Genomic DNA, 113,008 nt, shown 5'->3' on the forward strand with positions numbered 1-113,008 from the left:
CAGCATCGAAGCCATAGACAGTCTGCAGCACCGACGGCGTCATCAGGATCACCACCACGATGCCGGCGGACAGCACCCAGGTCAGCAGCATGGACAGCACGATGGCCGGACGGTGCTCACGCACCACCACGCCCAGCGGCACTTCCTCGGCCAGTTGCTTGCGCAGCTGCAGTTCGGCGAACACCGGCGTTTCGTGCAGCCAGCGGCGCAGGTAGACCGAGAACAGGCCGAAGATGCCGCCCAGCAGGAACGGGATGCGCCAGGCGTAGCCCTGCACTTCCTCGGCGCTGTAGACACTGTTGATCAATGTCGCCACCAGCGAACCGATGAGGATGCCCGCGGTCAGACCCGACGTGAGCGTGCCACAGGCATAGCCCACATGGCGATGCGGGACGTGCTCGGCCACGAAGACCCAGGCGCCCGGCACTTCACCACCAATGGCCGCGCCCTGGATGACGCGCAGCAGCAGGAGCGCCAGCGGCGCCCAGATACCGATCTGCGCGTAGGTGGGCAGTAGGCCCATGATCAGCGTCGGTACGGCCATCAGGAAGATGCTCAGGGTGAACATCTTCTTGCGGCCCAGCAGGTCGCCGAAGTGGGCCATCACCACCCCCCCCAGCGGTCGGGCCAGGTAGCCGGCGGCGAACAGGCCGAAAGTCTGCAGCTGGCGCAGCCAGTCGGGCATGTCGGCGGGGAAGAACAGCTTGCCGACCACGGTGGCGAAGAACACGAAGATGATGAAGTCGTAGAACTCGAGGGCGCCGCCCAGGGCGGACAGCGAAAGAGTCTTGTAGTCGCTGCGGGTCAACGGACGTGACGCGGGCGCGGCAGGAGCGTTCACAGAAGGCATGGTGCTTGTTATCTCTGCAGGCAAGGAGGCTGCGGCCGGCAGCCGCAGGTGCCGCACCATAGCAAATTGCGCGGAGGCGACACAGCGGCCGCGCCCGCGGGAATTTCACCCCATCCTGCGGTCGTCGCGCCGGTCCTCCCTCTATATAATGCGGGCAGGCCGATCAAAAGCTGTCCCAAGGCCTTGCGCCGGCAGGTGTCTTGGGAGAGTTTTTCCATAACCTCACCATGAGTATGCCGGGGGCAAGAGGCCCTTACCTATGATCGAGCTCGAACAAGAAGATCCCATCCCGCAAGGCGACCTTGCCTTGCAGATCACCGCCCTGCCGCGTGAGACCAACGGCTTTGGCGACATCTTCGGTGGCTGGCTGGTGGCGCAGATGGATCTCGCCGGAACCGCCATGTCCAGCCGCATTGCCGGAGGCCGAGTGGCCACGGTAGCCATCGACCGTATGGCCTTCCTGGTCCCGGTCGCCGTCGGCGCTCAGCTCTCCTTCTATACCCAGACCCTGGAAGTGGGCCGCAGCTCGATCCGTATGCTGGTCGAGGTCTGGAGCGATGACCCGCTGTCCAGCGAATGGCGCAAGGTCACCGAGGCGGTCTTCGTCTTCGTCGCCATCGACGGTAGCGGCCGTACCCGACCAGTTCCTCCGCGTCGTGGCTGAAAACTGAAAACGCCGGCTCTCTCGCCGGCGTTTTCGTCTCTGCCTTACGTCTGGTCTTTCAGCATCAGCGCTGCGGTTTTCCGCGCACCGGCGCGCCGTTGGCCTTGTAGTAGTCAGCAGTGCTGCGAGTCAGAGCTGGGCGACCGCGCACCTTATCGGCGAGTTTCTCGGCCATCATGATGGTGGTGGCGTTGAGGTTGCCGGTGATGATCAGCGGCATGATCGACGCATCGATCACCCGCAGCCCTTCCATACCGTGCACGCGGCCTTCGCCATCGACCACCGCCATGTCGTCTTCGCCCATCTTGCAGGAGCAGGACGGGTGGAAAGCCGTTTCCGCATGCTCGCGAATGAAAGCATCCAGATCGGCGTCGCTCTGCTGATCCAGGCCCGGACTGATCTCGCGCCCGCGATAAGGGTCCAGGGCCGGCTGGTTCATGATCTCGCGGGTGAGGCGGATGCCGTCGCGGAACTCCTGCCAGTCCTGCTCGCAGGACATGTAGTTGAACAGGATGCTCGGGTGCTTGCGCGGATCGCGGGAGGTCAGGTTGATCCGCCCGCGACTGGGAGAGCGCATGGAACCGACATGAGCCTGGAAGCCGTGCTCGCTCACTGCATTGCTGCCGTTGTAGTTAATCGCCACCGGCAGGAAGTGGTACTGGATGTTCGGCCACTCGAATTCCGGACGACTGCGGATGAAGCCGCCGGCCTCGAACTGGTTGCTCGCGCCCAGGCCGGTGCCGAGGAACATCCATTCCGCGCCGATCTGCGGCTGGTTCCACCACTGCAGTGCCGGATACAACGATACCGGTTGCTTGCAGGCGTACTGCAGGTACATCTCCAGGTGGTCCTGGAGGTTCTGGCCGACACCGGGCAGATCGTGAACGACCTCGATACCCAGGTCCCGCAGCAGGGCGGACGGACCAACGCCGGAGCGCTGCAACAGCTGCGGAGAAGCGATGGCGCCGGAGCACACCAGCACTTCGCGGCGTGCACGCACTTCGGTCAGCGCATTGTCATCGCCATGCAGATAGGTCGCGCCGATGGCGCGCTTACCGTTGAACAGGATGCGGTCGGTCAACGCGTGGGTAACGATGGTCAGGTTCGGTCGTTCGCGGGCCTGGTCCAGATAGCCACGGGCGGTACTGGCGCGGCGACCTTGCGGAGTGACGGTGCGGTCCATCGGACCGAAGCCTTCCTGCTGGTAACCGTTGAGGTCCTCGGTACGCGGATAGCCCGCCTGCACGCCGGCCTCGACCATGGCGTGGAACAGCGGGTTGTTACCGGCCTTGGGCGTAGTGACGCTCACCGGGCCGCTGCCGCCGTGGTAGTCGTTGGGGCCGATGTCACGGGTCTCGGCCTTGCGGAAATACGGCAGGCAATCGAGGTAGGTCCAGTCTTCCAGTCCCTTTTCCTGCGCCCAGCCGTCGAAGTCCATGGCGTTGCCGCGGATGTAGCACATGCCATTGATCAACGAGGAACCGCCCAGGCCCTTGCCGCGCCCGCACTCCATGCGGCGGTTGTTCATGTAGGGCTCCGGGTCGGTCAGGTACGCCCAGTTGTAGCGGCGACCCTGCAGCGGGTAGGCCAGCGCGGCGGGCATCTGGGTGCGGAAATCGGCACGGTAGTCCGGGCCGCCGGCTTCGAGCAACAGGACACTGACGTCGACGTCCTCGGTCAGGCGCGTAGCCAGTACGTTACCGGCGGAACCGGCGCCGATGATGATGTAGTCGTATTCCTGGGACATGCAGGCCTTCCTCTTTTTCAGGCACGACACCGCCCGCGACGCGCGCGCGCCGGTGTCTGCGTGTTGGGAATGGCCGGTGGTCAGGGAGTCATGCCTGCGACCGGCCTTTCATGGCTCGATCGCGGCGATCAGAACACCGAGGTGTAGTCGCCCAGCTCAACCTGTACGGATTTGATGCGAGTGTAGTGAGCCAGGGTGGTCAGGCCGTTCTCACGACCGACACCCGATTGCTTGTATCCGCCAACCGGCATCTCGGCCGGCGACTCGCCCCAGGTGTTGATCCAGCAGATGCCTGCTTCGAGGCGGTGGATCGCCCTGTGCGCACGGGCCAGGTCCTGGGTCACGACGCCGGCGGCGAGGCCGTACTCAGTGTCGTTGGCGCGGCGGATGGCCTCGTCTTCGCTGTCGTAGACGAGGATGCTCATGACCGGCCCGAAGATTTCCTCGCGGACGATGGTCATGTCGTCACGGCAGTCGGTGAACACGGTCGGGGCGACATACGCGCCCTGGCCGAACTCGCCATGGGTGACGCGCTCGCCACCGCACAGCAGGCGGGCCTTCTGTTCTTTGCCGGACTCGATATAGGAGAGCACGCTCTCCATGTGCGGGAAGCTCACCAGCGGGCCGAAGTTGGTGTTCTCGTCCTGCGGGTTGCCCAGGCGGATGCGCTTGACGCGCTCCAGCACCTTGGCCTCGAAGCGTGCCTGCAGGTTGCGCGGAATGAACACGCGGGTGCCGTTGGTGCAAACCTGGCCGGAGCTGAAGAAGTTGGCCATGACGGCGATATCGGCGGCGCGGTCGAGGTTCGCGTCTTCGAAGATGATCAGCGGCGACTTGCCGCCCAGCTCCATGGTGACTTCCTTGAGCGAAGAGCTGGAAGCGCTGGCCATGACCTTCTTGCCGGTGGAGGTGCCGCCAGTGAAGGAAATCTTCTCGATCACCGGGTGCTCGGTCAGCCACTGGCCGACTTCGCGACCGCTGCCGGTGAGCACGTTGAACACGCCGTCGGGCAGGCCGGCCTCGGTGTAGATTTCGGCGAGCTTCAGCGCGGTCAGCGGAGTGACCTCACTGGGCTTGAAGATCATCGCGTTGCCGGCGGCCAGGGCCGGGGCGGATTTCCACAGGGCGATCTGGATCGGGTAATTCCAGGCGCCGATGCCGGCCACCACGCCCAGCGGCTCGCGGCGGGTGTAGACGAAGCTGGTCTCGCGCAGCGGGATCTGCTCGCCCTCGATGGCGGGCACCAGCCCGGCGTAGTACTCGAGCACGTCGGCACCGGTGACGATGTCGACGTAGCGGGTCTCGGCCAGCGGCTTGCCGGTGTCGAGGGTCTCCAGTTCCGCCAGCTCGTCATTGCGCTCGCGGAGGATATCGACGGCGCGGCGCAGGATGCGCGAGCGCTGCATGGCAGTCATCGCCGCCCAGACTTTCTGCCCTTCCACCGCCGCCTGCACGGCGCGCTCGACGTCGTCCTTCGACGCACGCTGTACCTGGGCAAGGACTTCACCGTTGGCCGGATTGATGGTCTCGAAGGTGGCGCCGCTGGTGGCTTCCACGTAGCGACCGCCAATGTAGAGCTTCTGTACTTCGAATCGAGCCATGGTGCGGTGGTCCTCTCTTGTCGGTGTCAGCGCAAGGCTGCGCCCGCTATCCGGGGCGCTTGGCCAGTTGTTGGTCGAGGTAGTCGTAGGCAATCGCCAACGCCTGCTCGGTATCGAAGGCGTCGCCCGAAAGCGCGCCCCGCAGCCAGAGGCCATCGATCAGTGCGGCCAGCCCGCGAGCGGCGCTGCGGGCCTGGGCCAGCGGCAGTTCGCGACGGAACTGGCTGCACAGGTTCGAATACAGCCGGTGGTCGTTGATCCGCTGCAATCGGCGCAGCGCCGGCTGGTGCATGCTGGTCGCCCAGAACGCCAGCCAGGTTTTCATGGCCGGACCGTTGACCTGGGAGCTGTCGAAGTTGCCGGCGATGATGGCCCGCAGGTGCGAGCGCGGTTCGTCGTTGCGCAAGGTAGCGCGGCGCTCGGCGACGGCCTTGCTCAATGCCGACATCAAATGTCGCATCGTCGCTTCCAGCAGTCCGTTCTTGTCCTGGAAGTAGTGGCTGATGATGCCGTTGGAGACCCCCGCGAGGCGGGCGATCAGGGCGATGCTGGCGTCGCTCATGCCCACCTGGTCCACCGCCTCAAGGGTCGCGTGGATCAGTTGGGAGCGGCGAATCGGCTGCATACCGACCTTGGGCATTTCGAATCTCCTCTTCGCCGGGCGTACCTGTGCCGTCCGGCGATACTGTGGGCCAGTCTATTCGTTTTTTATTGAACGCTCAATCAACTAAGAATATGCTGCGTTGCATCAACACCTTCGAAGCGCCCACATGGCGGGCGCCCATACCGTTCATCGCTACGCCTCATTCCAACCCGCAAGGATCGCAGAATCCGCGCCGAATGTGTCGCAGCCGCTCTCCCCGGTGACGTCGCCTGACGGCACCTGCCCGTTGCGACGGGCCCTTCACAGCCCGGCCCGTGCCGGGCTTTCTTTTGCCCCACGTCAGGGCCCGCGCCGCGCGCCAGCGACTATGGTTTCTGCCATACCCCTCGCGAGGATCGCCGCCATGTCGCAACACCCGCTCTGGCAAGCCCTGGGCCGCCACTGGAAATGGATCGCCCTGCGTGGCGTCGCCGCCCTGCTGTTCGGCATCCTGGCCATGGTCTGGCCGGGAATCGTGCTCACCGTGATGGTGCTGTTCTTCGGCGCCTATGCCTTCATCGACGGCCTGTTCACCCTGATCGCCGCCGCGCAGATGCGCGAATCCGGCCGGCCCTTGTGGCCACTGGTGCTGGTGGGATTGCTGGGGATCGCAGCCGGGCTGGTCGCCTTCCTCTGGCCACAGCTAACCGCCCTGGGCCTGCTCATGCTCATCGCCGGCTGGGCATTGGTGATGGGCGTGCTGCAGATCATCGCGGCGATTCGCCTGCGCAAGGCACTGCAGAATGAGTGGTGGCTGGGGCTTTCCGGCGCGGTGTCGGTGCTGTTCGGCGTGCTGATGATCGGCAACCCCGGGGCCGGGGCGATTGCCGTGGCCTGGGTGATCGGCGCCTACTCGGTGTTCTTCGGCGTCCTGCTGATCCTGCTCGCGCTGCGCCTGCGCAAGACCTCGACCTTCAATGCCTGAAGAGCGGGATTGGTGTCTGTTGCGCCTGGACGACAACGGCAACAGCTTCGTCATGCGCCGTCAGCTGACCCGCGCCGAGGCCGAAGCCCTGGCGCGGGACTACCAGGCCCACGGCCACAAGCAGACCTACTGGGCGGAGCGCGGGACGCCCCGCCCGGCCTGACTCAGCAGCCGGTCAGGCGCTCTTCCACGCGTTCGGCAGGGAAGAAGATCGGCCGCAGGCGTACGCCCACCGCGTTGCCGAAGAACGCTGCGACCAGCCACAGCCAGCCGTGCAGGCTGCCGGAGGCGATGCCGCTGAAGTACGCGCCAATGTTGCAGCCGTAGGCCAGACGCGCGCCGTAGCCCAGCAGCAAGCCGCCGATCACCGCCGCAATCAGCGAGCGCGCGGGAATCTTCAGGCTCGGTGCGAAACGCCCGGCGAGGCCGGCGGCCAGCAGCGCACCGATCATGATGCCGAAGTCCATCACGCTGGTGACGTCCTGCCAGACCGGCGCGGCCAGCGCCTTGGCGTTGGCGTCGACCTGCCAGAAGGCCCATTGGTCAACGGCGATGCCAAGACTCTCGAACGCCTTCGCGCCCCACAGGGCGAAAGCCGAGGTGACGCCCCACGGACGCCCGGCCAGCGCCAGGGTGGCGAAGTTCAGCAGCGCCAGTGCGACTGCACCCCACACCAGCGGCCAGGGGCCACGGAAGAGTCGACCGATGCCCTTCTCGCCGTTGCTGGCGATGAGCTCAAGCACGCCATGGCGACGGCGTTCCAGCACCACGCTGACGGCGGCGATGGCGGCAAACAGCGCCAGGCTCACCGCCAGCGCCGGGAACAGGCCGAGCGACTGCACGATGGAGGTCGGTGGCAGTGACGGCAGGGCGAACCACCAACCGATATGGTGGGTGGCAATCACCGAACCGATGATGAAGAACAGCAGCGTCACCAGCATCCGCGCGTTGCCACCACCCACGGTGAACAGCGTGCCCGAGGCGCAACCGCCGCCCAACTGCATGCCGATGCCGAAAATGAAGGCGCCGACGATGACCGACGTACCGGCCGGCGACACCAGCCCCTTAACCGGCTCTCCGAACAGCGTGCCGGCCGCCAGAGCGGGGAAGAACAGCAGTACCGCGATAGCCAGCATCACCATCTGCGCACGCAGGCCCGCACCACGGCGCTCACGGATGAACACACGCCAGGCGGAAGTGAAGCCGAAAGCCGCGTGGTAGAGCGTCAGTCCCAACGCACCGCCGACCAGGAACAGCAGGGCCTGGCGGCCGCTCACCACCTGGGCGAGGAACAGCGCACCCGCCAGCAGCAGGAGGAAGGCGACCCAGAGCGCGCTGGACTTGCGCTCGGGGACGGTGGACAGGGCTAGGCTCATGGCGGCTCCGGGGGTTTTCGAGAGGGGCGATATTCTAGGGAGCGTAGCGCCTCCCGCCAACTTCGTAAGGCAGCTAAGGAAATAGCCGGGAGTTACAAGGGCCGCCTTATTTCCAGGCCTTGCGCAGGGTCTTGAGCGCCTCGGCGATCCGCGCCTCCGGCACCGCCGCGAAGCCCAGCACCAGTCCGGCCCGCTGATCCGCCGGCTCGGCGGACTCCGGCAACCAGTAGTCGCTCAGCGCATTCACCTCCACGCCCACGGCAGCGGCGCACTGCACCAACTCCCGCTCGCGCTCGCGGCTATCGACCCGTACGCACAGGTGCAATCCCGCTTCCACCACCGGCATCGGCGCGCAGCCGCTCACCTCCGGCCAGCCACGCAGCAGCGCGTCGCGTCGACTGCGCGCAGCCCGACGCATGCGCCGGACGTGGCGCTGGAAGTGCCCTTCGGCGATGAAGTCCGCCATCACCCGCTGGGTACCGACTTCGGAATGACGCACATCCAGCGCGCGGCGGCGAGCGAAGGGCTGCGCCAGCGCCGGCGGGACAACCAGATAACCCAGGCGCAACGCCGGGAAGGCGATCTTGCAGAAGGTGCCGACGTAGAGCACCCGGTCATGGCGATCCAGGGCCGCCAGCGGCATCAGCGGCGTCCCGCTGTAGCGGTACTCGCCGTCGTAGTCGTCCTCGACTATCCAGCCACCGCTGCGCTCGGCCCACTCAAGCAACTCCAGGCGTCGCGCCAGGGAGAGCGTCACCCCCGTCGGATACTGGTGCGACGGCGTGACATAGACCAGCCGGCAGTCGGGCAGGCTATCCAGCTGGTCCGTTCGCAGGCCGTCGGCATCAACCGCCACGCCGTGCAGCCGCGCCCCTGCGGTGGCAAAAGCGTGGCCAGCGGCACGGTAGCCGGGGTTCTCGATGGCCGCGCCGTCACCCTGGGCAAGCAGCACCTGGGCGCACAGCGTGATGCCCTGCTGGGCGCCACTGGTGATGATGATCTGCCCGGCGTCGCAGTGCAGGCCACGGGTCGTGCGCAGATAGGCGGCGACCAGCTCGCGCAGGCGCTGCTCACCAGCCGGGTCACCATAGCCCAGGCAATCCAGCGGCGGATCGCGCCAGAAGCGCGCCTGCAGCCGCGCCCAGGTATCGAAGGGAAAGAGATCGAAAGCCGGCACGCCGACCCGGAATGCTCGCGGCGCCCCCGTTGGAGGCAGCGGCAGGTGGTGCCGTGCGAGGCGCTCCAGGGCGGGTACATCAAGGCTGCGCGCTTCGCTACGCGCTATGTCCACCGAAGGCTGCACGCGTTCGGCGACATAGGTTCCATCACCCGTGCGCCCCTCGATATACCCCTCGGCGTAAAGCTGTTCGTAGGCGCGCACCACGGTATTGCGGGAAACACCAAGCGAAGAGGCCAGATCACGACTGGCCGGCAACCGCGAGCGGGCCGCGAGACGACCATCAAGGATTCGCTCGCGCAATGCCTGGAACAGCTGCACACCCAGCGGACGGGCTGGGTCGAGGCGGATTCCAGAAGGGTTGAAAGGCAACGGGATACTCATGGAACAGCTTCCAGTGCAGCGGTAATGGTTCCTCTGATTTGATCATGAATGGCTCTTTAGCAGAACCAATTCAGCGCCTAGGCTGGGAGCATTCCAACGCACACAAGGTCGCCACCATGTCTTCCGCTGTCGAGATCCGCCCGATCACCGCCGATGATCACGCCGCCTGGCTGCCGCTCTGGCTGGGTTATCAGCGCTTCTACAAGACCACCATCGACGACGCCACCAGCGCGGTCACCTGGCAGCGCTTCCTCGACGCCACCGAGCCGATGCACGCTGCGCTTGCCTGGCGCGACGGCGTTGCCATCGGCCTGGTGCACTTCATCTACCACCGTTCCTGCTGGACCCAGGGCGACTACGTCTACCTGCAGGACCTGTACGTCGCCGAAGGCCAGCGCGGCGGCGGTATCGGCGCGCAGCTGATCGAGCACGTCTACGCCGACGCCCGCGCAAATGGCGCCTCGCGGGTGCACTGGCTGACCCACGAGAGCAACACCGACGCCATGTTCCTCTACGACCGGATCGCCGACCGCTCCGGGTTCGTCCAGTACCGCAAGATCCTCTGAGCCGGAGCGCCCATGAACGACCAACCCCTGCTGAACTGGCGTCCCGCCGCCAGCCCCGAACGCCGCACCCTGACCGGCCGCACCATCAACCTGGCGCCGCTGGACGTTGCCCTCCACGGTGATGACCTGTGGCAAGCGCTGCAAGGCCCGGACTCCGACCCCGTGCTCTGGGACTACCTGCCCTACGGTCCCTTCCCCGAGCGCGCGCCTTTCGATGCCTGGCTGGCGGGCAATGCGGCGAGCAACGACCCGCTGTTCTTCGCCGTGATCGACCGCACGAGCGGCCGCGCAGTTGGTCTGCTCAGCTACCTGCGGATATTCCCCAAGGACGGCAGCATCGAGATCGGCCACATCGCCTACGGGCGCGTGATGCAGCGCTCGCCGGCCTCCACCGAGGCGGTCTACCTGCTGGCCCGCTGGGCCTTCGAGATGCGCTACCGCCGCCTCGAATGGAAGTGCAATGCGCTCAACGCCCGCTCCATGCGCGCCGCCGCGCGCCTGGGCTTCGTCTTCGAGGGCACCTTCCGCCAAGCCACGGTTGTGAAGGACCGCAACCGCGATACCGCCTGGTTCTCCATCATCGACAGCGAATGGCCACGCTGCCAGCAGGCCTTCGAGCGCTGGCTGGACGCGGCCAACTTCGATGCCAGTGGCCGGCAGAGAGAGCGGCTCGAGGCCCTGCGCCAGAGCTGATCTTTTCATTCTCCGGGAACTGCCCGGTGCGCGAAGGATCGGTGATACTGAACCTTTCGCATCGCAGTCCCGGAGACCACCATGAGCAGCGACATCCAGACTCCCCGCGTCGAGCAGGTACAGATCGACCAGTTGCCCTGCTGGCGCATCCATACCGCCCATGGTGAAGCCCTGATCGCCCAGCAGGGGGCGCAACTGCTCAGCTACCAGCCCCACGAACAGCCGCCGCTGGTGTGGCTGAGCGAGACCGCCGAGTACCACCACGGCCAGTCCGTACGTGGCGGGGTGCCGGTTTGCTGGCCGTGGTTCGGCAACCTGGAGCGCAACCCGGTCGAAGTCCGTACCGCCTACCGGAGCGACAAGGCACCCGCACACGGTCTGGTGCGCGCTGTAGATTGGCAGTTGGACGATATCGCTGACGAACTGGGCCAACTCTCCGTGCATTTCAGCTTCGATGCACGCAACGGCCTGCCCGGCTGGGCGCACTCGGCGCGACTGGAAGTGGTGATGCGCTTCGGGGAGCGCCTGACGCTGGAGATGACCACCCACAACCTGGGCGATACGCCGTTGCCGGTCAGCCAGGCGCTGCACACCTACTTTGCCGTGGGCGACGTGCGCCAGGTCAGCATCGATGGGCTGCAGGGCTGCCGCTACGTGGAAACCCTGGAGAACTGGGAGCTGCGCGAGCAGCACGGGGTGGTGCGCATCGCCGGGGAAACCGACCGCATCTACCTGGACCTGGAGAAACCGCTGGTGATCCGCGATCCGGTCTGGGAGCGCGGCATCCACCTCCAGGCCAGTGGCTCGCGCTCGGCGGTCGTGTGGAACCCCTGGATCGACAAAGCCGCGCGCCTGTCGCAATTCGCGGACGACGCCTGGCAGGACATGCTCTGCATCGAGACCGCGCGCGTCTGGGACGACGTGATGAGCGTGGCGCCGGGGCGCAGTGAAACGATGAAGGTGGAAATCTGGAGCGAACCGCTGGAAGCGTGATCCTCCCGTAGGGCGCATGACGCGCCAGCGTTATCCGCCGTAGACGGTGCGGCGAATCGGCGTACAACCGCGAACGGTTGTACGCCCTACGTAAAGCCTTACAGGTCGCTCTCTTCCACCGGACGCACCTTGGCGTCGTCGATGGCGTAGGCCGCGTCGGCCAGGTCATTGCTGACCTTCTCCACCTTCAGCGTGCCGCTGACCCAGATCGGGTTGTAGATATCGTCGATCTGGATCCCCTTGGGGTAGCGCACCAGCACGATCTGGTTCGGCGGCGGCGGCGGCACGTGGATGCAGGCGCCCGGGTAAGGCACCAGGAAGAACTCGGTCACGCGGCCCTTGGCGTCATTCTCCAGCGGCACCGGGTAGCCGCCCAGACGCAGCGCCTTGCCATTGAGGGCGGCCACTGTCTTGGTGGAATACATCACCTGCGGCAGCTTCTTGTCGGACTGTTTCAGCCCGCCCTTGTTGGTGAAGGTGCCGTTGGCCTCGGGGCCGTTGTGGGTGATTTCCGGCATGTCTTCCAGCGCCTTGCGGTCGCTGGGCGGCATCAGGGACAGCCAGTCGGTTTCGGGAAGTTCGGCGGCGGACGCCAGGGAGGTCAGCACTATCAGACAACAGGCGAGCAATGGTCGGCGCATCGTGGACTCGAAAGGCCCGGTCGGGCACAGGCGGGATATTCCTCCAGCACCCTCCCCCTGGCGGGAGAGGGCCGGAAATCACCGTCAATTCTTCTTGATCAGCCCGTAAATGACCAGCAGCACGACGGCACCGATCACCGCGCCGATGAAGCCTGCCGCCTGGCCGGCTGCGTAAATGCCCAGGGCCTGGCCGCCGTAGGTGGCCAACAGCGAGCCGCCGATACCGATCAGGATGGTCATGATCCAGCCCATGCTGTCATCGCCGGGCTTGAGGAAGCGTGCGATGAGTCCAACGATCAGGCCAATGACGATGGTTCCGATTAATCCCATGACAAACCCTCCTTGTGGGTTGAGCGCTGTGGATGCGCGCTTGTCATGGGACAGTGTAGGAAACGCCAGCGTTCCGTGTTTTGCCACGGTCCAGAGCGGCTACCCGTGTTTCGCGAGCCTTACATCACTGCGCGAACTCACCATGAAAAAAGCCGCGCCAGTGATTGACGCGGCTTTCTCTAGTCACCTTGCCCGAAGGGCCGTCAGACTTTGGCGATCAACGCCTCGACCTCGGCGATGCGCGCCTTCAGGGTCGGCAGGTCGGCGCTGCGCAGGGTGGCGTGGCCAACCTTGCGCCCGGCCTTGAACGCCTTGCCGTAGTGGTGCAGGTGGCAGTCGGCAACGGTCAGCACGTCGGCCACCGGCGGCACCTCACCGATGAAGTTGAGCATGGCGCTCTCGCCCACTTTCGCGGTCGAGCCCAGCGGCAGGCCGGCGATGGCCCGCACGTGGTTCTCGAACTGGCTGCACTCGGAACCTTCGATGGTCCAGTGGCCGGAGTTGTGCACGCGCGGCGCGATTTCGTTGGCCTTCAGGCCGCCGTCGACCTCGAAGAACTCGAAAGCCATGACGCCCACGTACTGCAGCTTGTCCAGCACCCGGCCGACGTAGTCTTCGGCCAGCGCCTGCAGCGGGTGGTCGGTGCTCGCCACGGACAGGCGCAGGATGCCGTTCTCGTGGGTGTTGTGCACCAGTGGGTAGAAGCGGGTCTCGCCATCGCGGGCGCGTACCGCCACCAGCGAGACTTCGCCGGTGAAGGGCACGAAGCCTTCGAGGATACACGGCACGCTGCCCAGCTCGGCAAAGGCGCCGCTGACGTCCTCGGCCTTGCGCAGGACCTTCTGGCCCTTGCCGTCGTAGCCCAGGGTGCGGGTCTTCATCACCGCCGGCAGGCCGATGCTGGCCACCGCGGCGTCAAGGTCGGCCTGGGACTGCACGTCGGCGAAGGCCGGGGTCGGAATCCCCAGGTCCTTGAACATCGACTTCTCGAACCAGCGGTCACGGGCGATGCGCAGCGACTCGGCGTTCGGATAGACCGGCACGAACTGCGAGAGGAAGGCCACGGTCTCGGCCGGCACGCTCTCGAACTCGAAGGTCACCACATCGACTTCATCGGCCAGCTGGCGCAGGTGGTCCTGGTCGCTGTAGTCGGCACGGATGTGCTCGCCCAGGGACTGCGCGCAGGCGTCCGGCGCCGGGTCGAGGAAGGCGAAGTTCATGCCCAGCGGGGTGCCCGCCAGGGACAGCATGCGGCCCAGCTGGCCGCCACCGATGACACCGATCTTCATGGTCGTACTCAGGCCTCGCGCGGATCGGGATTGTCCAGCACCGTCTCGGTCTGGGTAGCGCGGAACTGCTTCAGCGCCTCGTGGTATTTCGGGTACTTGGCGCCCAGGATGCTGGCGGACAGCAGGGCTGCGTTGGTGGCGCCGGCCTTGCCGATGGCCAGGGTGGCGACCGGGACGCCCGCCGGCATCTGCACGATGGACAGCAGCGAATCGACGCCCGAGAGCATGGAGGACTGCACCGGCACACCGAGCACCGGCAGGTGGGTCTTGGCGGCGCACATGCCCGGCAGATGGGCGGCACCGCCGGCGCCGGCGATGATCACTTCGATGCCGCGGCCATCGGCCTCTTCGGCGTACTGGAACAGCAGGTCCGGAGTACGGTGGGCGGAAACCACCTTCACTTCGTACGGAATGCCGAGCTTGTCCAGCATGTCTGCGGTGTGGCTCAGGGTGCTCCAGTCGGATTTGGAACCCATGATCACGCCAACCAGTGCGCTCATCGTCGTGCCTCTCTCAAGTGCGCTCTTGGGCGCGTCAGAAACCAACAAGCCACGCTCGTCGGAGGCGTGGCTTGTACGTGGCCAAACCGGCGGGCAGTGCCGGCTTGAAGGCGGCGCAGTATACCGCAAAGGATGTGGCGCAGTGCACTGGGCATGACCGTTGGTCCCGATTTCGTCATTCCGACACCGGCAAGGCCTGCGACGATCTCGGAAGATACTTCGCAAGACCATTCGCAGGAGACAGGGAAAAAGCTTGCCGCAGCTCAAGATGGCCTAGGCTCAGAGGCTCAGACTCGTCTGACACGAACCTGCCCGGACGGGGCAGGTCCCTCACCCTTCAAGGAGCGAGCGCAATGTCCACGACCCTGCCCACGACCATGAAAGCCGCTGTCGTCCACGCCTTTGGCGAGCCACTGCGGATCGAGGAAGTCAAAGTCCCACTGCCCGGCCCCGGGCAGATCCTGGTGAAGATCGAGGCCTCCGGCGTCTGCCATACCGACCTGCACGCCGCCGAAGGTGACTGGCCGGTGAAGCCCAGCCTGCCGTTCATTCCCGGCCATGAAGGCGTCGGCTTCGTCGCTGCCGTGGGTGCCGGCGTGACCCGCGTGAAGGAAGGCGATCGCGTCGGCGTACCCTGGCTGTACACCGCCTGCGGCTGCTGCGAGCACTGCCTGACCGGCTGGGAGACTCTCTGCGAGAGCCAGCAGAACACCGGCTACTCGGTGAACGGCGGCTATGCCGAATACGTGCTGGCGGACCCGAACTATGTCGGCATCCTGCCGAAGAATGTCGGCTTCACCGAGATTGCGCCGATTCTTTGCGCAGGCGTCACGGTCTACAAGGCACTGAAGGAAACCGAGGCACGCCCTGGCCAGTGGGTGGCGATCTCCGGCATCGGTGGCCTGGGCCACGTCGCCGTGCAGTACGCCAAGGCCATGGGCCTGCACGTGGTGGCCGTGGATGTCGACGACGCGAAGCTGGAACTGGCGCGCAAGCTCGGCGCCAGCCTGACCGTCAATGCGAAGAAGGAAGACCCGGTCGAAGTGGTGCAACGCGATATCGGCGGCGCCCACGGCGTGGTCGTCACCGCCGTGTCCAACAGTGCCTTCGGCCAGGGCATCGGCATGGCCCGCCGCGGTGGCACCGTGTCGCTGGTCGGCCTGCCGCCGGGCGACTTCCCCACGCCGATCTTCGACGTGGTGCTCAAGGGCCTGCACATCACCGGCTCCATCGTCGGCACCCGCGCGGACCTGCAGGAAGCCCTGGACTTCGCCGGCGAAGGCTTGGTGAAGGCCACTGTCGCCGCCGGCAAGCTGGATGACATCAACGCCATCCTTGATCGGATGCGTGCCGGGCAGATCGAAGGGCGGATCGTCGTCGAGATGTAAGCGCACCAGGCTCTGCGCAGGATGGCGTGGAGCGCAGCGATACCCATCAATGGCGGCGTTGGCTGCATGGGTATCGCTGCGCTCCACCCATCCTACAAAAGCGTCCGGCCTCAGCCTCAGAACTCTACCGTCGTCGAAATCTCGAACTGCCGCGGCTCGCCGACGGCGACGTAGAGGTTGTTCGCCGCCGACGGGTAGTAGGTGCGATCGAACAGGTTCTTCACGTTGAACTGGAAGCCGACGTTGTGGCCACCGAGCTTCGTGTCGTAGCTGGCGAAGGCATCGGTGACGGTATAGGACGGCAGCTCGAAGGAGTTGGCCGGGTCGCCCGCGCGCTTGCCGACGTAGCGCGGGCCGCCGCCCAGGCGCAGGTTGTCGCCGCCGAAGATCGAACCAGCGTCATACACCGCTGCCAGCGAGGCCGTTTCCTTGGCCACGTTCTGCAGGCGGTTGCCTTCCAGCTCCGGGTCTTCGGTCACTTCCGCGTCCAGCCAGGCGTAGCTGCCGATCAGGCTCCAGTTCTCGGTCAATTGCCCGGTCACGTCCAGCTCCGCGCCATAGGAGCGCACCTTGCCGGCGGTACTGACGCGGCTGTCGCCGTTGGCGTCGAGCTGGGTGACCATCACGTTGCGCTTGCGGATATCGAAGAACGCCAGGTTCGCGGTCACGCGACCGGGGATGTCGAGCTTGCCGCCGATCTCCCAGGAGGTCGCCTCTTCCGGCTGGATCGCCGAGTCGATCACCTCGCCGGTAGACAGCGGCGCGATGGTGGAGTTGGGCTTGAACGACTGGGTGTAGCTGCCGTAAAGCGACATCTCGTCGTTGATCTTGTAGATCACCCCGGCGCGCGGCACCCACTTCTGCCCGCTGATGTCGGTATTGGCCTTGAACGGCCGGCCGCGCCCGGCGTACTGGTCGTACATCTGGTAGCGCCCGCCGGCGACGAGGATCCAGTGGTCATCCAGGTGCCAGGAATCCTGCAGGAACAGCGAATCGCTGCGCAGCTTGTCGGTCTGGTCGCTGTCACCTGAGCTGACCGCCGTGGCCGGGGAAATCTGCCCGTAGACCGGATCGAGGTAGTTGAAGGTGGTGTTCTTCGTGTCGCGGATCAGGTCGGCGCGGTAGATCTTGCGCTTCTCACTGTCGATGCCGAAGGTCAGCTCGTGGCGAAAACCGCCCAGTTGCAGGTCGCCGTTCAGGCCGGCAGTGGCGAAGCTGTCGCTGCTCACCGCGCCACGGGTCGCGTCGGTACGGCGGGTCAAGGTGCCGTTGCTGTTGACCTTGGTGACGCGGGCCTGATTGTCGTCGTAGGTCTCGCGGGTCCAGCCGTAGGCGAAGTGCGCCTTCCAGGCATCGTCGATGCGGTGCTCGACGTCCAGCCGGGTCAGGTCGGAGCGGCCCTCGGTGATGTTGAACGGCTCGTCCAGGCGGCGCGTGCGCGGAATATCCAGCGGCTTGTTGGTACGCGGGTCGATGGCAGTGCCACGGTCGAACGGCGTCTTGAACTCGCGATGTTCGTAGCTGAGGTTGACCGTGGTGTCCTCGCCGAACCACGCCAGTGAGGGTGCAACCAGCGTTTCGCGCTGCTGACCGAAGTTGCGCCAGTAGTTCTCGTCCTGGTGATCGACGATCAGCCGGTAGGCCAGGTTCGTCTCGCCCAGCGGGCCGGTGGTGTCGATCTGCGCACCGCTGCCCTGCTTGCCATGGGCATAGGTCGAGCCACGCAGGGTGACGGCGTTGTACTGCTGCAACTGTGGCTTCTTGCTCACCACGTTGACCACACCACCCGGGTCCTGGATGCCGTAGAGCAGCGAAGCCGGGCCCTTGAGCACTTCGACATGATCGGCAGTGGCGGTGAGGTTGCGGCCCAGCACAGAGGGCAGCCCATCGCGCATGATCGAGCCGTCGCGGTTGTCACCGAAGCCGCGCTTCATCACCGCGTCCTGGGTGCCGCCGAGGGTGTTGGCCTGGGTCACGCCACTGATGTTGCCCAGCGCGTCGTCGAGGTTGCGCGGCTTCTGGTCGCGCAGCGCCTGGGCCGGCACGGTGACGATGCTCTGCGGGGTTTCCAGCACCGGCGTGTCGGTGCGGCCGATGGAGGCCACTGGCGCCGGCTGGTAGCTGGTGGAGGCGGCCTGCCCGGTGACAGTGGTGTCGGTGAGACTGAGGGTGTCGGCCGGCAGACGCTCCAGGGTCAGGGTGCGGCCGTCGAGGGCGCGGAAGCGGTAGCCGGTACCAGCGAGCAGACGGTTCAGCGCGTCGTTGGCGCTGAGCTGGCCGGAAACCGCCGGGGCCTTGAGGTCGTAGGGTGCGTCATCGGTGTAGACCACGCTGAGGCCGGTCACCCGGCTGAACTCGCTGAGCGCCTGGGGCAGCGGCTGGGCCGCGATGGAAAAGCCGAACCGCGCCTGCAGTGTCGGGCTGGGCGCCGCCTCTGCGGCCAGCGCAACCGAATCCTGGGCGGCGGCCAGGGCAGCACCGAGCACGAAGGCGGCGAGCGGTTTCAGGGACAGTTCGGGGACAGCGCGGCGCAGCGGGGTCATCGGGGGCTCACTTGCTCGAAAGGTCGATTACACATGCGAATAAATCGCATTCATGACCACTACACGGAGCAGCCGCCTCGGTACCTCATCCCTTTTCGAAAATATTTTTCGCGCTCAGCGAATCAGCACGAAGCGCCCAAGCAGCGGCTGCTGGCGGAAGCCCACCACCGCCTGCAGCGAATCCAGCGCGGCCTGCGGGTCCGCGCTGCGGAAACTGCCGCTGACCCGGCGCTGCGCCAGCTCTTGATCGAGCAGCACGATGCGCCCCGGGTAGTAAGTGCCCAGGCGCTCCAGTACCTCGCCCAGCGGCGCGCGGTAGAAGGTGAGCCAACCCTGGCGCCAGGCCAGTGCAGCCTGGGCATCGGCGGGCTGGGCCTCGCCCAGTCTGGTGCCGTCGATGCCGACGCGCTCGCCCGCGCCGAGCACCACTTCCGGCGCGCCCGCCGCGTGGCTGCCACGCACCGAGACGCGGCCTTCGGCGACGGTGACACGGGTCTGCTCACCCAGGCGACGGACTTCGAATTCGGTACCCAAGACCCGCGCCTCGCCTTCACCGGCACGCACCACGAAGGGCCTGGGCAGATGCTTCACGGCAAAGGAAGCGGCGCCGCGCAACAACTCGACGCGGCGTTGTTCGCCGTCCAGGGAGACGGCGATGGCGCTGTCGGCGTCCAGGGTCAGGCGCGAGCCGTCAGCCAGGGCGATTTCCTTCACCTCGCCCGGTGCGCTGACATAATCGGCGGAGAAGTCCGTCAGCCAGTTAGCCGGCTTCCACCAGCCACCCGCCCAGAGCATCAGCAGCAGGCAGGCGGCGCTGGCCAGCGGGTAGGTCCAGCGTCGGTGGTTACTTTGCGGGCGACGAGACGCGGGGCGGTCCATCGCGGCCAGATAGGCGCTCAATGCATCGCCCTCTTCCGCCGCCAATCGCTGCGCCGGCGTGGCACTCGCCTGCCAGAGCGCATCGACTTCGGCATAGGCACGGGCATGTAGCGGGTCAGCCGACAGCCACGCCTGGAAGGCGCCCATCCACGCGCCCCCGCCGGCGTCGTTCAGACGCAGCAGCCACTGGCGCGCCTGGCGCTGGGCGTCCTCGGGCGAGGTGGCAATATCGGGCTTCATCGGTCGGCGGCTCCACGGCGAGTAGCCGGCGCGGCAAGTTCGAGACTCGCCTTGCAGGCATCGAGGGCGCGCATCATATGTTTTTCCACCGCGCTCTGTGAAAGCCCCATGGCCGTGGCGATCTCGCCGTAGGTGCGGCCGTGCACGCGGCTGAGCAGGAAGATATGGCGGGTGCGTTCGGGCAACTGGCGCAGGGCACTTTCTACGAGGTCGAGTTCGGCTCCGGCCTGCACCGCCTGTTCGGGCGATGGCTGCGCATCGTCGTCATCCGGCAGCAGCGCGCTCAGGGTGCGGCCGCGTGAGTCCTCACCGCGCAGGTGATCAATGGCGAGGTTGCGCGCACTGCGCAGCAGGTAGCTGCCGAGCTCTTCCACCGGCGCCTGCGGACGCTTCCAGAAGCGCAGGAAGAGGTCCTGCACCAGGTCCGCCGCGGTGGCGCGGCAGCCGACGCGGCGCTGCACCAGGGCTTCCATGCGCGGGCGCTGGGAGAGGAACACCTGCAGGAAATCCTCGCGCGGCAGCGATTCGGCGGACGCCGGGGCGTCCGCCGCGCAGGGCTCGGCCGGGCGGTCGGAATGGGACATCGGGGGTGCGTGCTCGCCAGCGGTCCGCACCGAAGCCGGCGCGAGGGGAAGACCCTGGAAAGTCGCAAATGATAATGCTTATCAAATAAACGGAACAGCCCCGATCGTCCGCCTCGCCCTCAGGGCGTCTCGTCCAGCCCCAGGCCGCCTTCCAGCTTACGCCACAGCAGGCGAATCTGCGCCTTGCGCACCAGGGCGCAGCGGTACAGGCGGATTTCCTGCGGGACGATCCAGTGCGGGCCGCCGCACAGCGCCAGCTCGCCGCGCGCCAGCTCGGACTCCATGCTCAGGCGCGGCACCCAGGCCACGCCCATGCCTTGCAGGGCCATGCTCTTCAGGCTGTCGGCCATGGCCGTCTCATAGACGGTGGTGTAGCGCAAGTTGCGCTGGCGCAGCAGCAAGTTGACCCCGCGACCGAGAAAAGCGCCGGCGCTGTAGGCCAGCAGCGGCACACTCTGCCCACTGTCGAGGTCGTAGAGCGGCACACCGGCGGAGTTCACCGCGCACACCGGCAGCATTTCGGTGCGCCCCAGGTGCAGCGAAGGGAAGACTTCCGGGTCCATCTGCAGGGCGGCGTCCGGGTCATAGAAGGCCATCATCAGGTCGCAGCCGCCTTCGCGCAGCAGGTGCACCGCTTCGCCGACGTTGGTCGCCACCAGGCGGCTGGCGATGTTCAGGCCCTCGGAGCGCAAGCGCGAGATCCACGCCGGGAAGAAGCCCAGCGCCAGGGAGTGCGCGGCGGCGAACTGCAGCACCTCGCCCTGCCCACCTTCCAGGTGGTGCAGATGGCGTACTACCTGGCCCAACTGCTCGACCACCGCGCGGGCGGTGACCAGGAACAGCTGGCCGGCCTCGGTCAGCTCGATGGGCGTGCGCTGGCGGTTCACCAGCGTCAGTCCGAGGGCATCCTCCAGGCTACGAATGCGCCGGCTGAACGCTGGCTGGGTAACGAAGCGCTTTTCAGCGGCCTGGGAAAAACTGCGGGTGGTGGCCAGGGTGCTGAAGTCTTCCAGCCATTTGGTCTCGAGGTTCACGTCAACTCCAACGCGGTCACGCGCTGATCGATTGGTCAGGAGCCGGGCGCGCGTAGCACAGTCATACGCTCGCCGTCATCAATTCGTCACAGGGTACATTATGCCGTTCGTGCATGAGGCAGCCTTTAACAGCATTGGCCGACGAAAGGCGAAAACCCTAGTCTACCGGGCATCGCGGCACTGGCCGTGTTTCCCTGAGACAATCCCCGTCATGTCCCCTGTTGCATCGTTCCGCATCGAGAAAGACCTCCTCGGCACCCTCGAAGTACCTTCTGACGCCTACTTCGGCATCCAGACCCTGCGCGCTGTGAACAACTTCCGCCTTTCGGGCGTGCCGCTGTCGCACTACCCGAAGCTGGTCGTAGGCCTGGCGATGGTCAAGCAGGCGGCAGCTGATGCCAACCACAAGCTTGGCCACCTGTCGAACGAGAAGCACGCTGCCATCAGCGAGGCCTGCGCCCGCCTGATCCGTGGCGACTTCCACGACCAGTTCGTGGTGGACATGATCCAGGGTGGCGCCGGCACTTCCACCAACATGAACGCGAACGAAGTGATCGCGAACATCGCGCTGGAAGCCATGGGCCATGCCAAGGGTGAGTACAAGTACCTGCACCCGAACAACGATGTGAACATGGCGCAGTCGACCAACGACGCGTACCCGACCGCCATCCGCCTGGGCCTGCTGCTCGGCCATGACACCCTGCTGGCCAGCCTCGACAGCCTGATCCAGGCCTTCGCCGCCAAGGGCGTCGAGTTCGCCGGCGTACTGAAGATGGGCCGTACCCAGCTGCAGGACGCGGTGCCGATGACCCTCGGTCAGGAATTCCACGCCTTCGCCACCACCCTGGGCGAAGACCTCGACCGCCTGCGTCGCCTGGCGCCAGAGCTGCTGACCGAAGTGAACCTCGGCGGCACCGCCATCGGCACCGGCATCAACGCCGACCCCGGCTACCAGAAGCTGGCCGTCGAGCGCCTGGCGCAAATCAGCGGCCACCCGGTCGTCCCGGCCGCCGACCTGATCGAAGCCACCTCCGACATGGGCGCCTTCGTGCTGTTCTCCGGCATGCTCAAGCGCACCGCGGTCAAGCTGTCGAAGATCTGCAACGACCTGCGCCTGTTGTCCAGCGGCCCGCGCACCGGCATCAACGAGATCAACCTGCCGCCGCGCCAGCCGGGCAGCTCGATCATGCCGGGCAAGGTCAACCCGGTGATCCCGGAGGCCGTGAACATGTGCGCCTTCGAAATCATGGGCAACGACCTGGCGCTGACCATCGCGGCCGAAGGCGGCCAGCTGCAGCTGAACGTGATGGAGCCGCTGATCGCCTACAAGATCTTCGACTCGATCCGCCTGCTCCAGCGCGCCATGGACATGCTGCGCGAGCATTGCATCACCGGCATCACCGCCAACGTCGAGCGCTGCCACCAGCTGGTGGAGCACAGCATCGGCCTGGTCACCGCGCTGAACCCGTACATCGGCTACGAGAACTCCACCCGCATCGCCAAGATCGCGCTGGAGACCGGCCGCGGCGTACTGGAACTGGTTCGCGAGGAGAAGCTGCTGGACGAAGCCACCCTGGCCGACATCCTGCTGCCGGAAAACATGATCGCCCCGCGCCTGATTCCGCTGCGCGCCTGATCATCCGCCCGGCGCGAGCCGGGCACGTCTCACCGGTTGAGGGGGAGTATTCCTCCCTCACCTTTCAGGGATTGGTTACCCCCGATCCCTTCTTTTATGCCCGGCGCGGCGGACTTGTCCGAAGCGCCACGTCTCACCGGTTGAGGGGCCTTCCGGCCCACTCTCCTTTAGAAGGGACACCGCTTACCCCGGTGTCCCCTTTTTTTTTGCCTGTGATTTACCAACGGCTGCCGGGACCGCAGAGCCCATAGCCGCCTGCAATAATCCGCCGGCGCCACGCCGGGCACGACGGCGGATAACGCTGCGCGTTATTCGCCCTACAAGTCTCTTTCTAGAATTCCTGTCGTGGCGGGATGATCTCTGTAGGAACGAGGGGGACACCTTCGTTATTGCTCACGAACACACTTTCATACCCGGCAATGCCGGTGCAGAAGAGGTTCGCGAGCGAGCTCGCTCCTACAAAGAGAAGATCCGGTGCGGAGATCAATCCTGCCGTTGCAGGTGATCGAGAATCCGCCGGTTGAGGGCGGCGATACGCTCCACGGCGTCCGCCTCGTCGCACTCCTCGTCCTGCGCGCCGAGCTGGCGGGCACAGAGGTTGAGCGCGGAAAGCACCATCAGCTCATTGCTGGTGACGTAGGGGAATTTCTTCTTGCTGGCGGTGATCTCCGCCTGCAACAGCGCGGCCGCGTCCTGCAGCCGGCGCTCTTCACCGGCCGGCGCCCGGACGCTGTAGTCGCGCCCGAGGATTCGCAGGACGCGGACGCCGTCGCCACTCATGCGTGGGTGCGGCTGTCGCTGACGCGGCGGATCAGCGCCTGCAGGCGGGTGGCCGTGGCGTTGTGCTTCTCTTCCTGTTCCATCAGGGACAGCTGCAGGCTGTCGTTTTCCTCACGGGCCTTGAGCAGTTCTTCACGCACAGTGGCGTTGTCCTGCACCAGCACTTCGTTCTGCTGCAGCAGTTCGGCGACCAGTTGTTCAAGCTGTTCGAGGGTGGAATCGAGCATGGGAGCCTCCGCAAAGCCTTTCAAAGGGTGCGGAGGATAAAGAAAGGGGCGCGGCGGGGCCAGCAGAAACGGGAATCTTCTGACAAGCAGTATGCTGTCAATTCAATAGCTTACGAGATAATTCTCGTGTTATTTCAATAATTTCCGACCACCCGTGTAATTTCGACCGGAAATTCGCCATCAAGGTTCGCTGCCGCGCCGATGGTGAAGAATCCTGTAGGAGCGAGCTTGCTCGCGAACAACCTCCTCTGCGATGCATGGTTCGCGAGCAAGCTCGCTCCTACCAAAGCCATGAGGTCAGACGCGGATCACACCTTCCTCTCGCAGCAGCTTGAAAATCGCCTCGGCACCCGCTTCGGGCGTGACGTCCTTGAGCACCTGCCCGGTGCCGCCGGAAGCCTTGGCGGTGGCCGCCTTCATACGCTCGGCACCGGTCTTCGCCTTGATCACCTTCAGGCGCTTGGGACGTGGGCGAGCCGGTTGCAGATTGCCTTCGGCCAGCAGCGGGTCGTCCACCACTTCCACTTCGTGAGCCTCGAGATATCCCCGGCGCGCCGGGCCGAAAGCGCTCTGGCGTGCCACCGGAGCGGCGTTGTCGACGCTGGCGACGAAGGGCAGGCGCACCTTCAGCCGGCGGCGCTGGCCACGGGGCAAGGCCTGCAGCACCTGGGCGCTGCCGCCCTCCACCTTCTCCACTTCCGCCAGGCCAACCACCAGCGGCCAGCCCAGACGCTCGGCCAGCAGGAATGGCAGCATGCCGGAGCCTTCGCCGGTTTCCGCCTGGGTGCCGGTGAGAACCAGTTGCGCATCGCTGTCGCCCAGATAGGCCGCCAGCGCCGGCAAGGCGTCAGCGCCAGCGGGCTGTTCCAGCACCGCCAGCTCGTCCAGGCCCATGCCGAGGTAGCCGCGCAGCGCTTCTTCTCCTGCGTCGCCGGCATGCACCACGCGCAGGCGCTTGCCGGCGAGGCTCATGCCCAGCTCTACCGCGCGGGCATCCTGTTCAGCGCGGCGCGCACGGCCGGACGCCGGGTGGGCGCCGATGGAAACCAGGGCGACGATGTTCATGTCATTCATCAGACACCTCCGGAACGGTGTAGGAGCGAGCTTGCTCGCGAAGCTTTTGGCTGGGCAGGTTCGCGAGCAAGCTCGCTCCTACGAAGAGCAGTCCAGGTTCAGGCCGCATCGCGCGCTGCTCCATTGCGATGCGCTTCGGCCAGGGCCATCAGTGCCTTGAGGATCGCCGTGGAATCGCCGATCACCGAGAGATCGGCGCGTTTGATCATGTCGCAGCCCGGGTCCAGGTTGATCGCCACCACCTTGTCGCAGGAGCCGATGCCCTGCAGGTGCTGGATCGCCCCGGAAATGCCGACCGCCAGATAGACCCGCGCGGTGACCCAGGTACCGGTAGCACCGACCTGGCGGGCGCGCGGCATGTGGCCGTCGTCCACCGCCACGCGAGACGCGCCTTCGGTGGCACCGAGGGTGACGGCGGCGCGGTGGAACAGGTCCCAGTCCTTCACGCCATTACCACCGGAGAGGATGAATTCCGCTTCGGCCATGGGAATCTGCGCCGGGTCCACGGCCACCGGGCCAAGGTCTTCGATGCGCGGGATGTTGCGCGCGACGCTGGAATCCAGTTCGACCGCACGGGCTTCATGGCGGGTTTCACTCACCGGCTCGGCGCACTCGGCGGCGGCCAGGATCAGGCGTGGCAGCTCGCGGTGCAGGTCCTGCTGGCCAGCGCCCGCACGGCCGACGCAGCGCTCACCTTCGGCCTGCCAGACGCGGGTCGCCGGGCGTTCGCCCAGGCTCGCGGCCAACCGGCGGCCCAGCTCGCCGCCGCCGCTGCGGCTGTCGGGCAGCAGCCAGTGGCGCGGAGCGAACTGGCTGTTCGCCGAACGCAGCGCCAGCACCCGTTGTTCCGGGGCGTAGCCGTCGTACTCATTGCCTTCGACCTGCAGCAGACGGTCGATGCCAGCTGTGTCGAAGGCGCTTTCCTTGTGCTCGCCGAACACCACGGCCAGCACCGCGCCGTCACTACCGGCAAGCTTGCGAGCCAAGCCCAGCAGATCGCGGTCGTGGCTGGAAAGGCGGCCGCCGACCATGTCCGGCACCACGGCGATGAAGAACGCCGGTTGCTCGAGGGTTACCAGCGGCAGCTGCACCACTTCCGGCGCGCTGCTGCGCTTGCCACCGGTGCCCTGCTGGCCACCGGAGCGGTCGATTCGTTTGACGCCATTGGGGCCGATGAAGCCGACCGCATGGGGATTCTTGCGGACCACACCGTTGGGGCCCATCCAGCGGGTTTCGCCGCCCTGGGCCGACTGCATCGCCGCGTGCAGCGGGTGCAGGCGGTTGCGGGCGATCCATTCGGCGCGCGGGTCGCGGCGGATGATGTCGCTCATGACTGGGTCTCCAGGGCGAACAAATTCTGTGCAGGAGCGAACGTGTTGGTATTGACGCTCGGGCTACCCTCCCCCCCCGCCCTCTCCCTGAAGGGAGAGGGCGCTATCCGTGCTGCCCTACGGGTAATAGCGCTTGCGGACAATTCGGTGCAGTGTGATACCCAGCTGAAGCTGCGATCCGCCGCCGCACGAACGGTCCCCTCTACCTTCGGAGCGGGGCGCGCAGCCAGGGTTAGGGAGAGGGCCTGCGGACTCACAGCCAGCACTGGATTTAATGCGAAGGACGACGCTCTCATCACTGCACCTCCACCGCTGCTTCACGGCGCGCCAGCGAGGGCTTTTTTGCCGACACCTCGGTGGCCTCGATGAGGACCTCGGCAACCAGTTCGGCGATGTCCTTGATTTCCGGGCGCGGTGCGACCACGCCTTCAAGCATCGCGGTGCACTGCGGGCAGCCCACGGCCACCAGCTCGGCGCCGGTTTCCTTGATGTCGGCCATGCGCATGTCGGGAATCCGCTGCTTGCCGGGGATATCGGTGATCGGCGCGCCGCCGCCACCGCCGCAGCAACGCGAGCGGAAGCCGGAGCGGGCCATCTCCTTGACCTCGATGCCGATGGCCTTGAGCACAGCACGTGGAGCTTCGTATTCGCCGTTGTAGCGGCCGAGGTAGCAGGGGTCGTGGTAGGTCACGCTGCCGGCCTTGCTCTGGCCGAGGTTCAGCGATCCCTTCTGCACCAGTTCATCGATGAAGGTGGTGTGGTGCAGCACCTGGTAGTCGCCGCCCAATGCGCCGTACTCGTTCTTGAGCACGTGGAAGCTGTGCGGGTCGCAGCTGACGATGCGCTTGAAGCGGTACTGGGCCAGGGTGGCGATATTGCGTTTGGCCAGGGTCTGGAAGGTGGCTTCGTCACCCAGGCGGCGAGCCACGTCGCCGCTGTCGCGCTCTTCCAGGCCGAGCACGGCAAAGTCGACGTTGGCGGCCTTGAGTATCTTCACGAAGGAACGCAGGGTGCGCTGGTTGCGCATGTCGAAGGCGCCGTCGCCGACCCAGAACAGCACATCGGTCTGCTGCTTGTCGGCCAGCAGTGGCAGGTTCAGGTCCGCCGCCCAGTTCAGCCGCCCGCCGGGCGCGAAGCCGCCGGGGTTGTCGGTGGCGATGAGGTTTTCCAACACCTCGGCGCCCTTGTTCGGGGTCGCGCCCTTTTCCAGGGTGAGGTGGCGGCGCATGTCGACGATGGCGTCGACGTGCTCGATCATCATCGGGCATTCCTCGACGCAGGCGCGGCAGGTGGTGCAGGACCAGAGGGTCTCGGCATCCACCAGCGCCTTGCCGTCCAGCGCGACGATCGGCTGGTGCGGGCCGCCGCTGTGTTCGCCCAGGGGCCTACCGCGGCCGTCAAGGGATGGGTAAGGCGAGCCGGCGAAATTGGCGTCGCTGCCACCGGCCAGGCCGATGACCATGTCCTGGATGAGTTTCTTCGGGTTCAGCGGCTGGCCGGCGGCGAAGGCCGGGCACATGGCCTCGCACTTGCCGCACTGCACGCAGGCGTCGAAGCCGAGCAACTGGTTCCAGGTGAAGTCGGTAGGTTTCTCGACGCCCAGCGGCGCCATGGGGTCCTGCAAGTCCAGCGGCTTCAGACCGGTGGAGCGGCCGCCACCGAAGCGTTCGGCGCGACGGTGCCAGGCCAGGTGCAGGGCGCCGGCGAAGGCGTGCTTCATCGGCCCGCCCCAGGTCATGCCGAAGAACAGCTCGGACACGCCCCAGGCCACGCCGACGGCGAGGATGGCCGCGAGGAACCAACCGCCGAAGCCTTCCGGCAGGATGCCTGCCACCGGCAGGGTGGCGATGAAGAAGCTCGCCGAGAACATCAGCAGGCTTTTCGGCAGACGCATCCACGGGCCCTTTGACAGCCGCGACGGCGGATCGAGGCGGCGCTTGGCGACGAACAGAGCGCCGCAGAACATCAGCGCAGTGGCGGCCAGCAGGGCGAAGCCGAGGATGCGGCTGTGCAGGCCGAAACCATGCACCAGGATCGCCAGCAGCGCGGCGGCGACGAAGCCGCCAGCGGTGGCCACGTGGGTTTTCGACATGTACTTGTCGCGCTCGACCACGTGGTGCAGGTCCACCAGGTAGCGGCGCGGCATCTTCAGCAGGCCGCCAACCCAGTCGACCTCGGCGGGCCGGCCACGGCGCCACATCGCAAAGCGCTTCACGGCGCCCAGCACGGCGAGGCCGAGGGCGCTGAAGAGCAGGATGGGGAGGATGATGTTGAGCATTGTCATGGGTCTCCTCGCAGGGACCGGAGTCGGTGCGGGACGGCCGTAGGATGGGTGGAGCGCAGCGATACCCATGCTGCCTCGACAATCGATGGGTATCGCAGGCTCCACCCATCCTACGGGGGCGTTAGAAGTCCTTGCACAGCCTCAAGGCGTCATAGATCGCCGCGTGGGTGTTGCGCTGGGCCACGCAGTCGCCGATGCGGAACAGCAGGTAGCCATCGCCTGGCTCGCTCAGGCACGGCTGCGGCTTGATGGCGAACAGCGCCTCGACGTCGATCTGGCCCTTGTTGCGCGAGCCCTGCTTGAGCGCGTAGTACAGGCTCTCGTCCGGACGCACGCCGTTCTCCACGACGATCTGGTCGACCACCCGCTCCTCTTTGGCGCCGGTGTATTCGTTCTCCAGCACCGCTACCAGCTTGTCGCCCTCGCGGTAGACCTTTTCCAGCATCAGGTCGCCGGTCATGATCACTTCCTTGGGGTACATGCTGCGGTAGTAGGTCGGGAAGGTGGTGCCGCCGATGGCCACGCCGGGCTTGATGTCGTCGGTGACGATCTCGACCTGGGCACCCTTGTCGGCGAGGAAGTCCGCCACCGACATGCCGCTGAATTCGCAGATGGTGTCGTAGACCAGCACGTTCTTGCCCGGCGCCACTTTGCCGTCGAGCACGTCCCAGCTGCTGACCACCAGCCCGTCGGCAGCGCCCCAGTGCTCGTTCTGCTCAAGGAACGGGTGGCCGCCGTTGGCCAGCACCACCACATCAGGGCGCAGGTCCAGGATGGTGTCGGCGTCCGCGCCGGTGCCCAGTCGCAGGTCGACGTTCAGCCGCGCCAGCTCCAGCTGGTACCAGCGGGTGATGCCGGCGATCTGGTCGCGCTGCGGGGCCTTGGAGGCGGTGGTGATCTGCCCGCCGAGTTGCTCCTTCTTCTCGAACAGGGTGACGTCGTGGCCACGCTCGGCGGCGACGCGAGCCGCTTCCATGCCCGCCGGGCCACCACCGACGACCACGACCTTGCGCTTCACGCCGGTGGTCTTCTCGATGATGTGCGGCACACCCATGTACTCACGGGACGTGGCGGCGCTCTGGATGCACAGCACGTCCAGGCCCTGGTACTGGCGGTCGATGCAGTAGTTGGCGCCGACACACTGCTTGATCTGGTCGATCTGGCCCATCTTGATCTTGGCGATCAGGTGCGGGTCGGCGATGTGCGCGCGGGTCATGCCGACCATGTCCACGTAGCCGCCTTCGAGGATGCGCGTGGCCTGGTTCGGGTCCTTGATGTTCTGCGCGTGCAGCACCGGCACGTTGACCACTTCCTTGATGCCCGCCGCCAGGTGCAGGAACGGCTCCGGCGGGTAGGTCATGTTCGGGATGACGTTGGCCAGGGTGTTGTGGGTGTCGCAGCCCGAACCGACCACACCGATGAAGTCGATCATGCCGGTATCGCTGTAGTACTTGGCGATCTGCTTCATGTCGTCGTGGGTGAGGCCGTCCGGGTGGAACTCGTCACCGCAGATGCGCATGCCGACGCAGAAGTCGTCGCCGACTTCCTTGCGCACGGCCTTGAGCACTTCCAGGCCGAACTTCATGCGGCCTTCGAAGGTGCCGCCCCACTCGTCGGTACGCTTGTTGACGCGCGGGCTCCAGAACTGGTCGATCATGTGCTGGTGCACGGCGGACAGCTCGACGCCGTCCAGGCCGCCCTCCTTCGCCCGGCGCGCCGCCTGCGCGTAGTTGCCGATCACGCGCCAGATCTCTTCCGGCTCGATGGTCTTGCAGGTGGCGCGGTGCACGGGCTCGCGGATGCCCGAGGGCGACATCAGGGTCGGCCAGTTGAAGCCGTCCCAGCGCGAGCGGCGACCCATGTGGGTAATCTGGATCATGATCTTGGCGCCATGCTTGTGCATGGCGTCGGCGAGGTTCTGGAAGTGCGGGATGATGCGGTCGGTGGAGAGGTTCACCGAGCTCCACCACTCCTGCGGGCTGTCGATGGCGACCACGGAGGAACCGCCGCAGATGGCCAGGCCGATGCCGCCCTTGGCCTTCTCCTCGTAGTACTTCACGTAGCGCTCGGTGGTCATGCCGCCATCGGTGGCATACACCTCGGCGTGAGCGGTGGAGAGCACGCGGTTACGGATGGTCAGCTTGCCGATCTGGATCGGCTGGAACATTGCCTCGAAAGCCATTGCGGCATCCTCACGGGATCAGAGGTTTCTTGTTGTCTGGCGGCCTTGGGGCCGCTTGTTCGCGAGCAAGCTCGCTCCTACAAGGAGCGCAAGATCAGAGGGGTTTGACGACGAACAGGCCGTCGTCGTGGCCGTCCTCGGCGCCGCTGTAGACCTGCTCGGCCACGGTGCGGATGTCGCTGCCGCGCGCCTGGAGGATCTGGTCCATGGCGCCGGCGAACCAGCCGGTGAACATGTAGTCGACCTTGCGGTTGACCTTGCCGTAGACGTACACGAAGGCCGAGTGCTTCAGGCGCACCTGGGCAGTGCCCTTGTCGAGGTCGATCTGCTCGATCTGGAACAGGCCCCAGCCGCGCTGGGACAGGCGCTTCATGTAGTGCTCGAAGACTTCCACGCCGACCAGGCCGTGGCACTCGGCTTCCTTCTCGCACCAGTGCCAGGCGGATTTGTAGCCGGCCTTGTAGAGGATTTCGGCGTAGCGCTCGGCGCCCAGCTCTTCCTCGATGCCCATGTGGTTGTTGACGAAGAAGTGCCGCGGTACGTAGAGCATCGGCAGGGCGTCGGAGGTCCAGACACCGGTTTCGCTGTCGACTTCGATGGGCAGTTCGGGGGCGTGTTTGGCCATGTGTGCAACTCCGATTCTTGGCGGGGCCCGCTCGCGCTGGGAGAGGGCCGGGATGTAAGGGATCGCGGGTGAGCGCCGGCGGCCCTCACCCCTGACCTCCCCCGCTGTCGGGAGAGGAGAAAGTTCGCGTTACTCGCCCCAGACTTCGCCGAGGATGCGCACCCAGTTCTCGCCCATGACCTTGCGCACCACGCGCTCGGGCATGCCGCGCTTGAGCAGGGTCTCGGTGAGGTTGGGGAATTCGCCCACGGTGCGGATGCCCAGCGGGTTGACGATCTTCCCGAAGTTGGTGAGGCGGCGGGCGTAACCCTTGTCGTGGGTCAGCCACTCGAAGAAGTCCTGGCCGTGGCCCTGGGTGAAGTCGGTGCCGATGCCGATGGCGTCCTCGCCGACGATGTTCATCACGTACTCGATGGCTTCGGCGTAGTCGTCGATGGTCGAGTCGATGCCCTTGGCGAGGAAGGGCGCGAACATGGTCACGCCGACGAAGCCGCCGTGGTCGGCGATGAACTTCAGCTCGGCGTCGGACTTGTTGCGCGGGTGTTCTTTCAGCCCCGACGGCAGGCAGTGGGAATAGGTGACGGGCTTCTTCGACTCGAGGATGACTTCCTCGCTCGTCTTGGAGCCGACGTGGGACAGGTCGCACATGATGCCGACGCGGTTCATCTCCGCGACGATCTCGCGGCCGAAGCCGGAGAGGCCTCCATCGCGCTCGTAGCAGCCAGTGCCGACCAGGTTCTGGGTGTTGTAGCACATCTGCACGATGCCCACGCCCAGCTGCTTGAAGACCTCGACGTAGCCCAGCTGGTCCTCGAACGCGTGGGCGTTCTGGAAGCCGAAGAGGATGCCGGTCTTGCCCTGTTCCTTGGCCTTGCGGATGTCGGCAGTAGTGCGCACCTGCAGCACCAGGTCGCTGTTGTCGCGGATCAGCTTGCTGCTGGAGACGATGTTGTTCACCGTCGCCTGGAAACCTTCCCACACCGACACGGTGCAGTTGGCGGCGGTCAGACCGCCCTTGCGCATGTCTTCGAACAGCTCGCGGTTCCACTTGGCGATGATCAGGCCATCGATGACGATGCTGTCGGCGTGAAGTTCGGCTGGGCTCATCTTGGCGTCTCTCTATTCAGGCAAGGCTGGTGCGGCGGGACTTGTGCCGACGCTTTGCAGGCAGGATATCCCTGCCCCCGGAGGCGACCCGGTTCGAAAGCGACCAGGGTCATACCGAAAGCGTCAACCTCGCGACATGGGCGACAGCGTTTGCGTCGCGCAGGGGAATGCGTCCCCGCACGAAGGCCCGGAAGCCGCGAATTACCGAGTGAGGTGAGATTCAGAGCCGAGACGTAGGATGGCGTGGAGCGCAGCGATACCCATCAATTCACGACCGCGCCGATGGGTATCGCTTCGCTCCACCCATCCTACAAAGAGCACAGCGACAGGGATCAGCGCTTGCGCCAGCAGGCGAAGAGGTTCCACGCCACCAGGCCGGTGACGAAGGCGGAGCTGCTGTAGAAGAGCATGGCGTCCAAGTGGATTCCTCTTCAACGACAGCGCCCCCGCAAAGGGGGCGCTGGGTGGCGGGGTCTTACTTCTCGGCGACCAGGCGGGCGTGGGCGGATTCTTCGCCCAGGTTGTTGAGCATCCGCTCGCTGTACCAGTCGAGGAAGTTGATCACGCCGAACTCGTAGGTCTTGGAGTACGGCCCCGGCTGGTAGGCGGTGGAGTTGATGCCGCGCTGGTTCTCTTCGGCCAGGCGACGGTCCTGGTCGTTGGTGGCATCCCAGACTTCGCGCAGGCGCGCCACGTCGTAGTCGACGCCTTCCACCGCATCCTTGTGCACCAGCCACTTGGTGGTGACCATGGTCTGCTGCGCGCTGATCGGCCACACGGTGAAGACGATCAAGTGGTCGCCCATACAGTGGTTCCACGAGTGCGGCAGGTGCAGGATGCGCATCGAGCCCAGATCCGGGTTCTGGATGCGGCCCATGAGCTTCTTGCTGCCCTGCTTGCCGTCCATGGTCATGGACACGGTGCCCTGCAGCAGCGGCATGCGCACGATGCGGTTGCGCAGGCCGAAGCTGGCGTGGGCGTAGGGAATCTTCTCGGCATCCCAGGCGGTGGTGCAGGCGGCGACCTGGTCCTTGAACGCCTGGCTGGCGCGCGGGTCGGTGACGTCGTCCCACTCCAGCAGGGTGTTCAGCAGCTCCGGGTGCGAACCGTTGCAGTGGTAGCACTCGCGGTTGTTCTCCAGCACCAGCTTCCAGTTGGCCTTTTCCATCAGCGTGGTCTGTACCGCGACCTTGGTGTTCTCCATGTCGTACGGCTCCATGTAGTGCTCGAGCGTACGCAGGAAGTCATCGATGGCCGGCGGGTTCTCCGACAGCGAGATGAAGATGTAGCCGCCGGCGGTCTTCACGTTCACCGGTTTCAGGCTGTAGTCCTTCATGTCGAAGTCGGCGCCCATCTCGGTGCCGGCGAACAGCAGGCGGCCATCCAGCTCGTAGGTCCACTGGTGGTAGGGGCAGACCAGCTTGGCGACCTTGCCCTTGTCGCTCACGCACAGGCGCGAGCCGCGGTGGCGGCAGACGTTGTGGAAGGCGTGGATCTTGCCCTCGGCGCCCCGCAGGACGATCACCGGGTTGTCACCGATCTGCAGGGTGAGGAAGTTGCCCTTGGCGGGAATCTCGCAGGTCATGCCGGCGATCAGCCACTCCTTGTGGAAGATCTCCTGCATGTCCAGCTGGAACAGGCGCTCGTCGTTGTAGAAGGGCTGCGGCAGCGAGAAGCTGTGGTCGCGGGTGCGCAACATCTCGGCGGTGGCCTTGCGGGCCGGTTCCAGCGGGTCGCCCAGACTCAGGGTAGCGGTGACGTCCATTGCTAGGTCCTCATGCCGCAGCCCGGTCGGGCTGCCGGCGGAAATAAGTGGCTGATACGGTTTGCCACGCAGGGCATTTGCGGCAGGTGTCAGGCGCGCCGAGTGCGCCGTTTCCCGCCGTCTCGCTCAACCTGGGGGTTGCTCGGCATGGAGCTGAGTGTGGGGCCGCGACCGGTGAATACCCTTATCCATGGGCGACACGGCCAGATCATTTCCCGACGCGCAACGGCACGTCCCAGGCGGCAGGTCGCGATAAGCATGCAAATGTCGCTGGCAGGTAAATGCAGCGGGCATCCTCGTGCACACAATCCGCCCCATCAGGCATGCCGAAAGGCCCCGTGCTTTCTACGTCCGCGCGACGCAGGCAAGCGGGCCCCGGCGCTGCCCCATCAGGCCCAGCACGGCCCGCGTGCGCGGAGAGACAGCATGTCGACGAACAACTTCCTCAATCCGGTGAACACCCAGACCTGGGCCAACGGGCGCCACCTGGTGCGCTGCGTGAAGGCCATCCAGGAAACCTGGGATGTGCGCACCTTCTGCTTCATGGCCGACGCGCCGATCATGTTCTTCTTCAAGCCGGGGCAGTTCGTCACCCTGGAGCTGGAGATCGACGGCCAGCCGATCATGCGTTCCTACACCATTTCCAGCTCGCCTTCGGTGCCCTACAGCTTCTCCATCACCATCAAGCGCGTGCCCGGCGGCAAGGTCTCGAACTGGCTGCACGACAACCTCAAGGAAGGCGATCAGGTCCCGGTGCACGGGCCAGTGGGCAACTTCAACGCCATCGACTTCCCCGCGGAAAAGGTGCTGTTCCTCTCCGGCGGCGTCGGCATCACCCCGGTGATGTCCATGTCGCGCTGGTTCTTCGACACCAATGCCAACGTCGACATGGTCTTCGTGCACAGCGCGCGTACGCCCAAGGACATCATCTACCACCGCGAGCTGGAGCACATGAACTCGCGGATCAACAACTTCAAGCTGTACCTGGTCTGCGAGAAGTACGAGATGGGCGAGTCCTGGGCCGGCTACCGGGGCTTCCTGAACAAGGCGATGCTGCAGCTGATGGCGCCCGATTACCTCGAACGCGAGGTCTTCTGCTGCGGCCCGACGCCGTACATGCACGCGGTCAAGCGACTGCTCGAAGCCGAGGGCTACGACATGTCGCGCTACCACGAGGAGGCCTTCGGCCCGACCCCGCCGGAAGTGCGCGCCGACGTGAAGGAGCTGGCCGCCGAAGCGGCCGAGGCGCCGGCCGTGCCCCTGGCCGATCAGAACCTCGTTGAGTTCTGCGAAACCGGCAAGAGCATCCGCGTGGCACCCGGCGAGACCGTCCACGCCGCCGCCGCGCAGCTCGGCCTGCACATTCCCAAGGCCTGCGGCATGGGTATCTGCGGCACCTGCAAGGTGATGAAACGCTCCGGCGAGGTGGAGATGGAGCACAACGGCGGGATCACCGACGAAGACGTCGCCGAGGGCTACATCCTGTCCTGCTGCAGCGTGCCCAAGGGCGACGTGGTGATCGAGTACTGATCACAGCCTGCCCCCACCTGTCCCACACGTTACCCACTGAGTTATCCACAGGCTGAAGGTGTCCCGAGGCAAGCTCGGAGACACCTCTGGCCGAACCGCCTGGCCGCCTCGATCCCGTCTGCAACCCGCATGCCACGTGGCTTTCGCCTTGTGCGCGAGCACGCCGGACAGGCGCGCGCGGAGGCCCAGCCACGGGCCTTTGCGGGCACTGGCTGCGACGAATATCCACATTCGCTCAGTCTTCTTCCGGGGCTGCCTTGTAGCCACTGGAGAGACGTTGCTGCACGTCCTGTGGAACAGCGCTGTAGTGGCTGGAAGAAAGGCTATAGAGGCCCTGGCCGGCAGTGATGGATTTCAGCCGGTTGGCGTAACCATCCAGCTCCGCCAGCGGCACCTGCCCACGCACCAGCGTGACGCTGGCCGACAGCGACTCGGTGCCCAGCACCTGGCCACGGCGGCCGGTCAGGTCGGCGGTGATGTCGCCCAGGTGGGTATCCGGTGTCGTCACCTCGATCTGCATCACCGGTTCCAGCACGATGCCGCCGGCATTGCGCAGCGCATCCAGCATCGCCTTGCGCCCGGCGGCCTGGAAGGCAATGTCCTTGGAGTCCACCGAGTGACTCTTGCCGTCGAAGACCGTGACCTTCACGTCCTCCACCGGGAAGCCTGCCAGCGGCCCGGCCGCCAGCGCCGAGCGCACGCCCTTCTCCACCGAGGGGATGAAATTGCCGGGAATCACCCCTCCCTTGATCGCGTCGACGAAGGCGAAGCCCTCACCACGCGGCAACGGCTCGATGCGCAGGAACACCTCGCCGAACTGCCCCGCCCCGCCGGTCTGCTTCTTGTGCCGGCTGTGCCCTTCCGCCGTGCGGGTGGCGGTTTCGCGGTAGGGCACGGCGGGCGCGCGGGTCTGCACTTCCAGTTTGTACTGCCCGGCCATGCGCTCCAGCAGGTAGCGCAGGTGCATCTCGCCCATGCCGCGCAACACGGTCTGCTGGGTGGAGGCGTTGTAGTCCAGGCGCACACAGGGGTCTTCGGCCTGCAGGCGCTGGAGGATTTCCGCCAGGCGCTGCTCATCGCCACGGCGGCTCGCCTCGATGGCCAGGCCCTGCATCGGCTCGGGGAAGTCCAGCGGTTTGAGATGGATGTGGTCCTCGTCGTGGGAGTCGTGCAGCACCACGCCATAGTCCAGTTCGTCGACCTTGCTCAGTGCGCCGAAGTCACCGGGGATCAGCCACGGCGCCTCTTCGTGCTTCTTTCCCTGCAGGCGCAGCAGGTGGCCGACCTTGAACGGCTTGCGCCCGTCACCGGCAAACAGCTGCATCTCCCGACGGATCGTGCCCTGGTGCACGCGGAACACCGCGAGGCGGCCGACGAAGGGGTCGATCACCACCTTGAAGACGTGGGCGAGGACGTGGGCCTTGGGATCGGGCTGGCAGGCCACCGGGTGTTCACCCCCCTTGTCGTCGCTGCGCAGGAACAGCGGCGGGTTGCCCTCGGTGGGATTAGGCGCGAGACGCGCGAGGATGTTCGCCAGCTCCGGCACGCCGGCACCGGTGCGGGCGGAAACAAAGCACAGCGGAATCAGGTGCCCCTCGCGCAGGGCTCGCTCGAAGGGTTCGTGCAGCGCCTCGGGCGCCACCTCGCCCTCCTCCAGGTAGTGCGCCATCAGCGCTTCGTCGACCTCTACCACCTGGTCCACCAGCGCCTGGTGCGCTTCGGCCACCGAAGAGAAATCCGCCTCACCGTCGGGATTGAAGAAACAATCCACAACCCGGGCGCCACCCTCGGCCGGCAGGTTGATGGGCAATACCTCCTTGCCGAACGACTCGCGCAAACCCGCCAGAAGGCCCGGCAGGTCGATGCGCTCGGCGTCGATCTTGTTCACCACCAGCATCCGGCACAGTCCGCGCTCGCCAGCCCAGTCCATCATGCGGCGGGTGCTCAGCTCGATGCCGTTCTGCGCATTCACCACCACCAGCACGGTTTCCACGGCCGCCAGGGCCGGTAGCGCGTGGCCGATAAAATCCGGATAACCGGGCGTGTCGATCAAGCGAATGTGCGCGCCTTCGTGCTCGAAGTGCACCAGGGCGGCCGCCAGGGAATGGTGGTATTCGCGTTCCATGGGGTCGGAGTCGCACAGGGTGTCGCCACGCTCCAGCGAGCCCATGCTGGGGATGGCGCCGCTGTGTTGCAGCAGCGCTTCGGCAAGCAGGGTCTTGCCGCTGTCGCCGTGGCCGACCAGGGCCACGGTGCGGATCTGTTCCACCGAGTAACTGGACATGCTGAATCTCCCGCCCCCAGGGTGATTGAAGTATAGGCAGCAGCCCCTGTGCCTCTGGACAAATATTGATCAGCCACGCGCGAGCCAGTGGTACTGCGGCATGCAGCGATCCATCCACAACCCACCCACAAGTTCCTGGCAGAACGCTGCACAGCCGATGTGGAAAACCCAGCACAAAATCCGCTGAAAGCCAGTCATGGCGCGACTTTCGCCATTTGATCAAAAAACGTACTGCAACGACTGGGGCGCGCCCCACGTGGCCTCCAGCGATCTGGGTACAGGTTGTCCACACCTTCTGCGGGATTCGCCCCACAGGCATTGTGGAAAGTTTCGTGCAGCCCGCGCGGCTGGGGAAAAGTAGCAGTGGATCAGTCGCTTGCCTGCTGCGCTGATCACTCTTTGAACAACCCCCTGGAAGCCTCGTAGGACATGAGGTTGGCGATGTTTTCCACAGGAGGCGCACAGGAGGGTCAACATAAACCGGGGATAGTGGTGGAAGGATCGTCCACAGAAAAATCGCTGCAATCGATACACAGGCTCGCAAGTGATTGAAAAGGTGGGCTTGATCATAAAATAGCCAGCTTTCGGAAAGCCGCGCGCCATCAGCTTCGCAGGCGCCTCCCAACAGGTTTTCCACAGGTTGGGCAAGCTTGCCTCCACAACGGCTGTGGAGATCTTCACAACCCCTTCCATCACCCCTGAGAGCCAGGAATAGCGGGACTTTCATGAGAATGCGCGATGAAATGGCGCGGTTCACGATAGTGCCCCGCCGCGAACATTTTCCACCAGGTTGTCCACAGCTTTATCACAAGGTTGCCCGCAGATTTTCGCCAAACGCTGAAACACAGCCGGCGGGGCCTTCGGTGGGGTGCGGGGCTATGCTGGATTTCCCCAGCAGAGGAGCCCGTCCCATGATCCTGACCACCACCCCCACCATCGAGGGCAAGACCATCCAGGAATACCGCGGCATCGTGGTCGGCGAGGCGATCCTCGGCGCGAACGTGTTCCGCGACCTGTTCGCCGGCCTGCGCGACATCATCGGCGGGCGTTCCGGTGCGTACGAGAAGGAGCTGGGCAGGGCGCGGGAGATCGACTTCGAGGAGTTGCAGGAGCGCGCCGAGGAGCTGGGCGCCAACGCCGTGGTCGGCATCGACCTGGATTACGAGGTGGTAGGGCAGAACGGCAGCATGCTGATGGTCAGCGTGAGTGGGACGGCGGTGCGCATCTAGCGGTGCTGAGCCTGTAGGAGCGAGCTTGCTCGCGAACCGAATTCCGCCTGCCCCCAAGGTGTGAAGCGAAGGGACGGATGTTCGCGAGCAAGCTCGCTCCTACACCAGGGCCACTGTGATCAAGTTTTGATCAGCAATCTGCAAGCCACGCCACCCGTGGCCTGCAGGCTTTAATCCACAGGTTGGGGACAGGTTGCGCGAGCAACCGTCCCCAGCCCCTGGGGACAACTTATGCGCCCATCACCCTACGAATGTCGGCCGCCAGTTCCTCGACGCGGGCGATTTCGGTGTCCCACGAGCACATGAAGCGCGCGCCGCCGGCACCGATGAAGGTGTAGAAGCGCCAGCCCAACTGACGCAGGGCCTCCAGGGCAGGTTCGGACATCTGCAGGAACACGCCGTTGGCTTCCACCGGAAACATCAGTTGCACACCCGGCACGTCGGCGACGCGCTCGGCCAGCAGTTGTGCACAGCGGTTGGCGTGGCTGGCGTAATGCATCCAGGCGTCATCCTGCAGCACGCCGACCCAGGGCGCGGCGAGGAAGCGCATCTTCGAGGCGAGTTGGCCGGCCTGCTTGCAGCGGTAGTCGAAGCCTTCGGCCAGTTCACGGTTGAAGAACAGGATAGCCTCGCCCACCGCCATGCCGTTCTTGGTGCCACCGAAGCAGAGTACTTCGACGCCGGCCTTCCAGGTCAGCTCGGCCGGGGTAGCGCCGAGGAAGGCGCAGGCGTTGGAGAAGCGCGCGCCATCCATGTGCAGGTGCAGGCCCAGCTCACGGCAGGTGGCGCTGAGCGCCTGCAGCTCGTCCGGGCGGTAGACGGTACCAACCTCGGTGGCCTGGGTGATGGTGACCACGCGTGCCTTCGGGTAGTGGATGTCCTGGCGCTTGAGGGCGATCTCGCGGATCGCCTCGGGGGTCAGCTTGCCCTGGGCATCGGTGCGCGCCAGCAGCAGCTTGGAGCCGTTGGAGAAGAACTCCGGCGCGCCACACTCGTCGGTCTCGACGTGGGCGGTCTCGGCGCAGATCACGCTGTGATAGCTCTGGCACAGCGCCGCCAGCGCGAGGGAGTTGGCCGCGGTGCCGTTGAAGGCGAAGAAGACTTCGCAGTCGGTCTCGAACAGCTCGCGGAAGTAGTCGGAGGCGCGGGCGGTCCACTGGTCGTCGCCATAGGCGCGTTCGTGGCCGCGGTTGGCCTCGGCCATGGCCGCCCAGGCTTCGGGGCAGATACCGGAATAATTGTCGCTGGCGAACTGTTGGGTGTTGTCGGTCATGGTGCGGCCTCGGAAAACGTTGTGCGTCAGGCAGCAGCGTAGCAACGGATAGTCGCCCGCCGCCGGAGGGCGCAGGCCTCCCGCTGAGGGGAGGCCGCGGGATGGATCAGGGCAGCTTGGTCAGCGCCATCTGCTCGGAGATCGGCACGAACAGTTCGCGCAGGGACTGGGCGGTACCGCCGTTGGGCTTGTCCGGCGAGGTCATGTTGAGCACGTAGCGGCCCTTGATCAGGCCAGTCAGGCTCGACTCGCCAGCCTTGTCATCCGGCCCCGGTACGCTGATGGCCAGCGGGTCGCCCATGCGGGTGCTGTCGATCACCGGCAGGTACTGCTCGCCGCCGAACTGCGCGGCGGTGCCGTTCTGCAGCGCGGCCTGGCGCGCCTGGTTGAGCAGCGAGACGTTCTTGGCGGTGGTGTCGCGCAGCTTGGCCTGGGCAGCCAGGTACTGTTTGGCAGCCTCGCCCTGCTGGTCGGCGCCCGGCGCCGGCAGGCCGGTGTCGGTCAGGGTCACGACCAGGTGCTGGCTGCCATCGGCCTTGCCGTAGACGATGGTGGCGTCGTCGTAGCCGCACTCGCGGGACAGGTAGGGATAGCCGTAGATGGCCTTGGTCGGCGGCAGCGCCTTCTCCAGAACATGGCCGGTGCAGCTGTCGCCGGCCGGGGTGGCAGCGCCGGTGCTGGCGGCTTCGGGAGCAGCGGCCTTGGCGGGCTGGCTGTCGTCACCGCAGCCCTGCAGCGTCGCGGTGAGCAGCAGGGCGGAAAGCAGAGTCAGGGAACGGTTCATGGCGTCCTCGCATTTCGTGAGACGCGCAGTTTATTCCGTTGGCCCAATGGTTCCTATCGGCAGCTTCATTGCGCGGGTTCGCAGCGCCAGCGACCAGCCTTCTCGTCGTAGCCCGCCTTGATGACAGCCAGCCCGTCGCCGCGTGCCTCCAGGCAGAAGGTCTTCATGAAGGTCGCCCGCTGGCCGTCGCCGGCGCTGTCGTGCCCGCCGACGGTGACGCTGTACAGGCCAGGCTCCAGCAGCCGCGCCGGGGTTTTCTCGCGGAAGCCGGCAATAGCCCGGCCATAGGCGAAGCAGGTGTCGCTGCGCAGCGACACGCCCTGGGTCGGTTCGATACTGGCCGACGACCAGAACGGCTCGTAGGGTTCGCGGGAGACTTCGATGTACTGCACCGCCACTTGCCGTTCGTCCACCTGCAGCGTGCGGTTGAAGAACAGGCCGGGCGACTTGAACGCGGCCCCGCCAAAGCACAGGGTCCGGTCCTGCATCCAGACGTTGGCGTCGCCGTCGAACAGGCGCGACATGCCCCAGGCCGACAGCGAGGGCGTCAGCAGGGCAAGACACAGCGAACTCACGAGAAAGCCGCGCTTCATTCACTTGGCTCCGCAGGCCGCGCCGTCCTGGCGCGGGCATGTCGCATTCTGACCAGCCGCCGCGAGCAATTCCACGCACCCGGTCGCTTTTACGTCGTTCGCAGCATGTCGCAAACGCACCTACCCACGACGTGCGCAGGCATCTGGTCCGGCAGGGCCAGTCATACCATCGCTGCCAAGGGGGCCAATTGCGTCCCGCACCAGCCATGGCGCTCCAGCGCGCCGCAGGGAGACCAGCGATGTTCAGCAAGCAAGACCAGATCCAGGGTTATGACGACGAACTGCTCGCGGCGATGGATGCCGAGGAAGCGCGCCAGGAGGACCACCTCGAGCTGATCGCTTCGGAGAACTACACCAGCAAGCGCGTCATGCAGGCCCAGGGCAGCGGGCTGACCAACAAGTACGCCGAAGGCTATCCGGGCAAGCGTTACTACGGCGGCTGCGAGCATGTGGACAAGGTCGAGCAGCTGGCCATCGATCGCGCCAAGCAGCTGTTCGGCGCCGACTACGCCAACGTCCAGCCGCACTCCGGCTCCTCGGCCAACTCCGCCGTGTACCTGGCGCTGATCAACGCCGGCGACACCATCCTGGGCATGAGCCTGGCCCATGGCGGCCACCTGACCCACGGCGCCAAGGTCTCCTCCTCCGGCAAGCTGTACAACGCCGTGCAGTACGGCTTGAACACCGACACCGGACTGATCGACTACGACGAGGTCGAGCGCCTGGCCGTGGAACACCAGCCGAAGATGATCGTCGCCGGCTTCTCCGCCTACTCCAAGACGCTGGACTTCCCGCGCTTCCGCGCCATCGCCGACAAGGTCGGGGCGCTGCTGTTCGTCGACATGGCCCACGTCGCCGGCCTGGTCGCCGCTGGCCTGTACCCGAACCCGCTGCCCTACGCCGACGTGGTCACCACCACCACCCACAAGACCCTGCGCGGCCCCCGCGGCGGCCTGATCCTGGCCAGATCCAACGAAGAGATCGAGAAGAAGCTCAACTCGGCCGTCTTCCCCGGCGCCCAGGGTGGCCCGCTGATGCACGTGATCGCTGCCAAGGCGGTGTGCTTCAAGGAAGCGCTGGAGCCCGGCTTCAAGGACTACCAGGCCCAGGTGATCAAGAACGCCCAGGCCATGGCCCAGGTGTTCATCGAGCGTGGCTACGACGTGGTTTCCGGCGGCACCGACAACCACCTGATGCTGATCAGCCTGGTGAAGCAGGGCCTGACCGGCAAGGAAGCGGACGCCGCCCTCGGCCGCGTCGGCATCACCGTGAACAAGAACGCCGTGCCGAATGACCCGCAAAGCCCGTTCGTCACCTCCGGCATCCGCATCGGCACCCCGGCGGTCACCACCCGTGGGCTGAAGGAAGAACAGTGCCGCGAGCTGGCCGGCTGGATCAGCGACGTACTGGACCACCTGGGCGACGCCGACGTGGAGGCGAAAGTCGCCACCCAGGTCGCCGGCCTGTGCGCGGATTTCCCGGTCTACCGTTGAGATTCCCGGCAGCCCCTTGTAGGAGCGAGCTTGCTCGCGAACCAGCCCCGTCGCGAGGCCATTCGCGAGCAAGCTCGCTCCTACGAAGGGCGACACGGCGACTAGAGATTTCAGGAGCACCCCATGCAACGCTACTCCGGCTTCGGCCTGTTCAAGCACTCCCTGAGCCACCACGAGAACTGGCAGCGCATGTGGCGCACGCCCACGCCCAAGCCGGTGTATGACGTGGTCATCGTCGGCGGCGGCGGGCACGGCCTGGCCACTGCCTACTACCTGGCCAAGGAGCACGGCATCACCAACGTCGCGGTGATCGAGAAGGGCTGGCTGGGCGGCGGCAACACCGCGCGCAACACCACCATCGTGCGTTCCAACTACCTGTGGGACGAGTCGGCGCTGCTCTACGAACACGCCATGAAACTGTGGGAAGGCCTGTCCCAGGACCTGAACTACAACGTCATGTTCTCCCAGCGCGGCGTCTACAACCTCTGCCACACCCTGCAGGACATGCGCGACGGCGAGCGCCGCGTGAGCGCCAACCGCCTCAACGGTGTGGACGGCGAACTGCTCAACGCCCAGCAGGTGGCCGAAGAGATTCCCTACCTGAACTGCACCAAGAGCGCCCGCTACCCGGTGATGGGTTCCACCGTGCAACGCCGTGGCGGCGTGGCCCGTCACGACGCCGTGGCCTGGGGCTTCGCCCGTGCCGCCGACGCCCTGGGCGTGGACCTGATCCAGCAGACCGAAGTCATCGGCTTCCGCAAGCAGGACGGCGCCGTGATCGGCGTCGAGACCAACCGCGGCTTCATCGGCGCCAAGCGCGTCGGCGTGGTCACCGCCGGCAACTCCGGGCACATGGCGATGCTCGCCGGCTTCCGCCTGCCGATCGAATCGCACCCGCTGCAGGCGCTGGTCTCCGAGCCGCTGAAACCCATCATCGACAGCGTGATCATGTCCAACGCCGTGCACGGCTACATCAGCCAGTCGGACAAGGGCGACCTGGTCATCGGCGCCGGCATCGACGGCTACAACGGCTATGGCCAACGCGGCTCCTACCCGGTGATCGAACACACCCTGCAGGCGATCGTCGAGATGTTCCCGGTGCTCTCGCGCGTGCGCATGAACCGCCAGTGGGGCGGCATCGTCGACACCACCCCGGACGCCTGCCCGATCATCGGCAAGGCCCCGGTGAAGAACCTGTTCTTCAACTGTGGCTGGGGCACCGGCGGCTTCAAGGCCACGCCCGGCTCGGGCAACGTCTTCGCCGCCACCCTCGCCAAGGGCGAGCCGCATCCGCTGGCCGCGCCCTTCTCCATCGAACGCTTCCACACCGGCGCGCTGATCGACGAGCACGGCGCTGCGGCCGTAGCTCACTAAAGAGGGCATTAACCATGTTGAACATCTTCTGCCCTCATTGCGGCGAGCTGCGTTCCGAAGAGGAATTCCACGCCAAGGGCCAGGCGCACATTCCGCGTCCGCTCGACCCGGCCGCCTGCACCGACGCCGAGTGGGGCGAGTACATGTTCTTCCGCGACAACCCGCGCGGCATCCACCACGAGCTGTGGGTGCACGCCGCCGGCTGCCGCCAGTACTTCAACGTCACCCGCCACACGGTGACCTACGAAATCCTCGAAACCTACAAGATCGGCGAAAAACCCAGCATCACCGCCGCCGAGAAGAAATCCGCCGTCCAGCCCGCCGTGGAGAAGGCCTAATGAGCCAGATCAATCGCCTGTCCCGTGGCGGTCGCATCGACCGCAACAAGCCGCTGACCTTCAGCTTCAACGGCCAGAGCTACCAGGGCTTCGCCGGTGACAGCCTGGCCGCCGCGCTGCTGGCCAACGGCGTCGACATCCTCGGCCGCAGCTTCAAGTACTCGCGCCCGCGCGGCATCGTCGCCGCCGGCGCCGAAGAGCCCAACGCCATCCTGCAGATCGGCTCGCGCGAATCCACCCAGGTGCCCAACGTGCGCGCCACCCAGCAGGCGCTGTACAGCGGCCTGGTGGCCACCGCCACCAACGGCTGGCCGAACGTGCAGAACGACCTCATGGGGATCTTCGGCAAGGTCGGCGGCAAGCTGATGCCGCCCGGCTTCTACTACAAGACCTTCATGTACCCGCAGTCCATGTGGCTGACCTACGAGAAGTACATCCGCAAGGCTGCCGGCCTGGGCCGCGCGCCCACCGAAGTGGACCCGGACAGCTACGACTGGATGAACCACCACGCTGACGTGCTGATCGTCGGCGCCGGCCCCGCCGGCCTCGCCGCTGCCCTGGCCGCCTCGCGCAGCGGTGCGCGGGTGATCCTCGCCGATGAACAGGAAGAGTTCGGCGGCAGCCTGCTCGACACCCGCGAAACCCTCGATGGCAAGCCGGCCGAGGAGTGGGTGGCCCAGGCCATCACCGAGCTGGAAGGCAACCCGGACGTGATCCTGCTGCCGCGCGCCACGGTCAACGGCTACCACGACCACAACTTCCTCACCATTCACGAGCGCCGCACCGACCATATCGGCGAGACCGCTCCCCTGGGCCAGGTGCGCATGCGTGTACACCGCGTGCGTGCCAACCGCGTGGTACTGGCTGCCGGCGCCCACGAGCGCCCGCTGGTCTACGCGAACAACGACGTGCCGGGCAACATGCTTGCCGGCGCCGTCTCCACCTATGTACGCCGCTACGGCGTGGCACCGGGCAAGAAACTGGTGCTGTCCACCAACAACGACTACGCCTACCGCGTCGCCCTGGACTGGCAGGAAGCCGGTCTGCAGGTGGTCGCCATCGCCGACGCCCGCCCCAATCCGCGCGGCGAATGGGTCGAGGAAGCGCGCAAGCGCGGCATGCGGGTCATCACCGGCAGCGCAGTGATCGAGGCACGCGGCAGCAAACGCGTAAGCGGAGCGAAGGTCGCCTCCATCGACACCTTCCGCCACAAGGTCAACGCGCCCGGTGAGTGGCTGGACTGCGACCTCATCGCCAGTTCCGGCGGCTACAGCCCGGTGGTGCACCTGGCTTCGCACCTGGGCGGCAAGCCGGAATGGCGCGAGGACATCCTCGCCTTCGTGCCCGGCCTGGCCTTCCAGAAGCGTATCTGTGCCGGCGCGGTGAACGGCGTGTTCCGTCTCGCCGATGCCCTGGCCGACGGCTACCAGGCCGGCAGTCAGGCCGCAGTCGACGGCGGCTTCAAGGCCGTCGAAGGCGAGCTGCCGGTGGTTGCCGAGCGTGCCGAGGACGCCACCCTCGCGCTGTTCCAGGTGCCCCACGAAAAATCCACGGCGCGCGCACCCAAGCAGTTCGTCGACACTCAGAACGACGTCACCGCCGCCGCCATCGAACTGGCCTGCCGCGAGGGCTTCGAGTCCATCGAGCACGTCAAGCGCTACACCGCGCTGGGCTTCGGCACCGACCAGGGCAAGCTGGGCAACATCAACGGCCTGGCGATCGCCGCCCGCGCCCAGGGCAAGAGCATCGCCGACACCGGCACCACCATGTTCCGCCCCAACTACACCCCGGTGACCTTCGGCGCGGTCGCCGGCCGCCACTGCGGCCATCTGTTCGAGCCGGTACGCTTCACCGCCCTGCACGCCTGGCACGTGAAGAACGGCGCCGAGTTCGAGGACGTCGGCCAGTGGAAGCGCCCCTGGTACTTCCCCAAGCGCGGCGAAGACATGCACGCCGCCGTGGCCCGCGAATGCCGCGCCGTGCGTGAGTCGGTCGGCCTGCTCGACGCCTCGACCCTGGGCAAGATCGACATCCAGGGCCCGGACGCCCGCGAGTTCCTCAACCGCGTCTACACCAACGCCTGGACCAAGCTGGACGTGGGCAAGGCTCGCTATGGCCTGATGTGCAAGGAAGACGGCATGGTCTTCGACGATGGCGTCACCGCGTGCCTGGCCGACAACCACTTCGTCATGACCACCACCACCGGCGGCGCGGCGCGCGTGCTGGAGTGGCTGGAGCTGTACCACCAGACCGAATGGCCGGAGCTGAAGGTGTACTTCAGCTCGGTCACCGACCACTGGGCCACCCTGACCCTGTCCGGCCCCAACAGCCGCAAGCTGCTGGCCGAGGTCACCGACATCGACCTGGACAAGGACGCCTTCCCCTTCATGACCTGGAAGGAAGGCAAGGTCGCCGGCGTCCCGGCGCGGGTGTTCCGCATCTCCTTCACCGGCGAGCTGTCCTACGAGGTGAACATCCAGGCCAACTACGCCATGGGTGTGCTGGAAGCCATCGTCGCCGCTGGCGCGAAGTACAACCTGACGCCGTATGGCACCGAGACCATGCACGTCCTGCGCGCCGAGAAGGGCTTCATCATCGTCGGCCAGGACACCGACGCCTCGGTCACCCCGGACGACCTGAACATGGGTTGGGCAGTCGGTCGTACCAAGCCCTTCTCCTGGATCGGCTGGCGCGGCATGAACCGCGCCGACTGCCAGCGCGAGGACCGCAAGCAGCTGGTCGGCCTCAAACCCACCAACCCGATGGACCTGCTGCCCGAAGGCGCGCAACTGCTGTTCACCCCGCAGCACACCGTTCCGGCGACCATGGTCGGCCACGTCACCTCCAGCTACATGAGCAGCAGCCTGGGCTACAGCTTCGCCCTGGCGGTGGTGAAGGGCGGCATCAAGCGCCTGGGCGAGAAGGTCTATGCCCCGTTGGCCGATGGCCGGGTGATCGAGGCGGAAATCTGCAGCTCGGTGTTCTACGACCCGAAAGGCGAACGGCAGAACGTGGATTGATCCCTCGCGCCCGCTCCCCACAGGGGGCGGGCTGACCGATTTCCAGGCGCAGCGCGCCCCAAGGTGAACAGAACATGAGCAAAGCCAACCTCTACCAGCAACGCCCCGCCGACGGCATCCAGGCCGAATCGCCCCTGCACCACGCCGAGCTGGACAAGCTCGCCGCGCGCAAGGTGGCCAACGCCGGCGTGACCCTGCGCGAGAAGACATTCCTCGGCCACCTGACCCTGCGTGGCGACGCCCACGACCCGGCCTTCGCCGGCGGCGTGCACAAGGCCCTGGGCCTGGAGCTGCCGGTGGCCCTGGGCCTGGTGGCCAAGGGCGACACCTCGCTGCAGTGGCTCGGCCCGGACGAGTGGCTGCTGATCGTCCCCGGCGGCGAGGAGTTCGCCGTCGAACAGCGTCTGCGCGAAGCCCTCGGCGAGGACCTGCATTACTCGGTGATCAACGTCAGCGGCGGCCAGACCCTGCTGGAGCTCGAAGGCGCCAAGGTGCGCGAAGTGCTGATGAAGTCCACCGGCTACGACGTGCACCCGAGCAACTTCCCGGTGGGCAAGGCGGTGGGTACCAACTTCGCCAAGTCCCAGCTGGTGATCCGCCATACCGGCGAGCACACCTGGGAGCTGGTGGTGCGCCGCAGCTTCTCCGACTACATCTGGCTGTGGCTGCAGGACGCCTGCGCCGAGTACGGCCTGCAGGTAGCGGCGTAACAGGCGTCGATTCCCCTCGCTGCTTCGGCGAGGGGAAATCCTTCGGAGTCAGACCATGAGCCGCACCCCCGATACCTGGATCCTCACTGCCGACAGCCCGAGCCTGCTGGGCACGGTGGACGTGGTCACGCGCTACCTGTTCGAACAGCGCTGCTACGTCACCGAGCACCACTCCTTCGATGACCGCCTGGCGCAGCGCTTCTTCATTCGCATCGAATTCCGCGCCGGCGACGGCTTCGACGAGGCCGCCTTCCGCGCCGGCCTCGCCGATCGCGTCTCGCCCTTCCAGATGAACGTCGAACTGACCCCGCCGGGCTACCGCAGCAAGGTGGTGATCATGGTCTCCAAGGCCGACCACTGCCTGAACGACCTGCTCTACCGCCAGCGCATCGGCCAGCTGCCGATGGACGTGGTGGCGGTGGTCTCCAACCACCCGGACCTGGAGCCGCTGGCGCGCTGGCACGGCATTCCCTACCACCACTTTGCGCTGGACCCGAACGACAAGGGCGCGCAGGAGGCGAAGGTCTGGCAGGTGATCGAGGAAACCGGCGCCGAACTGGTGATCCTCGCCCGCTACATGCAGGTGCTCTCGCCCGAGCTGTGCCGCCGCCTGGACGGCTGGGCGATCAACATCCACCACTCGCTGCTGCCCGGTTTCAAGGGCGCCAAGCCCTACCACCAGGCCTACCAGAAGGGCGTGAAGCTGGTCGGCGCCACCGCCCACTACATCAACAACGACCTCGACGAGGGCCCGATCATCGCCCAGGGCGTCGAGCCCGTGGACCACTCCCACTACCCCGAGGACCTGATCGCCAAGGGCCGCGACGTGGAGTGCCTGACCCTGGCCAAGGCCGTGGGTTACCACATCGAGAAACGCGTGTTCCTGAACGCCAATAGGACAGTGGTGCTGTAAGCACAGCCCGTACCTGTAGGGCGCATAACGCCACAGGCGTTATCCGCCATGACGCCTGCAACGGCGGATGGATGGGGCTCATCCGCCCTACGTGTCACCTCGGAGTGTGCGCGCGCTGTATAGAGCGCCCTCTCCCTAGCACCGAGCAACACCGACAGCCCAGCCGGCTGCCAGCAGTACCGACCGGCCCTGTCGCGCAACACACGACATCCCAGTGCAAAACCGCGAGCCGCAGGGCCCGCCTTTGTACCCACAAACACAATGAGGAATGCGTATGTCTGGCAATCGTGGTGTGGTTTATCTCGGCCCGGGCAAGGTCGAAGTACAGAACATCCCCTATCCGAAGATGCAGGACCCGCAGGGCAAGCAGATCGACCATGGGGTGATCCTGCGCGTCGTTTCTACCAACATCTGCGGCTCCGACCAGCACATGGTCCGTGGCCGTACCACCGCGCCGGAAGGCCTGGTGCTGGGCCACGAGATCACCGGTGAAGTCGTCGAGATCGGTCGCGGCGTGGAAACCATGAAGATCGGCGACCTGGTCTCGGTGCCGTTCAACGTCGCCTGCGGCCACTGCCGCACCTGCAAGGAGCAGCACACCGGAGTCTGCCTGACGGTCAACCCCGCCCGCGCCGGCGGCGCTTACGGCTACGTCGACATGGGTGGCTGGGTCGGGGGCCAGGCGGAATACGTGCTGGTGCCCTACGCCGACTTCAACCTGCTGAAACTCCCCAACCGCGACGCGGCCATGGAGAAAATCCGCGACCTGACCTGCCTCTCCGACATCCTCCCCACCGGCTATCACGGCGCGGTGACCGCTGGCGTCGGTCCGGGCAGCACCGTCTACATCGCCGGTGCCGGTCCGGTCGGCCTCGCTGCCGCCGCCTCGGCCCGCCTGCTGGGCGCCGCCGTGGTGATCGTCGGTGACGTCAACCCGACCCGCCTGGCCCACGCCAAGGCGCAGGGTTTCGAGATCGCCGACCTGTCCAAGGACACCCCGCTGCACGAGCAGATCGCCGATCTGCTGGGCGAGCCGGAAGTGGACTGCGCGGTCGACGCGGTGGGCTTCGAGGCCCGCGGCCATGGCCATTCGGGGTCGCAGCACGAGGCTCCGGCCACCGTGCTGAACTCGCTGATGGGTGTGGTGCGGGTAGCCGGCAAGATCGGCATTCCGGGCCTCTACGTCACCGAGGATCCGGGCGCGGTGGACGCAGCGGCCAAGCAGGGTTCGCTGAGCATCCGCTTCGGCCTGGGCTGGGCCAAGTCGCACAGCTTCCACACCGGCCAGACCCCGGTGATGAAATACAACCGCCAGCTGATGCAGGCGATCATGTGGGACCGCATCAAGATCGCCGATGTCGTCGGAGTGGAAGTCATCACCCTCGACCAGGCGCCCAAGGGCTACGGCGAGTTCGATGCCGGGGTGCCGAAGAAATTCGTCATCGACCCGCACAACCTTTTCCGCGCCGCCTGACGGCGCAACCGACCCCGGCCGCGACTCCACTTCCGCGGCCGTCTCTCCAGGGGAGCCGCAAGGCTCCCTTTTTTTGTCCGCTCGGCCGGGGCGTGTAGGAGCGAGCTTGCTCGCGAACCCGCCCAGCACCGGCACAACCGGGAAATCCGTTCGCGAGCAAGCTCGCTCCTACAGAAGATCCGTCACGGCTTGGCGCAGGAAAGATACGTAGGATGGGTGGAGCGCAGCGATACCCATGCTGGCGGTGCCGAGAATTGATGGGTATCGCTGCGCTCCACACCATCCTGCAAATCCGATCAGGGCTTGGGCGCGGGGCAGTTGAAGTCGCCTTCCTGGCAGTCGGACAGCGTCTGCAGTTCCTTGATGCGGTTGTCCGTCATGGCCTTCAGGCAATTGCTGTAGGCCATCGGATAGCCCGAGCCACCCTCGACGCTGGACGTCTCGAACTTGCAGCTGAGGTCACGGTAGGTCAGCCAGGCCTTCTGCGCAGCGGTCAGGGCCTTCTTCTGCCCGGCATCCAGGCGCTGGCGATACTGCCCGTAGAGATCGTTGAGACGCTTGTCGCTGGCCTTGTAGGCGGCGCCGGTACAGGCATTGATCTCGCCCTGGGTCTTGGCGTCGGCACAGTCCTCGGCGGCTTGGGCGAAGGAAGACATGGCCAGCAGGCCAAGGGGAAGGAGCAGCAACTTCATGGGGACGCTATCCGTTGTCTTGGATGGAGTCCCCACTCTAGCCGCTCTCGCAGGGTAACGGCGGATAACGCCTGGGGCGTTATTCGCCCTACGCGAAACCGAACCCCTATCGCAGGGCGAATAACCGCTAGCGGTTATCCGCCGCCACGTCGCGGCGCTCAGCCGAGCAGCTTCGCCGCCATCCGCTCCAGTGCCTGGCGCTGGAAGGCGCGGAAGTCGGCATCCGGCTGCTGGCCTTCGAGCATCGGCAGGAAGGGATCGACCACCTCGGTACGCACACCGGCCATCTCCTCGATCACCGCGTGACCGCAGAACGGCACGTAGGCTTCCGCGTAGCCGCCTTCGTGCACCACCACCAGCTTGCCGTCGCACAGGCGCTCGGCGGCATCGCGCACGGCGGCAGCCATGAAGCGGAAGGTCTCGCTGTGGGCGAGCATGCGCGCCAGGGGGTCCACGCCGTTGGCGTCGAAGCCGCTGGCCACCACGATCAGCTCCGGCTGGAAACGCTCCAGCGCCGGCACGATGATCGTCTCCATGGCCACGCGGTAGGCATCGTCACCGCTGCCTGGATAGAGCGGCACGTTGAGGTTGCAGCCCTTGCCCGCGCCTTCGCCAATGTCGTCCACCGCGCCACTGCCGGTGGGGTAGCAGTCGGCCTGGTGAATCGACAGGGTCAGCACGTCGTCGCGGCCGTAGAAGATCGTCTCGGTGCCGTTGCCGTGGTGCACGTCCCAGTCGAGCACCGCCACGCGCTTGATCCCATGGCGCGCCTTGGCCGTCTCCACCGCCACGGCGATGTTCGCCAGGTAGCAGAAGCCCATGCCGCGATCCGGCAGGCAGTGGTGGCCCGGCGGGCGGGACAGCGCGTAGGCGTTGTCCAACTCGCCGCGCAGCACCGCGTCGACCGCGGCGATGGTCAGCCCGGCGGACTGCCGGGCGATGTCGTAGGTGCCATGGCTGACCATGGTTTCCTCGCCCATGTCGCCGTGGCCGGCTTCGCTGTAGGCCTTGAAGCGCTCCAGGTAGCTGGCCGGGTGCACCCGCAGCAGGTCTTCCTCGCTGGCCAGCGGCGCGCTGGACAGGTGCAGCTGGCTGCTGAGGCCGGAGACGTCCATCAGGCTTTTCAGCCGGCGTTTGCTCTCCGGCGACTCGGCGTGGCCGGCGCCCACCGGCGGCTGCAACCAGCCACCGACGGGAAGGATCAGCGCGTGCAGACCGGTCGCGTGCCAGAAGCAGCGCTCGTCGAAGAAGAACCCGGTCCGACGGCTCATGCGCGGGCCGCCTTCAGGGCGCGCTGGCGCTTGCGGCTGAACAGCCAGTAGACCGGCGAGACCACGCCCAGGCCGACGACCCAGGAGATGTCTGCGCCGTTCATGGCCTGCGCGGCAGCACCGGTGTAGAGCGCGGTGGACATGAACGGCACCTGCACCAGGATGCCGAGGATGTAGCAGTTCACCGCGGTCCAGTTGAAGGTGCCGTAGATGCCGCCGTCACGCCGGAAGAACGACAGCACGTCGTATTCGCCGTGGGCCACCAGGTAGTAGTCGACCAGGTTGATCGCGCTCCAGGGCACCAGCACGTAGAGCAGCAGCAGGATGAAGTTGGTGTAGTTGGCCATGAAGTTGTCCTGGCCGAGCAGGGCGATGGCCAGCGAGCCACTGAATAGCGCCAGGGCGATCACCGCGCGCCAGCCGGCCTGGGCCGACCAGGACGGCAGCAGGGTCTGGCCGACGGTGATGGCCGAGAGCGTGCCGCAGTACAGGTTCATCGAGTTGGTGGCGGCGATGCCGATGGAAAACACCGCAACCATGATGGCGCTGAAGCCGCCGGTCATCTCGATCAGGCCGGCGATGACGTCGCCCTCGCCCACCGACAGGCCGACCAGCACACCCAGCAGCATCGGCAGGATCGAACCCAGGCAGCAGCCCCAGTAGCTCGACCAGAACGCGGTGCGCGCACCGGTGCCCTGCGGCATGTAGCGCGAGTAGTCGGAAACGTAGGGGGCGTAGGCCAGCTGCCACAGCGCGGCGATGGACAGCGCGCCGAGGAAGCCGGGGATGTTGTTCTCGTTGCGCTGCAGCAGGTCCGCCGGCAGGCCGTGGACGAACACCAGCCAGACGAAGCTGATCAGCAGCACCGCGCCGGACAGCCAGGACATCACGCGGGTGTAGCCGTGGATCAGGCGGTAGCCGAACACCGTGGCGATCACACTGATCGCACCCACCAGCAGGATGCCGGTGTTGGTGCCGATCACCTCGAAGCGCGCGTGCAGCGCCTGGCCGCCGAGCACCAGGTTGGAGGCGAAGAAGCCCAGGTACATGATCACCACCAGGGCGACCACCAGCAAGGATCCGAAGGAGCCGAACTGGCCGCGGGTCTGCACCATCTGCGGTACGCCCAGCTGCGGACCCTGGGCCGAGTGCAGGGCCATGAACACGCCACCTACCAGGTTGCCGAGCACCAGCGCCAGCACGGCGGCGAAGAACGGCAGCTTGAACACGGTGACCGCCAGGGCGCCGGTGACCACGGTCAGCAGCATGATGTTGCTGCCGAACCAGATGGTGAAGAGGTCGCGGGCGCGGCCGTGTCGTTCGTGTGCGGCGATGGGCTGGATGGTGCTCAGCTCCAGCGTCGTCGCCTGGTTTTGCGTTGTTGTCATTGTGATTCTCACGCGTCGTTGGCAAGGCAGGCCCGGCGCAGACACCGGGCTTGGATCAGGAAAGGATCAGCGGGCGGCCCAGGCGTTGAAGCGCTGTTCCAGCTCTTCGCCGTGGTCGACCCAGAAGGCCGCGTCCACCGAGCGGGCGCCTTCGAGGTTGGCTGGCGCGGTGGGCAGCGCGTCGCGCACGTCCGCCGGCAGCAGGTCCAGCGTGCCCTTGTGCACCGGGCCGTAGGGGATGTTCTCGGAGAAGGTCTTCTGGGTTTGCGGCTGGCTGGCGAAGGCGATGAACTTCTCGGCCAGCGCCTTGTTCGGCGTGCCCTTCACCACGGCCCAGTATTCCGGGTCGTACAGGCTGCCCGGCCAGACGATGCCCAGCTTCACGCCTTCCTTCTGCGCGGCGGCGATGCGGCCGTTGTAGGCGGCGCTCATCACCACATCACCGGCGGCCAGCCACTGCGGCGGTTGCGCGCCGGCTTCCCACCACTGGATGTTGCCCTTGAGCTGGTCGAGCTTGGCGAAGGCACGGTCGACGCCCTCTTTGGTGCCGAGCACCTTGTAGAGGTCTTCCTGCTTCACGCCATCGGCCAGCAGGGCGATTTCCAGGGTGTACTTGGCGCCCTTGCGCAGGCCGCGCTTGCCCGGATATTCAGCGGTGTTCCAGAAGTCGGCCCAGGATTGCGGAGCCTTGGCGACCTTGGTGCCGTTGTAGGCCATGACCATGGACCAGACGTAGGTGGCCACGCCGCACTCACTGAGGGTGCCGGGGACGAAGTTCTTCTCGTCGCCGATGGCTGCCGGGTCGATGCGCTCGAACAGGCCTTCCTCGCAGCCGCGCAGCAGTTCGGGGCTTTCCACCTCGACCACGTCCCAGCTGACCTTGCCGACGTCGACCATGGCTTTCACCTTGGCCATCTCGCCGTTGTACTCGCCGGCGACGATCTTGCCGGCGCCGCTGGCCTCGAAGGGCTTGAAGTAAGCCTGCTCCTGGGCCGCCTTGGTGGCGCCGCCGAAGGAAATGACGGTGATGCTTTGGGACTGGGCGTTAACGCTACCGACAGCGGCGGCGAGGGCACAGGTGATGGAGATGCGCGTAAGCAAGGACACTTTCATGGAACGACTCCCACAGCCGGATTGGCGTTGTTGTGTTGCTGGGCAGTACCCCCGGCCAGAAGCCGGGCAAAAAAGGTTCCATCGCGCGGGCGTCTTTGCGCTCGCGGCGTTGTTGTGGAGCTTGAGCGGTGTAGGAGCGGGCCATGCCCGCGACCGCTCATGGGTCGCGGGCATGGCCCGCTCCTACAGGGAAAGCGGCTTACAGCACACCGATTTCCTGGGCCGTGCGGTCGACCGCGCGGCGGGTCTTGTCGACCAGTTCGTCGATCTCGGCACGCCCGGCGACCAGCGCCGGGGCCATGATCATGCGGCCGAGGGTGGAACGGATGATCACGCCCTCCTCGAAGCCGATGGTGCGGCAGCGCCAGGCGATGTCGTTCTCGTTGTCGAAGCGCTTGCGGGTGGCCTTGTCCTGGACGAACTGCAGCGCGGCGACGAAGCCGGTGCCCTGGATGTCGCCCACCAGCGGGTGGTTGCCGAAGACTTCGCGCAGGCACTGTTGCAGGTACGGGCCGGTGTCGTTCTTCACCGCGTTCACCCAGCCCTCGTCGCGCAGCGCGCGCAGGTTGGCAACGGCGACGGCGGCGGCCACCGGGTGGCCGGAGTAGGTCAGGCCGTGGGCGAACACGCCGCCCTCTTCCACCAGCGCCTGGGCAATGCGCTTGCTCAGCACCAGGCCGCCCATGGGGATGTAGCCAGAGGTCAGGCCCTTGGCGATGGACAGGGTGTCGGGCTGGAAGCCGAAGTGCTGGTGGGCGAACCACTCGCCGGTACGGCCGAAGCCGCCGATCACTTCGTCGGCGCACAGCAGCACATCGTACTGACGGCAGATGCGCTGGATTTCCGGCCAGTAGCTTTCCGGCGGGAAGATCATGCCGCCAGCGCCCTGGAACGGCTCGGCAATGAAGCCGGCGACGTTGTCGGCGCCCAGTTCGAGGATCTTCTCTTCCAGCTGCAGCGCGCAGCGACGGCCGAACTCGGCCGGTGTCAGGTCACCGCCGGCAGCGAAGAAGTAGGGTTCGTCGATGTGCGCGATGTCCGGGATCAGGCCGCCCATCTCGTGCATGAACTTCATGCCGCCCAGCGCGGTGGCCGCCAGGGTGGAGCCGTGGTAGCCGTTCCAGCGGCCGATCATGATCTTCTTCTGCGGCTTGCCTTCGATCTGCCAGAAGCGGCGCACGGTACGGATCAGCACCTCGTTGGCCTCGGAGCCGGAGTTGGTGTAGATCGCGTGGCTGTAGTGGTCAGGCAGCAGGCTGAAGAGGGTCTCGGAGAGTTCGATCACCGCCGGGTGGGTGGTGTGGAAGAACATGTTGTAGTACGGCAGCTCGTCGAGCTGGGCGGTGGCGGCGGCAGTCAGGTCCTTGCGGCCGTAGCCCAGGTTGGTGCACCACAGGCCGGACATGCCGTCGATGTACTTGTTGCCGTCGTTGTCCCAGAGGTGCAGGCCTTCGCCGCGCACCATCACGCGCGGGCCTTCGGCGTTCAGCGCCTTCTGGTCGAGGAAGGCGTGGATGTGGTGGGCCGCATCCGCTTTCTGGTATTCACGGGTGTCGCGCGGGGCGCGGGTGTTGTCGGTCATCGACTTTCTCCTCTATCCCTCGGCGGTGCTCCGGCAGCCGGCCTGAGGGGTCTTCAGGGGATCGAGGGCGACGGACTTACCTGGGCAGTCTCACCGGCCGTCTCGAACGGTTCGGTTAGCAATCGGGGTGTTGCTCAGGCGCCGGATTCGACCCCGGCGGCCTGTCTTGTCTTCAATCGCGCAGCTGGAACCAGGTGGTCTTCAGCTGGGTGTACTTGTCGAACGAGTGCAGCGAGAGGTCGCGGCCGAAGCCGGACTGCTTGCCGCCGCCGAAGGGAATCGCCGGGTCCAGCGCGTCCACGGTGTTCACCGACACGGTACCGGCATTGAGCTTGCGGGCCACGCGGTGAGCGCGGTGCAGGTCGTCGCTCCACAGGGAAGCGGCGAGGCCGTAGATGCTGTCGTTGGCCAGGCGCACGGCTTCTTCTTCGCTGTCGAAGGGGATGACTGCAAGCACCGGGCCGAACACTTCGTCGCGGGCCAGGGACTGTTCCGGGCGCACGCCGGTGAAGATGGTCGGTTCGATGAAGTTGTCCGAGCCATTGAAGCTCAGCTGGCGACCACCGCAGGCAAGCTGTGCGCCGTCGCCCTGGGCGCGGTCGATGCAGGCCATGATGCCGGCGGTCTGCTTGTTGTCGACGATGGAACCTGCGCGGCTGGCCGGGTCCAGTGGGTCGCCCGGCGCCCAGTCGCGGGCCTTGGCGATGAGCCGCTCGACGAACTCGTCGTGGATCGAACGCTCCACCAGCAGGCGCGAGTTGGCCGAGCAGACTTCGCCCTGGTTGAAGAAGATGCCGAAGGCGGCTTTTTCAGCGGCCAGGTCGAGGTCGCGGCAGTCGGCAAAGACCAGGTTCGGGCTCTTGCCGCCGCACTCCAGCCAGACCTGCTTGAGGTTGGACTGCGCGGAATACTGCATGAAGTACTTGCCGACCTGGGTCGAGCCGGTGAACACCAGGGCGTCCACGTCCGGGTGCAGGCCCAGCGCCTTGCCGGCGGCTTCGCCCAGGCCCGGCACGACGTTCAGCACGCCTTCGGGGATGCCCGCTTCCAGCGCCAGCTCGGCCAGGCGCAGGGCGGAGAACGGCGACTGCTCGGCGGGCTTGAGCACCACGGAGTTACCGGCGGCCAGTGCGGGCGCCAGCTTCCAGGCGGCCATGTCGAGGGGGAAGTTCCACGGCACCACGGCGCCGATCACGCCCAGCGGCGTGCGGGTGATGGTGGCCAGGGCGTTCTGCGCGGTCGGGGCGACCTGGTCGTAGAGCTTGTCGAGGCTTTCGGCGTACCAGGAGAAGACGCCAGCGGCGCCGGGCACGTCGATGTTCCAGGCGTCCATCACCGGCTTGCCCATGTTCAGGGTGTCGAGCAGGGCCAGCTCGTCGCGGTGGGTCATCATCAGCTCAGCGAGCTTCTGCAGCACGGCCTTGCGCTCACGCGGCGCCATGCGCGCCCAGGGGCCGGTCTCGAAAGCCTGGCGAGCGACACGCACGGCGGCATCGATCTCGGCCGCGCCACAGGCGGCGACATTGGCCAGCAGGCGATTGGTCGCCGGGTCGATGGACGCGAAAGTCGCGCCATCCTGCGCGGCCACGCGGCGGCCGCCGATCAGCGCGCTGTCGATGAAGGTCTGCCGGGCAGCACGCTGCCGCCAATCGTTGAGCTCGTACACCAGGGCACTCCTGCTTCGCTCGCCCTCGAGGGACGTTGTTGTTCGAATGTGGATTGGATGGTCGCCCAAGGCCTTGCCAAGGAAAATTATTAAATTTGTCTTCGGCCTATATGAAAAAGCTGGGCAGCCTCGCACCAGAGCGGAGCATGACGCGCCATCGCGGTGCAGGCCTGCGCACCGCTGCAGGGCCCGTATTCAGCGGGTCAACGCACCGTACAGCTCGGGGCGACGGCAAGCCAGGTAGGGGAAAGTCTCGGCCTGGCGGGCACGCTGCTCGGGGTCCAGGTCAACGATCAGCAGACTCTCCGCGGGCCCGGCGGCAGCCAGGCGCTCGCCGTCGGGCGCGACGATGCAGGAGCCACCGAGGAAGGCCAGCCCGTCTTCCACGCCGCAGTGGTTGCAGTAGGCGACGAACAACTGGTTCTCCACCGCCCGCGCCGGGACGATCACGCCCGGCACCGCGCCGTATTCCGGGGTCAGCGCGGTGGGAATCAGGATCAGCCCGGCGCCATTGAGGGCGTGAGTGCGTACCGCTTCGGGGTACTCCACGTCGAAGCAGATCAGCAGGCCAATGCGCCATCCGGCGTAGTCGAACGGGGCTTCCAGCACGTCGCCGGCACTGAACACTTCCCGCTCCATGGCACCGAACAGGTGCGCCTTGCGGTAGTGACCGAGCGCTGCGCCGGTCGGGCCGATCACCTGCACCGCGTTGTAAGGCTTGCCGCCCTGGGGATGGCGTTCGGCGTAGCCGTAGGCGATGGCCAGCCCGAAGCGCTGCGCCAGTTCGCCAATGCGCGCGGCCGACGGCCCGTCCGCCGCCTCGGCCAGCTCGTTCATTTGTTGCGGCACGTTGTAGCCGCCCAGCCACAGCTCCGGGCACAGCAGCAGCTGCGCACCGGCGGCGGCCGCGGCGCCGGCCTGGCGCTCCAGTTGGTCGAGATTGCCGGCAACATCGCCGGGGAGGCCGCAGGTCTGCCAAAGGGCCATGCGCATGAGCTTTACTCCAGGCTGCGTGTACGGGATTTGCAGGGTGTCTTCACGGGCTGCGCTGGAGTATGCCCGCGCCCGGAGGGTCGCAGCAGGCGGCCGAGGCCATGAAAAATGTGGTCCCCGGCGAGGAAAATCTTCGCCATGGGCCGCCCCCGCCGGCCGGCCCAACGCGGTATCTTGTATAAAAAAGCATCAACGAGGCGTGCAGTGGCTTCCTATACCTTGCGGCAATTGAAGTATTTCGTGACCACCGTGGAATGCGGCAGCGTGGCCGAGGCGTCGCGCAAGCTGTACATCGCGCAGCCGTCCATTTCCACGGCGATCAAGGGGCTGGAAGAAAGCTTCGGCGTGCAGCTGTTCATCCGCCACCACGCCCAGGGCGTGTCGCTCACTCCCAGTGGCGCGCGCTTCTACCGCAAGGCGCAGGAACTGCTGCGCATGGCCCACGAATTCGAGCAGAACGCCCTGGCCGACAACGACGTGGTGGCCGGGCAGATCGACATCGGCTGCTTCGAGACGGTCGCCCCGCTCTACCTGCCGCGGCTGATCTCGGGCTTCCGCGAGCGCTACCCGGGCGTGGAAATCCGCATCAGCGACGGCGAGCAGCAGGAGCTGGTGCAGGGCCTCACCGGCGGCCGCTTCGACCTGGCGCTGCTCTACGAGCACGACCTCGACGCGACCATTTCCACCGACCCGCTGATGCCCGCCCAGCGCCCCTACGCGCTGCTGCCGGAGAACCACCGCTTCGCCAAGCAGGACAAGGTGTCCCTGCGCGACCTGGTCCTGGAGCCGATGATCCTGCTGGACGTGCAGCCCAGCCGCACCTACTTCGTGCGCATCTTCGAGGAACTGGGGCTGAACCCGCACATTGCCTTCAGCTCGCCGTCGATCGAGATGGTGCGCGGCATGGTCGGCCAGGGTTTCGGCTTCTCGGTGCTGGTGACCCGCCCGCACTCGGAGTGCACCTACGACGGCAAGAAGGTGGTGATGGTGAACATCGCCGAGGACGTCAGCGCCTCCGGCCTGGTCGCCGCCTGGCTCAAGCGCGCCCAGCTGACCAAGCCGGCGCAGCTGTTCGTCGACTATGCGCGAGAGGAATTGAGCGGGAAGCACTGACGCCTGCTCTTCTTGTAGGAGCGAGCTTGCTCGCGAACCAGCTTAGGCGCGGTGGGGACCCTCTCCCCCGCCCTCTCCCTGAAGGGAGAGGGAGCAGTCCTCTGCAACGGCTCACTTCACAGTCAACCGGCGAGCACTAATGCCTCAGCGCGCTCGGAACAGTCCCCTCTCCCTTCGGAGCGGGGCGCGCAGCCAGGGTTAGGGAGAGGGTCCACGCCCGAGTTCCGAGCCCCTCCCGTCACTCCCCGTGCCTCCTACCGACATCCGGCGTTACAATCTCGCCCCCTTTCGTTTTCGTCATACCCCGCCCCATGCTGATCTGGAAAGAGCGCGTGCAGCGCCTCATCACCCTCGTCCTCGGCCTGCTGCAACGCTACCCGCGCGTGATCGCCCTGTTCGGCTTCTGCTCCGGCGTCTTCAGCTTCATCATGGTGGACCGCCACCGCGCCGGCTTCGCCCGCGCCATGGCCATCGTCATGCTGGTCAGCTGGATCTGGCTGATGCTGGAGAACCTGCTCACCGACCGCTTCAAGCGCCGTTTCGGCTGGGAGGTGCCGCCGGGCCTGCTGCGCTACGCGACCCAGCTGATCCACCAGGAAAGCCTGTTCTTCTGCCTGCCGTTCTTCTTCGTCACCACCACCTGGAACAGCGGCCAGGCGCTGTTCACCGGCGTGCTGACGCTGGCCGGGCTCGCTGCGATCACCGACCCGGTGTACTACAAGTTCCTCTCGGTGCGGCGCTGGACCTTCCTCGGCTACCACACCCTGACGCTGTTCGCGGTGCTGCTCACCGCGCTGCCGATCATCCTCCACCTGAGCACCCCGCAGAGCTACCAGGCGGCGCTCGGTATCGCCGTGCTGCTGTCGTTCCCGAGCCTGGCGGTGACGGTGAAGATCCACAAATGGTGGCGCTGGTTCGCCCTCGTCGGCCTGACGCTGTCCATCGGCGCGGTCGGCTGGTTCGCCCGCGCCTGGGTGCCGCCGTCAACCCTGTGGATGACCGAGATGGCGGTGACCGAGAGCTTCGACAACGCCCAGCGCACCCCTGGCGACAGCCTGGAGACGGTCAGCGTCGCGCAGATCAAAGCCCAAGGTCTCTACGCCTACACCGCGATCAACGCACCACGCGGTCTGAACGAGCGCATCTATCACGCCTGGCGCAAGGACGGCCAGGAAGTCGACCGCATCGCCCTGGACATCAAGGGCGGCCGCGAGGCCGGCTACCGCGCCTGGACGCACAAGCAGAACTTCCCCACCGACCCGAGCGGCAAGTGGCAGGTGCAGGTACTCACCGAGGCCGGCCAGGTGATCGGCACGCTGCGCTTCGAGGTCACGCCCTGACCACTCGGTATCCTTGACCCGACTCGGCGCTTTCCTCTACATAGAGCCTCTCCCGAGAACAAAAAGCGCCGAGAGAGTCATGACCGATACTGCCTTGCACCCGTTCGACCGCGCCGTGGCCCTGCAACCTGTGGCCGGCCAGCCCAACCTCTACGAGGGCCACACCAGCCAGGACTACTGGAACATGGTCGGCCCCTTCGGTGGCGTGACCGCCGCGGTCCTGCTGCAAGGCGCGCTGCGCCATCCGCAGCTGCTCGGCAGCCCGGTGTCGCTGACGGTGAACTACGCCGCCGCCGTCGTGGCCGGCGCCTTCCAGGTCGAAGCCATCCCGGTGCGCACCAACCGCTCCACCCAGCACTGGCTGCTGCAATTGACCCAGGCCGATGAAACCGGCGAGCAGCAGGTGACCACCACCGCCACCCTGGTCACCGCGTTGCGCCGCGAGACCTGGAGCCTGACCGACCTGCCCTTCCCGAACCTCTCTCCGGCCAGCGACTTCGAGCCGATGAGCCCCGCCGCCAAGGGCGTGGCCTGGCCCAAGCAGTACGAGATGCGCCCAGTGTCCGGCGCCTTCCCGACGAAATGGGACGGCAGCGGCGAAACCAGCCGCAGCCAGCTCTGGCTGCGCGACGCCCAGGACCGCCCGCTGGACTTCCTGTCCCTGGCGGCGATGAGCGACATCTTCTACCCGCGCGTCTGGCTGCGCCGCGCCACGCCGGTGCCGGCTGGCACCGTGTCGATCACCACCTATTTCCACACCGACGCCGCACAACTGGCCGAGGTCGGCAGCGGCTACCTGCTGGGTGACGCCCGCGCGCAGGAGTTCCGCAACGGCTTCTTCGACCAGAGCGCGCAGCTGTGGAGCGAATCCGGTGCGCTGCTGGCGACCAGCAACCAGATCGTTTACTACAAGGAATAAGCCGCTTCGCTCTTCGCAGGATGGCGTGGAGCGAAGCGATACCCATCAATTCCTGTAACAGCGAGCGATGGGTATCGCAAGCTCCACCCATCCTACGTAGGTGCTCACTCTCGCCCCTTCCCTGCGGCGAAAAGAGGCGCATGAAAAAGCCCGGCACATGGCCGGGCTTTTTATTGAGGGCGAGGAAGGCTCAGACCTTCTTCACGAACTCCGACTTCAGCTTCATCGCGCCGATGCCGTCGATCTTGCAGTCGATGTCATGGTCGCCGTCCACCAGGCGAATGTTCTTCACCTTGGTGCCGACCTTCACCACCAGGGACGAGCCCTTGACCTTGAGGTCCTTGATCACGGTGACGGTATCCCCGTCCTGCAGCAGGTTGCCGACCGAGTCCTTGATCACGCGGGCATCGCTGTCGCCCTCGCTCGAACCGTCAGCGGACCATTCGTGGGCGCACTCGGGGCAGACCAGCTGGGCGCCGTCTTCGTAGGTGTATTCGGAGTTGCATTTGGGGCAGGGCGGCAGCTGGCTCACGGCGGTTCTCACAGTGGAAACGGTAAAAAGACCGCAGAGTATATAAGGTTTCTCGCCTTCCCGCTGGGCCCGCAGGCAAGGCACTACGCCACTACCGTTACAGAAGCTTCATAATCCATCGCTATAACAGGCGGCCACTTCGATAAGAAAAAGGACGCCACGCCATGCTGCACAAGCCCAACCCGCTCGCGCTGAGCATTGCGCTCTCGCTCGGCACGCTGGCGAGCCTCGCCGCCGAAACCGCCCAGGCCCTGCCGGTCTCGCCGATCATCGACAACGCCCAGACCAGCAGTCGCACCCTGGCCAACCAGGACACCCTGACGGTCACCCGCACCGGCAGCCTGGTCACCAGCGGCAAGAGCGTCGACCTCAAGGGCGCGGCCACCGGCACTGGCGTGGTCATCGACAACAGCGGTCTGATGCAATCCACCACCGGCCGCGTGGTCGATACCTCCGGCAGCGACAGCACCACGCGCTTCTACCAGATCATCAACCGCGAAGGCGGGCGCATCCTCGGCTACGACGACGCCATTCGCATGAACAATCCGTTCAGCGCCGGCAGCCTGCTGATCGACAACGCTGGCAGCATCACCTCCGCCACCGGCCAGGCGCTGGACCTGGACAAGCTGCAAAGCGCCGCGACCGTCACGATCATCAACCGCGCCAGCGGTGTGATCCACAGCGACGGCAACGACGCCATCCGTCCCGGCGGCAACGCAACGATCACCAACTACGGTGAGATCAGCAGTTCGGACATGATCACTGCCGACACCAAGAACGACGGCATCGACTTCCAGGGCGCTGCGGGCGGCCAGGTGGAGAACCACGGCCTGATCAGCGGCGGCCGCCACGGCATCACCACCGACGTCGGCGCCACCCTGATCAACTACGCGGATGGCGTGATCATCGGCCGCAACGGCTCGGGCTTCGGCTCCGACGGCGATGGCACGGTGATCAACTACGGACGCATCACCGGCTCCTACAACGGCCTGGTGCCGGACGGCGACGGCGATGGCGTGGACATCGACTACAGCGGCCACATCGAGAACCACGGCATCATCGAAGGCACCGGCGCCGCCGGCTCGAAGGACGGCTCGCCCAACGGCAGCGAAGGCATCGCCATGGGTGGCGGCACCATCATCAACTACGCCGGCGCGATCATCCGCAGCGTCGACCGCGGCATCCTGGTCGACGACGGCAATGGCAACAGCGGCTTCAGCTCTACCTATCTGGAAAACCACGGCACGATTTCCGGCGAATCCCTGTCCGGCGTCACCCTCTCCGGCGACCTCGACGACACCGTGATCAACGACGGTCTGATCCACGGCGGCAACGGCATAGCGCTGGAAATGGGTGGCGGCAACGACAGCCTGACCCTGCTCTCCGGCAGCCGCTTCGAAGGTCTGGTAGACGGTGGCAGCGGTCGCGATAGCGTGACTCTCGACGCCGCCGCTGGCGGCAACTTCGGCAACAGCGCCAACTTCGAGTGGCTGGACGTGAAACAGGGCAATTGGACGCTCTCCAGCACCAACGATTTCAGCGAAGGCGGCGAAGTCTTCGGCGGCGCCAGCCTGACCAACACCGGCAGCCTCCTCGGCACCCTGCAGATCGACCAGGGCGCCACCTACTCGGGCAGCGGCAGCGTTGGCGGGCTGAACCTCGCCGGCACCCTGATCGCCTCGCCGGCAACCGGCGCCGCCCATGTAACCGGCAACCTGAGCCTGTTGAGCGGCTCGACCCTGTCCTTCGGTGTGGAGCCCAGCGGCGCCCACGCCACCGTGCAGGTGGACGGCAAGACCAGCATCGATGGCTCGCACCTCGCCGTGCAGGCCGGCAGCGGCAATTGGCCGTGGCAGAGCAGCGTGCAGGTAATCAGTTCCACCGGCGGCGTCAGCGGGCAGTTCGCCGACGTGAAGAGCAACTTCGCCTTCCTCACCCCGACCCTGAGCTACAGCGCCAACAGCGTCGACCTGCAACTGACGCGCAACGACGTACAGTTCGGCGACCTCGCCAGCAGCAGCAACGGCCGCAACGCCGCCTCCGCCCTGCAGAGCCAGAGCGGCGGCGCGCTTTACAACGCACTGATCACCAGCGACGCGAGCAACGCCACTTCCGCCCTGGAACAGCTGGCCGGCGCCAGCAACGCCAGCCTGGCCGCCGCGACTATCGCCGGCAGCCAGCAGGTCGGCAGCGCCATGCTCAACGCCGTGCGCCAGCTGGGCAGCAGCAGCCTGCTGGCGGCCACCGAACGCAGCGATACGCCGATGCTCGCCGCCACCGGCGTGCCCAGCGAAGCGCGCAACCTCAACGACCCGAACGCCGCCGGCCGCCTGTGGGTGCAAGGCATCGGCAGCCACGGCAAGCTCGACGAACACGACAACAGCGGCGACCTGCAGCAGAACACCGGCGGCACCCTGCTCGGCGCCGACTGGGCACTGACCCCGGACTGGCGTCTGGGCGTGCTCGGCGGCTACTCACACACCGACCTGGACGGCAGCGGCGGCGTTTCCGGCGACATCGACAGCTGGCACCTGGGCGCCTACGCACTGCACCAGAGCGGCCCCCTGGCGGTTCGCCTGGGCGCGGCCTACAGCAGCCATGACGGCGAGAGCAAACGCCGGGTGGAGTTCGACGGCTTCACTGATCGCCCCGAGGGCGACTACGACGCCGACAGCTGGCAGGCCTTCGCCGAGACCGGCTACGCCATGGGCAGCGGCCGCCTGAGCGCCGAGCCCTACGCACGCCTGGACTACCAGCGCTACGAGCGCGACTCGTACGATGAAAAGGGTGGCGCCGCCGCGTTGCACGTCGATTCCCAGGACCAGGACAACCTGAGCAGCACCCTCGGCCTGCGCATCGCCCGCCTCGATACCCTGAGCAACGGCATGAGCTTCACCCCGCGCCTTGGCCTTGGCTGGCGCCACACCTTCGGCGACATCGACAGTGAAACCCGCCAATCCTTCCTCGCCGGCGGCGACGCCTTCAGCGTCCAGGGCAGCGCACTGGACCGCAACAGTCTGCTGCTGGACGTCGGCTTCGATGTCGGTGTGTCGGCACGCAATACCCTCGGCATCGGCTACAGCGGCCAGATGGGCAGCAACACGCAGAACCACGCGCTGATCGCCCAGTGGCAGATGGCATTCTGATCCCCATCCAGCGGCGAAGGGGCCCGGCGAAAGCCGGGCTTTTTCTTGGGGGTTGATAAGACGAGAGATTCGGAAAATTCGCGATCAGTCTCGGAGCCCAACACATGGCCTCATCGAGCTCCGGCGGCAAAGCTTGCCGCCCCGGTCAGCCGACCGGTATCCGCCCAACCTCGATGAGTGAGCACTCCCATGAAAAAACTTTGCATCCTGATCGCTGCCTGCGCCGTTCTCGCGGCCTGCGACAAGAAAGAAGAACAAACCTCAAAGACCGCCGTCCCCGCCGCTGCCATCCAGCAGGAAGCCAAGCCGGCGGCTCAACCGGAATCCAAGCCAGCAGAACAGGCCGCTCCGGCCGAAACCGCCGCCCCGGCTCAACCGGCCGCGGAAGCCGCCAAGCCGGCCGACGACAAGCAGCCGTAAGCGATCGCTTACCGGCGCCTGCGCGCCACCGGCGATACGTACCGGCCAGCCGCCCTCGGGCGGCTGGCTGCATTCAGGGCTGCAACTGGCTGAGGTAGGCCGTCAGCGCGGTGATGTCCTCGTCACTGAGCAACCCCGCCACCGCCAGCATCGGCGAGCCGGCCCGACTCGGGTCCTTGTCCCGGTAGCGCTGCAAGGCGTGGGTCAGGTAAGCCCGCGATTGCCCGGCGATGCGCGGGAAGCCGTCGCGCCCCATGGCCCCAGCGCCATGGCAGGTGACGCAGACGGTGGCATAGCGTTGGCCGCCCTGCTCCACCAGCGCCGGGTCCGGCGCCGCCTCTGAACGTGGCACGACCTTCTGCTGGCTGAAGTAGTAGGCGATGTTGACCCGCTCGTTGATGGTCAGCAGCTTGGCCGCCTGGTTCATCACGAAGTCGGTGCGCTGGCCGTCGACGTATTTCTCGAAGGCATCGAACAGGTACTGCGGGTTCTGCCCGGCCAGGTTGGGGATGTAGTCGCGCTTGCTGTTGCCATCCTTGCCGTGGCACTTGCTGCACAGCAGGATGCGCTCCTCGGCGGCCGCATACGCTTGCTCACGCTTGGCGGGATCTTTCTCCAGCGCGGCGAGCCGATCCATCATCTCCGATGCCTGCGCCGTCGCGCACAGCAGCACCCACAACAGAACGACTCTTCCCATCGCCATACCCTGGTCAGTTTTCCCAGCATCGACGCTAATGAGTTTCTGAAGGAAATTTCCGACCTGGATCAACCATTCGGTTCGAGCAGAAGTGAACGGGCGCGCAAAAAAAAGGGGGAGCATCGTGCTCCCCCGTGGGACTGAACCTTAAAGACCCGTCTGTCCTTGGTCAGCCTTCAATTTCAACCAGGATCTCACCGGGATTGACCCGGTCGCCCTTGGCTACGTGGATGGCCTTCACGGTGCCGGCGATGCCCGCCTGCACTTCGGTCTCCATCTTCATCGCTTCAGTGATCAGCACGGCCTGGCCGGCCTTCACGCTGTCGCCTTCCTTCACCAGCACATCGACGATGTTGCCCGGCATGGTGGTGGTGACATGGCCCGGCTCGCTGGCGTGCTTGCGCTTGTTGCCGCCACCGCCGACGAACTCGTTGAGCGGCTCGAACACCACCTCTTCGGGCATGCCATCCACCGACAGGTAGAAGTGGCGCTTGCCGTCGGTCTTCACGCCGACGCCGGTGATATCCACGCGGTAGCTCTCGCCGTGCACGTCGACCACGAACTCGGTCGGTACGCCTTCACCACCGGCAGCAGCTACGCCCTTGCCGTTGGGGATCGGCAGCAGCTCTTCGGGTTTCAGGGTGCCGGCGGCGCGCTCTTCGAGGAACTTGCGGCCGATGTCCGGGAACATGGCAAAGGTCAGCACGTCCTCTTCGGACTTGGCCAGGCTGCCGATCTCTTCGCGTAGCTTGTTCAGCTCCGGCTTGATCAGATCGGCCGGGCGCACGTCGATGACTTCCTCGTTACCGATGGCCTGGCGACGCAGCTGCTCGTTGATCTTGCCCGGCGCCTTGCCGTAGCGGCCCTGCAGGTACAGCTTCACTTCGTTGGTGATGGTCTTGTAGCGCTCGCCGGCCAGCACGTTGAAGAATGCCTGGGTGCCGACGATCTGCGAGGTCGGGGTAACCAGGGGCGGGAAGCCGAGGTCTTCGCGCACACGGGGGATTTCCGCCAGCACTTCGGGCATGCGGTTCAGCGCACCCTGTTCCTTGAGCTGGTTGGCCAGGTTGGAAATCATCCCGCCCGGCACCTGGTTGACCTGCACACGGGTATCCACGCCGGTGAACTCGCTCTCGAACTGGTGGTACTTCTTGCGCACGGCGTGGAAGTACATGCCGATTTCCTGGATCAGCTCCAGGTCCAGGCCGGTGTCGAACGGGGTGTCGCGCAGGGCGGCGACCATGGATTCGGTACCCGGGTGGCTGGTGCCCCAGGCCATGCTGGAGATGGCGGTGTCGATGCGGTCGGCGCCGTTTTCCACAGCCTTGAGCTGGCACATGCTGGCCACGCCGGCGGTGTCGTGGGAGTGCACCACCACGTCCAGCGGCAGCGCGTCCTTCAGCGCCTTGACCAGTTGGCCGGTGGCGTACGGAGTCAGCAGGCCGGCCATGTCCTTGATGGCGATGGAGTCCACGCCCATGTCGGCCATGGCTTTGCCCTGGGCGACGAAGGCGTCGATGGTGTGCACCGGGCTGGTGGTGTAGGCGATGGTGCCCTGGGCGTGCTTGCCGGCGGCCTTCACAGCCTCGATGGAGACGCGCAGGTTACGCACGTCGTTCATCGCGTCGAAGATGCGGAACACATCGATGCCGTTCACTGCGGCCTTGGCGACGAAGGCGCGGACCACGTCGTCGCTGTAGTGGCGGTAGCCCAGCAGGTTCTGCCCGCGCAGGAGCATCTGCAGGCGAGTGTTGGGCAGCGCGGCCTTGAGCTTGCGCAGGCGCTCCCACGGGTCTTCCTTGAGGAAGCGCACGCAGGCGTCGAAGGTGGCGCCGCCCCAGACTTCCAGCGACCAGTAGCCGACCTGGTCGAGCTTGTCGCAGATCGGCAGCATGTCTTCGGTGCGCATCCGGGTCGCCAGCAGCGACTGGTGGGCGTCGCGCAGGATGGTATCGGTGACGGTGACTTTCTTGGAAACGGTCATGAACGAATTCCTCACAGGCCAGCGTGGGCGGCAATGGCGGTAGCGATGGCGATGGCCAGGTGCGACGGGGTGCGCTTGATGGAGTACTGGGTCAGTTCCGGGTGGCTTTCGACGAAGCTGGTGTTGAACTGGCCGTTACGGAATTCCGGGTTCTTGAGGATTTCCTGGTAGTAGGCCGCGGTGGTCTTCACGCCCTGCACGCGCATGTCGTCCAGCGCACGCAGGCCGCGGTCCAGCGCCTCTTCCCAGGTCAGCGCCCAGACCACCAGCTTCAGGCACATCGAGTCGTAGTACGGCGGGATGGTGTAGCCGGTGTAGATCGCCGTGTCGGTGCGCACGCCGGGGCCACCGGGCGCGTAGTAGCGAGTGATCTTGCCGAAGGACGGCAGGAAGTTGTTCTTCGGGTCTTCGGCGTTGATCCGGAACTGCAGCGCGAAGCCACGGTGGATGATGTCTTCCTGCTTGACCGAGAGCGGCAGGCCGGAGGCCACGCGGATCTGCTCGCGGACGATGTCGATGCCGGTGATTTCCTCGGTGATGGTGTGTTCCACCTGCACGCGGGTGTTCATCTCCATGAAGTACACCTCGCCATCGGCGAGCAGGAACTCCACGGTGCCGGCGTTCTCGTAGCCCACGGCCTTGGCCGCGCGCACCGACAGGTCACCGATGTAGGCGCGCTGCTCGGGCGTGAGTTGCGGGCTGGGGGCGATCTCGATGAGCTTCTGGTTGCGGCGCTGGATCGAGCAGTCGCGCTCGAACAGGTGCACCGTGTTGCCGAAGGAGTCGGCCAGCACCTGGGCTTCGATGTGCTTCGGGTTGACGATGCACTTCTCGAGGAAGACTTCCGCGCTGCCGAAGGCCTTGGTGGCTTCGGAGATGACGCGGGGGAAGTTCTGCTCCAGCTCTTCGCGGCTGTTGCAGCGACGGATGCCGCGGCCGCCACCACCGGAAGTAGCCTTGAGCATCACCGGGTAGCCGATGCGCTCGGCTTCGGAAATGGCTTCGGCCAGGTCGGCGACGTTGCCTTCGGTGCCGGGGGTGCAGGGTACGCCGGCGGCGATCATGCTGCGGCGTGCCTCTGTCTTGTCACCCATGCGGCGAATGACTTCCGCCGACGGGCCGATGAACTTGATCCCGCGCTCGGCGCAGATATCGGCCAGCTCGGCGTTCTCGGAGAGGAAGCCGTAGCCCGGGTGCAGTGCGTCGCAGCCGGTTTCCACCGCCAGGTTCACCAGGGCACGGGGGTTGAGGTAACCCGCCAGCGGATCGGCGCCCAGGCTGTGGGCTTCGTCGGCGCGCTTGACGTGCAGGGCGTGACGGTCAGCATCGGAATAGACGGCCACCGAACGGATGCCCATCTCGGCGCAGGCGCGCACGATCCGGACAGCGATCTCCCCACGGTTGGCGATCAGGATTTTCTTGATCACTGCGGCTTTCCCTCGGCCCGGGCCTTGTGGACCCCGGCGTAAAAACCCATCGGCAGCCCCGGACACGGCAGCTGGACTCTCTTGTGGATATTGCTCGACCGGAGCGGGTTCCGGCGTGTTTTTACCCTAGCGCGGGAGGGAGGATTAACCAAAATCAATAATTATTGGGGTAGCCATAAAGAATGATTTATAGTTGATCCGAAATGTCGCGATCAGGCCGAGTTCTATGCGTAAGTCATTGATGCGTATGACCCTTCGCCAGCTGCAAGTTTTTCGTGCGGTGTGCGAAAGCCGTTCCTACAGCCGCGCCGCAGAGGAAATGGCGCTGACCCAACCAGCGGTCAGCCTGCAGATCCGTCAGCTGGAAGAACTGGTCGGCCAGCCGCTGTTCGAATACATCGGCAAGAAGCTCTACCAGACCGATGCCGCCGACGCGCTGCTGCGTGCCACCAACGACATCTTCCAGCGCCTGGAAGTGCTGGACATGAACCTCTCCGACCTCAAGGGCTCGCTGCAGGGGCAGCTGCGCCTGGCGGTGGAGTCCAGCGCCAAGTACATCACCCCGCACCTGTTCGCCGCCTTCCACGCGCAGCACCCGGACGTCAGCCTGAACCTCACCGTGGTCAACCGCGCCCAGGTGATCAAGCGCCTGTCGGACAACCGCGACGACCTGGTGATCATGTCCCTGGTGCCGCAGGACATGGCGCTGGAATTCCTGCCCTTCCTGAACAATCCGATCGTCGCCGTGGCGCCGCCGGACCACCCGCTGTGCAACGCCGCCAAGCTCTCGCTGAAGGACCTGGAACCCTATCCGCTGCTGATCCGCGAGCCCGGCTCGGGTACGCGCAAGGCCTGCGAGGAGCACTTCCAGCAGAAGCGCGCGCACTTCCCGCAGACGCTGGAGTTCGCCTCGCTGGAAGGGTCACGGGAAGGGGTGCTGGCGGGTCTGGGACTGGCGCTGCTGCCGCGCCATGCGGTGAGCCGCGAACTGCAGTCCGGGCTGCTGCACGAGCTGCCGGTGGAAGAGCTGCCGCTCTACCGCAGCTGGTGTCTGGTGCACGCCCGCGGCAAACGCCTGAGCCCGGTGGCCCAGGCGTTCGTCGCCTTCATCCGTGAAGAGCGGGCGCTGATCAGCCAGCTGGCCGAACGCTTCGCCGGCCCGCCTTCGCCGAAGTGAGGTAGGCGGCCGCGATCAGGTCGGGGTAATCGGAGGTTTCGAGGGCGAGGCGCTGGGCCTCCATGCGGTCCTCGATGGCGCGACGGAATTGCATGCGTCGCTGGTCTTCGAGCTTGCGGCGGGTCTTGCTGTCCACTTGGAGCTGGGTGTCGTCGATATGGCGGGGCATCTCGCATCTCCCAAGGCCTAAGGGCTGGAGACGCCAGCATGCTGACGACGGATGACCGTTTGACGACGCGGTGGTGAAGCGCCGGTGACGCCGACGGGCGGTCGCGAGGTCTCTCTTGTAGGAGCGAGCTTGCTCGCGAACCGCTCAACTCTGGCGCACCCGGCTAGCTCTGTTCGCGAGCAAGAACTGGGCGTCCCCCTCGCTCCTACGAAAAACGAAAGGCGCTCAGGACGCCTCTTCCGGGCGCTCTTCGTGGTTCTTCACCACCTTGGGCGACAACCGCAGGCTGCGCAGACTGCGCTTCACGCTCTTGAGGTGATTCACCAGATCCGGACCACGGGCCATGGCCACGCCCATTGCCAGCACGTCGATCACCACCAGGTGGGCGATACGCGACGTCAGCGGGGTGTAGATATCGGTGTCTTCGTGTACGTCCACCGCCAGGTTCACGGTGGCCAGGTCCGCCAGCGGCGTCTGGCTGGGGCACAGGGTGATCAGGGTGGCGCCCGCTTCACGTACCAGGTTGGCAGTCACCAGCAGGTCCTTGGAGCGGCCAGACTGGGAGATGCAGATCGCTACGTCCGAGGGCTTCAGGGTCACCGCCGACATGGCCTGCATGTGCGGGTCGGAGTACGCCGCCGCCGACAGCAGCAGACGGAAGAATTTGTGCTGGGCATCCGCCGCCACTGCGCCGGAGGCCCCAAAGCCGTAGAACTCGACGCGCTGGGCATGGGCGATGGCCGCGATGGCGCGCTCCAGGGCGTGGGTATCGAGGTTCTCGCGCACTTCCATCAGCGAGTGCAGGGTGGTGTCGAAGATCTTCAGGCTGAAGTCCGCCACCGAGTCGCTCTCGTTGATCGAGAACTGGCCGAAACTGGCGCCGGCGGCCAGGCTCTGCGCCAGCTTGAGCTTGAGGTCCTGGAAGCCGGTGCAGCCGATGGCGCGGCAGAAGCGCACGATGGTCGGCTCGCTGACGCCCACGCTGTGGGCGAGGTCGGCCATGGAGCTGTGCATGACCGATGCAGGATCCTGCATCACGTGATCGGCAACCTTGAGCTCCGACTTGCGGAGCAGATGACGCGACTGGGCAATGTGCTGCAAAAGGTTCACAGGGATAGGCTCGGTGATAGTTGTCTGAAATTTATGTAGTCTTGTTGTAGTTATACTACAAATCTTTCCTTCACGCCCAGGGAATAAGTCTGTGGATACGCCTGCGAGCCTCGGCCTGCCGAGCTCTTGCGACATTCTGGTTTTCGGCGGCAGCGGCGATCTGGCGCTACATAAACTGTTGCCGGCGCTCTACCACCTGCATCGGGAGAACCGCCTACCGGCCGATACGCGGATCTTCGCCCTCGCCCGCAGCCAGCGCGACAACGCGTCCTACCTCGCCCTGGCGGAACGCAACTGCCGCGCGCAGGTGGCGCGCAGCGATTTTTCCGCCGAGGCCTGGCGCAGTTTCGTCCAACGTGTGGAATACGTGGCGATGGACGCCTCGCAGAGCGCCGACTTCGGCCGGGTGGCCAAGGCCCTCAAGCGCACGGAGGGCCGCGTGCTGGTGCACTACCTCGCGACCGCACCCAGCCTGTTCGCGCCCATTGCACAGAACCTGAAGATCGCCGGCCTCGCCGGGCCACTGGCGCGCATCGTGCTGGAGAAGCCGCTGGGGCACTCGCTGGAGTCGGCGGTGACAATCAACCAGGCGATCGGCGAAGTGTTCGACGAATCGCGGGTGTTCCGCATCGACCACTACCTGGGCAAGGAAACCGTGCAGAACCTGATGGCCCTGCGCTTTGCCAACACCCTGTTCGAGCCGGTGTGGCGCAACGGGCACATCGACCATGTTCAGATCACCGTCAGCGAAACCCTGGGCGTGGAAAACCGCGGCAGCTACTACGACCATGCCGGGGCCATGCGCGACATGGTGCAGAACCACCTGCTGCAACTGCTCTGCCTGGTGACCATGGAGGCGCCGGTGCGCTTCGACGCCGAGGCGGTGCGCAACGAGAAGGTGAAGATCCTCCAGGCGCTCGGGCCGATTTCCGGGCAGGACGTGCAGGACAAGACCGTACGCGGCCAATACACCGCCGGGCACATCGGCGGGCAGGAGGTGCCGGCCTACTGGTTCGAGAAAAATGTCGACAACGACAGCGATACGGAGACCTTCGTCGCCGTCCAGGCAGAGATCGACAACTGGCGCTGGGCCGGTGTGCCGTTCTACCTGCGCACCGGCAAGCGCATGGCGAAGAAGTGCTCGGAGATCGTCATCCAGTTCAAGCCGGTGCCCAACAGCTTGATCGGCAACGGCGCCGGTGCGGCCAACCGCCTGTGGATAAGACTGCAGCCCGAGGAGCGCATCAGCGTTCAACTGATGGCCAAGGCCCCCGGCAAGGGCATGCAGTTGGAGCCGGTGGAACTGGACCTCAACCTCGCCCAGGCCTTCAGTACCCACAAGCGCCGCTGGGACGCCTACGAACGCTTGCTGCTGGACGTGATCGAGGGCGACTCGACGCTGTTCATGCGCCGCGACGAGGTGGAAGCAGCGTGGAGCTGGGTCGACCCGATCATCAAGGGCTGGCACGAGCATTACCTGAGCCCGCGCCCCTACGCTGCCGGCAGCAACGGGCCGGAGCAGGCGCAGACGTTGCTGGAGCTGCAAGGACGCCGCTGGCTGGAGTGATGCACCGCGCCGATTTCGCCGGATGAACTCCACGTAGGATGGCGTGAAGCGCAGCGATACCCATCAATTCCGCGCGCCGGCAGCATGGGTACCGCTGCGCTCCACCCATCCTACGAAGAGCAGGACGGGCATAGTCTCGGGGAGCGGACAGAGCATCCGTTGACCTCGCTCAGCACGCGCAGGCCCCGGATTTCCTAGAGTGGCAGCCTTTTTCCCACTGTCTGCCACGCCGCCATGTCCCCCACTCCGTTCTCCCCCGAACTGCTCTGCCCCGCCGGCTCGCTGAAAAGCCTGCGCCACGCCTTCGCCTATGGCGCCGATGCCGTCTACGCCGGCCAGCCGCGCTACAGCCTGCGGGTGCGCAACAACGAGTTCGACCACGCCAACCTCGCCACCGGCATCAACGAAGCCCACGCCCTGGGCAAGCGCTTGTACGTGGTGGTCAACATCGCCCCGCACAACGCCAAGCTGAAGACCTTCCTGCAGGACGTCGAGTCGGTGATCGCCCTGGGCCCCGATGCGCTGATCATGTCCGATCCCGGCCTGATCATGCTGGTTCGCCAGCATTTCCCCGAGGTTGATATCCACCTTTCGGTGCAGGCCAACGCGGTGAACTGGGCCAGCGTGGAGTTCTGGCGCCAGCAGGGGCTCAAGCGGGTAATCCTGTCCCGCGAGCTGTCGCTGGAAGAGATCGGCGAGATTCGCGAGCGCGTGCCGGGCATGGAGCTGGAAGTCTTCGTCCACGGCGCGCTGTGCATGGCCTACTCCGGGCGCTGCCTGTTGTCGGGCTACATCAACCGCCGCGACCCCAACCAGGGCACCTGCACCAACGCCTGCCGCTGGGAATACCAGACCCACGCCGCCCACGAGGACGAACTGGGCCACGCGGTGCGCAACGTCGAACCGACCCTGGGCATCGGCGCGCCGACCCAGGAAATCGTCCTGCTCGAAGAAAGCAACCGCCCTGGCGAGCTGATGGAGGCCTTCGAGGACGAGCATGGCACCTACATCATGAATTCCAAGGACCTGCGCGCCATCCAGCACGTGCAACGTTTGACGCAGATGGGCGTGCATTCGCTGAAGATCGAGGGTCGGACCAAATCCCACTACTACGTCGCGCGTACCGCCCAGGCCTACCGCAAGGCCATCGACGACGCCGTCGCGGGGCGCGCCTTCGACCTCGGCCTGATGGACACCCTGGAGTCCCTCGCCCACCGCGGCTACACCGAAGGCTTCCTGCGCCGCCACGTGCACGACGAGTACCAGAACTACCAGTACGGCCACTCGCTGTCCGAGCGCCAGCAGTTCGTCGGCGAGTTCACCGGCGAGCACCGCCAGGGCCTGGCCGAGGTGCGGGTGAAGAACCGCTTCGAGGTCGGCGATAGCGTCGAGATGATGACCCCGGCGGGCAACCGCACCTTCCGCCTGCACGCCATGGAGAACGCCCGTGGCGAGTCTATCGGCGTTGCGCCGGGCGACAGCCACGTCGTCCATATCCCGGTACCCGAGGGTCTGGACCTGCAATACGCCCTGCTGATGCGCAATCTGCAAGGCGGCACCACACGTGACACACGGAATTCGGCTGCAGCCGGCGGTTGCGGGAGCGATTGCGGCAAGTGCGGGTGTGGCGGTAGTTGAGTGCTCCGTCCGCGATTGGCTCACCGACTCCGCAGGGCACATAACCCGGAACGGGTTATGTGCCCTACTCAGCTACCGGAACACCCATCCTACAAAGGCGCTCCGTGCCCGGTCCAACCGGGCTCAAGGGTTCTGCAGGAACACCACATACCCCCTGAACCACCGGCTCTTCGCCAGGTAGTCGGGCGCCTGCCACTCTCCGTATTGCGCCAACCCAATGCGGAAGGGCAACTGCAAACGGGCCACGCGCGGCAGGTACGCCTGGTAGTTGGGGATGGTCTGGCGGCCCTGGTAGGTCTGCACCACCACTTCGTCCACCACGCCGGCCAGGCGGTTGATGGTTTCCGGCGCGGCGTTGCTGCCCCAGTCCATCAGCCCGGTGATGCTCAGCTTGCAGCCTTCGGGCAGGCGCGTGCGCAGGTCCTGCAGGAAGTCGACGTACTCGTGCAGGTAGCGCGTGCGCGCATCGAAGTCGATCTGCACGCCGACCACCGGATTGCCCGCGGCGCGCCAGCGGCGCAGCTGCGAGAGCAGGGTACGGTAGATGTTCTCGTTCCAGCGCAGGGTGTGCGCGCGGTAGACCACCCACACCTCGCCCTGCTTCAGACGCGGGATGGCGATGCCCTGGGCGATCAGCCGGGCGCGGCCATCGCTGTAGCGCGGCGCGCTGATCTGTCCCTGTAGCACATAGAGGGTGCGAGCCTGAGCCAGCACCGGTTGCGCGGCGACGCCGCTCCAGAGCCAGAAGGCGTCGTGGTCCGCGGCATCCACGCCGGCCGCCGAAGCGTTGCCTGCGAGCAACGCCAGCGTCAGGACCACAACGCGCCGCATGAGGTCTACCAGTAGTACTTCAGGGACTTCGCCCAGGGCGTGGCGGAGTACTGGCCCTTGAGGGTGCGGAACCACTGCTTGCGCTGCGACGGGGCGATGTCCTGGCTGCCGCAGCCGTTATAGCCGCTGGGTGCGAAGCAGTTGACGGCGCGGAACAGCGCGTAGGCGCGGTCCTCTTCCTCAGCCTGCTTGTCGGCGATGACCTTGAGGTAACCGTCCATGCGCGAGTAGGGCGTGCCGGGGAACAGCGACTCGCCGCCACCCAGCTCGCGCTCGCTGGGCTGGGTGTCCAGCGGGAAGCCGTCCAGTCCATTGCGCAGGATGAATTCGCCCAGGCAGTTCAGCGCTTTGGGCGGCTGCGGACTCTGCAGCAGGTCGCGGGCGACGTCGACGATGGCCGGGCATTCGTAGCCGCTGTCGTTCTTGCCGCCCGGCCACTGGAACAGCGACAGCGGCATGCTGCCGTAGAGGTAGCCGATGCTGGCGCCCAGTGGCTTGCCGCTGCCGTCGGTGGGCAGCTGCGCGAGGTCGTCGATATAGGCCTGGTACTGGCCGTGCAGCAGGTCCTTGTAGAGCAGCGCGAACAGCGCGGTATCGCGCTCCTCCACCGACACGCTGGTGGATTTCGCCTGCTGGCGCAGCAGATCGGGGCCGGCGACGTGGCGCAGGAGAATCTCACGGATGATCGGCGTATGCACCGGCGAGCCTTCGGCGAAGGCCTTGACCAGGCGGTCGCTGCGCTCGTAGTTGAAGGCCAGCGCCAGCTCCAGCTGCTCGCGCTGCAGCGGCTGCTCGGCAAGGGGCAGCAGGCGCAGCCAGAGCTTCTCGGCGGCGATCCAGTCGTTGCCGGCCTCCAGGGCGAAGCCCCGCAGGGTCTGCTGGCTGAAGGCGAGGTAGTCGAGCTTGGCCGGCAGCTCCTCGGGAAGGGTTTTCAGTGCCTCGGCGGGCTTTTCCTCGACGTACAGCTGGTAGGCCGCTGTCAGGTAGTCGTGCAGGCCGGGGGACTTGGCGAACAGGTCCTTCTGCGCTGCCAGGCCGGCGGCGTCGAGGGCGCGGGGCTCGTTGGCTTCATGGTGGCGCATCTGCATCAGGTCGAGCACCGCCAGCAGGCGTGCGTCGCGCACGTCGGCCGGGTGCGCGGTGACCAGCAGCTTGTTGTCGACTTCCTGCACCAGCTGGGCGAGATCGTCGGCATCCTCGCGGCCGAACAGTTCGGCGTACTCGCCGGCCAGCCGGCTCTCATCGCTCATCAGCCAGTAGACGCGACGCGTCAGCCCCTTGGCCGAAGCGCTGTAGCGGCCCTGTGGATAAGCCTTGAGGTAGTCGCCCAGCGCGGTTTCCGCCTGGGCGAGGATCTTCTTGTCGACCTTGCGCAGGTCCGGGTAGCCCATCTCGTCGAAGGCGTTCTGTTGCGCCTGGTTCAGCAGGGCGCGGGCGACCATGTAGCGCGAGGTTTCCTTCAACCAGGCCTGGTCGCTGTCCTGCAGGGAACGGAAGGATTTCAGCGCGTCGCCGAAGCGGCCGCTATAGAAGTCCGCGGCACCCTTGAGGTAACTGCAATAGGCCTTGGCCGGTGCGCTCTGCAGGTCATTGGGCAACAGCACGCTGAGCTGGGTTTCGTCCCACTGGCAGGCGCCCAGCAGGGTCAGGCGCGCACGGGCCAGGCCCTGGCGCTCGTCGGCTGAAAGGCTGTCGACCAACAGCAGCTGGGAGAGGAAGTCCTGCGCGGTGCCTGGGTTGTTGCTGCGGCAACGGCTGCCTTCGCCGCTGGCAAAGCTGTCGGTGGAAGACTGCACGGCATCCGCCGGCAGGCCGATGCGCGCGGCGAGGTCGGCCAGCGGCGCAGTGCCGGCCGCGCTGGAGCCGTCGGTCGAATCCCCAGGTGCCGCACCTTCCAGCCAGCGCGCCAGCGGAAAAGGTACCTGGCCGTAGCCCAGCTGCTGCTCGTCGTCGGTCAGCGCGCGATTGGGAATGCTGGCCTGGCCGGCGTCGGCCAGCAGCAGCTGCAGGTTGACCCGGCTGTCGTTGCCCGGACTGAGGAACGGCAGGCTGTTGCACACGTCCAGCGTGTCGCGCTTGAGGTTCCAGCTCGGGTAGCAGGAGTCGTCGCTGCTCGCGCGCGCCTCCTGCACGCCAAGGCAGCCGGTGATCAGGGCCAGCAGGGTCAGTCCGTACAGACGCATGAAGGATCCTTGTCCGTTGCAGCCCGCACGCGGGGCCGGAATTCAGAGCAGGAAGAATCTTACCTTGCCGCGCCCGGTCTTGCCCGCCTGCATGGGCACAAGACTGTAAACGCGATCTACCGCACAACAGCCCCTGCGACACGTTGTCCAGCTGGATTCTTCTTTGTTCCGGCTCAAAGAAGGAATTTGCCGACCGGGTATTTCTGTAACCAACGACAGTTCGTCGATTACGGAGAGTTACCCATGCTTGACCAGGAAGAGATTTCGCTTTCCCGCCGGACCCTGCTGGCCGGCGCTGTGGTACTGGGCGTGACCGGCACCATGCTCGGCAGTGGCAAGGCCATGGCCGACGGGGAGGCAGCACCGAAGAACATGGGTCCGGCCGTGGATCTCTCGAAACTGGAGCACGTCCAGGTCGAGCTGGTCGCTCCGCCCTTCGTCCATGCCCACGAACAACGCGCCAAGGGCAAGCCCAAGGTCGTGCAGTTCCGCATGGTGATCGAGGAAAAGAAGCTGGTCATCGACGACGACGGCACCGAGATCCACGCCATGACCTTCAACGGCTCGGTGCCCGGACCGATGATGGTGGTGCACCAGGACGACTACCTGGAGCTAACCCTGGTCAACCCGGCGACCAATACCCTGACCCACAACATCGACTTCCATGCCTCCACCGGTGCCCTGGGCGGCGGCGCGCTGACCCTCATCCAGCCCGGCGAGGAAGTGAAGCTGCGTTTCCGCGCGACCCGCCCCGGCGTGTTCGTCTACCACTGCGCTCCGGGCGGCGCGATGATTCCGTGGCACGTGGTCTCGGGCATGAACGGCGCGATCATGGTGTTGCCGCGCGATGGCCTGAAGGACCGCGAAGGCAAGTCGCTGAAGTACGACAAGGTGGTCTACATCGGCGAACAGGACTACTACGTCCCGCGCGACAAGGACGGCAACTTCAAGCGCTACGCAACGCCCATGGAAAGCTACAACGACATGCAGCAGGTCATGAAGGGGCTGGTTCCCAGCCACATCGTGTTCAACGGCAAGGCCGGCGCCCTGACCGGCAAGAACGCGCTCAAGGCCAACGTCGGCGAGACCCTGCTGATCGTCCACTCCCAGGCCAACCGCGACACCCGCCCGCACCTCATCGGCGGCCATGGCGACCACGTCTGGGCCACCGGCAAGTTCCACAACCCGCCGGAGGAAGACCTGGAAACCTGGTTCATCCCGGGTGGTGCAGCCGGTGCCGCGCTGTACACCTTCCTGCAGCCGGGCCTGTACACCTACCTCAACCACAACCTCATCGAGGCTGTGCTGCTGGGCGCCGCGGCGCACATCCAGGTCGAAGGCCAATGGAACAACGACCTGATGAGCCAGATCCAGCCGCCGACCGCGATCAAGTAAGCCCCGGGGCCGGCCCATCCGGGTCGGCCCTTTCCCACTAAACGATACCGGCGACCGGACAGACCATGCGCAAGACCATTCTGATCGGCGTCCCCGTCGCGCTGCTGCTGGGCGGGGCCTTTCTCCTGCTGCGACCACACCACGAACCGGAGCTCGCGCCGCAAACCGTGAGGCTCGAACCCCGCGACTTCGATTTCCGCCCGGCGGGCGACTACTGGCTGGAGAAGCAGGCCGTGGATGCGCCGTCGCAGCGTGAGCACCTGGCCCCGCGCTTCGAAGTCATGAAATTCCAGGTCAGCCAGGGCGAATACGCCCGCTGCGTGGCCGAAGGCGATTGCCTGGCACTGGACAACAACGCCCCCCGCGACGACCTGCCCCTCACCGGCGCCAGCCTGCTGGATGCGCAGCTCTATGCCGATTGGCTGTCCAAACGCACCGGCCAGCCCTGGCGGCTGCCGACCGACCGCGAGTGGGCCTTCTTCGCCGGTTCGCGCTGGGCCGACGATGCCCTGCGCATCGACGACGACGATGGCAGCAACCCCGCCCGACGCTGGCTGGCGCGCTACCGCCTGGAAGCGGAAACCCGCACCAGCGCCTCGGCGCTGCCCCAGACGCGCGGCAATCACGGGCTGAACGAGTACGGCGTGGCCGACCTGGGCGGCAATGTCTGGGAATGGACCCAGAGCTGCCACCAGCGGGTCAATCTCGACGCCCAGGGCGCCCAGACCCATCGCGCCGAGTACTGCTCGATCCGCATCGCCGAGGGGCGTCACCGCGCGGCGATCAACGATTTTGTCCGCGATGCCCGCGGCGGTGGCTGCAGCGCCGGGCAGCCGCCGGACAACCTGGGTTTCCGCCTGGTCAGGGACATCCCTTGATTCCCCTCAAGTTCCGCCGCGGCACATAACCGTTATGCTGCGGCGGGACCCAGGGGAATCATTGACGTGACCGCCGATCTCTCCCTCAACCGCGCCTGGCTGGGCAGCTTGCCGCCCTTCGCCAACAGCAGCCGCGAGGAACAGGACGATATCCTCCGCCAGGCCAGCATCCTGCGCCTGAACAGCGGCGTGCCCGTGTTCGAGCAGGGTGCGCCGGCGACCCGCTTCTACCTGCTGGTGCACGGCCGACTGAAAGCCACCCAGCTCACCGGCGACGGCCAGCGCGTGCTGGTGCGCGTGGTCAACCCGGGCGACCTGTTCGGCTTCGTCCGCGCGCTCGGCCGGCGCGACTATCCCGCGACCGCCACGGCCAGCCAGGACAGCCTGGTGCTGGCCTGGCCCACCAGCCAGTGGGAACCGCTGCTCGCCTGCCACCCCGGCTTCGCCCTGAACACCGTACAGGCCATCGGCGAGCGCCTGCAGGAAGCCCACGTGCGCTTCTGCGAACTGGCCACCGAAGAGGTCGAGCGGCGCGTCGCCCACACCGTGCTGCGCCTGGTGCAGCAGTCCGGCCGACCGGAGGCCGACGGCATCCGCATCGACTTTCCGGTCACCCGCCAGGACATCGCCGAGATGACCGGCACCACCCTGCACACCGTCTCGCGCATCCTCAGCGCCTGGGAAGACCGCGGCCTGGTGGTCGGCGGCCGGCAGAAGCTGCTGGTGCGCGACCCGCAGCAACTGATGCGGGTCGCCGGCGGCGACGAGCGGGAAGCAGCGGTCGAGCACGCTTGACTGCAATCAAGGAGGCGGGCGCGCCTCCTTCCCTAGACTGGCCGTCACCCTCCCCAGATTGACGGCCACGACTGCGGCCGCCGTGCCCCACTCCACCCGAGGCCCGCCATGACCGACCACCTCACCGAACGCACCCTGAGCGACCTGGCCTTCAGCCTGCCGGGCAGCTCCGCGCTGTTCCACGACTACAAACTCGACTTCTGCTGCGACGGCCAGCGCAGCCTGGGCGAAGCCGCCAGCGAACAGGGCCTCGACGCCCAGCGCATCGCCGACGAACTGCAAGCGCTGCCGCCGGCCAATGATCAGACCGACTGGCGCCTGACCAGCAACGACCAGTTGATCGACCACATCCTCGAGCGCTACCACAAGGTCCACCGCGAGCAACTGCCGGCGCTGATCCCGCTGGCCGAGCGCGTCGAGAAGACCCACGCCGGGCATCCGCAATGCCCCGCCGGGCTGACCGCGCACCTGAAGAAGATGCAGGAAGAACTGGAGTGGCACATGTGCAAGGAGGAAAGCGTGCTGTTCCCCTGGTTACGCCAGGGCATCCCGCTGTCCCACGTGCAGGGCCCGATCGGCGTGATGCGCCATGAGCACGACGAGCACTCGCAGTCCCTCGCCGCACTGGCCGACCTGACCGACGACCTCACCGTGCCGGCGGACGGCTGCAACAGCTGGCGCCGTCTCTACAGCGGCCTGGAGGAGCTGCGCCGCGACCTGATGCAGCACATCCACCTGGAAAACAACCTGCTGTTCCTCGGCGCCAATCACCCGGCCTGAGTGCCGAACCGCAAGCCAGGAGGGCGACCAGTGACAGCTTGTCTCACCACGCTGCCCGGCGGCATCGCACATACTGGCGGGATTGTCCCCGCCCAGGAGCGCTCCGCCATGCTCGCGCATCGCGTCCACCACCAGATTCTGTGCGGCCACCATCTGTTCAACGTGCTCAACGAAGAACAGCTGGAGCAGCTGCTCGCCACCAGCACGCTGCTCAACCTGGAGAAAGGCGACAAGCTGTTCCTCCAGGGTGAGCCGGCCCATTGCTTCTACTTCGTGATTTCCGGGGCGGTGAAGATCTACCGCCTGACACCGGAGGGGCAGGAAAAGGTGCTGGAGGTCGTCGGCAGCCGGCAGACCTTCGCCGAAGCCATGATGCTGATGGACACCTCCGACTACGTCGCCTCGGCCCAGGCGCTGGAGCCCACGCAGGTCTACCGCTTCGCCAACCGCACCTACATGGAGCTGCTGCACAGCAATCCGCAGCTGCCCTTCTCCCTGCTCGCCACCCTCTGCGTACGCCTGCACCGGCGGATCAACGAGATCGAGACGCTGTCGCTGAAGAACTCCACCCACCGCGTGGTGCGCTACCTGATCACCCAGCTGAACCGCCATGGCAACGAGAAGGGTCGTTTCGAGCTGCCGATGGCCAAGCAACTGGTCGCCGGGCACCTGTCGATCCAGCCGGAGACTTTCTCTCGCGTACTACGGCGGCTGATCGACGAGAAGATCATCAGCCTTCACGGACGCGTGGTGCAGGTGCTCGACGTCGCGCGGCTGGAACAGTTCGAGTAAGCCATGCGCCAGTGCCTGTACTGCCAGCACGAGAGCCCCGGGGACGCTGCGGATTGCCCGCAGTGCGGGATGCCTCTGCCGGTGGACCAGGCGCTGGCGAAGCAGCGCCGGCTGCGGCGTTTCACTTGGTATTGCGCGCTTCTTGCGGTGTTCTGCGGGGTGATGATGGTCTGGCTGCCGCGCTGAGCCCTGCACCCGACTGCTCTTCTACGGGCCTGATCCCTTTGGCTGACATGTGGTTTCAATCCTGCAGGAGCGGGCCACACCCGCGATCGCGCCAGGCGCGCTCCTATCGGTATTACCCCTGGCGACGGGTGAGCTGCCGGTAGAGCTGCGGCAACTGTACCGGCAGCTGCGCCGGATCGTTGATCAGCAGATAGCCCTGGCTGCCGAACAGGTGCGGCAGGTAGTCCGCCGCCTCGCGGTCAATGGTGATGCAGAACGGCACCAGCCCGGCGCGGCGGGCCTCCAGCACGGCCTGGCGAGTATCCTCGACACCGTAGCGCCCCTCATACAGATCCAGGTCATTGGGCTTGCCGTCGGTGAGGATCAGCAGCACGCGCTGGCGCTCCTTGCGCTCCAGCAGCAACTGCGTGGCCCGACGAATCGCCGCGCCCATGCGCGTGTAGTAGCCCGGACGCAACGCGCGGATGCGTCCGCGCACGACATCGTTGTGGCGCTCATCGAAGGTCTTCAGCTGGGTCAGGCGCACCTGCTGGCGACGCAGCGAGGAGAAGCCGTACAGCGCGAAACGATCTCCCACCGCCTGCAGTGCCTCGCCGAACAGCAGCAGGCTGTCGCTGATCAGGTCGATCACCCGGTGGTCGTTGTCGATGTGCGCGTCGGTGGACATCGACAGGTCCGCCAGCAGCAGGCACGCGAGATCGCGACGAGTCTGCCGGCGTTCGAGGAACAGCCCCGGCTCACTGCACGCGCCAAGGCGCCTTTCGACGCTGAAATCCAGCCAGGATTCCAGGTCCAGCTCTGCGCCCTGGGGTTGTCGGCGCAGCCATTGGGGCTGCTGGCGCAGGCTCTCGAATTGCCGGCGCAGGCGTCGCGCAATGGGCGCCAGGGAGTCAGGCAGCGGCGCTGGCACGGCGGCGCGGGGCAGCATCGGTTGCAGGCAGACATGGTCATCGATCAGTTGCTGGCGACGGTAATCCCATTCCGGCAGGCGAACCCCCTCGCCCAGCGGCACGTCGTCGAAGTCGGCGGCCGGCAGGTCGAGGTCGAGCTTCAGCCCGCCGCCCTTCTTCTGCCGTTGCCGGGACAGGCTCAGGTGATCGAGGTCGTCGGCGACCTTGGCCGCGTCCAGATCCTCGCTGTCGTCGCCGGCGCGGTCCAGTTCGATGTGCTCGGACCAGCTGAACAGGTTCTCCAGGCGGAACAGCAGCAGGCCACCCCGGCCGGGGTCCTGCTCGACCCGCTCGGCACGCTTGCGCGCCAGTCCCTTGGCTTCGCTGTGGGCGGAGCGGCCTTGCTCATCGCCGTCGATCAGGTCGGAGTGCTGCGGCGCAGCCAACCGTTGCGGCGGATAGAGCCACAGCGGCATCGGCCAGGGCGCCTTTTCGCTTCGGGGTAGACGCTCGACGCTGCCCGGATCGCGCAGCGCCTGTTGCAGCGCCCGCTCCAGTTCTGCCTCGGCGGGCGGCAGATCCTCGGGATCAGGGCGCAGGCTCAGCAGTGCGTCCACCAGCCGACGGTAACGCGAACGCAGCAGCGGGTAGCGCTCCAGCACGGCGCCAGTCCAGGCCTGGTTGTCGCGCGCCCAGTGGCGCATCGGCTGGCTGTGGGCGGCGAGCAGCGCCAGCCAGCGGTAGAGCTCGCGGTTCAGCTCGGCGTCGGGATACACCGCCAGCTGCGCGGGCAGGCGCAGGGAATCGGCATCGAACCAGGCCACCGGTAATTGCTGGCAGGTACCGGCCACCTGCTGCAGCAGGCTGCGGCGCACCAGCAGTTCGCGGGCACTGGCCGCCTCCACGCCGACACCGGCCTCGCCGCCGGTGCCGCGGAACAACAGCAGCAGGCTGCGCCGCACTTCATCCAGATTGACCGCCGCCTCCTCGAACTCCGGGCTGGCACGGCGGGTGATGAAGCGGTGCCAGGCGCGGCCGAAGCCTTCTTCGATTTCGAGGTGGATGGTCATGGCGCCTCCGGAGCGCAGAGAGAAGGAACAGGGCTCGGCGTCCCAACAGAACACCGACCCAGTCCCCTCTCCCAGAAGGGAGAGGGTTAGGGAGAGGGTGCCACCGGCTACTCCAGCACTGGGCTATGCCCTCTCCCCCCGCCCTCTCCCAGAAGGGAGAGGGAGCTAGAAGCACTGCCGGTCATCTCGCAGTCATCCGACAGGCTCCGTAAACGTCAAAAGGGCCCGCCGCAAAGCGGACGGGCCCGGTTGGACGGTATCGATCAGCTCACCTGGGCCGCACCGGAGACGACGGCCACCCGGCCGCGCTGGCGGAAGCTGAGCAGGTAGCAGATCAGCCCGATGAAGAAGCCGATGCCGGAGTACAGCCGCAACCAGAAGAAGATCTTCAGCTGGTCGACCGTGGCCATGAACGGCATGGCGGCGCCATCGGCGGGCATGCGTTGCAGCCAGACCTGGACGATGCCGGCGGCGGTGAGCATCAGGGTGATCAGCAGCATGGAGATGGTCATCAGCCAGAAGCCCCAGATCTCCAGGCTCTGCGCCCTGGCGTCAGGCGCTTCGCCGATACCCCGCAGGCGCGGCATGGCGTAGCTGATCATGGTCATGACGATCATCGCGTAGGCGCCGTAGAAAGCCAGGTGACCGTGGGCGGCGGTGAGCTGCGAGCCGTGGGTGTAGTAGTTCACCGGAGCCAGGGTGTGCAGGAAGCCCCACACGCCGGCGCCGAGGAAGGCGGTCACGGTGGTGCCCAGGGCCCACAGCGCGGCGGCCTTGTTCGGGTGCTCGCGGCGACGGCGGTTCACCATGTTGAAGGCGAACAGCACCATGGCGAAGAACGGCAGCGGTTCCAGCGCGGAGAAGATCGAACCCAGCCACAGCCAGACTTGCGGTGCGCCGATCCAGAAGAAGTGGTGGCCGGTGCCGATGATGCCGGTGATCAGGGCCATGGCGATGATCACGTAGAGCCATTTCTCCACCACCTCACGGTCGACGCCGGTGATCTTGATCAGCACGAAGGCCAGCATCGCGCCCATGATCAGTTCCCACACGCCTTCCACCCACAGGTGCACGACCCACCACCAGTAGTACTTGTCGCGCGACAGGTTCTCCGGGTTGTAGAAGGAGAACAGGAAGAACACCGCCAGGCCCACCAGGCCGGTCATCATCACCACGCTGACGGCGGTCTTGCGGCCCTTGAGCATGGTCATGCCGATATTGAAGAGGAAGCCCAGCGCCACCACCACGATGCCCATCTTGGTGATCGTCGGCTGTTCGAGGAACTCCCGGCCCATGGTCGGCAGCAGCTCGTTGTGGGTCAGCTTGGCCAACCCCGCGTAGGGCACCAGCAGGTAGCCCAGGATGGTCAGCACGCCAGCGATGGCGAATACCCAGAACAGCACGATGGCCAGTTTCGGGCTGTACAGCTCGCGGTCGGCCTCCTCGGGGATCAGGTAGTAGGCCGCGCCCATGAAAGCGAACAGCAGCCAGACGATCAGCAGGTTGGTGTGCACCATCCGTGCGACGTTGAAGGGGATCGCCGGGAACAGGAAGTCACCGACCACGTACTGCATGCCCATGATCAGACCGAAGACGATCTGCCCGACGAAGAGCATCAGGGCGAACACGAAGTACGGCTTTGCCACCGACTGCGAAGCGAATTTCAGATAGGGATTGCCCGGGTTCATGATCAACCCTCCTTGTTCGGCGGCCATTTGTTGGTATCGATCTTCGAGGTCCACAGCAGGAACGCCGCCAGGTCAGTGACCTCCTGGTCGCTCAGGTGGAACTGCGGCATCTGCCGGCGACCGGGTACCCCCAGCGGCTGCATCTTCATCCAGGCCGCGAGGAAGCTGCCGAAGGCCGCATCACCGCCACGGCGGATCGCGACGTTGCCAAGCTCCGGCGCGAAATAGGCGCCTTCACCGAGGATCGAGTGGCAACCCACGCAGTTGTTCTGCTCCCACACCAGCTTGCCGCGCACCACCGATTCGGTGAGCTCACTCTGGTTGGTGCGCTGGGGGAAGGTGGTTTCGGTGTGATAGGTCAGCGCGAGGAACACCAGGAAGAAGAAAACGCCTCCTCCCAGGTAGATGTTCCTCGCCATCCCTTTGGTAAATGTCTCTGACATGGGGCCCTCCTAGGTCACGGTCGGCGTCATTGTAGGAAGCGTCCTGGGACGTCTCGCTTGATGGCAATCAAGAAAGACCAATGCTTTCAGTCAGGTATTTTTCCAAAGTAAAATCAGTGGGTTGCGTGCAGGACCAGGATCACGCTGGTGATCACCAGCGGCCAGCCGAGCAGCAGCGCTTGCCACAGGCGCGGGCCGTGGTTCAGCTCCATGAAACGCAACACGATGAGCCAGGCCTTGCCCAGGCCCAGCAGCAGGATCGCCGCCACCGGCAGCAGCACGTCGGGCACGTGGTGGCCCAGCCACACCGCCACCACCGACATCGGCAGCATCGCCAGCCAGGCGAACAGCAGCGTCTTCATGAGCCGGGCGCCAGCACGTAGACCAGCGGGAAGAGCACCACCCAGACCAGGTCGACCATATGCCAATAGAGTGCGCCGGACTCCAACCCGCCAAGAGCGTCGCTGCGGTACGCGCCGCGCAGGCAGCGCAGGGTCATCCAGGCGAGGATCACCAGCCCCAGCAGCACATGCAGGAAGTGGAAGCCGGTGATCAGCCAGAACAGGGTGAAGAAGGTGCTGTATTCCAGGTCCAGCCCGCGCGAAGCGAGATGCTGGTATTCGCCGGACTTGAGCACCACGTGCGCCAGCCCCAGCAACACGGCAAAGCCCAGCAGGGCGGCTGCGCGGCGCTGTCGGCCGTAGCGCACCTGCTCCACCGCCAGTGCCGCGCAGAAGCCGGCGGTGAGCAGGGTCAGGGTGAGCGCCAGGGCCGTGGACAGGTCCAGCTGAGCGCGGCCGGCACGGAAGCCTTCGATATCCAGGTGCTGGGTCACGGCGAAGACGATGATGAGAATGGCGAAGACGGTCAGCTCGGCGAGGATGAACAACCACATCGCCAGGTCGCCCGGCAGGCGCCGGGCACCGAGCGTCGCCTCAGGCGAAATGGACATCGACCAGGTCCATCAGCGCGGCGACCGTGGCCTCGTCGTCCGACAGCGGCTCGGCAAGCCCGGCGCGGCACGCATCTCGCGGCGCCACGCCGGCCTGCAGCAGGCGCGCGGTGAGCACCAGCAGGCGCGTCGAGCAGACCTCTTCCAGCTCCTGCCGACCCAGGCGGCGCAGGGCTACGCCCAATTGCGCCAGACACTGAGCCAGCTCGGAGGAAACACCGGCCTCGCGGGCGATGATGCCGGCTTCCACGTCCGGCGTCGGGTAATCGAAACGCAGGGCGACGAAGCGCTGCCGCGTACTGGGCTTCATGCCCTTCAGCAGGTTCTGATAGCCGGGGTTGTAGGACACCACCAGCATGAAGCCCGGCGGCGCCACCAGGGATTCGCCGGTGCGCTCGATGAACAGCTCGCGGCGGTCGTCCGCCAGCGGGTGCAGCACCACGACGGTGTCCTGCCGCGCCTCCACCACCTCGTCCAGGTAGCAGATTCCGCCCTCGCGCACCGCGCGGGTCAGCGGACCATCCTGCCACCAGGTGCCGTCGCTGCCGATCAGGTGGCGGCCGACCAGGTCCGCCGCCGACAGGTCGTCGTGGCAGGCCACGGTGTACAGCGGCAGATTCAGGCGCTGCGCCATGTGCTGGACGAAGCGCGTCTTGCCGCAGCCGGTCGGGCCCTTGATCAGCACCGGCATGCCCTGCGCGGACGCGTGGGTGAACAGCGCCACCTCGTTGCCGGACGGCTGGTAGAAGAGCGGCGGATCGTTCTGCGCAGGGGCATTCATGACAGGCAAATCTCGGTAGGAAGTTTCGGTTAGCAAGCTATCCAGCGCGACGGATTGCCTCAAGCGTGGCGCCGGAACTTCTTGATTGGTATCAAGCGGAAGCCGCAGGGGCGGCTCCTAGAATCGCCACAGACGCCGGGCGGGAAGCCGGCGAAAACGATCGGCGCCTCGAAGCGCCAAGCCTGTGAGGAGAAACGTTCATGAACAAAGCCCTGGTAGCCCTGCTGTTCGGCGGCCTGTTGGTCCAGACAACCGCGATGGCCAGCACCGGCGAGGAGCTGTTCAAGGCGAAGGCCTGCGTGGCCTGTCATTCGGTCGACAAGAAGCTCGTCGGCCCCGCCTTCCATGACGTTGCCGCCAAGTACGGCCCACAGGCCGATGGCGTCGCCCACATCACCAACAGCATCAAGACCGGCAGCAAGGGCAACTGGGGCCCGATCCCGATGCCGGCCAACGCCGTGAGCCCGGAAGAAGCCAAGACCCTGGCCGAGTGGATCGTCACCCTGAAGTGAACTGCAGCGTGAGATGGGCGCCCACCGCCTTCTGACGCAGCTCTGCCCGTTCGGGCATGGAGGAAGGAGGCCTCATGGTGGGCGTTCGCGAGTGGTTCAGGTCCCTGGTCGGCTGCCTGATGTTGATGGCCGGCCTGGCGGCTCAGGGTGGGGAACTCAGTGACCTGGAGCGAACACGCATCCAGCAGGTGTTCCCCCAGGTCGACCGCATCGGCGAGCCCGACGGCGAGTACGGCGTGCGGCGCCTGTCACACGGCGACAAGCTGCTGGGCTACGCCTTCCAGAGCATCCGCGTCACCCGTATCCCCGCCTATTCCGGCAAGCCGATCAACGTCCAGGTGATCCTTGATCCGCAGGCGGTGATCCGCGACAGCTACGTCCTCGAACACCACGAGCCGATCCTGCTGATCGGCATCCCCGAAGAAAAACTCCACGCTTTCACCGCCGGCTACTCCGGGCTGCGCGCCGACCAGCGGGTCGCCGTAGGACGTTCCGGCGATCCGCAGACGGTTACCGTGGATGCCGTCGCCGGCGCCACCGTGACGGTCATGGTGGTCAACGAGATCATCATGCGCGCCGCCCGCACCGTGGCCGTCTCGCTCAAGCTGATCAAGGACGACGGGCAGGTGCGGCCCAAGCCCGCTGTCGTGCGCGCGGACGCCTACCAGCCGGCGAGCTGGAACGAATTGCTGGGCAACGGCGCGATCCGCCAGCTGAAGCTGACCCGCGGGCAGATCGACGATGCCTTCAAGGGCACCGCCGCCGAGAAGGTCAACCAGGCCCAGGACACCGGCCAGCGGGAGGAGACGTTCATCGAACTCTATACCGCGCTGCTCGATGTCCCCAGCGTCGGCCGCAACCTGCTCGGTGAACGGCAATTCAACGAACTGCGCGAATCGCTGAAGCCCGGCGAGCACGCGGTGGTCGTGCTGGGCAACGGCCAGTACTCGTTCAAGGGCTCGGGCTACGTGCGCGGGGGCATCTTCGACCGGGTGCAGATTCGCCAGTTCGGCGACATCCTCAGCTTCCGCGACCTCGACTACCAGCGCCTGTCGGACACCTATGCCGAGGGCATGCCTCACTTCGCCGAGATGGCGATCTTCATCGTCCGCGCCGCCCAGCGCTTCGATCCCGGCACACCCTTCGACCTGGAACTGCTGGTGCGGCGCCAGACCGGACCGGTGGACAGCCTGTTCACCACCTTCGACCTGGGCTACCAGACGCCGGAGGGCTACCTCGACCGGCCGCAGCCCAGCGCTGCGGAACTGGAGGCCCTGGAAGATGCCAAGCGGCCGATGTGGCTGCGCGTCTGGTACCAGAAGAGCTTCCAGATCGGCGTGCTGCTCAGCGCCCTTGGGCTGCTCGCAGTCATCCTGTTCCTGCAGGACAACCTGACCCGTCGACCGCAGTGGTTGCACTGGCTGCGCCGTGGCTACCTGCTCTTCACCCTGACCTACATCGGCTGGTACTGCCTGGGGCAGCTCTCAGTGGTCAACGTACTGACCTTCGTCCACTCGCTGTTCGAAGGCTTCCGCTGGGAGCTGTTCCTCATCGACCCGGTGCTGTTCATCCTCTGGACCTTCACCGCTGCCAGCATCCTGCTCTGGGGCCGCGGCGTGTTCTGCGGCTGGCTGTGCCCGTTCGGCGCCCTGCAGGAACTGCTCAACGAGGCGGCGCGCAAGCTCAAGGTGCCGCAGTACGAGTTGCCGTTCGCCGTCCACGAACGGCTCTGGGCGATCAAGTACATCGTCCTGCTGGTGCTGTTCGGGCTCTCTCTGGAATCGCTCGGAACCGCCGAGCGCTTCGCCGAGGTCGAGCCGTTCAAGACCGCCATCACCCTGCACTTCGACCGCCAGTGGTGGTTCGTCGCCTACGTGGTGGTGCTGCTGGTCATCAACCTGTTCACCCGCAAGGTCTATTGCCGCTACCTCTGTCCGCTCGGCGCGGCGCTGGCGATCCCCGGCAAGGCCCGCCTGTTCGACTGGCTCAAGCGCCGCAAGGAATGCGGCCAGCCGTGCCAGCTGTGCGCCAACGAGTGCGAGATCCAGGCGATCCATCCCGACGGAAGGATCAACGCCAACGAGTGCCACTACTGCCTCGATTGCCAGATGACCTACCACAACGAGAACAAGTGCCCGCCGCTGGTGAACAAGCGCAAGAAGCGAAGCAAGCACGCGCCCGCGAGCGACGACGACCAGCGAATTGCGGTGCAACAGATCTGACCATTTGCCTTCAGGAAGGAGCAGGAAATGACTGAGAAGAAGCAGCAACAGGACGAGATCGCCGGGCTCAGCCGGCGGGGATTCCTCGGTGCCTCCGCGGTGACCGGCGCAGCGGCGCTGGTGACGGCGGGCTCGATGGGTACCTTCACCTCCCGCGAGGCCTGGGCCGACGCGGTGAAGTCGGCGCAGGACAAGATTCACGTCGCCCCCGGGGAGCTGGACGAGTACTACGGTTTCTGGAGCGGTGGCCACCAGGGCGAAGTGCGCGTGCTGGGCATTCCGTCGATGCGCGAGCTGATGCGCATCCCGGTGTTCAACGTCGACTCCGCCACTGGCTGGGGTCTGACCAACGAGAGCAAGCGCATCCTCGGCGACAGCGCGCGCTTCCATAACGGCGATTGTCACCACCCGCACATCTCGATGACCGACGGCAAGTACGACGGCAAGTACCTGTTCATCAACGACAAGGCCAACAGCCGCGTCGCACGCATCCGCCTGGACATCATGAAGTGCGACCGAATCACCACCATCCCCAACGTCCAGGCCATCCACGGCCTGCGCCTGCAGAAGGTGCCGCACACCAAATACGTGTTCTGCAACGCCGAGTTCATCATCCCGCATCCCAATGACGGATCGACCTTCGACATCTCCGGCGACAATGCCTTCACGATGTACAACGCGCTGGATGCCGAGACCATGGAAGTGGCCTGGCAGGTAATAGTCGACGGCAACCTCGACAACAGCGACATGGACTACACCGGCCGCTTCGCCGCCTCCACCTGCTACAACTCGGAGAAGGCCACCGACCTGGCCGGCATGATGCGCAACGAACGCGACTGGGTGGTGGTCTTCGACATCCCGGCAATCGAGAAGGAGATCAAGGCCAAGCGCTTCATCACCCTGGGCGACAGCAAGGTGCCGGTGGTCGACGGGCGCAGGAAGGACGGCAAGGACAGCGTCGTCACCCGCTATATCCCGGTACCGAAGAACCCCCACGGCCTCAACACCTCGCCGGACGGCAAGTACTTCATCGCCAACGGCAAGCTCTCGCCCACCTGCAGCATCATCGCCATCGACAAGCTGCCCGATCTTTTCGCCGGCAAGCTCAAGGACCCGCGCGACGTCATCGTCGGCGAGCCGGAACTGGGCCTGGGTCCGCTGCACACCACCTTCGACGGTCGTGGCAACGCCTACACCACGTTGTTCATCGACAGCCAGTTGGTGAAGTGGAACATCAATGATGCGATTCGCGCCTACAAGGGCGAGAAGGTCGACTACATCCGCCAGAAGCTCGACGTGCATTACCAGCCTGGCCACAACCACGCGACGCTGACCGAGACCAAGGAAGCCGACGGCAAGTGGGTCGTCGTGCTCAGCAAGTTCTCCAAGGACCGCTTCCTGCCCACCGGCCCGCTGCACCCGGAGAACGACCAGCTGATCGACATTTCCGGCGACGAGATGAAGCTGGTGCACGACGGCCCCACCTTCGCCGAGCCGCATGACTGCATCCTGGCCCGCCGCGACCAGATCAAGACCCGCAAGATCTGGGCGCGCGACGATCCCTTCTTCGCCGAGACCGTGGCAATCGCCAAGCGCGACGGCATCGACCTGATGCAGGACAACAAGGTCATCCGCGACGGCAAGAAGGTTCGCGTGTACATGACCTCGTCCGCTCCCGCCTATGGCCTCACCGAGTTCACCGTGAAGCAGGGCGACGAAGTCACCGTCACCATCACCAACCTGGACGAGATCGAGGACGTCTCCCACGGCTTCGTCGTGGTCAACCACGGCGTGAGCATGGAGATCAGCCCGCAACAGACCTCTTCCATCACATTCACCGCCGACAAGCCCGGCCTGCACTGGTACTACTGCAGCTGGTTCTGCCATGCGCTGCACATGGAAATGGTCGGCCGCATGCTGGTGGAGAAGGCCTGACGAGAAGGCCCCTGACCCCGCCGGCAGTCGCCGGCGGGGCATCGACGAGAAGGTGTTGCATGGGACTCACCAGGCCTGGCCTTGCCCTGTCGCTGTTGATCGCGGCAAGCGTCCAGGCGCAACCACAAGCCATCGACCAGTTGCCGCTGCAGGGCGATGGCGACATCCGCATCCTGCCCGCAGGCACCTACACCGGCAATTTCACCCTCGACCAGCCACTGCACCTGCGCTGTGCGCCCGGCGCGCTGATCGACGGCCAGGGTGCCGGCAGCACGCTGCACGTGAGGGTGCCCGGCGTCACCATCGAAAACTGCACCCTGCGCAACTGGGGGCGCGACCTGACGGCCATGGACGCGGCGATCTTCATCGACAAGGCTGCACACGGCACCGTGGTGCGCGGTAATGACCTGCAGGGCGCCGGCTTCGGCATCTGGCTCGACGCCACGGCGGACGTGCAGGTGCTCGATAACCGCATCCAGGGCGACCCCAGCGTGCGCTCCCAGGACCGCGGCAACGGCATCCACCTCTATGCGGTGAAGAACGCCCTGGTGCGCGGCAACCAGGTTCGTCAGACCCGCGACGGCGTGTACATCGACACCTCCAACGACAGCGCCATCGAAGACAACCTCTTCGAAGACCTGCGCTACGGCGTGCACTACATGTTCACCCACAATAGCCGCGTCATCGGCAACACCACCCGGCACACCCGCACCGGCTATGCGCTGATGCAGAGCCGCAAGCTCACCGTGGTCGGCAACCGCTCGGTGGACGACCAGAACTACGGCATTCTGATGAACTACATCACCTACTCCACCCTCACCGGCAACCGCGTCGAAGCCGTGCGCAGCGGCGATGGCGGCGGCGACGCAATGATCGCCGGGGCCGAGGGCAAGGCCCTGTTCATCTATAACTCGCTGTTCAACTGCATCGAGAACAACCGCTTCGAAAGCAGCGCCCTGGGTATCCATCTGACCGCCGGCTCCGAGGACAACCGCATCAGCGGCAATGCCTTCATCGGCAACCGCCAGCAGGTCAAGTACGTCGCCAGCCGCACTCAGGAATGGTCCGCTGACGGGCGCGGCAACTACTGGAGCGACTACCTGGGCTGGGACCGCAATGCCGACGGTGTCGGCGACGTCGCCTACGAACCCAACGACAAGGTCGACCAGTTGCTGTGGATGTACCCGCAGGTGCAACTGCTGATGACCAGCCCCGCCATCGAACTGCTGCGCTGGGTCCAGCGCGCGTTTCCCGTTACCCGTCCGCCCGGCGTGCGCGACAGCTTCCCGCTGATGCGCGCGCCTGATCTGGAGGCGCACCCATGAACCCCGTGGATATCCGCAATGCAACCCTGGACTACGGCGGCTTCACCGCGCTGCACGCTCTCGACCTGCAACTGGGCGCCGGCGAAGTCCTCGGCCTGCTGGGGCATAACGGCGCAGGCAAGACCACCACGATCAAGCTGATCCTCGGCCTGTTGCGTCCGACACGGGGCAGCGTGCACGTCTTCGGCCGGTCGCCGGGAGACCCGGCGGTGCGTCGGCGCATCGGCTTCCTGCCGGAGAACGTGACCTTTTACCCGCAGCTCAGCGGCCGCGAGACGTTGCAGCACTTCGCCCGGCTCAAGGGCGCACGGCCCGCCGAAGTGGACGAGCTGCTCGAACAGGTCGGCCTCAGCCACGCCGCGCAGCGTCGGGTGAAGACCTACTCCAAGGGCATGCGCCAACGCCTCGGCCTGGCCCAGGCGCTGCTCGGCCAGCCGCAACTGCTGCTGCTCGACGAACCGACCGTCGGCCTCGACCCGTTGGCCACCATCGAGCTCTACCAGTGGCTGGACCGCCTGCGCGCACAGGGCACCGGGATCATCCTCTGTTCCCATGTGCTGCCCGGCGTGGAGTCGCACATCGACCGCGCCGCGATCCTTGCCAAGGGCCGGCTGCTTACCGCCGGCAGCCTTGCTGACCTGCGCCGCGATGCCAGGCTGCCAGTGCGCATCCGCTACGCCGGCAGACTCGACGGCGACTGGCCGCAACACTGGCGCGAGGCTGGCCATGGCGTCACCGCCCTGGATGGCCGCCGGCTGGAGCTGCGGGTCGGCGAAGAGCGCCAGCACGAAGTACTCAGCGTGCTGCTCGCCGAGCACGCGCAGGAGCTCGAGGTGTTGCCGCCGTCGCTGGAAGACCTCTATCGGCACCACATGCAAAGCACACCTGCGGGAGCCCCGGCATGAAGCCGATCTGGAACATCGCCCGCAAGGAACTCGCCGACGGCCTGCGCAATCGCTGGCTGCTCGCCATCAGCCTGCTGTTCGCCCTGCTGGCCGTGGGCATCGCCTGGCTCGGCGCCGCCGCCAGTGGCCAGGTGGGCTTCACTTCGCTACCGGCAACGCTGGCCAGCCTGACCAGCCTGGCCACCTTCCTGATGCCGCTGATCGCCCTCCTGCTGGCCTACGACGCCATCGTCGGCGAAGAGGAAGGCGGCACCCTGCTGCTCCTGCTGACCTACCCACTGGGACGCGGGCAATTGCTGATCGGCAAGTTCCTCGGCCACAGCCTGATCCTCGGCTTGGCGACGTTGCTGGGCTTCTCCGCCGCCGCGCTGGCCATCGCCGTGCTGGTGCCGGGCATCCCGCTGGGGCAACTGCTGGGTTCCTTTGCCCGCTTCATTCTGTCGTCGTGCCTGCTCGGCTGGACTTTCCTGGCCATGGCCTATGCGCTGAGCAGCCGGGTCAGCGAGAAGTCCACCGCTGCCGGCCTGGCGCTGGGCGTGTGGTTCTTCTTCGTGCTGCTGTTCGACCTCGCGCTGCTCGCCCTGCTGGTGATCGGCAAGGGCCAGCTCAGCGCCAACCTGCTGCCCTGGTTACTGCTGCTCAACCCGACCGACCTTTACCGGCTGATCAACCTGCCCGATTTCGGTGCCGAACTGGGCGGCGTGCTGACCCTCGGCCGAGATCTGGCCGTTCCCGTCGCGGCACTCTGGTTGGCGCTGTGCGCCTGGACCCTGGCCTCGCTGGCGCTGGCCTATGCGCTGTTCCGCCGGCGCCCGATCTGACTCGAGGAGTTTCACCATGCTGCTGTCCCGCTCCCTTCGCCTGGGTTTCACCGCCGGCTTCCTCGCCCTGCTGCTCGGCGGCTGCGACGATGGCGCCCGGCAAAGCGCCAATCTCGCTCCGGTGCCGTTCCAGAACGGCGAGGAATGCCACGTGTGCGGGATGATCATCAGCGACTTCGCCGGGCCGAAAGGCGAAGCCGTGGCTCCCGGCGCGGTGCACAAGTTCTGCTCCACCGCCGAGCTGCTGGGCTGGTGGCTGCAGCCGGAAAACCAGCACAGCGGCGCGCACCTGTACGTGCACGACATGGCCCGCAGCGACTGGAACCACCCCGATGACCGCCACCTGATCGACGCCACCAGCGCCTTCTACGTGGTAGGCGTGAAACGTCCCGGCGCCATGGGCGCCACGCTCGCATCATTCGCCGACCGCGCGGACGCCGATCGCATGGCCACGGCCGAAGGAGGGCGTGTACTGCGCTTCAGCGAAATCAACCAGAGCGTGCTGCAGGGCGTGTCCGGCGACCACCAGCATCACTGAGCCAGCCGGTCGCTTCTCTCCAGCAGCGCCAGGCAAGCCTCCGCCGGCACCGGCTGGCTGATCAGGTAGCCCTGGATCTCATCGCAGCCGTGGGCGCGCAGGAAGCGCAGCTGCTCGGCGTGCTCGACGCCTTCGGCCACCACCTTCAGTTCCAGGCTGTGCGCCATGGCGATGATCGCCCGGGTGATGGCCGCGTCTTCGCCGCGCTCGGACAGGTCGCGAATGAAGGTCTGGTCGATCTTCACGTAATCCACCGGGAAGCGCTTGAGGTAGCTGAGCGAGGAATAGCCGGTGCCGAAGTCGTCGATGGCCAGCTTCACGCCCATCTCGCGCAATTGGCGGAAGGTGGTGGTGACGCTCTCGACGTTGTCCAGCAGCTGGCTTTCGGTGAGCTCCAGCTCCAGCAGGTGCGACGGCAGGCCGGTTTCCTCCAGCACTGCGCGCACCAGATCGACCAGGTTGCCGGTGCGCAGCTGGTGCACCGAGAGGTTCACCGACACCCGCAGCTCACGCCCCAGGCGTTGCCAGGTACGGGCCTGCTGGCAGGCCCGGCGCAGGACGAACTCACCGATGGCGCCGATCAGCCCGGTTTCCTCGGCCAGGCCGATGAAGTCGCTGGGCGGCACCATGCCCATCTCCGGGTGCTGCCAGCGTACCAGCGCCTCGGCACTGTCCAGGCGCTCGTTGGCCAGGTTCAGCTTGGGCTGGTAGTGCACATTCAGCTGGCCCTCGTCGATGGCCTTGCGCAGTCGAGTTTCCAGTTGCAGGCGCTCCAGGGTGCAGGCCTGCAGGTTGTCGGTGAAGAACTGGAAGGTATTCCCTCCCAGGTGTTTGGCGTGCTGCATGGCCATGTTCGCCTGGCTCATCAGCGCAGAGATTTCCCAGGCGTTGTCCGGCAGCAGGCTGATCCCCACCGAGGCGCTGACCACCAGCTCGTGGCCGCCCACGGTCATCGGCGTGCGCAACTTGGCCAGCAGGCGGCTGGACAGCCGCGCCAGCGCCGCGAGGCTGGCGTAGGAGTCGATCAGCACGGCGAACTCATCGCCGGACAGGCGGGCAATGGTGTCGGCCTCCGGCACGGTCTGGGTCATGCGTCGCGACATCTGCCGCAGCAGTTGGTCGGCGACTTCATGGCCGAGGCTGTCATTGAGCAGCTTGAAGCGATCCAGGTCGATCAGCAGCAGCGCCGCCGTGCGGCCTTCCTGACGCGCGCGCTGGCTGGCCTCGTGCAGGCGCTCCTTGAACAGCGTGCGGTTGGCCAGGCCGGTGAGTTCGTCGTAGTGCGACAGGTAGCGCAGGCGCTCCTCGGCATCGCGACGAGCGGTGAGGTCGGCGAAGAAGCCCACCACGTGGGCCACCTCTCCCCGGCTGTCGCGCACCACGTTAAGTTGCAGCCACTGCGGGTACAACTCGCCGTTCTTGCGTGTCTCGATCAGCTCGCCCTGCCAGGTGCCCTGGCGCTCCAGCTCGGTACGGATCGACTGGTAACGGCGCAGGCTTTCCGCCGAGCCCATCAGCCGCGCGACGTTGTGCCCGAGCAGCTCATCGCGGCGGTAGCCGGTCAGCGAGGTGAAGGCCTCGTTGATAGCGATCAGGCGGTAGTCCGGGTCGAGGATGATGATGCCTTCGCTGGCCGCCTCGAACACCGTGGCGGCCAGGCGTTGCTCTTCCTCGCGCAGCTTGCGGGTGGAGATATCTGCGCGGGTGCCGACCATGCGGGTGACCTGCCCGCGCCCATCGCGCTCCATCACCCGGCCACGGTCTTCCACCCAGACCCAGTGGCCAGCCGCATGGCGCACGCGGTATTCGATGCGGTAGCCATCGGTGCGGCCCTTGAGGTGCTCGACCAGGGCACGGCGCAGCAAGGGTACGTCATCCGGATGCAGGCGTGGGCGCAGGTCGTTGCGCACACTCTTCACCGATTCCTGGGTGATCCCGAAGATCTCCTCCAGGTGCGAGTGATGCACTTCGTCGGTCAGCAGGTTCCAGTCCCACAGCCCCAGCTCGCTGGCCTCCAGGGCCAGGGCCAGGCGCGCCTCGGTATGGGTCAGTTGCACGCTGCCCGCCTCGACCCGCTCCTGCAGGGCGTCGCGGGCGCGGCAAAGTTCGCGCTCGGCACGGCGACGCTGCTCGACTTCCCGTTCCAGGTCCTGGTTCAGCGCCTCGGTCTGTGCCTTGGCGCGCTCCAGGTGCGCCACCAGCGCCTGGGCCTGGAAGCGCCGCAGCAGGCCGACATGCACCACCCGGTGGATCTGCCAGGCCACCACCAGCAGCGCCGCCAGCAGGATAACCCCGAGCACGCCCCAGCCTTGCTGCAGCGGGTTATCGCTGATCAATAAATAGGCAATTGACGGAAACAGGCAGGGCAAGGCGAAGGTCAGGAAGGCCGGCAGGCTGACCGCATAGGCGACGCTGGCGGACAGAATGGCCGCGGCGATCAGGCCGAATACCAGGGATTGCTGGAGGAAGGCATCCGGCGGCACCAGGGCGATGGCGGCGAACGCGAGGGTCAGCCCCGAAGCGCCAGCACCGAACAGGAAGGTGCGCTGCCAGTGCGGACTGGCCTGGCGTTCGGCGGAAGCGGCATTGAAGGCGCTGACCTGGATCAGCCGCAGCACGGCCAGCATGACCAGCGAGACCAGCCATCCGGCGAGCAGCCCCGGCTTCACGTAATCCCACAGCAGCCCGGCGCAGGCCAGGCCATTGAGCAGCATGAGCAGGGTCGGCACGCGCGAGCCCTGATAAAGGAGGCGCGTGCGTTCGACAGCAATTTCGTGAGCGTACTGCTGGCGGATCTCGGCATGGCTCACCGGGATCGCCGAAGGCTCTACATAAGCGGTCATAGGCGTTTTTCTTGTAGGTTTCAGGCCTAGGCGTCGGCGGAGCATACCCGAGGAGGTAGCCCCACCCAAGCAGGATGATGGCAATTGGCTCCGTGCCCGCCCAACTTTCGTCGGGAAGACGCCGGACGGCGGGCGGGTTTGCCGGGGAAAACCGCCCGTCGGTAGAATGCCGCCCCATGAACGATGACATCTCCTACCTGCTCAACTCCCTCAATGACCCGCAGCGCCAGGCCGTGGCCGCGCCGCTGGGGCGCCAGCGCGTGCTCGCTGGTGCCGGGTCCGGCAAGACCCGCGTGCTGGTACACCGTATCGCCTGGCTGATCCAGGTCGAGAACGCCTCGCCGCACAGCATCCTGGCCGTGACCTTCACCAACAAGGCCGCCGCCGAGATGCGCGCGCGGATCGAGCAGCTGCTGGGGATCAACCCGGCCGGCATGTGGGTCGGCACCTTCCACGGCCTGGCGCACCGCCTGCTGCGTGCGCACTGGCAGGAAGCCGGTTTGCCGGAGAACTTCCAGATCCTCGACAGCGACGACCAGCTGCGCCTGGTCAAGCGCGTGGTGCGCGAGCTGGGCCTCGACGAGCAGCGCTGGCCGCCGCGCCAGGCGCAGTGGTTCATCAACGGCCAGAAGGACGAGGGCAACCGCCCGCAGAACATCCAGGCCGGCGGCGATCTGTACCTGGCGACCATGGTCAGCGTCTACCAGGCCTACGAAGAAGCCTGCGCCCGTGCCGGCGTCGTCGACTTCGCCGAACTGCTGCTGCGCTCGCTGGACCTCTGGCGCGACCGTCCGAGCCTGCTGGAACACTACCAGCGACGCTTCCGCCACATCCTGGTGGACGAGTTCCAGGACACCAACGCCGTGCAATACGCCTGGCTGCGCTTCCTCGGCAAGGGCGGCGAGAGCCTGATGGTGGTGGGCGACGACGACCAGTCGATCTACGGCTGGCGCGGCGCGAAGATCGAGAACATCCAGCAGTTCGGCGATGACTTCGCCGGCACCGAGGATATCCGCCTGGAGCAGAACTACCGCTCCACCGGCACCATCCTCAAGGCCGCCAACGCGCTGATCGCCAACAACAGCGGGCGCCTGGGCAAGGAACTGTGGACCGACGGCGTCGATGGCGACCCGATCACCCTGTACTCCGGCTTCAACGAGCACGACGAGGCGCGCTACATCGTCGAGACCATCGAGGATGCCCTGCGCAAGGACGGTCTGAAGCGCAGCGAAATCGCCATCCTCTACCGCTCCAACGCCCAGTCCCGCGTATTGGAAGAGGCGCTGCTGCGCGAGAAGATCCCCTACCGCATCTACGGCGGCCAGCGCTTCTTCGAGCGCGCCGAGATCAAGAACGCCCTGGCCTACCTGCGCCTGATCCGCCTGCGTGACGACGACGCGGCGCTGGAGCGGGTGATCAACGTGCCGCCGCGCGGCATCGGCGAGAAGACCGTCGAGGCGATCCGCAGCGCCGCGCGCCTGAACGGTACCTCCATGTGGCGCGCGATCAACGACGTGATCGCCGCCAAGGCCGTGGCCGGCCGCGCCGCCACTGCGCTCAACGGCTTCCTGGAAACCGTCGACCTGCTCGCGGTGAAGGTCGAAGGCCTGCCGCTGCACCAGATGACCCAGATCGTCATCGAGCAGTCCGGCCTGATCACCTACCACAAGGAAGAGAAGGGCGAGAAAGGCCAGGCCCGGGTGGAAAACCTGGAAGAACTGGTCAGCGCCGCCCGCGCCTTCGAGACCCCGGACGACGAGGACACCCCGCCGCTGGTGGCCTTCCTCGACCACACCGCGCTGGAGTCCGGCGATACCCAGGCCGACGCCTTCGAGGACAGCGTGCAGCTGATGACGCTGCACAGCGCCAAGGGCCTGGAGTTCCCGCTGGTGTTCCTCGCCGGCGTGGAGGAAGGCCTGTTCCCGCACAAGATGAGCCTGGAAGAACCCGGCCGTCTTGAGGAAGAACGCCGCCTGGCCTACGTCGGCATCACCCGCGCCATGCACCGTCTGGTCATGACCTACGCGGAAACCCGCCGCCTGTACGGCAGCGAGACCTACAACAAGGTGTCGCGCTTCGTTCGGGAAATCCCACCGAGCCTGATCCAGGAAGTGCGCCTGTCCAACTCGGTGAGCCGCCCGCTCTCGGGCAACCAGCGCAGCGGCAACCTGTTCAGCGGCGCCAGCGTGCCGGACACCCCGTTCAGCCTCGGCCAGTCCGTGCGCCACCCGCTGTTCGGCGACGGCGTGATCCTCAACTTCGAAGGCTCCGGCGCCCAGGCACGGGTGCAGGTGAACTTCGACAGCGAGGGCAGCAAGTGGCTGATGATGGGTTACGCGAAGCTGGAGGCCATCTAAGCCTCCAGTCCCGTCAGCGAGCGGCGGTGCTGGCCGGGCAGATCGTCGCCTGCATGTCGTCCAGGCCGTAGCCATCGAGCTGCGGCAGCATGAACTTGTCCACCAGCAGCGGCTTGGCGATCCTGCCGGCGAAACGATCCCCTCCGCTGGCTGAAGCACCGATGTAGGTCGGGTGCGCCAGCGGCTCGGCGGTTTCCGGCCGCGGCATCGGCTCCTGGGATTGCAGGATGACCTTGCCGTTGAGGTAAACCGTCAGGGCGCCCTTTTCCGGCCCCGGGAAGGGAAATTTCGAATAGGGCTTCACGTTGAAGCTGGCCACCAGAGCATTGCACTGGTCCTCCAGCGCCACAGGCTCACTCTGCAGGCGCAGCGGGCCACGCCACACTTCCACACGCCCGTTGTCGATGGCCATGCCCCATAGCCCTTCCTGCTCAACCAGGACCTGCCGCGCGCCATCGACTCGTGCCTTGCCCAAACCCAGCCCCAGGCTGTAGGCGCCGTGGACCGGCGCGCGCTGGTAGTCGCGGCCGCTGAGGAAGGCCGGCTTCTTGCCGGCGGCGGGATGCCAGGTCAGCGGGATGGGCCGGTATTTCTGCTCCCACGCGCGCAACAGGCTCAGGGCTTCATCCCGACCTATCGCCTCGAAGGCTTCGGCCTTGGTCGCGCTCACCCCCAGCGGGCCGGTGACCGGGTGGCTCTCCAGCTTGCCCAGCGTGGGCCGGTAGAACAGGCCGCGGCCAGTCAGGTGGCCGCCGTAGGTCATGCCCCAGGTCATGACATCCGCCGCCCAGTAGAGCGCATCGACCCTGGGCAATGGCTGGCCCTTGGCAATGTAGCCGGACAGGTCACGCCCGGTCAGCCCGGCCGGTGCCTTGCCGCCGGCCATGCCGACCAGGGTGGGATAGAGATCGGTGATGTGGCTGATGCCGGTCACGTCGGCGTTGCCTCGGTGGCCGGGCCAGAGCACCAGCAGCGGCGTGCGCACGCCGCCTTCGAGGTAGGTCATCTTGGTCCCGGCCAGCGGCCAATTGCTGTCGCGGGCCAGGTTCGGACTGCCGTTGTCGCTGGTGAAGACCACCAGTGTGTTGTCCAGCTGGCCGCTGGTGCGCAGGCTGTCGAGCAGCCGGGCGACGTTGTGGTCCAGCTGTTTCAGCACCGCAAGGTAACGGCCCTCGTCGGTATCGGGAAACTGGCTGCGGAAAGTCTCCGAAGGCTGGAACGGGTGGTGCGGCGAGAACAGCCAGAGGTTGATGAACCAGGGCTTGCCACCTTGCCGACCCTTGCCGATCAGGTCGATGGCGCGGTCGGTAAGGATGTCGTCCAGGTGCCCCTGATACTGCACCGGCGGACCATCGTCGGTCTCCAACCAGGGGTTGATGAAGGTCGGCGGCCCGTTCACCAGCTTGCCGTCCTTGTCCGGTCCGTGCAGCACGAAGTGGTTGAGCATGCCGAACCAGTCATCGAAACCATGGTGGTTGGGACGGATCTGCAGGTACTCGATGGCCTCACCGACGTGCCACTTGCCAATGTGATGGGTACTGTAGCCCAGGCCTTTCAAGGATTCTGGCAGGGTCTGCAGGTCCGGCGACAGTCCCAGTCCGTTAGGCTCGAAACCGATGCTGACCGGCGCTCGGCCAGTGATCAGCGCAGCCCGGCTGACCGAGCAGGTGCTGTCGGTATAGTGCTGGCGGAAACGCAACGCCTGATTGCTCAGCTGATCCAGAGTCGGCGTTGGCGCCTTGCCATCGCCCCAGACGCCGATGTCGTTGACGCCCAGGTCATCGGTCAGGATGAACAGGATATTCGGTTTCGCGTGTTGATCCTGAGCATTGCTCACAGGGACCATGGCAAGCAGAATCAGCCAGGCAATGGCTAGTCGGGTCGTGAGCGCAGCTGTCGCTCGCGTGGAAAAGAACAACATTCAGTGAATTCCCGAAAAATGCTTAAGAACCTTTTCACCGCCAAGAACAACGGCGAGGCCAACGCTCCGTCCCATGGACTGCTGCTGGACTATCCCGCCCTGATGGCCAGGGTGGCCGATCAGGCACCGAACTATGCCGGCAATGCCCCCTTCCCGCATATCGTCATCGATGATTTTCTGCCCCCGTCGACCTTCGCCCGGCTGCTGGAGGAATATCCGCACGACCAGAACGACCCGCTGTGGAACAACGCAACGCACACCGACAAGGCCAGCGGCGAGTACGTGCAGAAGGACAAGCGCAACATCCGCGACCCGCTGCGCATGCCGCCGACCTACCGCCAGCTGTTCTGGGAGCTCAACTCCCACGCCTTCCTCGACTATCTCGCGCAACTGACCGGTATCGCCAACCTGATTCCCGACCCCAACCTGCGCGGTGCCGGGATTCACCAGATTGCCCGCGGCGGCTTCCTCAAGGTGCATACCGACTTCGCCACCCACCGCGACTTCGGCCTGGACCGTCGGATCAACGTGCTGATCTACCTCAACGAGGAGTGGCCCGAGAGCTACGGTGGCCAACTCGAACTGTGGGACCCGGAGATGGCCGGACCACCCCGTCGCGTGCTGCCGATCGCGAACCGCTGCGTGGTATTCAGCACCACGTCCAGCTCGTTCCACGGCCATCCACACCCTCTCACCTGCCCCGATGGCGTCTACCGCCGCTCCCTGGCGCTGTACTACTACACCAACGGTCGCCCGGAAGGCGAAGCACAGCCCGGTTACGCCACCCACTGGCGCGACGTCCCGGCCTGAACGGCCTCAGGCGTCAGCTGCGCGGCGCGCCCAGGGAGCGCGCCGCGAGTAGGTCGCCAGGTGTGCCTTCAGGCGCAGGAAGGGCAACTCCACCAGGCGATAGCTCAGCCAGGCCAGACCCCACGACAGTAACAGGCTAAAAGCGATCCGCATCAGGTAGGCGTCGGCATTCGCTTCCAGCGTCATTCCCGCGGCCTTCAGAGGGAAAAGGCAGTAGAACTGTACCGGGACATGGATCAGGTAGAGCGAGTAGGAGATTCGCCCGAAGTGATCCAGCAGCGGGTTGGCCAGCAGCGCCTTTATCCGCCAGCTCAACGCCAGCAGCCCGAGCATCGCTCCCCCCCAGAGCAGCGACTCGATATTGTGGTACATCGGCAGGGCCTGCAGGGCATTGCGCTCCCCACTCAGGGAGAACCACAGCCATAGGCGCCCCAACCCCAACAGACAACCGATCAGCAACAGGAAGCAGACGAGTGCACGCTCGCGCAGCCAGGCGTAGCTTCGGCTCAGACTGAACCCCGCACACGCCGCTCCTGCGAGAAACGCGCCGAAGCGGCCGAACAATGAGTTTTCCCAAAAATTCGTTGGCGCCAACCAGCCCGGTGAATGGAACAGCCAGACATGCGCCACGCCCCATGCCAGCAGCGCAGCCGTCACCAGCCAGCGCCCGGCGGCAAAGCGCAGCAGCCACATCACCCAGGGCAGCACCAGGTAGAACTGGATTTCGGTGCACAGCGACCACCAGGGCACGCTGAACGGGAAGGCCTGGAATCCAATGGGAATGAATAGCAGGGCCTTGAAGGTGACCGTCTTCTGCGTCATCACCCAGGCCAGCAGTACTGCGGCGTAATACAGCGGCACGATGCGGAAGAAGCGTGCAGTGTAAAAGCGCTGGATGCTCACCTGCTGACCATCACGCAACCCCTGCAGGAAGGGCCGCGACAGCAGGAAACCACTGAGCACGAAGAACAACGTGACGCCGGTGTTGCCGCCACCCAGCAGAGTCATCCACATCGGATTGTCCGAGCGTTCGGCCAGGCCGAGGATGCCGAAATAGTGAAAACCCACTACCAGCAGGATCGCCCAGCCGCGCAGTGACTCCAGTTCGGGCAGGTAACTGGCCGGCTGACGCAGCCCCGCTCGGACGTCGCTGGCGTCACTCACGACTCAGCTGGCCGGTTGCTGCTGCGGCTGGCCCTGCGTCAGGCGCTTGAGCTTGCGAGTGTTCTCCAGGTGCTTGCTGGCATGCACATAGAACGAACGCAGCCCCGCGCCGTCGTCGGCCTTGGCATCCTCGAACAGCAGCTTGAGTAGCGGATGGTCATTGCTGCGATCACCGCCGGGCTTGCGCAGCACTCCCAGGCCGAAGCCGTGGTTGAAGGTGAAGGTCTCGTGCTGGCCACGGGTCTCGTCCCAGAACTTCCAGGCGCCGAAGTCCTGCAGGCGGGCCATGACGTCATGGAACAGGATGATGCCGCCCGGCTTCACCTTCGGATACCAGTTGGCGAAATCGGCGCTCACTGCCTCGTAGGTATGGAAACCATCGATGTGCAGCAACTCGATGCTGTCGTCGTCGAAGTGCTTGAGCGCGTCCTCGAAGAACATCCGCATCAGGTACGAGAAGCCATGGTAGTGCTGGCGATTATGGTTGTTGACTGCGTTGAACACCGACTCGTCGTATTTGTCGGTGTGCGCATCGCCCTCAAAGGTATCCACGGCGTAGCAGACACCATCGATATCGTTCTCCTTCATCGCCTGGCAGAAGGTGAAGTAGGACAGTCCCTTGTGCGTGCCCAGTTCAACGAGCATCTTGGGGCGCAGCGCGGTGACCAGGTCGTAGCCGAACGGCAAGTGATCGACCCAAGTGCTGAAGACCATGTGCAGCGGCTCGAAATGCTTGATCGACGGGGGCATGTAGAGGGTCTTCATGATCTGGCCTTCTCCGGAAACTGGGGGACGGGAAGCAATGATCCGCACCGGTGTCTGCACCGGGGCGAGGCGAAATTCGGGCTTGAGGGCCTGGTCGGCGAACGGGTCTTCCTGGCGCCCGGCGCAGCGGCGCACGCGATCCATACCGCGCTGCACGGAGCGTTCGAGATAACGCAGGCTGGGCGCCTTGGCCTGGCCAAGCAGAATAGGCTCCACGGTCGGCGAGCGGAAGGGCTCCCCCAGCAGCGCGCAGAGCTGATCGCTCTGACGCTTGAGCAGATCCTCGCGTCCATCGACCTCGGAAGTGGTGACGCCGCCATGCAACTGGTGGAATGAACCTTCTCCGACCAACATCACCGACTGCGTACGTGGGTGCATGGCAGCCTTGCGATAGAGATAAAGGTTCAGCGCACCGCCGCCAGGCATGTCGAAACGCTCGTCGGCACGGCCGATATCGCGGAACACCTGGGCATTGATGAACAGGCAGTTGCTTTCCATGAAAGGGTGGAAATAGCCGTTCGGGTTGGCACCGCTCCAGCAGGAAATATCGAACAACCGATAGCCATTGGCCGACTCTGGCCAGCCGATATCCGCCAGCAGTTGCTGCTCGGCCTCTTCGGAATAGCCGTGGGTCAGGTGAAACTGCTGCTCGTTCTCCCCCAGATGGTAACCAGGCACCACTACCATGGCATCGGGCGTCATACGGAAGGCCATCAGCGCGTACTTCACTACGCCAGGCGTCACCAATCGGGCACCATCGATCATCAGACCGATGAAGCGCCCACGCGCCTGGGCGAAACCGAAGTTGATCGCCGGCGCGGGCGATACGCCTGCTTCGTCACGCAGGAAGTAACGGAAATTGCCGGGCAGCCGGCCGATGGCCTCCGCATCCATGTTTCGCTTGGAGCGGTTCTCCACCAGGATGACTTCATAATCGTCGGCATCGACGCCCTGCTGGTAGTCAGGCGCCAGGCTGATCAAAGTGTTGAGCGCCTGGCGCGGCATGTCATAGGCAATGACGATGATCGACAGCAGCGGACGCTTCTCGTGGTACGCAGTCATACAGCCTGCACCCGACTCAGCGAATGATTGAGGAAACGGAAAATGTGCGGATGCGCCGAACCGAGCAAAATCGGCCGCACGCTGGGTGGTGTGCGGTTGTCTCCGCGAATCTGCTTGTCCTGTTCATCGAGCAGCTTGTAGACCCGCTCGCGCTCCTCGCGCAGGGTGCCGGTGGTCACGCCACCATGGAACTGGTGGAACGACCCTTCGCTGTAGAGCAGATAGAACGGCGTATTCGGGTACTCCAGCAAGCGCTTGTAGAGATCCAGGTTGGCGTTGCCGCCGCCGAAGTCGTTGTAGCGCGGGTTCACCCCGCCCAGCGCCTTCCACTTGCGCATCGACATGCCGATGAAGTTGCTCTCGTAGTTGGCCTGGAAGAAGCCACCCTGGCAGGAGCCACTGAGCACCGCGATGTCGAACAGCCGATAGCCGTTGCTCGGCCACTCGATGCCGTGCAGCAGGACCTGCTCGGCATCCTCGTTGTAGCCCTCGTTCACCGCTACCTGCTGCAGCTTGTGACCGATGTGATAGCCGGGCACGGAGACGGCCGCCTCGGCGTCGAGACGGAAGGCGTCCAGTGCATGGCGCAGGACACCGGGAGAGAGCATGCGCGCGCCGTCGATCATGATGGCGATGTGGCTGCCTCGGGCCTGGGAGGCTCCGAAGTTGATCGCATGGACCGGCGTACGCTCTGTTTCATTGCGGTGGAAGTACCGCACGTTGCCCGCATGCTGGGTGGCGCGCTCACGGCCCAGCAAACTGTCGGAATGGTTTTCGACGACGATGACTTCATAGTCTCGCTCGTTCACACCATGCTGATAGGCAGGGCTGAGCGAATACAGCGTCTTGTCGGCCTGCTCGGGCATCTTGTAGACGATGACCACGACGCTCAGGCGCGGCGCGCGACGAAAGATGGGCATGACACAACCCCCGGGTCAATCAGCGATGGCTTTGAGAGCCTGGTACAGGGCATCCAGCTCGGGCGCGAGTTTCTCGTCGCCGTGCCGATGATGTTTGAGTTCGGAGCTGAAGAACCGCTCCGTAGCCGGCGGCTCGAGGCCGAATCTGCGCAGCACCTCATCCAGCTGCCGGTGCAGGCTGTCCTCGTCCTGGTCGAAGCAGAGTACCGGGAACTTCACCCGACCATGCAGTTCGAGGAGGCGGCTGTTATAGGCCTTCCACAGGCCTAGCGCCTGTTCACGCGGCATGCCGCCACGGGCCTGGAGGGAATCGGCAACGGCCGAAGGGTGGCGGAAGATGCCGACGAAACGCAGGTTGGGAATCAGTTCCTGCCAGCCTTCGACGGCCAGGAGCGCGCGCGGATCCTTGAACCCCCAGCGCTTCACGCCATCGTAACCACCGATCAGCTCGCGGGCCGCGGCGTACTCGGCCGGCGTCCAATGCGGCGCCACGGCGGGCGGGTTGTCCCACGCCGCGCCACGCTCGGCGAGCATCGCGTCATGGAAGGCAACGATATCGGTGTTCTCGCGGTTGCCCTTGAGATTGTGAGGGTTCCATGTACTGTGCTTGCCCAGCTCCAGGCCGGCCTCCTGCAGGGAGCCGGTGAGGAAACTGGTGCCGCTGCGGTGCATGCCGACAACCATGAGGACCAGGTCTTCCTGGGCGGGAGCGGCTTTCCGGGAGGAGCCGAACAAGACATCAAATAGGCGCATACCAGCTCTTTTTCTTATGTTTGGGCGATGATCCGCACAGAATGCGCCGTAATTGGCACACAGGCTTGCTGCGGCGCATTGTGTTTAAATACCCCACCCTTTTCAATCCAACAAGAACGACATGAAGCACAGGGACATCATTCTATTCGGCGTCTACAGCGACCTGCGCACCGAAGTGGCGCGGCGCTTCCTGGGATTCCTCTGGTGGATCCTCGAACCCGTGATGTACATGGGTGCCTTCTACATTGTCTTTGGCCTGGCCCTGGGCCACAGCCGCCCAGGCTATGTCCCGCTGCTGCTCAGCGGCATGGTGGCCTGGAAGTGGTTCGACGGCTCGGTGCGCCAGGCCAGTAATGCCATCCAGAGCAACGCCGGCCTGATCCAGCAGATCGATGTGCCCAAGTACGTGTTCGCGCTCATCCCGATACTCAGCAACACCTTCAAGTTCCTGATCATCCTGACCTTGCTGATCCTCTCCTTGCTGCTGTCCGGATACCGCCCGTCGCTGGAATGGCTCGCACTGCCGGTGCTGATCCTCAATCAGTTGCTGTTCATCATCGGCTTCGGCTTCCTGCTGGCCTCCGTGCTGCCCTTCGTGCCGGACCTGCGCCAGGTGGTGGACAACTTCCTGATGCTGATGATGTTCATGTCCGGCGTGTTCTTCAGCATCCACGAGATTCCTGCCTCCATGGCGCCGTTCCTGAATCTCAATCCGATGACCGTGATGATCACCGCCTTCCGCGATGTGCTGCTGCACAACCAGTGGCCGTCCTGGGGCGAACAGTTCTATGTGCTGGCCGTCGCTGTACCCCTGCTGGCTGCCGCGTTGTGGATCCTCCACCGCAACGAGCGCAAGTATCCCAAGCTGCTGTTCTGAGGTGAGACATGTCCGGTGATCTGATTCTCCAGGCCGAACACGTCGGCCTGTCCTACCGGCAGCGGGTTGGCATGCTGCGCTATGAATCCTTCTGGGCCCTGCAGAACGTCAGCTTCGAGCTCTACGAAGGCGAAACCCTGGGCGTGATCGGCAACAACGGTGCCGGCAAGAGCACGCTGTTGCGCATGATCGCCGGCATCGTCGACCCCGATCGCGGGGTGTTGCGCCGCAGCAAGCCGTTGAGTGCCAGCCTGCTGGCCCTCAACGTGGGCTTCAAGCCGGAGCTTTCCGGCCGCGACAACGTTGTTATCAGCGGTCTGCTGCTAGGCATGAAGCGTGCTGACATCCGCAGGCAGATGGATGACATCCGCGAATTCAGCGATCTGGGCGACTTCTTCGAGCGCCCGGTAGGCACCTACTCCACGGGGATGCGCGCCCGCCTGGGCTTCGCCGTGGCGATCCACGCCGATCCGGATATCCTCCTGATCGATGAAGTACTGGGCGTGGGCGACCAGACCTTCCGCGAGAAATCCCACGCGGCCATGCGCGCCAAGATCAAACAGGGCAAGACCGTGATCCTGGTATCCCACAGCATGG

The 113,008-nt window shown here is 65.8% G+C and carries 96 protein-coding genes and 1 pseudogene (2 of these 97 only partly in view); 42 read left to right on the forward strand and 55 right to left on the reverse strand.

All coding sequences use genetic code 11. The features are described 5' to 3' along the window. Window positions 1–850, reverse strand: partial view of an MFS transporter gene (locus ACKI1H_RS03930; protein WP_138523161.1) — the 5' portion only. It extends 470 nt beyond the left edge of the window; only the first 850 of its 1,320 coding nucleotides appear in the window; it begins with the start codon at window positions 848–850; its stop codon lies off the left edge, out of view. Window positions 851–1,109: 259 nt separating this feature from the next. Between ACKI1H_RS03930 and ACKI1H_RS03935 the strand changes: the two genes are divergently transcribed. Beyond that, a complete protein-coding gene (locus ACKI1H_RS03935) occupies window positions 1,110–1,514 on the forward strand; it encodes an acyl-CoA thioesterase (RefSeq protein WP_017521585.1) in 405 nt (134 codons plus the stop codon). A 64-nt stretch (window positions 1,515–1,578) separates the two neighbouring features. On the opposite strand, the gene betA is transcribed toward ACKI1H_RS03935, so the two are convergent. The 3 genes from betA to betI all read right to left on the reverse strand — a co-directional run bounded on the left by betA (window position 1,579) and on the right by betI (window position 5,502). After that, entirely contained in the window at window positions 1,579–3,261 is a 1,683-nt protein-coding gene (gene betA, locus ACKI1H_RS03940; RefSeq protein ID WP_440467698.1) for a choline dehydrogenase, read from the reverse strand. 128 nt (window positions 3,262–3,389) lie between these two features. Beyond that, window positions 3,390–4,862, reverse strand: coding sequence for a betaine-aldehyde dehydrogenase (gene betB, locus ACKI1H_RS03945; RefSeq protein WP_440467699.1), 1,473 nt, complete (start codon window positions 4,860–4,862; stop codon window positions 3,390–3,392). 46 nt (window positions 4,863–4,908) lie between these two features. After that, window positions 4,909–5,502, reverse strand: a complete 594-nt coding sequence (gene betI, locus ACKI1H_RS03950) for a transcriptional regulator BetI (RefSeq protein WP_045214133.1) — start codon at window positions 5,500–5,502, stop codon at window positions 4,909–4,911. A 367-nt stretch (window positions 5,503–5,869) separates the two neighbouring features. Between betI and ACKI1H_RS03955 the strand changes: the two genes are divergently transcribed. Both ACKI1H_RS03955 and ACKI1H_RS03960 read left to right on the forward strand, forming a co-directional pair. Then, window positions 5,870–6,430 (forward strand): HdeD family acid-resistance protein, encoded by a 561-nt coding sequence (locus ACKI1H_RS03955; RefSeq protein WP_138523167.1) that lies wholly within the window; start codon window positions 5,870–5,872, stop codon window positions 6,428–6,430. Continuing rightward, window positions 6,423–6,593: a hypothetical protein gene (locus tag ACKI1H_RS03960; RefSeq protein WP_440467700.1), complete on the forward strand. Its 171-nt coding sequence runs from the start codon at window positions 6,423–6,425 to the stop codon at window positions 6,591–6,593. Before ACKI1H_RS03955 ends, ACKI1H_RS03960 begins: the two co-directional genes overlap by 8 nt. A gap of 1 nt (window position 6,594) precedes the next feature. Here ACKI1H_RS03960 and ACKI1H_RS03965 read toward each other — a convergent pair whose 3' ends face one another. Both ACKI1H_RS03965 and pdxR read right to left on the reverse strand, forming a co-directional pair. Next, window positions 6,595–7,806 carry a YeeE/YedE family protein gene (locus ACKI1H_RS03965; RefSeq protein WP_440467701.1) on the reverse strand — a complete coding sequence of 404 codons (1,212 nt, stop codon included), beginning with the start codon at window positions 7,804–7,806 and terminating at the stop codon, window positions 6,595–6,597. Between the two features lie 106 nt (window positions 7,807–7,912). Further along, a complete protein-coding gene (gene pdxR, locus ACKI1H_RS03970) occupies window positions 7,913–9,367 on the reverse strand; it encodes a MocR-like pyridoxine biosynthesis transcription factor PdxR (RefSeq protein WP_440467702.1) in 1,455 nt (484 codons plus the stop codon). Window positions 9,368–9,483: 116 nt separating this feature from the next. On the opposite strand from pdxR, the gene ACKI1H_RS03975 reads away from it, so the two are divergent. The 3 genes from ACKI1H_RS03975 (at window position 9,484) to ACKI1H_RS03985 (ending at window position 11,619) form a co-directional block, all read left to right on the forward strand. Next, window positions 9,484–9,933 (forward strand): N-acetyltransferase family protein, encoded by a 450-nt coding sequence (locus tag ACKI1H_RS03975; protein WP_440467703.1) that lies wholly within the window; start codon window positions 9,484–9,486, stop codon window positions 9,931–9,933. 12 nt (window positions 9,934–9,945) lie between these two features. Further along, window positions 9,946–10,626 carry a GNAT family N-acetyltransferase gene (locus ACKI1H_RS03980; protein ID WP_440467704.1) on the forward strand — a complete coding sequence of 227 codons (681 nt, stop codon included), beginning with the start codon at window positions 9,946–9,948 and terminating at the stop codon, window positions 10,624–10,626. Window positions 10,627–10,707: 81 nt separating this feature from the next. After that, window positions 10,708–11,619, forward strand: a complete 912-nt coding sequence (locus tag ACKI1H_RS03985; protein WP_440467705.1) for a D-hexose-6-phosphate mutarotase — start codon at window positions 10,708–10,710, stop codon at window positions 11,617–11,619. 98 nt (window positions 11,620–11,717) lie between these two features. Here the strand turns inward: ACKI1H_RS03985 and ACKI1H_RS03990 are convergent, their stop codons facing one another. The 4 genes from ACKI1H_RS03990 to purE form a co-directional block, all read right to left on the reverse strand. Further along, complete coding sequence (locus ACKI1H_RS03990; RefSeq protein ID WP_045214119.1) at window positions 11,718–12,260, reverse strand: DUF3299 domain-containing protein; 543 nt, start codon at window positions 12,258–12,260, stop codon at window positions 11,718–11,720. A gap of 84 nt (window positions 12,261–12,344) precedes the next feature. Next, complete coding sequence (locus tag ACKI1H_RS03995) at window positions 12,345–12,590, reverse strand: GlsB/YeaQ/YmgE family stress response membrane protein (protein WP_138523182.1); 246 nt, start codon at window positions 12,588–12,590, stop codon at window positions 12,345–12,347. Window positions 12,591–12,793: 203 nt separating this feature from the next. Beyond that, on the reverse strand, window positions 12,794–13,879 hold the full coding sequence (locus ACKI1H_RS04000) for a 5-(carboxyamino)imidazole ribonucleotide synthase (RefSeq protein WP_440467706.1): 1,086 nt from the start codon (window positions 13,877–13,879) through the stop codon (window positions 12,794–12,796). 8 nt (window positions 13,880–13,887) lie between these two features. Next, window positions 13,888–14,379: a 5-(carboxyamino)imidazole ribonucleotide mutase gene (gene purE / locus ACKI1H_RS04005; protein WP_024766741.1), complete on the reverse strand. Its 492-nt coding sequence runs from the start codon at window positions 14,377–14,379 to the stop codon at window positions 13,888–13,890. Between the two features lie 353 nt (window positions 14,380–14,732). Between purE and adhP the strand changes: the two genes are divergently transcribed. Beyond that, window positions 14,733–15,767 (forward strand): alcohol dehydrogenase AdhP, encoded by a 1,035-nt coding sequence (adhP, locus tag ACKI1H_RS04010; RefSeq protein WP_038803792.1) that lies wholly within the window; start codon window positions 14,733–14,735, stop codon window positions 15,765–15,767. A gap of 116 nt (window positions 15,768–15,883) precedes the next feature. On the opposite strand, the gene ACKI1H_RS04015 is transcribed toward adhP, so the two are convergent. The 4 genes from ACKI1H_RS04015 to ACKI1H_RS04030 form a co-directional block, all read right to left on the reverse strand. Beyond that, on the reverse strand, window positions 15,884–18,310 hold the full coding sequence (locus tag ACKI1H_RS04015; protein ID WP_440467707.1) for a TonB-dependent siderophore receptor: 2,427 nt from the start codon (window positions 18,308–18,310) through the stop codon (window positions 15,884–15,886). Window positions 18,311–18,424: 114 nt separating this feature from the next. Beyond that, complete coding sequence (locus tag ACKI1H_RS04020; RefSeq protein WP_138523188.1) at window positions 18,425–19,429, reverse strand: FecR family protein; 1,005 nt, start codon at window positions 19,427–19,429, stop codon at window positions 18,425–18,427. Then, complete coding sequence (locus tag ACKI1H_RS04025) at window positions 19,426–20,013, reverse strand: RNA polymerase sigma factor (protein WP_440467708.1); 588 nt, start codon at window positions 20,011–20,013, stop codon at window positions 19,426–19,428. The genes ACKI1H_RS04020 and ACKI1H_RS04025 overlap by 4 nt, the downstream gene beginning before the upstream one ends. Before the next feature lie 119 nt (window positions 20,014–20,132). Beyond that, window positions 20,133–21,047: a LysR substrate-binding domain-containing protein gene (locus tag ACKI1H_RS04030; RefSeq protein WP_045214108.1), complete on the reverse strand. Its 915-nt coding sequence runs from the start codon at window positions 21,045–21,047 to the stop codon at window positions 20,133–20,135. A gap of 211 nt (window positions 21,048–21,258) precedes the next feature. Between ACKI1H_RS04030 and ACKI1H_RS04035 the strand changes: the two genes are divergently transcribed. Beyond that, the gene (locus ACKI1H_RS04035; protein ID WP_440467709.1) at window positions 21,259–22,683 is read left to right on the forward strand and encodes an aspartate ammonia-lyase; all 1,425 of its coding nucleotides are present in this window, start codon (window positions 21,259–21,261) and stop codon (window positions 22,681–22,683) included. A 483-nt stretch (window positions 22,684–23,166) separates the two neighbouring features. On the opposite strand, the gene ACKI1H_RS04040 is transcribed toward ACKI1H_RS04035, so the two are convergent. The 9 genes from ACKI1H_RS04040 to gbcA all read right to left on the reverse strand — a co-directional run bounded on the left by ACKI1H_RS04040 (window position 23,167) and on the right by gbcA (window position 34,058). Then, the gene (locus tag ACKI1H_RS04040) at window positions 23,167–23,463 is read right to left on the reverse strand and encodes a cell division protein ZapA (protein ID WP_138523192.1); all 297 of its coding nucleotides are present in this window, start codon (window positions 23,461–23,463) and stop codon (window positions 23,167–23,169) included. Continuing rightward, window positions 23,460–23,690: a hypothetical protein gene (locus tag ACKI1H_RS04045; RefSeq protein WP_138523195.1), complete on the reverse strand. Its 231-nt coding sequence runs from the start codon at window positions 23,688–23,690 to the stop codon at window positions 23,460–23,462. The genes ACKI1H_RS04040 and ACKI1H_RS04045 overlap by 4 nt, the downstream gene beginning before the upstream one ends. Window positions 23,691–23,987: 297 nt before the next feature. Beyond that, complete coding sequence (gene etfB, locus ACKI1H_RS04050; RefSeq protein ID WP_138523197.1) at window positions 23,988–24,764, reverse strand: electron transfer flavoprotein subunit beta; 777 nt, start codon at window positions 24,762–24,764, stop codon at window positions 23,988–23,990. 98 nt (window positions 24,765–24,862) lie between these two features. Further along, complete coding sequence (etfA, locus tag ACKI1H_RS04055; RefSeq protein WP_440467710.1) at window positions 24,863–26,095, reverse strand: electron transfer flavoprotein subunit alpha; 1,233 nt, start codon at window positions 26,093–26,095, stop codon at window positions 24,863–24,865. A gap of 295 nt (window positions 26,096–26,390) precedes the next feature. Next, on the reverse strand, window positions 26,391–28,373 hold the full coding sequence (dgcB, locus tag ACKI1H_RS04060; RefSeq protein WP_440468821.1) for a dimethylglycine demethylation protein DgcB: 1,983 nt from the start codon (window positions 28,371–28,373) through the stop codon (window positions 26,391–26,393). A gap of 127 nt (window positions 28,374–28,500) precedes the next feature. Then, on the reverse strand, window positions 28,501–30,561 hold the full coding sequence (dgcA, locus tag ACKI1H_RS04065; protein WP_440467711.1) for a dimethylglycine demethylation protein DgcA: 2,061 nt from the start codon (window positions 30,559–30,561) through the stop codon (window positions 28,501–28,503). Between the two features lie 94 nt (window positions 30,562–30,655). Further along, on the reverse strand, window positions 30,656–31,186 hold the full coding sequence (locus ACKI1H_RS04070; protein WP_440467712.1) for a DUF5943 domain-containing protein: 531 nt from the start codon (window positions 31,184–31,186) through the stop codon (window positions 30,656–30,658). 129 nt (window positions 31,187–31,315) lie between these two features. Then, window positions 31,316–32,293 carry a dipeptidase gene (locus ACKI1H_RS04075; protein WP_081519129.1) on the reverse strand — a complete coding sequence of 326 codons (978 nt, stop codon included), beginning with the start codon at window positions 32,291–32,293 and terminating at the stop codon, window positions 31,316–31,318. 475 nt (window positions 32,294–32,768) lie between these two features. Next, the gene (gene gbcA, locus ACKI1H_RS04080) at window positions 32,769–34,058 is read right to left on the reverse strand and encodes a glycine-betaine demethylase subunit GbcA (protein ID WP_440467713.1); all 1,290 of its coding nucleotides are present in this window, start codon (window positions 34,056–34,058) and stop codon (window positions 32,769–32,771) included. Window positions 34,059–34,484: 426 nt separating this feature from the next. Between gbcA and gbcB the strand changes: the two genes are divergently transcribed. After that, the gene (gene gbcB, locus ACKI1H_RS04085) at window positions 34,485–35,588 is read left to right on the forward strand and encodes a glycine-betaine demethylase subunit GbcB (RefSeq protein ID WP_138523206.1); all 1,104 of its coding nucleotides are present in this window, start codon (window positions 34,485–34,487) and stop codon (window positions 35,586–35,588) included. A 235-nt stretch (window positions 35,589–35,823) separates the two neighbouring features. Here gbcB and fusA read toward each other — a convergent pair whose 3' ends face one another. Then, entirely contained in the window at window positions 35,824–37,872 is a 2,049-nt protein-coding gene (gene fusA / locus ACKI1H_RS04090; protein ID WP_440467714.1) for an elongation factor G, read from the reverse strand. Between the two features lie 911 nt (window positions 37,873–38,783). Here fusA and ACKI1H_RS04095 point away from each other — a divergent pair. Further along, entirely contained in the window at window positions 38,784–39,101 is a 318-nt protein-coding gene (locus ACKI1H_RS04095; protein WP_440467715.1) for a heavy metal-binding domain-containing protein, read from the forward strand. A gap of 229 nt (window positions 39,102–39,330) precedes the next feature. Here the strand turns inward: ACKI1H_RS04095 and ACKI1H_RS04100 are convergent, their stop codons facing one another. From ACKI1H_RS04100 to ACKI1H_RS04110, 3 genes are all read right to left on the reverse strand, one after another. After that, complete coding sequence (locus ACKI1H_RS04100; protein WP_081519125.1) at window positions 39,331–40,374, reverse strand: threonine aldolase family protein; 1,044 nt, start codon at window positions 40,372–40,374, stop codon at window positions 39,331–39,333. Between the two features lie 106 nt (window positions 40,375–40,480). Then, complete coding sequence (locus tag ACKI1H_RS04105; RefSeq protein WP_138523210.1) at window positions 40,481–41,158, reverse strand: hypothetical protein; 678 nt, start codon at window positions 41,156–41,158, stop codon at window positions 40,481–40,483. 65 nt (window positions 41,159–41,223) lie between these two features. Next, on the reverse strand, window positions 41,224–41,751 hold the full coding sequence (locus ACKI1H_RS04110) for a hypothetical protein (RefSeq protein ID WP_440467716.1): 528 nt from the start codon (window positions 41,749–41,751) through the stop codon (window positions 41,224–41,226). Window positions 41,752–41,990: 239 nt separating this feature from the next. On the opposite strand from ACKI1H_RS04110, the gene glyA reads away from it, so the two are divergent. The 7 genes from glyA (at window position 41,991) to fdhA (ending at window position 51,073) form a co-directional block, all read left to right on the forward strand. Further along, on the forward strand, window positions 41,991–43,244 hold the full coding sequence (gene glyA / locus ACKI1H_RS04115; RefSeq protein WP_440467717.1) for a serine hydroxymethyltransferase: 1,254 nt from the start codon (window positions 41,991–41,993) through the stop codon (window positions 43,242–43,244). Between the two features lie 123 nt (window positions 43,245–43,367). Beyond that, a complete protein-coding gene (locus ACKI1H_RS04120; protein ID WP_138523213.1) occupies window positions 43,368–44,618 on the forward strand; it encodes a sarcosine oxidase subunit beta in 1,251 nt (416 codons plus the stop codon). Between the two features lie 14 nt (window positions 44,619–44,632). Next, window positions 44,633–44,956, forward strand: a complete 324-nt coding sequence (locus ACKI1H_RS04125) for a sarcosine oxidase subunit delta (protein ID WP_440467718.1) — start codon at window positions 44,633–44,635, stop codon at window positions 44,954–44,956. Further along, complete coding sequence (locus ACKI1H_RS04130; protein WP_440467719.1) at window positions 44,956–47,976, forward strand: sarcosine oxidase subunit alpha; 3,021 nt, start codon at window positions 44,956–44,958, stop codon at window positions 47,974–47,976. The genes ACKI1H_RS04125 and ACKI1H_RS04130 overlap by 1 nt, the downstream gene beginning before the upstream one ends. A 74-nt stretch (window positions 47,977–48,050) precedes the next feature. Beyond that, a complete protein-coding gene (locus ACKI1H_RS04135; RefSeq protein WP_440467720.1) occupies window positions 48,051–48,686 on the forward strand; it encodes a sarcosine oxidase subunit gamma in 636 nt (211 codons plus the stop codon). Between the two features lie 55 nt (window positions 48,687–48,741). Continuing rightward, on the forward strand, window positions 48,742–49,599 hold the full coding sequence (locus ACKI1H_RS04140) for a formyltetrahydrofolate deformylase (protein ID WP_184595096.1): 858 nt from the start codon (window positions 48,742–48,744) through the stop codon (window positions 49,597–49,599). 274 nt (window positions 49,600–49,873) lie between these two features. Further along, window positions 49,874–51,073, forward strand: a complete 1,200-nt coding sequence (gene fdhA / locus ACKI1H_RS04145) for a formaldehyde dehydrogenase, glutathione-independent (RefSeq protein WP_440467721.1) — start codon at window positions 49,874–49,876, stop codon at window positions 51,071–51,073. Between the two features lie 296 nt (window positions 51,074–51,369). Here the strand turns inward: fdhA and ACKI1H_RS04150 are convergent, their stop codons facing one another. From ACKI1H_RS04150 to ACKI1H_RS04185, 8 genes and pseudogenes are all read right to left on the reverse strand, one after another. Further along, the gene (locus ACKI1H_RS04150; protein ID WP_138523221.1) at window positions 51,370–51,765 is read right to left on the reverse strand and encodes a lysozyme inhibitor LprI family protein; all 396 of its coding nucleotides are present in this window, start codon (window positions 51,763–51,765) and stop codon (window positions 51,370–51,372) included. A 158-nt stretch (window positions 51,766–51,923) separates the two neighbouring features. Continuing rightward, a complete protein-coding gene (locus ACKI1H_RS04155; RefSeq protein WP_440467722.1) occupies window positions 51,924–53,036 on the reverse strand; it encodes a class II histone deacetylase in 1,113 nt (370 codons plus the stop codon). Next, entirely contained in the window at window positions 53,033–54,424 is a 1,392-nt protein-coding gene (locus ACKI1H_RS04160; protein ID WP_440467723.1) for a purine-cytosine permease family protein, read from the reverse strand. The genes ACKI1H_RS04155 and ACKI1H_RS04160 overlap by 4 nt, the downstream gene beginning before the upstream one ends. 66 nt (window positions 54,425–54,490) lie before the next feature. Continuing rightward, window positions 54,491–55,537: an ABC transporter substrate-binding protein gene (locus tag ACKI1H_RS04165; RefSeq protein WP_440467724.1), complete on the reverse strand. Its 1,047-nt coding sequence runs from the start codon at window positions 55,535–55,537 to the stop codon at window positions 54,491–54,493. A 199-nt stretch (window positions 55,538–55,736) separates the two neighbouring features. Beyond that, window positions 55,737–57,119: an aspartate aminotransferase family protein gene (locus tag ACKI1H_RS04170; RefSeq protein ID WP_253441418.1), complete on the reverse strand. Its 1,383-nt coding sequence runs from the start codon at window positions 57,117–57,119 to the stop codon at window positions 55,737–55,739. Between the two features lie 12 nt (window positions 57,120–57,131). Further along, window positions 57,132–57,232: pseudogene (locus ACKI1H_RS04175) on the reverse strand (hypothetical protein); the annotation flags it as partial. Window positions 57,233–57,291: 59 nt separating this feature from the next. Continuing rightward, on the reverse strand, window positions 57,292–58,785 hold the full coding sequence (locus ACKI1H_RS04180) for an aldehyde dehydrogenase (protein ID WP_440467725.1): 1,494 nt from the start codon (window positions 58,783–58,785) through the stop codon (window positions 57,292–57,294). A gap of 195 nt (window positions 58,786–58,980) precedes the next feature. Next, a complete protein-coding gene (locus tag ACKI1H_RS04185; RefSeq protein ID WP_440467726.1) occupies window positions 58,981–59,778 on the reverse strand; it encodes a carbon-nitrogen hydrolase family protein in 798 nt (265 codons plus the stop codon). Window positions 59,779–59,982: 204 nt separating this feature from the next. On the opposite strand from ACKI1H_RS04185, the gene ACKI1H_RS04190 reads away from it, so the two are divergent. From ACKI1H_RS04190 to ACKI1H_RS04200, 3 genes are all read left to right on the forward strand, one after another. Further along, complete coding sequence (locus ACKI1H_RS04190) at window positions 59,983–60,891, forward strand: LysR substrate-binding domain-containing protein (RefSeq protein ID WP_138523235.1); 909 nt, start codon at window positions 59,983–59,985, stop codon at window positions 60,889–60,891. A 311-nt stretch (window positions 60,892–61,202) separates the two neighbouring features. Further along, window positions 61,203–62,231: a DUF5924 family protein gene (locus ACKI1H_RS04195; protein WP_440467727.1), complete on the forward strand. Its 1,029-nt coding sequence runs from the start codon at window positions 61,203–61,205 to the stop codon at window positions 62,229–62,231. Between the two features lie 79 nt (window positions 62,232–62,310). After that, window positions 62,311–63,150, forward strand: a complete 840-nt coding sequence (locus ACKI1H_RS04200) for an acyl-CoA thioesterase (RefSeq protein WP_138523239.1) — start codon at window positions 62,311–62,313, stop codon at window positions 63,148–63,150. A gap of 190 nt (window positions 63,151–63,340) precedes the next feature. Here ACKI1H_RS04200 and ACKI1H_RS04205 read toward each other — a convergent pair whose 3' ends face one another. Beyond that, window positions 63,341–63,682 (reverse strand): zinc ribbon domain-containing protein YjdM, encoded by a 342-nt coding sequence (locus tag ACKI1H_RS04205; RefSeq protein WP_138523241.1) that lies wholly within the window; start codon window positions 63,680–63,682, stop codon window positions 63,341–63,343. Window positions 63,683–63,846: 164 nt separating this feature from the next. Here ACKI1H_RS04205 and ACKI1H_RS04210 point away from each other — a divergent pair, with 164 nt between their 5' ends. Together ACKI1H_RS04210 and ACKI1H_RS04215 are read left to right on the forward strand one after the other, a co-directional pair. Continuing rightward, window positions 63,847–66,828 carry an autotransporter outer membrane beta-barrel domain-containing protein gene (locus ACKI1H_RS04210; RefSeq protein WP_440467728.1) on the forward strand — a complete coding sequence of 994 codons (2,982 nt, stop codon included), beginning with the start codon at window positions 63,847–63,849 and terminating at the stop codon, window positions 66,826–66,828. 189 nt (window positions 66,829–67,017) lie between these two features. Further along, window positions 67,018–67,248, forward strand: a complete 231-nt coding sequence (locus ACKI1H_RS04215; RefSeq protein WP_138523245.1) for a hypothetical protein — start codon at window positions 67,018–67,020, stop codon at window positions 67,246–67,248. Window positions 67,249–67,321: 73 nt separating this feature from the next. On the opposite strand, the gene ACKI1H_RS04220 is transcribed toward ACKI1H_RS04215, so the two are convergent. The 3 genes from ACKI1H_RS04220 to ACKI1H_RS04230 form a co-directional block, all read right to left on the reverse strand. Further along, on the reverse strand, window positions 67,322–67,945 hold the full coding sequence (locus ACKI1H_RS04220) for a c-type cytochrome (RefSeq protein WP_440467729.1): 624 nt from the start codon (window positions 67,943–67,945) through the stop codon (window positions 67,322–67,324). A gap of 169 nt (window positions 67,946–68,114) precedes the next feature. Further along, window positions 68,115–69,929: a sodium-extruding oxaloacetate decarboxylase subunit alpha gene (oadA, locus tag ACKI1H_RS04225; RefSeq protein ID WP_138523247.1), complete on the reverse strand. Its 1,815-nt coding sequence runs from the start codon at window positions 69,927–69,929 to the stop codon at window positions 68,115–68,117. 11 nt (window positions 69,930–69,940) lie between these two features. Next, window positions 69,941–71,356, reverse strand: coding sequence for an acetyl-CoA carboxylase biotin carboxylase subunit (locus ACKI1H_RS04230; RefSeq protein WP_138523249.1), 1,416 nt, complete (start codon window positions 71,354–71,356; stop codon window positions 69,941–69,943). Between the two features lie 241 nt (window positions 71,357–71,597). On the opposite strand from ACKI1H_RS04230, the gene ACKI1H_RS04235 reads away from it, so the two are divergent. Next, window positions 71,598–72,533, forward strand: coding sequence for a LysR family transcriptional regulator (locus ACKI1H_RS04235; RefSeq protein ID WP_138523251.1), 936 nt, complete (start codon window positions 71,598–71,600; stop codon window positions 72,531–72,533). Here ACKI1H_RS04235 and ACKI1H_RS04240 read toward each other — a convergent pair. Next, window positions 72,487–72,702: a PA3496 family putative envelope integrity protein gene (locus tag ACKI1H_RS04240; protein ID WP_081519099.1), complete on the reverse strand. Its 216-nt coding sequence runs from the start codon at window positions 72,700–72,702 to the stop codon at window positions 72,487–72,489. The genes ACKI1H_RS04235 and ACKI1H_RS04240 overlap by 47 nt on opposite strands. Before the next feature lie 225 nt (window positions 72,703–72,927). Further along, the gene (hexR, locus tag ACKI1H_RS04245) at window positions 72,928–73,812 is read right to left on the reverse strand and encodes a transcriptional regulator HexR (protein WP_045214017.1); all 885 of its coding nucleotides are present in this window, start codon (window positions 73,810–73,812) and stop codon (window positions 72,928–72,930) included. Between the two features lie 91 nt (window positions 73,813–73,903). Between hexR and zwf the strand changes: the two genes are divergently transcribed. Further along, a complete protein-coding gene (gene zwf, locus ACKI1H_RS04250; protein ID WP_440467730.1) occupies window positions 73,904–75,379 on the forward strand; it encodes a glucose-6-phosphate dehydrogenase in 1,476 nt (491 codons plus the stop codon). A gap of 234 nt (window positions 75,380–75,613) precedes the next feature. After that, the gene (gene trhP, locus ACKI1H_RS04255; protein WP_440467731.1) at window positions 75,614–77,017 is read left to right on the forward strand and encodes a prephenate-dependent tRNA uridine(34) hydroxylase TrhP; all 1,404 of its coding nucleotides are present in this window, start codon (window positions 75,614–75,616) and stop codon (window positions 77,015–77,017) included. A 123-nt stretch (window positions 77,018–77,140) separates the two neighbouring features. On the opposite strand, the gene ACKI1H_RS04260 is transcribed toward trhP, so the two are convergent. Continuing rightward, a complete protein-coding gene (locus ACKI1H_RS04260) occupies window positions 77,141–77,848 on the reverse strand; it encodes a DUF3142 domain-containing protein (RefSeq protein ID WP_440467732.1) in 708 nt (235 codons plus the stop codon). Between the two features lie 5 nt (window positions 77,849–77,853). After that, window positions 77,854–80,031: an outer membrane assembly lipoprotein YfiO gene (locus ACKI1H_RS04265; RefSeq protein WP_440467733.1), complete on the reverse strand. Its 2,178-nt coding sequence runs from the start codon at window positions 80,029–80,031 to the stop codon at window positions 77,854–77,856. A 342-nt stretch (window positions 80,032–80,373) separates the two neighbouring features. Between ACKI1H_RS04265 and nirK the strand changes: the two genes are divergently transcribed. The 6 genes from nirK to ACKI1H_RS04295 all read left to right on the forward strand — a co-directional run bounded on the left by nirK (window position 80,374) and on the right by ACKI1H_RS04295 (window position 84,857). Continuing rightward, on the forward strand, window positions 80,374–81,426 hold the full coding sequence (nirK, locus tag ACKI1H_RS04270) for a copper-containing nitrite reductase (protein ID WP_246084880.1): 1,053 nt from the start codon (window positions 80,374–80,376) through the stop codon (window positions 81,424–81,426). 65 nt (window positions 81,427–81,491) lie between these two features. Then, window positions 81,492–82,304, forward strand: a complete 813-nt coding sequence (locus tag ACKI1H_RS04275) for an SUMF1/EgtB/PvdO family nonheme iron enzyme (RefSeq protein WP_138523263.1) — start codon at window positions 81,492–81,494, stop codon at window positions 82,302–82,304. A gap of 66 nt (window positions 82,305–82,370) precedes the next feature. Then, the gene (locus tag ACKI1H_RS04280; protein ID WP_138523265.1) at window positions 82,371–83,099 is read left to right on the forward strand and encodes a Crp/Fnr family transcriptional regulator; all 729 of its coding nucleotides are present in this window, start codon (window positions 82,371–82,373) and stop codon (window positions 83,097–83,099) included. A 108-nt stretch (window positions 83,100–83,207) separates the two neighbouring features. After that, a complete protein-coding gene (gene ytfE, locus ACKI1H_RS04285) occupies window positions 83,208–83,879 on the forward strand; it encodes an iron-sulfur cluster repair protein YtfE (RefSeq protein ID WP_138523267.1) in 672 nt (223 codons plus the stop codon). Window positions 83,880–83,987: 108 nt separating this feature from the next. Further along, window positions 83,988–84,671, forward strand: a complete 684-nt coding sequence (locus ACKI1H_RS04290) for a Crp/Fnr family transcriptional regulator (RefSeq protein ID WP_440467734.1) — start codon at window positions 83,988–83,990, stop codon at window positions 84,669–84,671. Between the two features lie 3 nt (window positions 84,672–84,674). After that, on the forward strand, window positions 84,675–84,857 hold the full coding sequence (locus tag ACKI1H_RS04295; RefSeq protein WP_138523271.1) for a protein DnrP: 183 nt from the start codon (window positions 84,675–84,677) through the stop codon (window positions 84,855–84,857). A 112-nt stretch (window positions 84,858–84,969) separates the two neighbouring features. Here ACKI1H_RS04295 and ACKI1H_RS04300 read toward each other — a convergent pair whose 3' ends face one another. The 6 genes from ACKI1H_RS04300 to ACKI1H_RS04325 form a co-directional block, all read right to left on the reverse strand. Beyond that, the gene (locus ACKI1H_RS04300; protein ID WP_440467735.1) at window positions 84,970–86,817 is read right to left on the reverse strand and encodes a nitric oxide reductase activation protein NorD; all 1,848 of its coding nucleotides are present in this window, start codon (window positions 86,815–86,817) and stop codon (window positions 84,970–84,972) included. A 263-nt stretch (window positions 86,818–87,080) separates the two neighbouring features. Further along, window positions 87,081–88,508, reverse strand: a complete 1,428-nt coding sequence (locus ACKI1H_RS04305; protein ID WP_171049489.1) for a cbb3-type cytochrome c oxidase subunit I — start codon at window positions 88,506–88,508, stop codon at window positions 87,081–87,083. Beyond that, window positions 88,508–88,948, reverse strand: a complete 441-nt coding sequence (locus ACKI1H_RS04310; RefSeq protein ID WP_088420795.1) for a c-type cytochrome — start codon at window positions 88,946–88,948, stop codon at window positions 88,508–88,510. Before ACKI1H_RS04310 ends, ACKI1H_RS04305 begins: the two co-directional genes overlap by 1 nt. A 113-nt stretch (window positions 88,949–89,061) precedes the next feature. Further along, a complete protein-coding gene (locus tag ACKI1H_RS04315) occupies window positions 89,062–89,310 on the reverse strand; it encodes a cytochrome C oxidase subunit IV family protein (RefSeq protein WP_138523277.1) in 249 nt (82 codons plus the stop codon). Next, window positions 89,307–89,900, reverse strand: a complete 594-nt coding sequence (locus ACKI1H_RS04320) for a cytochrome c oxidase subunit 3 (RefSeq protein WP_440467736.1) — start codon at window positions 89,898–89,900, stop codon at window positions 89,307–89,309. The genes ACKI1H_RS04315 and ACKI1H_RS04320 overlap by 4 nt, the downstream gene beginning before the upstream one ends. After that, window positions 89,884–90,681 carry a CbbQ/NirQ/NorQ/GpvN family protein gene (locus ACKI1H_RS04325; protein ID WP_138523281.1) on the reverse strand — a complete coding sequence of 266 codons (798 nt, stop codon included), beginning with the start codon at window positions 90,679–90,681 and terminating at the stop codon, window positions 89,884–89,886. Before ACKI1H_RS04325 ends, ACKI1H_RS04320 begins: the two co-directional genes overlap by 17 nt. Window positions 90,682–90,881: 200 nt before the next feature. On the opposite strand from ACKI1H_RS04325, the gene ACKI1H_RS04330 reads away from it, so the two are divergent. The 7 genes from ACKI1H_RS04330 to ACKI1H_RS04360 all read left to right on the forward strand — a co-directional run bounded on the left by ACKI1H_RS04330 (window position 90,882) and on the right by ACKI1H_RS04360 (window position 98,939). After that, entirely contained in the window at window positions 90,882–91,193 is a 312-nt protein-coding gene (locus ACKI1H_RS04330) for a c-type cytochrome (protein ID WP_054910310.1), read from the forward strand. 74 nt (window positions 91,194–91,267) lie between these two features. Further along, window positions 91,268–93,415, forward strand: a complete 2,148-nt coding sequence (gene nosR, locus ACKI1H_RS04335; protein ID WP_440467737.1) for a transcriptional regulator NosR — start codon at window positions 91,268–91,270, stop codon at window positions 93,413–93,415. A gap of 27 nt (window positions 93,416–93,442) precedes the next feature. Then, window positions 93,443–95,350 (forward strand): TAT-dependent nitrous-oxide reductase, encoded by a 1,908-nt coding sequence (nosZ, locus tag ACKI1H_RS04340; protein ID WP_440467738.1) that lies wholly within the window; start codon window positions 93,443–93,445, stop codon window positions 95,348–95,350. Window positions 95,351–95,409: 59 nt separating this feature from the next. Further along, window positions 95,410–96,675 carry a nitrous oxide reductase family maturation protein NosD gene (locus ACKI1H_RS04345; RefSeq protein WP_440467739.1) on the forward strand — a complete coding sequence of 422 codons (1,266 nt, stop codon included), beginning with the start codon at window positions 95,410–95,412 and terminating at the stop codon, window positions 96,673–96,675. Further along, window positions 96,672–97,580, forward strand: coding sequence for an ABC transporter ATP-binding protein (locus ACKI1H_RS04350; protein ID WP_440467740.1), 909 nt, complete (start codon window positions 96,672–96,674; stop codon window positions 97,578–97,580). Before ACKI1H_RS04345 ends, ACKI1H_RS04350 begins: the two co-directional genes overlap by 4 nt. Further along, on the forward strand, window positions 97,577–98,401 hold the full coding sequence (locus ACKI1H_RS04355; protein ID WP_440467741.1) for an ABC transporter permease: 825 nt from the start codon (window positions 97,577–97,579) through the stop codon (window positions 98,399–98,401). The genes ACKI1H_RS04350 and ACKI1H_RS04355 overlap by 4 nt, the downstream gene beginning before the upstream one ends. 16 nt (window positions 98,402–98,417) lie before the next feature. Then, complete coding sequence (locus ACKI1H_RS04360) at window positions 98,418–98,939, forward strand: nitrous oxide reductase accessory protein NosL (RefSeq protein ID WP_440467742.1); 522 nt, start codon at window positions 98,418–98,420, stop codon at window positions 98,937–98,939. Here ACKI1H_RS04360 and ACKI1H_RS04365 read toward each other — a convergent pair. Continuing rightward, the gene (locus ACKI1H_RS04365) at window positions 98,933–101,782 is read right to left on the reverse strand and encodes an EAL domain-containing protein (protein ID WP_440467743.1); all 2,850 of its coding nucleotides are present in this window, start codon (window positions 101,780–101,782) and stop codon (window positions 98,933–98,935) included. The two genes, ACKI1H_RS04360 and ACKI1H_RS04365, sit on opposite strands and share 7 nt — an antisense overlap. A gap of 176 nt (window positions 101,783–101,958) precedes the next feature. On the opposite strand from ACKI1H_RS04365, the gene uvrD reads away from it, so the two are divergent. Next, the gene (uvrD, locus tag ACKI1H_RS04370; RefSeq protein WP_440467744.1) at window positions 101,959–104,139 is read left to right on the forward strand and encodes a DNA helicase II; all 2,181 of its coding nucleotides are present in this window, start codon (window positions 101,959–101,961) and stop codon (window positions 104,137–104,139) included. 13 nt (window positions 104,140–104,152) lie between these two features. Here the strand turns inward: uvrD and ACKI1H_RS04375 are convergent, their stop codons facing one another. Beyond that, window positions 104,153–106,060 (reverse strand): sulfatase family protein, encoded by a 1,908-nt coding sequence (locus ACKI1H_RS04375; protein WP_440467745.1) that lies wholly within the window; start codon window positions 106,058–106,060, stop codon window positions 104,153–104,155. A gap of 18 nt (window positions 106,061–106,078) precedes the next feature. Between ACKI1H_RS04375 and ACKI1H_RS04380 the strand changes: the two genes are divergently transcribed. Beyond that, complete coding sequence (locus ACKI1H_RS04380; RefSeq protein WP_218939113.1) at window positions 106,079–106,870, forward strand: 2OG-Fe(II) oxygenase; 792 nt, start codon at window positions 106,079–106,081, stop codon at window positions 106,868–106,870. A gap of 6 nt (window positions 106,871–106,876) precedes the next feature. On the opposite strand, the gene ACKI1H_RS04385 is transcribed toward ACKI1H_RS04380, so the two are convergent. From ACKI1H_RS04385 to ACKI1H_RS04400, 4 genes are read right to left on the reverse strand one after another with little or no spacing between them, the layout of a single operon-like run. Continuing rightward, window positions 106,877–108,034, reverse strand: a complete 1,158-nt coding sequence (locus ACKI1H_RS04385; RefSeq protein ID WP_440467746.1) for an acyltransferase family protein — start codon at window positions 108,032–108,034, stop codon at window positions 106,877–106,879. A 3-nt stretch (window positions 108,035–108,037) separates the two neighbouring features. Then, window positions 108,038–109,861 carry a class I SAM-dependent methyltransferase gene (locus tag ACKI1H_RS04390; RefSeq protein WP_440467747.1) on the reverse strand — a complete coding sequence of 608 codons (1,824 nt, stop codon included), beginning with the start codon at window positions 109,859–109,861 and terminating at the stop codon, window positions 108,038–108,040. Next, the gene (locus ACKI1H_RS04395) at window positions 109,858–110,781 is read right to left on the reverse strand and encodes a glycosyltransferase family 2 protein (RefSeq protein WP_440467748.1); all 924 of its coding nucleotides are present in this window, start codon (window positions 110,779–110,781) and stop codon (window positions 109,858–109,860) included. The genes ACKI1H_RS04390 and ACKI1H_RS04395 overlap by 4 nt, the downstream gene beginning before the upstream one ends. A 15-nt stretch (window positions 110,782–110,796) precedes the next feature. Then, the gene (locus tag ACKI1H_RS04400) at window positions 110,797–111,534 is read right to left on the reverse strand and encodes a sulfotransferase family protein (protein WP_246084878.1); all 738 of its coding nucleotides are present in this window, start codon (window positions 111,532–111,534) and stop codon (window positions 110,797–110,799) included. A gap of 121 nt (window positions 111,535–111,655) precedes the next feature. On the opposite strand from ACKI1H_RS04400, the gene ACKI1H_RS04405 reads away from it, so the two are divergent. Both ACKI1H_RS04405 and ACKI1H_RS04410 read left to right on the forward strand, forming a co-directional pair. Further along, the gene (locus tag ACKI1H_RS04405) at window positions 111,656–112,411 is read left to right on the forward strand and encodes an ABC transporter permease (RefSeq protein WP_171049487.1); all 756 of its coding nucleotides are present in this window, start codon (window positions 111,656–111,658) and stop codon (window positions 112,409–112,411) included. Between the two features lie 8 nt (window positions 112,412–112,419). Then, a protein-coding gene (locus ACKI1H_RS04410; protein ID WP_440467749.1) for an ABC transporter ATP-binding protein crosses the window boundary here: on the forward strand, window positions 112,420–113,008 show its 5' portion. The gene runs 182 nt beyond the window's last position; the window shows 589 of its 771 coding nt (coding positions 1–589); it begins with the start codon at window positions 112,420–112,422; its stop codon lies off the right edge, out of view.

Source organism: Pseudomonas sp. YH-1 (genome assembly GCF_051990045.1).
GTDB lineage: Bacteria > Pseudomonadota > Gammaproteobacteria > Pseudomonadales > Pseudomonadaceae > Pseudomonas > Pseudomonas nicosulfuronedens.

What these genes read in the sequence shown, in the direction of transcription:
- ACKI1H_RS03935 (WP_017521585.1), top strand. Translation starts at nt 1,110, where the DNA reads ATGATCGAGCTCGAACAAGAAGATCCCATCCCGCAAGGCGACCTTGCC.
- betA (WP_440467698.1), bottom strand. Translation starts at nt 3,261, where the DNA reads ATGTCCCAGGAATACGACTACATCATCATCGGCGCCGGTTCCGCCGGT.
- betB (WP_440467699.1), bottom strand. Translation starts at nt 4,862, where the DNA reads ATGGCTCGATTCGAAGTACAGAAGCTCTACATTGGCGGTCGCTACGTG.
- betI (WP_045214133.1), bottom strand. Translation starts at nt 5,502, where the DNA reads ATGCCCAAGGTCGGTATGCAGCCGATTCGCCGCTCCCAACTGATCCAC.
- ACKI1H_RS03955 (WP_138523167.1), top strand. Translation starts at nt 5,870, where the DNA reads ATGTCGCAACACCCGCTCTGGCAAGCCCTGGGCCGCCACTGGAAATGG.
- ACKI1H_RS03960 (WP_440467700.1), top strand. Translation starts at nt 6,423, where the DNA reads ATGCCTGAAGAGCGGGATTGGTGTCTGTTGCGCCTGGACGACAACGGC.
- ACKI1H_RS03965 (WP_440467701.1), bottom strand. Translation starts at nt 7,806, where the DNA reads ATGAGCCTAGCCCTGTCCACCGTCCCCGAGCGCAAGTCCAGCGCGCTC.
- pdxR (WP_440467702.1), bottom strand. Translation starts at nt 9,367, where the DNA reads ATGAGTATCCCGTTGCCTTTCAACCCTTCTGGAATCCGCCTCGACCCA.
- ACKI1H_RS03975 (WP_440467703.1), top strand. Translation starts at nt 9,484, where the DNA reads ATGTCTTCCGCTGTCGAGATCCGCCCGATCACCGCCGATGATCACGCC.
- ACKI1H_RS03980 (WP_440467704.1), top strand. Translation starts at nt 9,946, where the DNA reads ATGAACGACCAACCCCTGCTGAACTGGCGTCCCGCCGCCAGCCCCGAA.
- ACKI1H_RS03985 (WP_440467705.1), top strand. Translation starts at nt 10,708, where the DNA reads ATGAGCAGCGACATCCAGACTCCCCGCGTCGAGCAGGTACAGATCGAC.
- ACKI1H_RS03990 (WP_045214119.1), bottom strand. Translation starts at nt 12,260, where the DNA reads ATGCGCCGACCATTGCTCGCCTGTTGTCTGATAGTGCTGACCTCCCTG.
- ACKI1H_RS03995 (WP_138523182.1), bottom strand. Translation starts at nt 12,590, where the DNA reads ATGGGATTAATCGGAACCATCGTCATTGGCCTGATCGTTGGACTCATC.
- ACKI1H_RS04000 (WP_440467706.1), bottom strand. Translation starts at nt 13,879, where the DNA reads ATGAAGATCGGTGTCATCGGTGGCGGCCAGCTGGGCCGCATGCTGTCC.
- purE (WP_024766741.1), bottom strand. Translation starts at nt 14,379, where the DNA reads ATGAGCGCACTGGTTGGCGTGATCATGGGTTCCAAATCCGACTGGAGC.
- adhP (WP_038803792.1), top strand. Translation starts at nt 14,733, where the DNA reads ATGTCCACGACCCTGCCCACGACCATGAAAGCCGCTGTCGTCCACGCC.
- ACKI1H_RS04015 (WP_440467707.1), bottom strand. Translation starts at nt 18,310, where the DNA reads ATGACCCCGCTGCGCCGCGCTGTCCCCGAACTGTCCCTGAAACCGCTC.
- ACKI1H_RS04020 (WP_138523188.1), bottom strand. Translation starts at nt 19,429, where the DNA reads ATGAAGCCCGATATTGCCACCTCGCCCGAGGACGCCCAGCGCCAGGCG.
- ACKI1H_RS04025 (WP_440467708.1), bottom strand. Translation starts at nt 20,013, where the DNA reads ATGTCCCATTCCGACCGCCCGGCCGAGCCCTGCGCGGCGGACGCCCCG.
- ACKI1H_RS04035 (WP_440467709.1), top strand. Translation starts at nt 21,259, where the DNA reads ATGTCCCCTGTTGCATCGTTCCGCATCGAGAAAGACCTCCTCGGCACC.
- ACKI1H_RS04040 (WP_138523192.1), bottom strand. Translation starts at nt 23,463, where the DNA reads ATGAGTGGCGACGGCGTCCGCGTCCTGCGAATCCTCGGGCGCGACTAC.
- ACKI1H_RS04045 (WP_138523195.1), bottom strand. Translation starts at nt 23,690, where the DNA reads ATGCTCGATTCCACCCTCGAACAGCTTGAACAACTGGTCGCCGAACTG.
- etfB (WP_138523197.1), bottom strand. Translation starts at nt 24,764, where the DNA reads ATGAATGACATGAACATCGTCGCCCTGGTTTCCATCGGCGCCCACCCG.
- etfA (WP_440467710.1), bottom strand. Translation starts at nt 26,095, where the DNA reads ATGAGCGACATCATCCGCCGCGACCCGCGCGCCGAATGGATCGCCCGC.
- dgcB (WP_440468821.1), bottom strand. Translation starts at nt 28,373, where the DNA reads ATGCTCAACATCATCCTCCCCATCCTGCTCTTCAGCGCCCTCGGCCTC.
- dgcA (WP_440467711.1), bottom strand. Translation starts at nt 30,561, where the DNA reads ATGGCTTTCGAGGCAATGTTCCAGCCGATCCAGATCGGCAAGCTGACC.
- ACKI1H_RS04070 (WP_440467712.1), bottom strand. Translation starts at nt 31,186, where the DNA reads ATGGCCAAACACGCCCCCGAACTGCCCATCGAAGTCGACAGCGAAACC.
- ACKI1H_RS04075 (WP_081519129.1), bottom strand. Translation starts at nt 32,293, where the DNA reads ATGAGCCCAGCCGAACTTCACGCCGACAGCATCGTCATCGATGGCCTG.
- gbcA (WP_440467713.1), bottom strand. Translation starts at nt 34,058, where the DNA reads ATGGACGTCACCGCTACCCTGAGTCTGGGCGACCCGCTGGAACCGGCC.
- gbcB (WP_138523206.1), top strand. Translation starts at nt 34,485, where the DNA reads ATGTCGACGAACAACTTCCTCAATCCGGTGAACACCCAGACCTGGGCC.
- fusA (WP_440467714.1), bottom strand. Translation starts at nt 37,872, where the DNA reads ATGTCCAGTTACTCGGTGGAACAGATCCGCACCGTGGCCCTGGTCGGC.
- ACKI1H_RS04095 (WP_440467715.1), top strand. Translation starts at nt 38,784, where the DNA reads ATGATCCTGACCACCACCCCCACCATCGAGGGCAAGACCATCCAGGAA.
- ACKI1H_RS04100 (WP_081519125.1), bottom strand. Translation starts at nt 40,374, where the DNA reads ATGACCGACAACACCCAACAGTTCGCCAGCGACAATTATTCCGGTATC.
- ACKI1H_RS04105 (WP_138523210.1), bottom strand. Translation starts at nt 41,158, where the DNA reads ATGAACCGTTCCCTGACTCTGCTTTCCGCCCTGCTGCTCACCGCGACG.
- ACKI1H_RS04110 (WP_440467716.1), bottom strand. Translation starts at nt 41,751, where the DNA reads ATGAAGCGCGGCTTTCTCGTGAGTTCGCTGTGTCTTGCCCTGCTGACG.
- glyA (WP_440467717.1), top strand. Translation starts at nt 41,991, where the DNA reads ATGTTCAGCAAGCAAGACCAGATCCAGGGTTATGACGACGAACTGCTC.
- ACKI1H_RS04120 (WP_138523213.1), top strand. Translation starts at nt 43,368, where the DNA reads ATGCAACGCTACTCCGGCTTCGGCCTGTTCAAGCACTCCCTGAGCCAC.
- ACKI1H_RS04125 (WP_440467718.1), top strand. Translation starts at nt 44,633, where the DNA reads ATGTTGAACATCTTCTGCCCTCATTGCGGCGAGCTGCGTTCCGAAGAG.
- ACKI1H_RS04130 (WP_440467719.1), top strand. Translation starts at nt 44,956, where the DNA reads ATGAGCCAGATCAATCGCCTGTCCCGTGGCGGTCGCATCGACCGCAAC.
- ACKI1H_RS04135 (WP_440467720.1), top strand. Translation starts at nt 48,051, where the DNA reads ATGAGCAAAGCCAACCTCTACCAGCAACGCCCCGCCGACGGCATCCAG.
- ACKI1H_RS04140 (WP_184595096.1), top strand. Translation starts at nt 48,742, where the DNA reads ATGAGCCGCACCCCCGATACCTGGATCCTCACTGCCGACAGCCCGAGC.
- fdhA (WP_440467721.1), top strand. Translation starts at nt 49,874, where the DNA reads ATGTCTGGCAATCGTGGTGTGGTTTATCTCGGCCCGGGCAAGGTCGAA.
- ACKI1H_RS04150 (WP_138523221.1), bottom strand. Translation starts at nt 51,765, where the DNA reads ATGAAGTTGCTGCTCCTTCCCCTTGGCCTGCTGGCCATGTCTTCCTTC.
- ACKI1H_RS04155 (WP_440467722.1), bottom strand. Translation starts at nt 53,036, where the DNA reads ATGAGCCGTCGGACCGGGTTCTTCTTCGACGAGCGCTGCTTCTGGCAC.
- ACKI1H_RS04160 (WP_440467723.1), bottom strand. Translation starts at nt 54,424, where the DNA reads ATGACAACAACGCAAAACCAGGCGACGACGCTGGAGCTGAGCACCATC.
- ACKI1H_RS04165 (WP_440467724.1), bottom strand. Translation starts at nt 55,537, where the DNA reads ATGAAAGTGTCCTTGCTTACGCGCATCTCCATCACCTGTGCCCTCGCC.
- ACKI1H_RS04170 (WP_253441418.1), bottom strand. Translation starts at nt 57,119, where the DNA reads ATGACCGACAACACCCGCGCCCCGCGCGACACCCGTGAATACCAGAAA.
- ACKI1H_RS04185 (WP_440467726.1), bottom strand. Translation starts at nt 59,778, where the DNA reads ATGCGCATGGCCCTTTGGCAGACCTGCGGCCTCCCCGGCGATGTTGCC.
- ACKI1H_RS04195 (WP_440467727.1), top strand. Translation starts at nt 61,203, where the DNA reads ATGCTGATCTGGAAAGAGCGCGTGCAGCGCCTCATCACCCTCGTCCTC.
- ACKI1H_RS04200 (WP_138523239.1), top strand. Translation starts at nt 62,311, where the DNA reads ATGACCGATACTGCCTTGCACCCGTTCGACCGCGCCGTGGCCCTGCAA.
- ACKI1H_RS04210 (WP_440467728.1), top strand. Translation starts at nt 63,847, where the DNA reads ATGCTGCACAAGCCCAACCCGCTCGCGCTGAGCATTGCGCTCTCGCTC.
- ACKI1H_RS04215 (WP_138523245.1), top strand. Translation starts at nt 67,018, where the DNA reads ATGAAAAAACTTTGCATCCTGATCGCTGCCTGCGCCGTTCTCGCGGCC.
- ACKI1H_RS04220 (WP_440467729.1), bottom strand. Translation starts at nt 67,945, where the DNA reads ATGGGAAGAGTCGTTCTGTTGTGGGTGCTGCTGTGCGCGACGGCGCAG.
- oadA (WP_138523247.1), bottom strand. Translation starts at nt 69,929, where the DNA reads ATGACCGTTTCCAAGAAAGTCACCGTCACCGATACCATCCTGCGCGAC.
- ACKI1H_RS04235 (WP_138523251.1), top strand. Translation starts at nt 71,598, where the DNA reads ATGCGTATGACCCTTCGCCAGCTGCAAGTTTTTCGTGCGGTGTGCGAA.
- ACKI1H_RS04240 (WP_081519099.1), bottom strand. Translation starts at nt 72,702, where the DNA reads ATGCCCCGCCATATCGACGACACCCAGCTCCAAGTGGACAGCAAGACC.
- trhP (WP_440467731.1), top strand. Translation starts at nt 75,614, where the DNA reads ATGTCCCCCACTCCGTTCTCCCCCGAACTGCTCTGCCCCGCCGGCTCG.
- ACKI1H_RS04260 (WP_440467732.1), bottom strand. Translation starts at nt 77,848, where the DNA reads ATGCGGCGCGTTGTGGTCCTGACGCTGGCGTTGCTCGCAGGCAACGCT.
- ACKI1H_RS04265 (WP_440467733.1), bottom strand. Translation starts at nt 80,031, where the DNA reads ATGCGTCTGTACGGACTGACCCTGCTGGCCCTGATCACCGGCTGCCTT.
- nirK (WP_246084880.1), top strand. Translation starts at nt 80,374, where the DNA reads ATGGCCGACGGGGAGGCAGCACCGAAGAACATGGGTCCGGCCGTGGAT.
- ACKI1H_RS04275 (WP_138523263.1), top strand. Translation starts at nt 81,492, where the DNA reads ATGCGCAAGACCATTCTGATCGGCGTCCCCGTCGCGCTGCTGCTGGGC.
- ytfE (WP_138523267.1), top strand. Translation starts at nt 83,208, where the DNA reads ATGACCGACCACCTCACCGAACGCACCCTGAGCGACCTGGCCTTCAGC.
- ACKI1H_RS04290 (WP_440467734.1), top strand. Translation starts at nt 83,988, where the DNA reads ATGCTCGCGCATCGCGTCCACCACCAGATTCTGTGCGGCCACCATCTG.
- ACKI1H_RS04295 (WP_138523271.1), top strand. Translation starts at nt 84,675, where the DNA reads ATGCGCCAGTGCCTGTACTGCCAGCACGAGAGCCCCGGGGACGCTGCG.
- ACKI1H_RS04300 (WP_440467735.1), bottom strand. Translation starts at nt 86,817, where the DNA reads ATGACCATCCACCTCGAAATCGAAGAAGGCTTCGGCCGCGCCTGGCAC.
- ACKI1H_RS04310 (WP_088420795.1), bottom strand. Translation starts at nt 88,948, where the DNA reads ATGTCAGAGACATTTACCAAAGGGATGGCGAGGAACATCTACCTGGGA.
- ACKI1H_RS04315 (WP_138523277.1), bottom strand. Translation starts at nt 89,310, where the DNA reads ATGAAGACGCTGCTGTTCGCCTGGCTGGCGATGCTGCCGATGTCGGTG.
- ACKI1H_RS04320 (WP_440467736.1), bottom strand. Translation starts at nt 89,900, where the DNA reads ATGTCCATTTCGCCTGAGGCGACGCTCGGTGCCCGGCGCCTGCCGGGC.
- ACKI1H_RS04325 (WP_138523281.1), bottom strand. Translation starts at nt 90,681, where the DNA reads ATGAATGCCCCTGCGCAGAACGATCCGCCGCTCTTCTACCAGCCGTCC.
- ACKI1H_RS04330 (WP_054910310.1), top strand. Translation starts at nt 90,882, where the DNA reads ATGAACAAAGCCCTGGTAGCCCTGCTGTTCGGCGGCCTGTTGGTCCAG.
- nosR (WP_440467737.1), top strand. Translation starts at nt 91,268, where the DNA reads ATGGTGGGCGTTCGCGAGTGGTTCAGGTCCCTGGTCGGCTGCCTGATG.
- nosZ (WP_440467738.1), top strand. Translation starts at nt 93,443, where the DNA reads ATGACTGAGAAGAAGCAGCAACAGGACGAGATCGCCGGGCTCAGCCGG.
- ACKI1H_RS04345 (WP_440467739.1), top strand. Translation starts at nt 95,410, where the DNA reads ATGGGACTCACCAGGCCTGGCCTTGCCCTGTCGCTGTTGATCGCGGCA.
- ACKI1H_RS04350 (WP_440467740.1), top strand. Translation starts at nt 96,672, where the DNA reads ATGAACCCCGTGGATATCCGCAATGCAACCCTGGACTACGGCGGCTTC.
- ACKI1H_RS04355 (WP_440467741.1), top strand. Translation starts at nt 97,577, where the DNA reads ATGAAGCCGATCTGGAACATCGCCCGCAAGGAACTCGCCGACGGCCTG.
- ACKI1H_RS04360 (WP_440467742.1), top strand. Translation starts at nt 98,418, where the DNA reads ATGCTGCTGTCCCGCTCCCTTCGCCTGGGTTTCACCGCCGGCTTCCTC.
- ACKI1H_RS04365 (WP_440467743.1), bottom strand. Translation starts at nt 101,782, where the DNA reads ATGACCGCTTATGTAGAGCCTTCGGCGATCCCGGTGAGCCATGCCGAG.
- uvrD (WP_440467744.1), top strand. Translation starts at nt 101,959, where the DNA reads ATGAACGATGACATCTCCTACCTGCTCAACTCCCTCAATGACCCGCAG.
- ACKI1H_RS04375 (WP_440467745.1), bottom strand. Translation starts at nt 106,060, where the DNA reads ATGTTGTTCTTTTCCACGCGAGCGACAGCTGCGCTCACGACCCGACTA.
- ACKI1H_RS04380 (WP_218939113.1), top strand. Translation starts at nt 106,079, where the DNA reads ATGCTTAAGAACCTTTTCACCGCCAAGAACAACGGCGAGGCCAACGCT.
- ACKI1H_RS04390 (WP_440467747.1), bottom strand. Translation starts at nt 109,861, where the DNA reads ATGACTGCGTACCACGAGAAGCGTCCGCTGCTGTCGATCATCGTCATT.
- ACKI1H_RS04395 (WP_440467748.1), bottom strand. Translation starts at nt 110,781, where the DNA reads ATGCCCATCTTTCGTCGCGCGCCGCGCCTGAGCGTCGTGGTCATCGTC.
- ACKI1H_RS04400 (WP_246084878.1), bottom strand. Translation starts at nt 111,534, where the DNA reads ATGCGCCTATTTGATGTCTTGTTCGGCTCCTCCCGGAAAGCCGCTCCC.
- ACKI1H_RS04405 (WP_171049487.1), top strand. Translation starts at nt 111,656, where the DNA reads ATGAAGCACAGGGACATCATTCTATTCGGCGTCTACAGCGACCTGCGC.